103 protein-coding genes, 1 tRNA gene and 2 pseudogenes (2 of these 106 only partly in view) are annotated in these 113,418 nt (G+C 65.9%); 57 read left to right on the forward strand and 49 right to left on the reverse strand.

Annotated features, from left to right (window positions below; all coding sequences use genetic code 11):
- Positions 1-504, reverse strand: the 5' portion of a protein-coding gene (locus FQV39_RS08355; RefSeq protein ID WP_149129869.1) for a COX15/CtaA family protein. It extends 624 nt beyond the left edge of the window; only the first 504 of its 1,128 coding nucleotides appear in the window; it begins with the start codon at positions 502-504; its stop codon lies off the left edge, out of view.
- A 69-nt stretch (positions 505-573) separates the two neighbouring features.
- On the opposite strand from FQV39_RS08355, the gene FQV39_RS08360 reads away from it, so the two are divergent.
- A complete protein-coding gene (locus FQV39_RS08360; protein ID WP_149129870.1) occupies positions 574-783 on the forward strand; it encodes a DUF2842 domain-containing protein in 210 nt (69 codons plus the stop codon).
- 9 nt (positions 784-792) lie between these two features.
- Here FQV39_RS08360 and FQV39_RS08365 read toward each other — a convergent pair whose 3' ends face one another.
- On the reverse strand, positions 793-1,842 hold the full coding sequence (locus FQV39_RS08365) for a polysaccharide deacetylase family protein (protein WP_149129871.1): 1,050 nt from the start codon (positions 1,840-1,842) through the stop codon (positions 793-795).
- A gap of 130 nt (positions 1,843-1,972) precedes the next feature.
- On the opposite strand from FQV39_RS08365, the gene FQV39_RS08370 reads away from it, so the two are divergent.
- Positions 1,973-3,199 carry a GNAT family N-acetyltransferase gene (locus tag FQV39_RS08370; protein ID WP_187640214.1) on the forward strand — a complete coding sequence of 409 codons (1,227 nt, stop codon included), beginning with the start codon at positions 1,973-1,975 and terminating at the stop codon, positions 3,197-3,199.
- Between the two features lie 15 nt (positions 3,200-3,214).
- Here FQV39_RS08370 and FQV39_RS08375 read toward each other — a convergent pair whose 3' ends face one another.
- Positions 3,215-5,380, reverse strand: coding sequence for a GumC family protein (locus FQV39_RS08375; RefSeq protein WP_187640215.1), 2,166 nt, complete (start codon positions 5,378-5,380; stop codon positions 3,215-3,217).
- A gap of 180 nt (positions 5,381-5,560) precedes the next feature.
- Here FQV39_RS08375 and FQV39_RS08380 point away from each other — a divergent pair, with 180 nt between their 5' ends.
- Positions 5,561-6,121 carry a polysaccharide biosynthesis/export family protein gene (locus FQV39_RS08380; protein ID WP_149129874.1) on the forward strand — a complete coding sequence of 187 codons (561 nt, stop codon included), beginning with the start codon at positions 5,561-5,563 and terminating at the stop codon, positions 6,119-6,121.
- A gap of 19 nt (positions 6,122-6,140) precedes the next feature.
- Complete coding sequence (locus FQV39_RS08385) at positions 6,141-7,307, forward strand: glycosyltransferase (RefSeq protein ID WP_149129875.1); 1,167 nt, start codon at positions 6,141-6,143, stop codon at positions 7,305-7,307.
- A gap of 7 nt (positions 7,308-7,314) precedes the next feature.
- On the opposite strand, the gene mdtI is transcribed toward FQV39_RS08385, so the two are convergent.
- Both mdtI and FQV39_RS08395 read right to left on the reverse strand, forming a co-directional pair.
- Positions 7,315-7,650: a multidrug/spermidine efflux SMR transporter subunit MdtI gene (gene mdtI / locus FQV39_RS08390; RefSeq protein ID WP_248313293.1), complete on the reverse strand. Its 336-nt coding sequence runs from the start codon at positions 7,648-7,650 to the stop codon at positions 7,315-7,317.
- Positions 7,647-8,012 carry a DMT family transporter gene (locus FQV39_RS08395; protein WP_149129876.1) on the reverse strand — a complete coding sequence of 122 codons (366 nt, stop codon included), beginning with the start codon at positions 8,010-8,012 and terminating at the stop codon, positions 7,647-7,649. The genes mdtI and FQV39_RS08395 overlap by 4 nt, the downstream gene beginning before the upstream one ends.
- 527 nt (positions 8,013-8,539) lie before the next feature.
- Between FQV39_RS08395 and FQV39_RS08400 the strand changes: the two genes are divergently transcribed.
- The 3 genes from FQV39_RS08400 to FQV39_RS08410 all read left to right on the forward strand — a co-directional run bounded on the left by FQV39_RS08400 (position 8,540) and on the right by FQV39_RS08410 (position 12,325).
- Entirely contained in the window at positions 8,540-10,093 is a 1,554-nt protein-coding gene (locus FQV39_RS08400) for an undecaprenyl-phosphate glucose phosphotransferase (protein WP_149129877.1), read from the forward strand.
- Complete coding sequence (locus FQV39_RS08405) at positions 10,090-11,358, forward strand: O-antigen ligase family protein (RefSeq protein ID WP_149129878.1); 1,269 nt, start codon at positions 10,090-10,092, stop codon at positions 11,356-11,358. The genes FQV39_RS08400 and FQV39_RS08405 overlap by 4 nt, the downstream gene beginning before the upstream one ends.
- 889 nt (positions 11,359-12,247) lie before the next feature.
- A tRNA-Pro gene (locus FQV39_RS08410) sits at positions 12,248-12,325 on the forward strand.
- A gap of 213 nt (positions 12,326-12,538) precedes the next feature.
- Here FQV39_RS08410 and FQV39_RS08415 read toward each other — a convergent pair.
- Positions 12,539-13,033, reverse strand: coding sequence for an outer membrane protein assembly factor BamE (locus FQV39_RS08415; protein WP_248313294.1), 495 nt, complete (start codon positions 13,031-13,033; stop codon positions 12,539-12,541).
- Positions 13,034-13,168: 135 nt separating this feature from the next.
- On the opposite strand from FQV39_RS08415, the gene FQV39_RS08420 reads away from it, so the two are divergent.
- From FQV39_RS08420 to sugE, 7 genes are all read left to right on the forward strand, one after another.
- A complete protein-coding gene (locus tag FQV39_RS08420) occupies positions 13,169-13,714 on the forward strand; it encodes a ubiquinol-cytochrome C chaperone family protein (RefSeq protein ID WP_149129879.1) in 546 nt (181 codons plus the stop codon).
- Positions 13,704-14,261 (forward strand): YceD family protein, encoded by a 558-nt coding sequence (locus tag FQV39_RS08425; RefSeq protein WP_187640216.1) that lies wholly within the window; start codon positions 13,704-13,706, stop codon positions 14,259-14,261. The genes FQV39_RS08420 and FQV39_RS08425 overlap by 11 nt, the downstream gene beginning before the upstream one ends.
- A gap of 114 nt (positions 14,262-14,375) precedes the next feature.
- A complete protein-coding gene (gene plsX, locus FQV39_RS08430; protein ID WP_149129881.1) occupies positions 14,376-15,434 on the forward strand; it encodes a phosphate acyltransferase PlsX in 1,059 nt (352 codons plus the stop codon).
- 12 nt (positions 15,435-15,446) lie between these two features.
- Positions 15,447-16,424, forward strand: a complete 978-nt coding sequence (locus FQV39_RS08435) for a beta-ketoacyl-ACP synthase III (RefSeq protein ID WP_149129882.1) — start codon at positions 15,447-15,449, stop codon at positions 16,422-16,424.
- A 190-nt stretch (positions 16,425-16,614) separates the two neighbouring features.
- The gene (locus FQV39_RS08440; RefSeq protein WP_055726295.1) at positions 16,615-16,929 is read left to right on the forward strand and encodes an integration host factor subunit alpha; all 315 of its coding nucleotides are present in this window, start codon (positions 16,615-16,617) and stop codon (positions 16,927-16,929) included.
- Between the two features lie 2 nt (positions 16,930-16,931).
- Positions 16,932-17,456: a MerR family transcriptional regulator gene (locus FQV39_RS08445; RefSeq protein ID WP_472840640.1), complete on the forward strand. Its 525-nt coding sequence runs from the start codon at positions 16,932-16,934 to the stop codon at positions 17,454-17,456.
- Positions 17,457-17,599: 143 nt separating this feature from the next.
- Complete coding sequence (gene sugE, locus FQV39_RS08450; RefSeq protein ID WP_149129883.1) at positions 17,600-17,917, forward strand: quaternary ammonium compound efflux SMR transporter SugE; 318 nt, start codon at positions 17,600-17,602, stop codon at positions 17,915-17,917.
- Positions 17,918-17,926: 9 nt separating this feature from the next.
- On the opposite strand, the gene FQV39_RS33095 is transcribed toward sugE, so the two are convergent.
- The 3 genes from FQV39_RS33095 to FQV39_RS08460 form a co-directional block, all read right to left on the reverse strand.
- Entirely contained in the window at positions 17,927-18,094 is a 168-nt protein-coding gene (locus tag FQV39_RS33095; protein ID WP_187640217.1) for a hypothetical protein, read from the reverse strand.
- 106 nt (positions 18,095-18,200) lie between these two features.
- Entirely contained in the window at positions 18,201-19,160 is a 960-nt protein-coding gene (locus FQV39_RS08455; RefSeq protein ID WP_149129884.1) for a LysR family transcriptional regulator, read from the reverse strand.
- A 46-nt stretch (positions 19,161-19,206) separates the two neighbouring features.
- Positions 19,207-19,632: a DoxX family protein gene (locus FQV39_RS08460; RefSeq protein WP_149129885.1), complete on the reverse strand. Its 426-nt coding sequence runs from the start codon at positions 19,630-19,632 to the stop codon at positions 19,207-19,209.
- Between the two features lie 193 nt (positions 19,633-19,825).
- Here FQV39_RS08460 and FQV39_RS08465 point away from each other — a divergent pair, with 193 nt between their 5' ends.
- A complete protein-coding gene (locus FQV39_RS08465; protein ID WP_149129886.1) occupies positions 19,826-20,758 on the forward strand; it encodes a ring-cleaving dioxygenase in 933 nt (310 codons plus the stop codon).
- A gap of 135 nt (positions 20,759-20,893) precedes the next feature.
- Positions 20,894-21,517, forward strand: a complete 624-nt coding sequence (locus FQV39_RS08470) for an alpha/beta hydrolase (protein ID WP_149129887.1) — start codon at positions 20,894-20,896, stop codon at positions 21,515-21,517.
- Positions 21,518-21,971: 454 nt separating this feature from the next.
- Here FQV39_RS08470 and FQV39_RS08475 read toward each other — a convergent pair whose 3' ends face one another.
- The 3 genes from FQV39_RS08475 to FQV39_RS08490 all read right to left on the reverse strand — a co-directional run bounded on the left by FQV39_RS08475 (position 21,972) and on the right by FQV39_RS08490 (position 26,385).
- Entirely contained in the window at positions 21,972-22,718 is a 747-nt protein-coding gene (locus FQV39_RS08475) for a class I SAM-dependent methyltransferase (RefSeq protein ID WP_187640218.1), read from the reverse strand.
- Between the two features lie 238 nt (positions 22,719-22,956).
- Complete coding sequence (locus FQV39_RS08480) at positions 22,957-23,880, reverse strand: DMT family transporter (RefSeq protein WP_149129889.1); 924 nt, start codon at positions 23,878-23,880, stop codon at positions 22,957-22,959.
- A 348-nt stretch (positions 23,881-24,228) separates the two neighbouring features.
- Positions 24,229-26,385 carry a sodium-translocating pyrophosphatase gene (locus tag FQV39_RS08490; RefSeq protein WP_149129891.1) on the reverse strand — a complete coding sequence of 719 codons (2,157 nt, stop codon included), beginning with the start codon at positions 26,383-26,385 and terminating at the stop codon, positions 24,229-24,231.
- Between the two features lie 27 nt (positions 26,386-26,412).
- Between FQV39_RS08490 and FQV39_RS34120 the strand changes: the two genes are divergently transcribed.
- Positions 26,413-26,544: a hypothetical protein gene (locus tag FQV39_RS34120; protein ID WP_282570280.1), complete on the forward strand. Its 132-nt coding sequence runs from the start codon at positions 26,413-26,415 to the stop codon at positions 26,542-26,544.
- A 320-nt stretch (positions 26,545-26,864) separates the two neighbouring features.
- On the opposite strand, the gene allE is transcribed toward FQV39_RS34120, so the two are convergent.
- Genes allE through nrdR form a run of 8 tightly spaced genes read right to left on the reverse strand, consistent with a single transcriptional unit; the run spans position 26,865 to position 33,219 of the window.
- Positions 26,865-27,665: a (S)-ureidoglycine aminohydrolase gene (gene allE, locus FQV39_RS08495; protein WP_149129892.1), complete on the reverse strand. Its 801-nt coding sequence runs from the start codon at positions 27,663-27,665 to the stop codon at positions 26,865-26,867.
- A 31-nt stretch (positions 27,666-27,696) separates the two neighbouring features.
- On the reverse strand, positions 27,697-28,899 hold the full coding sequence (locus tag FQV39_RS08500) for an MFS transporter (protein WP_149129893.1): 1,203 nt from the start codon (positions 28,897-28,899) through the stop codon (positions 27,697-27,699).
- A gap of 37 nt (positions 28,900-28,936) precedes the next feature.
- A complete protein-coding gene (gene thiL / locus FQV39_RS08505; protein ID WP_149129894.1) occupies positions 28,937-29,932 on the reverse strand; it encodes a thiamine-phosphate kinase in 996 nt (331 codons plus the stop codon).
- On the reverse strand, positions 29,932-30,399 hold the full coding sequence (nusB, locus tag FQV39_RS08510) for a transcription antitermination factor NusB (RefSeq protein ID WP_149129895.1): 468 nt from the start codon (positions 30,397-30,399) through the stop codon (positions 29,932-29,934). Before nusB ends, thiL begins: the two co-directional genes overlap by 1 nt.
- Entirely contained in the window at positions 30,396-30,905 is a 510-nt protein-coding gene (gene ribH / locus FQV39_RS08515) for a 6,7-dimethyl-8-ribityllumazine synthase (RefSeq protein ID WP_149129896.1), read from the reverse strand. Before ribH ends, nusB begins: the two co-directional genes overlap by 4 nt.
- A 34-nt stretch (positions 30,906-30,939) precedes the next feature.
- A complete protein-coding gene (locus tag FQV39_RS08520) occupies positions 30,940-31,587 on the reverse strand; it encodes a riboflavin synthase (RefSeq protein ID WP_149129897.1) in 648 nt (215 codons plus the stop codon).
- On the reverse strand, positions 31,587-32,717 hold the full coding sequence (ribD, locus tag FQV39_RS08525) for a bifunctional diaminohydroxyphosphoribosylaminopyrimidine deaminase/5-amino-6-(5-phosphoribosylamino)uracil reductase RibD (protein ID WP_149129898.1): 1,131 nt from the start codon (positions 32,715-32,717) through the stop codon (positions 31,587-31,589). The genes FQV39_RS08520 and ribD overlap by 1 nt, the downstream gene beginning before the upstream one ends.
- The gene (nrdR, locus tag FQV39_RS08530; RefSeq protein ID WP_149129899.1) at positions 32,710-33,219 is read right to left on the reverse strand and encodes a transcriptional regulator NrdR; all 510 of its coding nucleotides are present in this window, start codon (positions 33,217-33,219) and stop codon (positions 32,710-32,712) included. The genes ribD and nrdR overlap by 8 nt, the downstream gene beginning before the upstream one ends.
- Positions 33,220-33,402: 183 nt before the next feature.
- Between nrdR and FQV39_RS08535 the strand changes: the two genes are divergently transcribed.
- Complete coding sequence (locus FQV39_RS08535) at positions 33,403-34,362, forward strand: hypothetical protein (protein ID WP_149129900.1); 960 nt, start codon at positions 33,403-33,405, stop codon at positions 34,360-34,362.
- A 22-nt stretch (positions 34,363-34,384) separates the two neighbouring features.
- Here FQV39_RS08535 and glyA read toward each other — a convergent pair whose 3' ends face one another.
- Both glyA and FQV39_RS08545 read right to left on the reverse strand, forming a co-directional pair.
- A complete protein-coding gene (gene glyA, locus FQV39_RS08540; RefSeq protein ID WP_149129901.1) occupies positions 34,385-35,683 on the reverse strand; it encodes a serine hydroxymethyltransferase in 1,299 nt (432 codons plus the stop codon).
- A gap of 125 nt (positions 35,684-35,808) precedes the next feature.
- On the reverse strand, positions 35,809-36,273 hold the full coding sequence (locus tag FQV39_RS08545) for a helix-turn-helix domain-containing protein (protein WP_149129902.1): 465 nt from the start codon (positions 36,271-36,273) through the stop codon (positions 35,809-35,811).
- Between the two features lie 68 nt (positions 36,274-36,341).
- Between FQV39_RS08545 and FQV39_RS08550 the strand changes: the two genes are divergently transcribed.
- Entirely contained in the window at positions 36,342-37,547 is a 1,206-nt protein-coding gene (locus FQV39_RS08550) for an MFS transporter (protein WP_149129903.1), read from the forward strand.
- 56 nt (positions 37,548-37,603) lie between these two features.
- Here the strand turns inward: FQV39_RS08550 and FQV39_RS08555 are convergent, their stop codons facing one another.
- The 4 genes from FQV39_RS08555 to FQV39_RS08575 form a co-directional block, all read right to left on the reverse strand.
- The gene (locus FQV39_RS08555) at positions 37,604-38,848 is read right to left on the reverse strand and encodes a L,D-transpeptidase family protein (protein WP_149129904.1); all 1,245 of its coding nucleotides are present in this window, start codon (positions 38,846-38,848) and stop codon (positions 37,604-37,606) included.
- 299 nt (positions 38,849-39,147) lie between these two features.
- Complete coding sequence (gene ldtR, locus FQV39_RS08560) at positions 39,148-39,660, reverse strand: transcriptional regulator LdtR (RefSeq protein WP_149133738.1); 513 nt, start codon at positions 39,658-39,660, stop codon at positions 39,148-39,150.
- 597 nt (positions 39,661-40,257) lie between these two features.
- On the reverse strand, positions 40,258-40,698 hold the full coding sequence (locus tag FQV39_RS08570) for a DUF6163 family protein (RefSeq protein ID WP_149129906.1): 441 nt from the start codon (positions 40,696-40,698) through the stop codon (positions 40,258-40,260).
- 2 nt (positions 40,699-40,700) lie between these two features.
- Positions 40,701-41,756: an enoyl-CoA hydratase/isomerase family protein gene (locus FQV39_RS08575; protein ID WP_149129907.1), complete on the reverse strand. Its 1,056-nt coding sequence runs from the start codon at positions 41,754-41,756 to the stop codon at positions 40,701-40,703.
- A 248-nt stretch (positions 41,757-42,004) separates the two neighbouring features.
- Between FQV39_RS08575 and hemB the strand changes: the two genes are divergently transcribed.
- From hemB to FQV39_RS08595, 4 genes are all read left to right on the forward strand, one after another.
- Positions 42,005-43,063 carry a porphobilinogen synthase gene (gene hemB, locus FQV39_RS08580; protein ID WP_149129908.1) on the forward strand — a complete coding sequence of 353 codons (1,059 nt, stop codon included), beginning with the start codon at positions 42,005-42,007 and terminating at the stop codon, positions 43,061-43,063.
- 147 nt (positions 43,064-43,210) lie between these two features.
- The gene (locus tag FQV39_RS08585) at positions 43,211-44,551 is read left to right on the forward strand and encodes a branched-chain amino acid ABC transporter permease (protein WP_149129909.1); all 1,341 of its coding nucleotides are present in this window, start codon (positions 43,211-43,213) and stop codon (positions 44,549-44,551) included.
- Between the two features lie 27 nt (positions 44,552-44,578).
- Positions 44,579-45,823 carry a threonine ammonia-lyase gene (locus FQV39_RS08590; protein ID WP_149129910.1) on the forward strand — a complete coding sequence of 415 codons (1,245 nt, stop codon included), beginning with the start codon at positions 44,579-44,581 and terminating at the stop codon, positions 45,821-45,823.
- A 57-nt stretch (positions 45,824-45,880) separates the two neighbouring features.
- On the forward strand, positions 45,881-46,354 hold the full coding sequence (locus FQV39_RS08595) for an RDD family protein (RefSeq protein ID WP_149129911.1): 474 nt from the start codon (positions 45,881-45,883) through the stop codon (positions 46,352-46,354).
- A gap of 6 nt (positions 46,355-46,360) precedes the next feature.
- Here FQV39_RS08595 and FQV39_RS08600 read toward each other — a convergent pair whose 3' ends face one another.
- Positions 46,361-47,191 (reverse strand): class I SAM-dependent methyltransferase, encoded by an 831-nt coding sequence (locus FQV39_RS08600; RefSeq protein WP_149129912.1) that lies wholly within the window; start codon positions 47,189-47,191, stop codon positions 46,361-46,363.
- A gap of 147 nt (positions 47,192-47,338) precedes the next feature.
- On the opposite strand from FQV39_RS08600, the gene FQV39_RS08605 reads away from it, so the two are divergent.
- The 7 genes and pseudogenes from FQV39_RS08605 to FQV39_RS08635 all read left to right on the forward strand — a co-directional run bounded on the left by FQV39_RS08605 (position 47,339) and on the right by FQV39_RS08635 (position 53,598).
- Positions 47,339-48,103: an arginyltransferase gene (locus FQV39_RS08605; protein ID WP_149129913.1), complete on the forward strand. Its 765-nt coding sequence runs from the start codon at positions 47,339-47,341 to the stop codon at positions 48,101-48,103.
- Between the two features lie 111 nt (positions 48,104-48,214).
- On the forward strand, positions 48,215-48,862 hold the full coding sequence (locus FQV39_RS08610) for an RraA family protein (RefSeq protein WP_149129914.1): 648 nt from the start codon (positions 48,215-48,217) through the stop codon (positions 48,860-48,862).
- A 145-nt stretch (positions 48,863-49,007) separates the two neighbouring features.
- Positions 49,008-49,322: a UxaA family hydrolase gene (locus tag FQV39_RS08615; RefSeq protein ID WP_149129915.1), complete on the forward strand. Its 315-nt coding sequence runs from the start codon at positions 49,008-49,010 to the stop codon at positions 49,320-49,322.
- Positions 49,319-50,518 carry a UxaA family hydrolase gene (locus FQV39_RS08620; RefSeq protein WP_248313295.1) on the forward strand — a complete coding sequence of 400 codons (1,200 nt, stop codon included), beginning with the start codon at positions 49,319-49,321 and terminating at the stop codon, positions 50,516-50,518. The genes FQV39_RS08615 and FQV39_RS08620 overlap by 4 nt, the downstream gene beginning before the upstream one ends.
- A 411-nt stretch (positions 50,519-50,929) precedes the next feature.
- Positions 50,930-51,736: pseudogene (locus FQV39_RS08625) on the forward strand (PepSY-associated TM helix domain-containing protein); the annotation flags it as partial.
- A gap of 152 nt (positions 51,737-51,888) precedes the next feature.
- Positions 51,889-52,914, forward strand: coding sequence for a DUF2336 domain-containing protein (locus FQV39_RS08630; protein WP_149129916.1), 1,026 nt, complete (start codon positions 51,889-51,891; stop codon positions 52,912-52,914).
- A gap of 90 nt (positions 52,915-53,004) precedes the next feature.
- On the forward strand, positions 53,005-53,598 hold the full coding sequence (locus tag FQV39_RS08635; protein WP_248313296.1) for an outer membrane protein: 594 nt from the start codon (positions 53,005-53,007) through the stop codon (positions 53,596-53,598).
- Positions 53,599-53,776: 178 nt separating this feature from the next.
- Here the strand turns inward: FQV39_RS08635 and parC are convergent, their stop codons facing one another.
- The 3 genes from parC to FQV39_RS08650 form a co-directional block, all read right to left on the reverse strand.
- Positions 53,777-56,023, reverse strand: coding sequence for a DNA topoisomerase IV subunit A (parC, locus tag FQV39_RS08640; protein WP_149129917.1), 2,247 nt, complete (start codon positions 56,021-56,023; stop codon positions 53,777-53,779).
- A gap of 234 nt (positions 56,024-56,257) precedes the next feature.
- Positions 56,258-57,019, reverse strand: a complete 762-nt coding sequence (recO, locus tag FQV39_RS08645) for a DNA repair protein RecO (RefSeq protein ID WP_149129918.1) — start codon at positions 57,017-57,019, stop codon at positions 56,258-56,260.
- 143 nt (positions 57,020-57,162) lie between these two features.
- A complete protein-coding gene (locus FQV39_RS08650; protein ID WP_149129919.1) occupies positions 57,163-57,543 on the reverse strand; it encodes a tautomerase family protein in 381 nt (126 codons plus the stop codon).
- Between the two features lie 117 nt (positions 57,544-57,660).
- On the opposite strand from FQV39_RS08650, the gene FQV39_RS08655 reads away from it, so the two are divergent.
- Positions 57,661-58,506 carry a LysR substrate-binding domain-containing protein gene (locus tag FQV39_RS08655; protein WP_149129920.1) on the forward strand — a complete coding sequence of 282 codons (846 nt, stop codon included), beginning with the start codon at positions 57,661-57,663 and terminating at the stop codon, positions 58,504-58,506.
- A 165-nt stretch (positions 58,507-58,671) separates the two neighbouring features.
- On the opposite strand, the gene FQV39_RS08660 is transcribed toward FQV39_RS08655, so the two are convergent.
- From FQV39_RS08660 to FQV39_RS08670, 3 genes are all read right to left on the reverse strand, one after another.
- Entirely contained in the window at positions 58,672-60,888 is a 2,217-nt protein-coding gene (locus FQV39_RS08660; protein WP_149133741.1) for a RelA/SpoT family protein, read from the reverse strand.
- Between the two features lie 265 nt (positions 60,889-61,153).
- The gene (gene rpoZ / locus FQV39_RS08665; protein WP_149129921.1) at positions 61,154-61,543 is read right to left on the reverse strand and encodes a DNA-directed RNA polymerase subunit omega; all 390 of its coding nucleotides are present in this window, start codon (positions 61,541-61,543) and stop codon (positions 61,154-61,156) included.
- Between the two features lie 87 nt (positions 61,544-61,630).
- On the reverse strand, positions 61,631-63,340 hold the full coding sequence (locus FQV39_RS08670; protein WP_149129922.1) for an ATP-binding protein: 1,710 nt from the start codon (positions 63,338-63,340) through the stop codon (positions 61,631-61,633).
- 335 nt (positions 63,341-63,675) lie between these two features.
- On the opposite strand from FQV39_RS08670, the gene FQV39_RS08675 reads away from it, so the two are divergent.
- Together FQV39_RS08675 and acpS are read left to right on the forward strand one after the other, a co-directional pair.
- Positions 63,676-64,425, forward strand: a complete 750-nt coding sequence (locus FQV39_RS08675; RefSeq protein ID WP_149129923.1) for a pyridoxine 5'-phosphate synthase — start codon at positions 63,676-63,678, stop codon at positions 64,423-64,425.
- A 265-nt stretch (positions 64,426-64,690) separates the two neighbouring features.
- Positions 64,691-65,107, forward strand: a complete 417-nt coding sequence (gene acpS / locus FQV39_RS08680) for a holo-ACP synthase (RefSeq protein WP_149129924.1) — start codon at positions 64,691-64,693, stop codon at positions 65,105-65,107.
- 77 nt (positions 65,108-65,184) lie between these two features.
- Here acpS and aqpZ read toward each other — a convergent pair whose 3' ends face one another.
- Positions 65,185-65,910: an aquaporin Z gene (aqpZ, locus tag FQV39_RS08685; protein ID WP_149129925.1), complete on the reverse strand. Its 726-nt coding sequence runs from the start codon at positions 65,908-65,910 to the stop codon at positions 65,185-65,187.
- 242 nt (positions 65,911-66,152) lie between these two features.
- Here aqpZ and lepB point away from each other — a divergent pair, with 242 nt between their 5' ends.
- From lepB to FQV39_RS08715, 5 genes and pseudogenes are all read left to right on the forward strand, one after another.
- A complete protein-coding gene (gene lepB / locus FQV39_RS08690) occupies positions 66,153-66,920 on the forward strand; it encodes a signal peptidase I (protein WP_149129926.1) in 768 nt (255 codons plus the stop codon).
- A complete protein-coding gene (rnc, locus tag FQV39_RS08695) occupies positions 66,917-67,648 on the forward strand; it encodes a ribonuclease III (protein WP_248313297.1) in 732 nt (243 codons plus the stop codon). The genes lepB and rnc overlap by 4 nt, the downstream gene beginning before the upstream one ends.
- Positions 67,641-68,558, forward strand: coding sequence for a GTPase Era (era, locus tag FQV39_RS08700; RefSeq protein ID WP_149129928.1), 918 nt, complete (start codon positions 67,641-67,643; stop codon positions 68,556-68,558). The genes rnc and era overlap by 8 nt, the downstream gene beginning before the upstream one ends.
- Positions 68,559-68,575: 17 nt before the next feature.
- Positions 68,576-69,120: pseudogene (locus FQV39_RS33100) on the forward strand (sugar O-acetyltransferase).
- A gap of 192 nt (positions 69,121-69,312) precedes the next feature.
- Positions 69,313-69,945: a LabA-like NYN domain-containing protein gene (locus FQV39_RS08715; protein WP_149129931.1), complete on the forward strand. Its 633-nt coding sequence runs from the start codon at positions 69,313-69,315 to the stop codon at positions 69,943-69,945.
- 32 nt (positions 69,946-69,977) lie between these two features.
- Here the strand turns inward: FQV39_RS08715 and smpB are convergent, their stop codons facing one another.
- From smpB to dapA, 3 genes are read right to left on the reverse strand one after another with little or no spacing between them, the layout of a single operon-like run.
- Entirely contained in the window at positions 69,978-70,451 is a 474-nt protein-coding gene (gene smpB, locus FQV39_RS08720) for an SsrA-binding protein SmpB (protein WP_149129932.1), read from the reverse strand.
- The gene (locus tag FQV39_RS08725) at positions 70,448-71,095 is read right to left on the reverse strand and encodes an FMN-binding negative transcriptional regulator (RefSeq protein ID WP_149129933.1); all 648 of its coding nucleotides are present in this window, start codon (positions 71,093-71,095) and stop codon (positions 70,448-70,450) included. The genes smpB and FQV39_RS08725 overlap by 4 nt, the downstream gene beginning before the upstream one ends.
- A 51-nt stretch (positions 71,096-71,146) precedes the next feature.
- Positions 71,147-72,040, reverse strand: a complete 894-nt coding sequence (gene dapA, locus FQV39_RS08730) for a 4-hydroxy-tetrahydrodipicolinate synthase (protein ID WP_149129934.1) — start codon at positions 72,038-72,040, stop codon at positions 71,147-71,149.
- A gap of 172 nt (positions 72,041-72,212) precedes the next feature.
- On the opposite strand from dapA, the gene FQV39_RS08735 reads away from it, so the two are divergent.
- The 5 genes from FQV39_RS08735 to FQV39_RS08755 all read left to right on the forward strand — a co-directional run bounded on the left by FQV39_RS08735 (position 72,213) and on the right by FQV39_RS08755 (position 78,392).
- Positions 72,213-74,291, forward strand: a complete 2,079-nt coding sequence (locus FQV39_RS08735) for a lytic transglycosylase domain-containing protein (RefSeq protein WP_149129935.1) — start codon at positions 72,213-72,215, stop codon at positions 74,289-74,291.
- 241 nt (positions 74,292-74,532) lie between these two features.
- Entirely contained in the window at positions 74,533-75,687 is a 1,155-nt protein-coding gene (locus tag FQV39_RS08740) for an amidohydrolase (RefSeq protein WP_149129936.1), read from the forward strand.
- Positions 75,684-76,979 (forward strand): MFS transporter, encoded by a 1,296-nt coding sequence (locus tag FQV39_RS08745; RefSeq protein WP_149129937.1) that lies wholly within the window; start codon positions 75,684-75,686, stop codon positions 76,977-76,979. Before FQV39_RS08740 ends, FQV39_RS08745 begins: the two co-directional genes overlap by 4 nt.
- A gap of 10 nt (positions 76,980-76,989) precedes the next feature.
- Positions 76,990-77,418, forward strand: a complete 429-nt coding sequence (locus FQV39_RS08750; RefSeq protein WP_149129938.1) for a MarR family winged helix-turn-helix transcriptional regulator — start codon at positions 76,990-76,992, stop codon at positions 77,416-77,418.
- Between the two features lie 80 nt (positions 77,419-77,498).
- On the forward strand, positions 77,499-78,392 hold the full coding sequence (locus tag FQV39_RS08755) for an alpha/beta fold hydrolase (RefSeq protein WP_149129939.1): 894 nt from the start codon (positions 77,499-77,501) through the stop codon (positions 78,390-78,392).
- An 11-nt stretch (positions 78,393-78,403) separates the two neighbouring features.
- On the opposite strand, the gene FQV39_RS08760 is transcribed toward FQV39_RS08755, so the two are convergent.
- From FQV39_RS08760 to FQV39_RS08780, 5 genes are all read right to left on the reverse strand, one after another.
- Positions 78,404-78,742, reverse strand: a complete 339-nt coding sequence (locus tag FQV39_RS08760; protein WP_149129940.1) for a hypothetical protein — start codon at positions 78,740-78,742, stop codon at positions 78,404-78,406.
- 9 nt (positions 78,743-78,751) lie between these two features.
- Positions 78,752-81,106 carry an OmpA family protein gene (locus tag FQV39_RS08765; protein ID WP_187640219.1) on the reverse strand — a complete coding sequence of 785 codons (2,355 nt, stop codon included), beginning with the start codon at positions 81,104-81,106 and terminating at the stop codon, positions 78,752-78,754.
- A 265-nt stretch (positions 81,107-81,371) separates the two neighbouring features.
- The gene (locus FQV39_RS08770) at positions 81,372-82,760 is read right to left on the reverse strand and encodes a porin (protein ID WP_149129942.1); all 1,389 of its coding nucleotides are present in this window, start codon (positions 82,758-82,760) and stop codon (positions 81,372-81,374) included.
- 403 nt (positions 82,761-83,163) lie between these two features.
- Positions 83,164-87,459 carry a translocation/assembly module TamB domain-containing protein gene (locus FQV39_RS08775; RefSeq protein ID WP_149129943.1) on the reverse strand — a complete coding sequence of 1,432 codons (4,296 nt, stop codon included), beginning with the start codon at positions 87,457-87,459 and terminating at the stop codon, positions 83,164-83,166.
- A 122-nt stretch (positions 87,460-87,581) separates the two neighbouring features.
- Positions 87,582-89,594: an autotransporter assembly complex protein TamA gene (locus FQV39_RS08780; protein WP_149129944.1), complete on the reverse strand. Its 2,013-nt coding sequence runs from the start codon at positions 89,592-89,594 to the stop codon at positions 87,582-87,584.
- 268 nt (positions 89,595-89,862) lie between these two features.
- On the opposite strand from FQV39_RS08780, the gene FQV39_RS08785 reads away from it, so the two are divergent.
- On the forward strand, positions 89,863-91,131 hold the full coding sequence (locus FQV39_RS08785) for a GGDEF domain-containing protein (protein ID WP_149129945.1): 1,269 nt from the start codon (positions 89,863-89,865) through the stop codon (positions 91,129-91,131).
- Between the two features lie 52 nt (positions 91,132-91,183).
- Here FQV39_RS08785 and FQV39_RS08790 read toward each other — a convergent pair whose 3' ends face one another.
- A complete protein-coding gene (locus FQV39_RS08790) occupies positions 91,184-91,939 on the reverse strand; it encodes a hypothetical protein (RefSeq protein WP_149129946.1) in 756 nt (251 codons plus the stop codon).
- A gap of 132 nt (positions 91,940-92,071) precedes the next feature.
- Here FQV39_RS08790 and FQV39_RS08795 point away from each other — a divergent pair, with 132 nt between their 5' ends.
- The gene (locus tag FQV39_RS08795; protein ID WP_149129947.1) at positions 92,072-92,596 is read left to right on the forward strand and encodes a DUF4142 domain-containing protein; all 525 of its coding nucleotides are present in this window, start codon (positions 92,072-92,074) and stop codon (positions 92,594-92,596) included.
- Between the two features lie 18 nt (positions 92,597-92,614).
- Here FQV39_RS08795 and FQV39_RS08800 read toward each other — a convergent pair whose 3' ends face one another.
- Positions 92,615-93,880 carry an alkyl sulfatase dimerization domain-containing protein gene (locus FQV39_RS08800; protein WP_187640220.1) on the reverse strand — a complete coding sequence of 422 codons (1,266 nt, stop codon included), beginning with the start codon at positions 93,878-93,880 and terminating at the stop codon, positions 92,615-92,617.
- Between the two features lie 270 nt (positions 93,881-94,150).
- On the opposite strand from FQV39_RS08800, the gene FQV39_RS08805 reads away from it, so the two are divergent.
- From FQV39_RS08805 to FQV39_RS08830, 6 genes are all read left to right on the forward strand, one after another.
- Positions 94,151-95,287 carry an ABC transporter substrate-binding protein gene (locus tag FQV39_RS08805; RefSeq protein ID WP_149129949.1) on the forward strand — a complete coding sequence of 379 codons (1,137 nt, stop codon included), beginning with the start codon at positions 94,151-94,153 and terminating at the stop codon, positions 95,285-95,287.
- A gap of 162 nt (positions 95,288-95,449) precedes the next feature.
- Positions 95,450-96,328 carry a branched-chain amino acid ABC transporter permease gene (locus tag FQV39_RS08810; protein ID WP_149129950.1) on the forward strand — a complete coding sequence of 293 codons (879 nt, stop codon included), beginning with the start codon at positions 95,450-95,452 and terminating at the stop codon, positions 96,326-96,328.
- Positions 96,325-97,332 carry a branched-chain amino acid ABC transporter permease gene (locus tag FQV39_RS08815; RefSeq protein ID WP_248313298.1) on the forward strand — a complete coding sequence of 336 codons (1,008 nt, stop codon included), beginning with the start codon at positions 96,325-96,327 and terminating at the stop codon, positions 97,330-97,332. The genes FQV39_RS08810 and FQV39_RS08815 overlap by 4 nt, the downstream gene beginning before the upstream one ends.
- Complete coding sequence (locus FQV39_RS08820) at positions 97,329-98,072, forward strand: ABC transporter ATP-binding protein (RefSeq protein ID WP_149129951.1); 744 nt, start codon at positions 97,329-97,331, stop codon at positions 98,070-98,072. Before FQV39_RS08815 ends, FQV39_RS08820 begins: the two co-directional genes overlap by 4 nt.
- Before the next feature lie 100 nt (positions 98,073-98,172).
- Positions 98,173-98,910, forward strand: a complete 738-nt coding sequence (locus FQV39_RS08825) for an ABC transporter ATP-binding protein (RefSeq protein WP_149129952.1) — start codon at positions 98,173-98,175, stop codon at positions 98,908-98,910.
- Positions 98,911-99,107: 197 nt separating this feature from the next.
- Positions 99,108-100,232, forward strand: a complete 1,125-nt coding sequence (locus FQV39_RS08830) for a zinc-dependent alcohol dehydrogenase family protein (RefSeq protein ID WP_149129953.1) — start codon at positions 99,108-99,110, stop codon at positions 100,230-100,232.
- On the opposite strand, the gene FQV39_RS08835 is transcribed toward FQV39_RS08830, so the two are convergent.
- Positions 100,222-101,421, reverse strand: a complete 1,200-nt coding sequence (locus FQV39_RS08835) for an MFS transporter (protein WP_149129954.1) — start codon at positions 101,419-101,421, stop codon at positions 100,222-100,224. The genes FQV39_RS08830 and FQV39_RS08835 overlap by 11 nt on opposite strands.
- A 48-nt stretch (positions 101,422-101,469) precedes the next feature.
- Here FQV39_RS08835 and FQV39_RS08840 point away from each other — a divergent pair, with 48 nt between their 5' ends.
- Positions 101,470-101,997: an Lrp/AsnC family transcriptional regulator gene (locus tag FQV39_RS08840; RefSeq protein ID WP_149129955.1), complete on the forward strand. Its 528-nt coding sequence runs from the start codon at positions 101,470-101,472 to the stop codon at positions 101,995-101,997.
- 180 nt (positions 101,998-102,177) lie between these two features.
- Here FQV39_RS08840 and FQV39_RS08845 read toward each other — a convergent pair whose 3' ends face one another.
- Both FQV39_RS08845 and FQV39_RS08850 read right to left on the reverse strand, forming a co-directional pair.
- On the reverse strand, positions 102,178-103,611 hold the full coding sequence (locus FQV39_RS08845) for an aldehyde dehydrogenase family protein (protein WP_149129956.1): 1,434 nt from the start codon (positions 103,609-103,611) through the stop codon (positions 102,178-102,180).
- A 139-nt stretch (positions 103,612-103,750) separates the two neighbouring features.
- The gene (locus tag FQV39_RS08850; protein ID WP_149129957.1) at positions 103,751-104,377 is read right to left on the reverse strand and encodes a glutathione S-transferase family protein; all 627 of its coding nucleotides are present in this window, start codon (positions 104,375-104,377) and stop codon (positions 103,751-103,753) included.
- A gap of 113 nt (positions 104,378-104,490) precedes the next feature.
- On the opposite strand from FQV39_RS08850, the gene FQV39_RS08855 reads away from it, so the two are divergent.
- From FQV39_RS08855 to FQV39_RS08865, 3 genes are all read left to right on the forward strand, one after another.
- On the forward strand, positions 104,491-106,476 hold the full coding sequence (locus FQV39_RS08855; protein WP_149129958.1) for a bifunctional 2',3'-cyclic-nucleotide 2'-phosphodiesterase/3'-nucleotidase: 1,986 nt from the start codon (positions 104,491-104,493) through the stop codon (positions 106,474-106,476).
- A 126-nt stretch (positions 106,477-106,602) separates the two neighbouring features.
- Positions 106,603-108,540 (forward strand): putative bifunctional diguanylate cyclase/phosphodiesterase, encoded by a 1,938-nt coding sequence (locus FQV39_RS08860; protein ID WP_187640221.1) that lies wholly within the window; start codon positions 106,603-106,605, stop codon positions 108,538-108,540.
- Positions 108,541-108,755: 215 nt separating this feature from the next.
- The gene (locus tag FQV39_RS08865) at positions 108,756-109,796 is read left to right on the forward strand and encodes an aspartate carbamoyltransferase (protein WP_149129960.1); all 1,041 of its coding nucleotides are present in this window, start codon (positions 108,756-108,758) and stop codon (positions 109,794-109,796) included.
- A 915-nt stretch (positions 109,797-110,711) separates the two neighbouring features.
- On the opposite strand, the gene FQV39_RS08870 is transcribed toward FQV39_RS08865, so the two are convergent.
- Positions 110,712-111,449: an SIMPL domain-containing protein gene (locus tag FQV39_RS08870; protein ID WP_149129961.1), complete on the reverse strand. Its 738-nt coding sequence runs from the start codon at positions 111,447-111,449 to the stop codon at positions 110,712-110,714.
- A gap of 307 nt (positions 111,450-111,756) precedes the next feature.
- Between FQV39_RS08870 and FQV39_RS08875 the strand changes: the two genes are divergently transcribed.
- Complete coding sequence (locus FQV39_RS08875; RefSeq protein WP_149129962.1) at positions 111,757-112,302, forward strand: cytochrome b; 546 nt, start codon at positions 111,757-111,759, stop codon at positions 112,300-112,302.
- Between the two features lie 60 nt (positions 112,303-112,362).
- Entirely contained in the window at positions 112,363-112,860 is a 498-nt protein-coding gene (locus FQV39_RS08880; RefSeq protein ID WP_248313299.1) for a DUF6968 family protein, read from the forward strand.
- A 1-nt stretch (position 112,861) separates the two neighbouring features.
- On the opposite strand, the gene FQV39_RS08885 is transcribed toward FQV39_RS08880, so the two are convergent.
- Positions 112,862-113,418 carry the 3' portion of an acyl-CoA dehydrogenase family protein gene (locus tag FQV39_RS08885; protein ID WP_149129963.1) on the reverse strand. Its footprint extends 1,132 nt past the window's final position, so only the last 557 of its 1,689 coding nucleotides appear in the window; the start codon falls outside the window, past its right edge; its stop codon occupies positions 112,862-112,864.

Below are 113,418 nucleotides of genomic sequence, written 5' to 3' on the forward strand. Positions count from 1 at the left end.
CGTGCCCTGCAGGCCGAGCAGCAGCCCCATGCCGAACAGCGTCACGATCTGGCGCGCTGGCAGCAGGCGACGCAGCGCCACCACGAGGAAGCCGGCGAGATAGACGAGCCCGATGAAGCGGCCGAGCTGACGATGGCCCCATTCCCACCAGTAGATGAACTGGAATTCACTGATGCTCATGCTGTTGTTGAGGATCTGGTATTGCGGACTCGCCTGGTACTTGGCGAATTCCTCGGCCCAGGCCTGCGCCGAAAGCGGCGGCAGCGCGCCAGTGATCGGCTTCCATTCGGTGATGGAAAGACCCGAGCCTGTCAGCCGAGTCGCACCGCCGACCACCACCATCAGGAAGACGAGGCCCGCCACGGTCCAGAGCCAGCGACGGATGCCGGCATAATCGGCCTTGGCGAGATCGCCGGCGGTCTGGTTCAGGGCAACGGTCACGCGTGCGGGGCTTTCGGTCGCAGAAGCTGGCTGGCGCTTCACAAGCGCCTTCGCCGGTGACATAGACCCCTCGCGACGGCGCGACAACGCCCGCAATGCCGCAGCAGCCGCACCCGCGCGGCGGAGAGTCTGATGAAACAACGCAACCGCAAGCTGGTCGGGACGGTGCTGATCCTCGTCTTCGTCTGCGTCTACGCGCTGGTCGCGATGGCGCTGGCGCAGGGCCGGATCACCGAGGCACCGAAGCTCGTGCAGACGATTGCCTACGTCGCTCTCGGCCTCGCCTGGGTGCTGCCGCTCCTGCCGCTGATCAAGTGGATGGAGCGGAAGGACGAGGCTTGAGGCTTCGCCTCACCCGACATCGAGGCTGCGCCCGCGGTTCCGCAGCCAGAACGGCAACCCCGACAGCAGCGCCCGCAGCGCCGTGACGTTCTGGTGCAGCCCATTCAGCGAGACGCGCGGCAGGGCATGCAGATGACCGATATGCGCGGGAACGAGATGCCCTGGCCGCGTGGTCACCGCGCTGACGAAACCCGCCTCCCGCGCCAGCGCGAACTCGCGCGGACCGGCCGAACCGGGATCGCCGACCGGATAGGCAAAGTGCCGGATCGGCAGCGCCAGCTCCGCCTCCAGCCGTGCTTTGCTTTCAGCAATCTCGCGGCGCGCGGTTTCTGCATCGTGCTTCGCCAGCATCGGATGCGTCAGGGTATGAGCGCCGATGGTGACGCCCGGAGCTCCGGAGAGCGCGCGCAGCGTCTCCCATGGCAGGCATTCGCGCTCGACGAGCGCAGCGGAATCGACGCCGGCCCGGGCCGCCAGTTCGGAGGTCGCCGATAGCAGGATCGCCTCTGGTCCTTTGCGCAGGCGCCAATAGAGCCTGTCGAAGGCACGGTTCTTCTCGGCGTCGGTCTCGGTGCGGGCTGTGAAGGGGCCATCCGGCAAAGCGAGGTCGAGCCGCGGCAGAGCACGGATCGCCTCTTCCAACTCCAGCCACCAGAGCCGAGCCGTACGATCGGCAAAGCCCGACGTGACGAAGAGCGTCCAGGGCACACCATGCTTCGCCAGCACCGGCCAGGCATGTTCGACATTGTCGCGATAGCCGTCGTCGAAGGTCAGCGCGACGAAGAAGCGCCCGCGCTTTGGCTGCTGCAGCCGCAGGACGGCCTCGTCGAGCGAAACGATGTCGTACTCACCCCGGATGAGGCTGAGAGCCTCATCGAGGAACTCCGGCGTGATCTCGAGCAGGGCGTTGGGCGCGAAGCTGCGCGCCACCTGCGGACGGACATGGTGCAGGGTCAGGATTATCCCCGCGCCCTGCGCGAAGCCGCGGCTCCAGCGATCGGCGCCCGTCGCCGCCATCAGCTTGAATGCGGCCGCGATGGCCTTGTGACGTCCGTTCATCGCCAATCCGTGCAACTGCCCGCTAACGCTGTTGCGCAATAGCGCTGCCGGGCCCAGGGATCATCACCGATCCGTTCACAATGGCGGGTTAAGGAGGATGCGCCTCAATCCTCCGAGGGGCCGAGGAACCATGTCCGCCATTACCGCTGAAACATCGCATCCTCGAACCGCGGCCATCGACAGCCGCGCAACCGAGCGTGCCTGGGCATCGATCGCCATCGAAAGTGATATCGGGTCGCTCGAAGGTGTCTGGCGCCCTTTCGAAGCAACGGCGTTGGTAACGCCCTATCAGGCCTATGGCTGGATCCGCCCTTTCGTTGAGACGGTGGGCGCTGCTCACGGGATGACGTTTCGCTATGCGTTGCTGCGTGATGCGCAGGGCGCTCTTTGTGCGCTCCTCCCGCTGGTCATCACCCGGCGCAGCGGCATCCGCTTCGCCGAATTCATCGGCGGCAAGCATGCAAACTACCATATGGGGCTCTATGCGCCCGCCTTCGCCGCCAAGCTCGATGCGGCACTCGCGCAGCAGATGCTGGCCGAGATCGGTGCGGCGGTCGGCGGCCTCGATGCGCTCGTCTTCGTCAATCAGCCGACGCAGTGGCGTGGATATCTCAACCCGCCAGCCCTGCTTGCAGCCGGCCCGAGCCCGAGCCGGGCCTATAAGCTCGCGCTGATCGCCGGCGACGGCGATGCCACGCTGAAACGTTCGATGAGCAGCCATGCGCGCAAGAAGCTCAAGAACAAGCATAGCCGCTTCAGGGATTTCGGCCCCTCAGTGATGAACCGGGCGAGAACGCCCGATGAGATCGAGCGCGTCCTGTCGGCCTTCCTCGAACAGAAAGCCGCGCGCTTCCGCGCGATGGGCGTGCCTGATCCCTTCGCAGAACCGGCGGTCCGCAGCTTCCTTTCACGCGGGGCGAGCTACGACAGCAACGCTGCATCCGCCATCGAGCTGTATTCGCTCGATCTGGCCGGGAAAAGCGTCGCCACCTATGTCGGCGCCACGCTGGGCGAGCGGTTCTCAGGGATGGCGACCTCGTTCGACATGGACAGCGAGACCGTCCGAACCAGCCCGGGCGAGCTGCTGCTCGCGGAGCTGATCCGGCAGAAATGCAATGATGGCTCGACCGTCTTCGATCTCGGCGTCGGCGAAGCGCGCTACAAGACCACCTTCTGCGACGACCATGACGATCTGGTCGACACCTTCCTGCCGCTGACCTTCAAAGGCCGGCTCTTCGCCGCGATGGCCCGGGCGAAGCGCGAACTGAAGCGGCGGATCAAGGCCTCGCCCCTTGCGCTCAAGCTGGCGCAGCGAGCCTCAGGCTGGCTGCACCGCAAGGAGCGCGACGAAGAATAGAGCCTGCCGCGGCGATCACGCCCCGGCCGGCACCTCGGTGCGCGGCGAGGAGGCCGTGGGAACGCCACCTTCGGCGTCGAGGATGAGCGTGACCGGCGCTTCGGTGAGCTCGCTCAGGCGATAGGCGGCTTCGAGGGCGTGGCCGTTGCCGAACTGGCCGCTCATCACCAGGCCGCCCTGGGCGCGGCGGGCGACGGGGCTCAGCATGGCGCCATCGTCGCTGGAGGCCGCGGCGACCAGCACCCAGTCATAGGTCTCGCAGAGCGCATCGAGCGCCACGTCGACGAGATCGGGCGCGGCCAGCACGGCAGCGCGGCCGGCACGGCCGGGACCGATGCTGTGCAGACGCGAGCCCGGCGCACGCATGATGATGTCGGAGAACAGGGCCTCGCCTGCGAGGAGTTCGGAGAAGCCGGGCTCGCCGTGCTCATCATCCACTGTCAGATCGACGAGAATGCAGCGGCAGCGCTGCGCCAGCAGCTTGGCGAGGTCACGCGCGTTCGCAGCCCCCTCTCCTCCGCCATCGAGCACCAGCATCATCGGGGCCATGCCGCGCTGTGGCTCCTGCGTCCGCTCGGCGATCTCCGCGAGCGTCCGCTCCGGCCGGTCGAGGTCGAGCCGCAGCTGGCCCAGGCGGCCGGCATGGGTCAGCAGGCCGGCGACGCGCTCGTGGCGGGGCTCCTGCGGCGCAGGTCCAGCCTGCTCCGTCTCGTCCTTGTTCGAGCCGGCAGCGACCCAGCGCGGCCGGCGCGGAGCCTCCGGCAGCGGCCGTCCCTGGCCGTCGAGCAGCTCACGCGTGACGATCGTTGCCAGCGCGACCAGGAAGGTCGCGAGCGTGGCGACCAGCATGACGGGAACCTTCTTCGGGAAGGACGGCTCGGTCGGCTGCACGGCGCGCGAGATGATGCGGGCATCGGCCGGCGTGGCATTCAACGTGTCCCGCGCCACGGCCTCGCGATAGCGCTGCATATATTGCTCAAGCTGGTCGCGCAGGGTGCGCGCCTCGCGCTCGAGCGCCCGCAGCTGCACCTCGCTGTCATTGGCGGACGAGACATTCTTCTTCTGGCCGTCGAGCGCCGCCTGGAAGCTCTCGACGCGCTGGCCGGCGATCTTGGCTTCGTTCTCCAGGGTCCGCACGGTCCGCTCGGCAGCGGCGCGCAGCTGACCTTCGAGGTCGAGAAGCTGGGCGTTGAGCTCCTTGATCCGCGGGTGTTCCGGCAGGAGGCTGCGCGACTCCGCCGCAATCTGCGTGCGCAGATTGACGCGCTGCTCGATCAGGCGGCGGACGAGGTCATTGTTGGCGACATCGGGGATCTCGAAGGTCCGCCCCTGCTTGATCGCATCGCGGATCAGGCCGGCCTTGGCTTGCGCCTCGGTCTGCTGGCTGCGAGCAGCCGAGAGCTGGCTCGACAGGTCGGTGAGCTGCTGCGAGGTAATGGTTGTGTTGTTGGAGCCGACCAGGAGGCCGTTCTTGGAGCGGAAATCCTCCACCTTCGCCTCGGCCTCGGCCACACGCTTGCGCAGCGGCTCGATCGTGGTCGAGAGCCAGTTCGAGGCGCTGCGAGCGTTCTCCTGCTTCGCCGCCTCCTGGAACTCGAGATAGGTCTCGGCGATGGTGTTCGCCGCCTTCGCTGCAAGCGCCGGATCGACCGAGGTGAATTCGATCGCCACGATGCGCGAACGGCCGACGGGAAAGACCAGCAACCGGCCGAAATACTGATCGAGGACGCGATCCTCCGGCGAGCGATCGGCGGGGTGCGCGCCCAGCCCGATCATGACCGCCAGCTTGCGCACGCCGCTCAGCGCGCCGACGCCGGAATCGAACTCGGGGTTGCCGACAAGCCCGATGCGCTTGATCGCCTCGCGCGCCAGATCGCGGGACATGATGACCTGGACCTGGCTCTGCACGGCCTCGGAATCGAACTGACCGGAGGAGTCCGACAGCGACTGTCCCGGCAACGCGTAGAAGGTGCCGCGGCTTTCGAGCAGCAGCCGCGCCTCGCCCGTATAGCGCGGCGTCACCATGTTGACCGTGAGGAACGACAGGCCGAGCGCCGCGAGCGTCGGCCCGATGATCCAGAGCTTGCGGCGCTTGATCGCGGCCCACAAAGCGGAGAGGTCGAGCATGTCGCCCCGGCCTTCGCCGGCGCTGCGCGCCTCAATCCCTGCCTGAGCGGTCATGACACACCTCTGGACGCAAAACTCCCGCATCCCCGACAGGGACGCGGGCGTCATTGAAGCCTCAGTAAGGTTATTGCCGAGTTAAGACGGCGCCCTGCGGGTTACCGCAGGCCGCCGGGAAGCCTTTGTTAACCATATCGCGCCTAAAGCTCGGGCGTATTCTGCACGGATAGCCTTGTGATGAGTCGACGCCTCGCCTCTCTCGCTTTGGCCGCCGCCATGCTGGCGGGCGCATGCGCGCCCCAATATGTGGCGTCGGACTATACGCTTGCCGAGCCGGCGGGTCCCTACAGGCTCGCCAGCGGCGACAGGCTGCGCATCATCGTCTTCGGGCAGGATAATCTGTCTAACATCTATGCCGTCGACGGCTCCGGCCGGATTTCCATGCCGCTGATCAACACCGTCGAAGCGCAGGGCCGCACGACGCAGCAACTCGCGCAGGCGATCGAAGCCAAGCTGCGCGGCGGCTATCTGCGCGAACCGAAGGTTTCGGTCGAGGTCGACGCCTATCGCCCCTTCTTCGTGCTGGGCGAAGTCACCACCTCCGGCCAGTTCCCCTTCGTGAACGGCATGACCGTGCAGACCGCGGTTGCGATCGCAGGCGGCTTCACCCCGCGCGGACAACGCTCCTCGGCAGAAGTCACCCGGCAGGTCGACGGCCAGACCGTCACCGCGACCGTGCCGATCACCTATCCGGTCCAGCCCGGAGACACGATCGTCATCAAGGAACGCTGGTTCTGAAGCCTCGCGGAATCCTGCCATGACGGACGCCGCCGACACGCGCCCCTTACGAATTCTGCACGTCTTCCGTGCTCCCCTCGGCGGGCTGTTCCGGCACGTCCTCGATGTAGCCCGTGGCCAGGTCGCGCGCGGGCACGACGTCGGCATCTTCTGCGACTCGAACACTGGCGGCCAGAGAGCCGACGAAGTCTTCCGGGAGCTGTCGGGCCAGTTGGCATTGGGCGTGACGCGCGTGCCGATGTCGCGCTATCCGAGCGTCACCGACGCCAAGGCGCAGCTCTCAGCCGCCACACTGCGGCGCAGGCTGGCCCCCGATGTCGTGCACTGCCATGGCTCGAAAGGCGGGGTCTACGGCCGGTTTCCGGCGCTGCTCTCGCCCGGACGGCGCTATGCCACCGCCTATACGCCGCATGGCGGCAGCTTCAACTACAAGCCCGGCAGCCGCGAACACAGAGTCTATATGACGGTCGAGCGCCTGCTCGAAGGCGCAACGGACATGTTCCTGTTCGAAAGCCGCTTCATCGCCGGGCGCTTCGAAGCGCATATCGGGCACGCACCGCGGACAGACCACCGCGTCGTCCTGAATGGCGTCTCCGATGCCGAGTTCGAGCCGATCGACCATGCGCAGACGCAATTCGACCTGCTTTATCTCGGCGAGCTGCGCTCGGCGAAAGGGGTCGACACGCTGATCGACGCGCTGGAACTGCTGCGCCGACGCGACGGGCTGAAGCCGCGCCTCCTGATCGTGGGTTCGGGGCCGGACGAGGCCGAACTGCGGCAGATGACGCATGAGCGCGGCATCGCCGATCAATGCGTGTTCGAACCGCCGAGCCCCATTCGCAAGGCACTGGCGCAGGCGCATGTGATGGTGATCCCATCGCGCGCCGAGTCCCTCCCCTATGTCATCCTCGAGGCAGCGGCTGCGGCGCAGCCGCTGATCTCGACCGATGTCGGCGGGATTGCCGAAATCTATGGAGCGCGGCACCGCGACCGGCTGATCAGGGCCGATGATCCGCAGATCCTCGCCGGCGCGATCCGCACCATGCTCGAAACACCGGAATCGGCGCGACTGGCCCAAGCGGTCGACCTTGCCGCACATGTCCGGCAGAATTTCTGCCTCGACGCGATGGTCGACGGCGTCATCTCCGCCTATCGCGACGCGATGACCGCGCGCGGCATGGCCTGAAGCGCCCTCAGATCAACTTCAGCGCGACGACGCCGGCTACGACCAGTACGATACCGAGCCAGCCGACCGGCCGGATGCGCTGACCGAAGACCAGAGCACCGACGATTGCGGTGACCACCAAGCCGACGCCGCCCCAGACGGCATAGGCGACCGCCAGATCCATGCCCTTGATCGCCTGGGCCAGCGCCGCGAAGGCGCCCATGACGAAGACGATGCCACCGGCACCGATCAGGCGTCGGCTCATCCCGTCCGACAGCTTCAGCAGGTAGGTGCCGCCGATCTCGAGGGTGACCGCCAACAGCAGCCAGAGGAAGGGAGCGACCTGAATGAACGAGTCATTCACACAAGCCTCCCTTCAGCGAGCCGATCATCCTGCTTGCGGCCATGGCCGACGCCGTTCTCGATGAGAAGGATGCCGGCCAGGATCGCGGCAAGGCCAAGCGCGCGGCCGACGGTCAGATGCTCCCCGAAGAGGAGATGCCCGATGACGGCAATGCCGACGATACCTACCCCCTCCCAGACGGCGTAGGCCACAGCCATCGGAATGACGCGCAGCGCGATGCTGAGCAGGATGAAAGAAAAGCCGATCAGGATCAGCGGCAAAGTGCCGATGAGCCACGGCGCGGAGACGACCGACTTCAGCGCGGCCGTCGCGACGATCTCGACGGCAATGGCCGCGAGCAGAACCAACCAGTGAAAAGACATGTTGCACACGGGCGAAGCCGGCGCCGACCATCGCAGATGCGACGCAGGGACAGCCTAGCAATCGTTAGAGTTTTAAGTCGACAGTTCCGAAAAGAAGCGATTGCTGAGGCTTGACCCCGACAATCGGCGCTACGGGAAAAACAATGCTCCCCACGCCATGCCCCAAGCGGGCGATATATGCTTCTCAGACACTCATCGACGAGGAATATGCCGTTGCCAACAGCCAATGTCAACTCTCGATAACTTGCAATAACAACAACTTACGGAAATCAACCCGATTTATACATGGCTTTACCCCCGAGCAAGCCATTGGCCGTCCAAGACAAAATCAGCATTTCGCGCTATGCTTTTTTAAGACCCGTCGCTCCGGCATTTTGAGGTCCGGGACGCCTCCGTTTTCATCCGATCTCTTACTGATCCTGCGAAACAAGGAACGGTCGGGTTAAGCGTTCCGTGAGCAATTTCGGATAGACCGCGACCGGGATCGCCGCGCCCGCCGCTGCGATCCGGGTTGAGGATTGGACGCCATGGGGACTTTCGATGTCCGCGATATGATGAAGGCGGACGCGGCCGCCTCGGCAACGCCGACGATGTTCGGCGGGGCGGAAGCCGGCCAGACGCGGCGCTTCCATCCCCTCGCCGAGCGCATCGCCGCCATCCCCGTCAAGCCGACGCTGTCGCCCGTGATGATCGAAGGAGTTGCTCGGCTGATCGATGCGCTCGCCGTGATCGGAACGGGTGCCGTGATTTACTGGCTCTACGTCGCGGGCAAGGACGAATACGTCCTGCCCTATCAAATCGCGATCCCGACGCTGGCCGTTGCAGCTCTTGGCACCTTCCAGGCGTTGCAGCTCTATCCGATCGGCGCGCTGCGCAACTTGATCGCCAGCGCCGTCCGCCTCCTGACCGGCTGGACGATATTGTTCCTCGTCACGATGGCGGTCTTCTTCGTCCTCAAGATCAGCGACCAAGTCTCCCGCGGTTGGCTGATCGGGTTCTACTTCGCGGGCGCCGGGGCGCTCCTGGGCGGCCGGATCGTCGTGATGCTCGGCGTGCGTCATCTGACCCGCAACGGCCGGCTGGAGCGGCGCACGGCGATCGTCGGCGGCGGCGAGGCCGGCGAGGCGCTGATCCGCGCCCTGGAAAGCCAGAAGGACACGGGCCTGCGCATCTGCGGCGTCTTCGACGACCGCAATGACGAACGCTCGCCCGATCTCGTTGCCGGCTATCCCAAGCTCGGCACGATCGACGACCTTGTCGAATTCGCACGCCGAACCAAGCTCGATCTGGTGATCTTCACGTTGCCGATCTCGGCCGAGGCGCGGCTCCTGACTATGCTGCGCAAGCTTTGGGTACTGCCGATCGACATCCGCCTGTCGGCGCATCTTTCCAAGCTCCGGCTGCGGCCGCGCTCCTACTCCTATTTCGGCACCGTTCCCGTGCTCGACGTCTTCGACCGGCCGATCGCCGACTGGGACATCGTCGTCAAATGGATATTCGACAAAATCGTCGGCACGTTGGCGCTGATCGCGCTCTCGCCGGTGATGCTGGCGACAGCTGTCGCCGTCAAGCTCGACTCCAAGGGGCCGGTGTTCTTCCGCCAGAAGCGCTACGGCTTCAACAACGAGACGGTCGAGGTCTTCAAATTCCGCTCGCTCTACCATGACAAGAGCGACTACGCGGCAGCCAAGCAGGTGACCAAGGACGATCCGCGCGTGACTCGCGTCGGACGCTTCATCCGCAAGACCTCGATCGACGAGCTGCCGCAACTGCTGAACGTGGTCTTCAGCGGCAACCTGTCTCTGGTCGGCCCGCGCCCGCACGCCATCCATGCCTCGACGTCCAACCGCGCCTATGAGCAGGTCGTGGACGGCTACTTCGCCCGCCACAAGGTGAAACCCGGCATCACCGGCTGGGCTCAGATCAATGGCTGGCGCGGCGAGACGGACACGGATGAGAAGATCCAGCGGCGTGTCGAGCACGATCTCTACTACATCGAGAACTGGTCGGTGCTGCTCGACCTCTACATCCTGTTCAAGACGCCATTCTCGCTGCTGACCAAAAACGAGAACGCGTATTGAGCACCTTCGCGGAGCACCCGTCGCATCAGGCGCCGGGCCCCCGGCTCGCGATTTCATATGCGGCGATCAAGCGCGGCGCGCTCTGGCTGCTCGGCGCATCGAGCGGCTTCGCACTGATCGAGCCCTCGCCCTATGAATTCGTCTTCCTGCTGACGCTCTTCGTCTTCGCCGTCACCGGCATCCGTTTCTCGCAGAAGCTGGTGCCGCTGGCCATGCTCCTGCTCCTCTACAATATCGGCGGCATCTTCTCGCTGATTCCGTGGATGGACGAGGTCGATTCCGTCCGCTTCACGGCCGTTTCCGTCTATCTGATGATCACCGGCATCTTTTTCGCCGCGATCATGGCCGACGATGCGACAGGCCGGCTGGAGACACTGCGGCAGGGCTACCTTTTCGCCGCCTGGTGCGCGGGCCTCGCTGCCATACTCGGCTATTTCGACATCGCCGGCCTCGGCAGTGTCTTCACGCTCTACGGGCGCGCCTCCGGCACCTTCAAGGACGCAAACGTCCTGGGCCCCTTCCTCGTCCTGCCCATCCTCTATGTGCTGCATCGCGTCCTGACCGGCCAGGCCGGGCTCCTTCGCGGCCTCCTGCTCGTCAGCGTCCCGCTGTTTGCGCTCTTCCTGAGCTTCTCCCGCGGCGCCTGGGGCAATCTGGTGGCTTCGGCCCTGCTCATGGTCGGTCTGACCTTTCTGACCGCTCCCAACGCCACGCAGCGCGGCCGCATCGCCCTGCTGACACTCGTCGCGTTCATGGCGGCGGCGGCGGCGCTCGCCGTCGCACTCTCCTTCGAGAACATCCGCGACGTCTTCGAGATTCGGGCGAGTCTCGATCAGAGCTACGATCAGGGCGTGACGGGGCGCTTCGGCAACCAGCTTCGCTCGATTACGCTTCTGCTCGAAGCGCCGAACGGGTTCGGCCCCCTGCGCTTCCGCTGGCACTTCACGGAAGATCCCCACAACGTCTACATCAACGCCTTCGCTTCCTATGGCTGGCTCGGCGGCGTGGCATGGCTGGGGTTGATGGCCGCGACCTGCTATGTCGGCTGGCGCCTCGTGTTTCAGCGCCGGCCGTGGCAGCAGCATGCGGTCGTGCTGTGGTCGGTCTTGTTCGTGACGATCCTGCAAGGCCTTCAGATCGACACCGATCACTGGCGGCATCTTTACCTGCTGCTCGGCCTGGTCTGGGGTCTGGCGGTCTTGCCGAAGCCGGCCTCACGCACAGAACACGCCGCGCGTTTCGAGACCGGTCACGATCAGGGATAGCGCCCGATCGCCCTGCCGGCGCTGGCATGGGCCCAAGCTGCAAGGCCAGCCGCTTAGAGCATTTTCGAGCGAAGTGGCCACCGGTTCGCGTGAAGAAAATGCGATAAAACGAAGACATTGAGCTTTTCCGCGCTTCGGAGAAACGCGGAAATGCTCTAAACTCCGGTTGCGCCGCATCCGATCGGATCCGCCACGATAACGCGACTCATCTTACGCGCCTGCTCCGCCCGCAGAGCCTGATCGATGTGGCGGCGATACTCTGCCCAGGAGCCGACCCTGCGACCGCAATTGGCACATGAAACGATGCTGGCGTCGGTCAGAGCCTGGGGAATCGACACTCCCGGCGAACCGCAATCCTCGCAATGGAACCAGTCCTGCCTCAACACGACCTCGTCTGCATTCACTCTCGCGCGGCGACAGGGCGTCAACCGCGGCCGCATCAAAGGCGACGGCGGATGACTGATTGCTGAACGACTACTTCGCTGGAAAGAGAACCAGAGACAGGCCTATTCGAAGGACCGCGACGGCCCATCGCCTCCGGAAGTCGCCTTGAGATGCTGGACATTGTCGTTGGAAAAGACCAGCCGAAGCTTGGGGCGCTCGGTCTCCTGAGGCCGAGATGCGTCTTTCCTGCTGGCGGCTGCACGGCGAATCTGGGCACGCCGTACGATCAGCGACATCTGATGTCTACGTTTCATAGATATTATTTCCAGCGCCGCACCGTGATGGTTGCAGCAGGACGACGCGGTCCGCACCCCCCATTTGGGGGAGGCCATCCATATTTATTCGGCTGCAAAACGAGGCTGAGCGCCTTCCCGCAAAAAGTGCGAGCCAGATCGCAGCGAAGCGCATTGCATCTGCCGCGGCCCGCCACTATAAGCCGAGCCGTCGGAGCGTAGCGCAGCCCGGTTAGCGCACTTGTCTGGGGGACAAGGGGTCGGAGGTTCAAATCCTCTCGCTCCGACCATAAAATCCCCGATTTTCAGTAGCTTACAAGCCGCCAGCCATTCTGGGCAGCGACCGGAGCGGCGTTGATGCAGGCGGAACTATTCGCTTCACAGCGAATGGCGCTCCACGCCAGACCGGAATCGGTCCTCCTCAGAATCAAGCGTTCCGGCCAAATGAAAAACCCCGCAGCCGAGGCCACGGGGTTTTTCGTGTTTCGAAGCGAGGGCCGAACTCAGCTGCCGAGCGGGTTGAACTTGGTCACGCCGCGGAAGAGGTTGCGCAGGAAGCTCTGCTCCTCGCCACCAGTCGCGGTCGTGCGGCTGATGAAGTCGAAGATCACGCCGTCCTGCAGGCCGTAGTGAGCGATGCGCTCCACCTTGAAGCCCTTGTTGAAATAGATCACCAGCACCCGTTGGTCGATGACCTGCGGATCCTGGAACTGGAAGCGACGCCGCATCGTCTGGCTGATGTAGTAGAAGGTGCGGTTGCCGACGGTCGAGGTCGTCGAGGGCGTGCCGAGGATCTGCAGCACCGACTGGACGTCCATGCCCGGCTTGACCTGCGCGACCAGCCCGTCATCCATCACGAAGCCGCGGGTAAAGGTATCGTTCAGGCCGGTCGAAGTGGGCAGCACGAAGCCGCCTGCATCCGGCCCGCAGCCGGCAAGCAAAAGGGAAGAGGTCGCGAGGGCTCCGAGCAGAGCCGTGCGGCGGGTAATGTGGGTCATGCGGGCACGATCCAAGGCAGCACGGCTCAGGAAAACCCCAAGCCGCTTGTCAAAAGGGTGAGGGTTGGCGTAACGCCCGAGGATGGCTTTGGCAAGGCAAGGACGCCCGCATGATTGGCGGGCGGAGGCAAACGGGTGATTTTCGGGTTGTTTGGCAAGCGCGCCCAGCGGCGTGCCCCTGTGGATGCGCTGTTCGGGCGCGTCGCCGAAGCGTCGCGCCAGCCCGGCCTCTATCTGGCAGGCGGCATTCCCGACAGCTTCGAGGGCCGTTTCGAATCGCTTGCCCTGCTTGTCCTGCTGGTGCTGCGGCGCCTGCGCGAGCTGCCGCCCCCGGCCTCCGAGCTGGCGCAGGAATTGGTCGATGCCTGCTTTGCCTATCTCGAACTGGGTTTCCGCAATGGCGGCGTCAGCGACATCGCCGTGCCCAAGCGCATGAAGAAGATCGGCCGGATGTTCTATGGCCGCGTCCAGGCTTATGAGGCGGCCCTGGCCGCGCCTGGGGGCGATGCCCTCGCCGAAGTGTTGCAGCGCAATGCCTGCTCGCCGGAGGGCGCCCCTTACCTCGCCGCCTATGTCCGCGAGGCGCAGGCAGCCCTCGCAAGCTGCGATCTCGCCACGATTCTCGAGCGCGAGAGCCTGTTTCCAGCCTTTTCCCACGAGGAGGCTTCCCATGACATCTGAGCGCGCCCCGGCAGCTCCGCTGACTCATCCGATCCGTGTCGAGGTCATCCGCCAGCGCGGCACCGAGGTCACGGTCCGTGCCGAATCGCAGCAGTTCGCCGCGATCGCACGGCTGCTCGGCCTTGCCTCGCTCGAATCCCTCGAGGCACGCTACCTGCTCTCGCGCAATGGCGACCGGGTGAAGCTCGAAGGCCGAATCGCGGCGCGGCTGCATCAGACCTGCGTCGTCACGCTCGATCCCTTTCCAGTCCAGCTCAATGTGCCGGTGAAGCTCGATTTTGCGCCCGAGACAGAAGCCGAGGCCGCCTCGCGCCGCGCGGAACGGGACGATGCCGAGATCGACATCGAAGTCCTGCTCAACGAGGACGACCCGCCCGAGCCGATCGTCGACGGCGTCATGGATCTCGGCGGCATCACGCTGGAATTCCTGGCGCTGGCACTCGACCCCTACCCGCGCAAGCCGGGCGTGAACTTCGAAGCGCCGGCCGGTGACGCCGGTGCGGAATCGCCTTTTGCTGCCCTTGCGAAACTGAAACGCAGTGACTGAAACGTTCACCGGCCCTTGCGCGTCTTGCGGCATCCGTCCAAGTCGCTATTGTCCGGCCGGCTGTGAGCCGCCCCGGATCGAAGGTCGGCCATTTCCGGGACACGCCAGAACTCCATGACAAGACCGGTTACAATCGCGCTCGATGCGATGGGCGGGGACCACGGTCCCTCCGTCGTCATTCCAGGCGCAGCCCTGATGCTGGAGCGCCGCCCGGACGCCCGCTTCGTGATTTTCGGCGACGAGAAGCAGGTGCTACCGCTGCTCGACCAGAATCCGAAGCTCAAGGCGGTGACGACGTTCCATCACACCGATGTCTCGGTGAAGATGGACGACAAGCCGAGCCAGGCTCTGCGCTACGGCCGCTACAAGTCCTCGATGTGGCGGGCGATCGACGCGACCAAGACCGGCGAGGCTGATGTCACCGTCTCGGCCGGCAATACCGGCGCGCTGATGGCGATGTCGAAGTTCTGCCTGAAGTCGATGGCGCAGGTCGATCGGCCGGCGATCGCGGCGCTGTGGCCGACGCTGCGCGGGGAGAGCATCGTGCTCGACGTGGGTGCCACCATCGGCGCCGATGCACGCCATCTCGTCGATCTCGCGGTGATGGGTGCGGCGATGGCCCGCGTCGTCTTCGATCTCGACCGGCCCACAGTCGGCCTGCTCAATGTCGGCGTCGAGGAGATCAAGGGTGTCGAGGCGGTCAAGGAGGCCGGCCGCATCCTGCGCGAGAGCAACCTGCCGCACCTCTCCTATCACGGCTTCGTCGAGGGTGACGATCTCGGCAAGGGCACGGTCGACGTCGTGGTCACGGAAGGCTTCACCGGCAATATCGCGCTGAAGACCGCCGAGGGCACCGCCCGCCAGATCGCCTCATATCTGCGTGCGGCGATGAACCGCTCGCTCATGGCCAAGATCGGGTATATCTTTGCGCGCGGCGCCTTTGCCGCCCTGCGGGAAAAGCTCGATCCGCGCAAATCCAACGGCGGCGTCTTTCTGGGGCTCGAAGGCATCGTCATCAAGAGCCATGGCGGGACTGACGCCATCGGCTTCGCCAGCGCCGCCGAACTCGGCTATGAGATGGCGCGAGAAGATCTGATGGCGAAGGTCCGCGAGATGGTCGCCGCAAGCACGCGCCCCGAGCTGCCCGCCGCGCAGCCGGTCGACGCCGAATAGGGAACGGTTTCCTTGTCCATTCTGCGCTCACAAGTCGTCGGTTGCGGCTCCTATCTGCCCGCCCGCATCGTCACCAATGCCGAGCTGGCCCAAAAGGTCGACACCAGCGACGAGTGGATCGTCCAGCGGACCGGCATCCGCCAGCGCCATGTCGCGGCCGATGACGAGCCGACCTCGGTGGTCGGCCTCAAGGCGGCGCAGGCAGCGATCTCCGATGCCGGCATCGATCCGTCCGAGATCGACCTGATCATTGTCGCGACGGCGACGCCCGACCACACCTTCCCGGCAACCGCGACGCAGATCCAGGCAGCCCTCGGCATCCATGGCGGCGCGGCCTTCGACGTGCAGGCCGTCTGCTCGGGTTTCGTCTTCGCGCTGGCGACCGCCGACAAGTTCCTGACGACGGGCGGCGCCAAGGTCGCTCTCGTGATCGGCGCCGAGACCTTCTCGCGCATCCTTGACTGGGAGGACCGCGCGACCTGCGTGCTGTTCGGCGACGGCGCCGGCGCCGTCGTGGTCAAGGCAATGCCGGGCGAAGGAACGCTCGCCGACCGCGGCATCCTGACGACGCATATCCGCTCGGACGGGCGCTACAAGGACAAGCTCTATGTCGATGGCGGCGCGGGCTCGACCAAGACGGTCGGCTTCCTGCGCATGGAGGGCAAGGAGGTCTTCCGCCACGCCGTCACTAATCTCGCCGAGACGGTGCGGCACACCTTCGAGCAGACGGGCCTTTCCGGCGCCGACATCGACTGGTTCGTGCCGCATCAGGCCAACCGGCGCATCATCGACGCGACCGCCGACAAGCTGGGCATCAGCCACGACCATGTCGTGGTCACCGTCGACCACCACGGCAATACCTCCGCGGCCTCGATCCCCCTGGCGCTGGCAGAGGCGCATGCCGATGGCCGCATCAAGCCAGGCCAGCTCGTCCTGATCGAAGCGATGGGCGGCGGCTTCACCTGGGGCTCGGCCTTGATCCGCTGGTGACGTCGCGGCAACGTAATCGCGAAAACTATCACGTTTCATCGCCAGATCGGGTTGATTCAGGCCAAAGCCGGCTCAGCGAGGCCGCTTGAGGATTGACCCGCGCGGCGCGGACGCCTAGCGTCCGCCCTCCGTAATGGCGAAAGGCCGGCGCTCACCCGCCGATGCCTGCGATACGCCTTGGAGGATATGAATGGCGGGGCAAACGGTCACTCGCGCGGATCTGTGCGAGGCTGTCTACCAAAAGATCGGCCTGTCGCGGACGGAGTCGTCGAAGCTCGTCGAAGCCGTGCTCGACGAGATCTGCGATGCAGTCGCACGCGGCGAAAATGTGAAGCTGTCCTCGTTCGGCTCCTTCGTCGTGCGAGACAAAGGCGAGCGAATCGGGCGTAATCCGAAAACGGGCGTTGAAGTACCGATCGAGCCGCGTCGGGTGATGGTGTTCAAGCCCTCGAACGTGATGAAGGCCCGCATCAACGGGCAGAGTGGTGAGGGTGAGACTGAGTGAATCTGGAGTTCCACGCCGGCGAAACCGAGGCCGAATTGGACACCAAGAGCCCAGATGCCTTCCGAACCATCAGCGAGGTCGCCGAAGACCTCGACATCCCCCAACATGTGCTCCGTTTCTGGGAAACCCGCTTCAGCCAGATCAAGCCGCTGAAGCGCGGCGGCGGGCGCCGCTACTACCGGCCTGACGATGTCGCCCTGCTCAAGGGCATCCGGCGCCTGCTCTACGGCGAAGGCTACACGATCAAGGGCCTCCAGCGCATTCTGAAGGAACAGGGGCCGCGTCATGTTCAGGCGATCGGCCGCGGTGCGCCGATCGGCGCCGCCAGCGGCGCTCCGGTCTCGGCCGCCGCCGAAGGCCCCTCCGCCATGCCGGCCGACGAGGCACCGGGCTGGACATCGCCGCGCACTCAGACCGTCCCTGAGGGGCTCGACGACATCACCGTGCTCACCGCGGTGATGAACGAGCTCGGCGAATGCCGGCGGATCCTTGAGCGCGCCCTGGAACCGGCCGCCGACGCTTCCTGACCAGGTCTTGCGATCCGGCTTAGTGCGTTTGCATCCGCGCAGGCGGAGCCGTTCTTGATCACAACGCCACGAGCCATAGCTTCAAGGCCCGAGGATGAACTCGGACAACTCCCCTATCGGGCGCGTGCTCTAGGAGCGCTGGAATGGCTTGGCTCTATCTCTTTGTCGCGGGCCTGTTCGAGGTCGGATGGGCGATCGGCCTGAAATACACGCAAGGTTTCACCCGGCTGCTACCGACGCTGTTCACGGCGATCAGCATGGTCGTCAGCCTCGGACTTCTCGGGCTGGCATTGAAATCTCTGCCAGTCGGCACTGCCTATGCGGTCTGGACCGGCATCGGCACGATCGGAACGGCGATCCTCGGCATCATCCTGCTCGGCGAACCGGCGGTCGTCCTGCGCCTTCTCTGCATCGGCTTGATCGTCGCCGGAATCGTCGGGCTCAAGCTGGTTTCAGCATGAGGAACTGGCTCAGCGGCGCCAGGCCTCCGGCCAGTAGCCGCCACGGTCCAGCGCGACGATCAGGATGACGATCGCGAGCGTCACCAAGATCGTCATCAGCTTCGCATTCCATGGCACGCCCCGGCCGATCAACCAGATCAGGCTCAGGCCGATGATGAGAGGGATCACGATCTCCATGTCGGGATCGTAGCCCGCGCATCAGCCGCACCGCAATCGCCCTCCGCCTCGCGAGCCCGCCGCCCTGGTGGCGTTCTCTACCGTTCGGCGCCACCCCAGCCGTTGGTCAGGCGCCCTCTTCCGCCGGAGCTTTCGGCGGCGGGTTGCGCCCGATCGGGAGGCCGCCCTCAATCAGCGGCCGCAGCTTCCCAACTTCAACGGCAAGGAAATCGAGGAACAGCCGAACCCTGGGCGTGTGCCGCAGATCCGGATGGGTGAGCAGCCACAGATCGGCCGAGAGGTCGGGATCAGGCGGCGCCAGCCGCTTCAGGCCCGGGCGCGTGTCGCCGATGAAACAGGGCAGGAAGCCGACCCCGATACCCGCCTCGACCGCTTCCGCAAGCCCCAGCACGGTGTTGAGCTTGTAAACCACGCGTTCGGGCGCGACGTGGCGAGCGAGGTAGCGGACGGCGCTCAGCATGGTGAACTGCTCGCCAAGCGAGATCCAGCTGCGCTCCCACAGGCTCTCCACGCCCGGCAATTCGGCATCGGAAAAATCGGCGGCACGACCATAAAGCGCCCAGGCGATGCGGGCAGGCTTGCGGCCGATCAGCGTTTCCGGCGGGTTGTCGGTGGCACGGATCGCGACATCGGCGTCGCGCTTGGACAGGTTCGCCGCCTGATTGCCGATCAGCATGTCGAGCCGGATATCCGGGCATTGCCGGAGAAACTGCGCGAAGAGCGGCGTCAGCAGGTCGACCAACAGGGAATCGTTGGTGGCAACGCGCAACTCGCCGGCAGGCTTGATCTCCTGTCCGGCGAGCTTGCGGGCAAAGGCGGTGATGTCGTCGTCGACGCGCCCCGCGAGCTGGACCATCTCCTCGCCGGTCGGCGTCGCGACATAGCCGCTGCGGTGGCGCTCGAACAGCCTGACGCCAAGCGCCTCCTCGATCTGGCCGAGGCGGCGGAAGACGGTCGAGTGATTGACGCCGAGCGCTGCGGCAGCTGCCGGCAGCGCTCGTTTCTCGGCGATAGCCTTGATCAGGCGAAAATCATCCCAGGCCAAGGGTGTCGCGGATTGATTCATCCGCGCACTCTTGGCCAAGGTTTCGGTCCCAGCAAGTGCCGCTTGCTCAGGCAATAGCGGGCTTCGCCTGCCAATCGCTGCGGCCGGACTTCAGCGCCAGCGCGCCGTCGCCGATCAGGGCATGGGCGAAGGCGACGAGCGCCAGGAAAGCGGGGTATTCCCAACCACCATTCGGAGCGTTGAAGACCCAGCCATTCGGGGCATGAACTGCGAGCGCACCCAGCAGGACAGGGATCAGCGCCAGCGAGACATAGCGGCCGTAGAAGCCGACGAGGATGGCGATGCCGCCCAACAGCTCCGCAAGCATGATCGGCCAGGCGAGGAAGCCCGGCAGGCCGACCTGGCCGAGGAAGCCGGTGAAGCCGGCGGGAGTGAAGATCACGAGCTTGAGATAGGCGTGGGCGATGAACATCAGGCCGAGCGCAACGCGCAGGCCAAGAGCGCCATAAGGAGCAAGACGAGAGTCGATCATGGTGGTGCCTCCTGAAAACGGGACCGGTTGGTCTCGAGGCAAGATTTTGGGCAAGCGACGACGCAAATCAAATTGTAAATCAGCGCATCATACATTGCGCGGATGCAATGAAATCCCTCTGGCGCTTTGCCGCTTCCGGGCCAATGTTTCGGCCAACAGGGCAGCGGCCCACAGTTTACGGAGGAACCAGACCATGCAGATCAACGGCCTTCACCACGTCACCGCCATTTCCGGCCCGGCGCGCCGCAATCTCGATTTCTACAACCGCGTGCTCGGCCTGCGCCTCGTCAAGAAGACGGTGAACTTCGACGATCCCGGCACCTATCACCTCTATTTCGGCGACGCCGATGCAGCGCCGGGCTCGATCCTGACCTTCTTCCCGTGGGAGCATGCCGCTCCCGGCCGGCTCGGCGTCGGTGAGACCCAGGAGACGGTCTTCCGGGTTCCCGAAGGCTCGATCGGCTTCTGGACCCACCGCTTCGTCGAGCTCGGCGTGCCGCATGAGGCTCCGGCCAAGCGCTTCGGCGAGACTGTCCTGAGCTTCCGCGATCCGGACGGGATGAGGCTCGCCCTCGTCGGCCTGCCGGGCGTCGAGAAGGAGCCGGCCTGGTCCGAGGGCGGCATCGCGCCGGAAAACGCCATCCGTGGCTTCCACAGCGTCAGCCTGCTGCTGGCCGATGCGGCCCCGACAGGCGCGATCCTGAGCGATGTCTTCGGCTTCACCGAGGCGGCCCGCGAGGGCACGCTGATCCGCTACGAGGCCAAGGGCACCGCGATTGGTGGCGTGATCGACCTGCGCGTCGCCGGTGGCTTCCTGCCGGCCCGCCAGGGCGCGGGCTCGGTCCATCACATCGCCTTCCGCGCCGGTGACGACGCCGCGCAGGAGGAGATGGTGCGCCGTCTCGCCGAGAACCATCGCATCCAGACCACGGAGCAGCGCGACCGGAACTATTTCCGCTCCGTCTACTTCCGTGAGCCCGGCCATGTCCTGTTCGAGATCGCGACGGATGTCCCCGGCTTCGCTGTCGACGAGCCGGCCGCCGAGCTCGGCCGGGCACTGAAGCTGCCGGCGGGTCTCGAGGCTCATCGCAAGCAGATCGAGGCCGTTCTGCCGGAGCTTGCCTGACCACCCCCTGCCGCCCGGCCGCAACCGGCGGGCGGCAGGAGATCACGCGGGCCGGACGACCGGCCCGCAGCCCGACCGCCCTACCCGCCGTTTTCGGGGGCCGGGCGGCTCCGCTTCATGAAGGGAGAGATGACCATGAGCGACACGAAGACCGATACGGATTTCGTCCATGTCTTCGAGCAGGGCAGCGATCCGGCCCGCAAGCCGCTGCTGCTCTTGCACGGCACCGGCGGCGACGAGCGCGATCTCCTCTCGCTCGGCCGCACGGTTGCGCCGGGGGCGAGCCTGCTCTCGCCGCGCGGCAAGGTGCTGGAAGGCACCGCGCCGCGCTTCTTCCGTCGGCTGGCCGAAGGCGTCTTCGACGAGGCCGATCTGCGCCGCCGCACCGATGAGCTGGCCGATTTCGTGCTTAAGGCGCGGGAGCGCTATGGCCTCCCTGCCCCGATCGCGCTCGGCTTCTCGAACGGCGCCAATATCGCCGCAGCGATGCTGCTGCAGCGCCCGGAGGCTCTGGCCGGCGCGGCGCTGCTGCGAGCGATGATGCCGTTCACGGACGCGCCGCGCAGCGCCCTCAACGGCAAGCCGGTCCTGGTGCTGTCGGGGGCGCTCGACCCGATCGTGCCCGCGGCCAATGCCGAGGGCCTGGCTTGCCAGCTCGAGGACAGCGGCGCGCAGGTGGAACATCGCGTCCTGCCGGCCGGGCATGGCCTCGGCCAGGCCGATCTCGGCCTGCTGCGCGACTGGCTGGCGCGTGTCTGAGGAAGGCGGCGGGTTCTCCCGCCGCCGCTCCGGCACATACTGTCAGCCCGCGAGCGGAACGATGATCGCCAAGGCCACGGCAACGACGACGAGGGCGCGCAGCAGCACGGCGCGGTGACTCGAAAGTGGAACATCCAACGTACGCGACAGAGCACGCATGACCGACTCCCATCAACGCGACAATGGCTGATGGTGACCTAGCGTTAGGTCAATTGGCAAGCGGCGCTGCCCCGGCAAAGGTGGACAACCGCGTTTCAGGCTGTTCGCGGCACCAGGAAAAAGCTGCCAGCGGCTACGCTAGAACCTGCTGATTTTACGCGGAAACACGCCGTCATCCCGGGCTTGACCCGGGATCCATGCCAGAGCGCTTCCGAGGAAGGTTCAGGCATGGATCCCGGATCTCCGCTTCGCTTCGTCCGGGATGACCCGCGCTTCCAGGAAAACGCAGCAGGCTCTAACCTCTGTCCTTGCGGACCACGGCATAGGCATAGGTCGTGACGAGATTCCAGCCGGTGCGGGCCGCAAGCGCGTTGAAAGCGTGGTCGAGCTGCTTCAGGCCCGGCATCCGATCGAAATAGCCGTGCCCCCAGAAGCGCTGAATATGGACGTCGGTGAAGCCGGCCCGGTTCAGCATCGGGGTCAGCAGCGCGGGATTGCCGCGGCACCAGTCATAGAGCGCCGGGAATTTCGGGTCGCCGCCGCCCTCGCGCCGCGCCGGAAAGAGCGCGTGGACGATGGCGCGAGAGGCCGTCTCGGGCAGGATATGGTTCAGCGCGAAGACCGGCGCCCACAGCGTCGGGAAGAAGGTCAGCGCGACACCGCCGGGCGCCAGCAGCGCGTTGATGTTGCGCCAGGCCTGCTCGACGCCGTCGATATGCTCGAAGACCATGCGCGAGACCATCATGTCGTAGCTTCCGCGCGCGACATCCGGCTCCGAAAGATCGCCAGCGATATCGAAGCAGGCCGTCTTCAGGCCCGGCGACGTCAAGGCAAGCTCGCCGGCGTCGATATCGTTGACGATGAACTCGATGCCGGCGGCCGCCGCCTGTTCCTTCGTGAACAGCGGATCCCGCCCACCGCCGATCTCGCAGATGCGGCGCAGGCCGAACTGGCGCGCCAGGGCGAGGATCGTCGGCTCGTAATTGTCCCATGCCCATTGCGAGTGCCAGTCCGGCCCAACGCGCTGAAAATATTCGGCCATGGAGCCCGTTGCGGGCCCTAAGGCCCGCGAGGCCGGCTGCAGGCGAGCCGGCGCCATGCTTGCCAGGGACATGATTGCTTTCGCCTCCGAGTGCTCGCGCTTCGGCATGTAAAATGATCCGGACCCCAGGCTCCCGCAATCTTAGTCTTAATGCAGGGTTAACTGAGGAACTGTCCGTCACATGGGACAAGGTCTCTCCGCAGGAGTTTCCCACGCAGCGAACGGCGCCTCTGCAGCGTCAGCGCGACGTGTCGGGGCGCTCAGGCAATGTCATCGCCACCACTCCGAGCACGACAAGGCCGAGACCGGTCCAGGCCGTCGAACTTAACCTCTCCCCGAGGAAAACGATGCCGATGGCCACGCCGATCGGCACGCGCAGATAGGACACGGCCGTGGTCCCGACCGAACCGAGCGTGCGGATCAGGCGGAAATAGATCGCGAAGGCAAGCGCCGTCGAGAAGACCGAGAGCGCCAGCAACGCCAGGATCGAATCCTGCGACGGTGCCAGCATCCAGGGCCGATCGACGATCAGCGCCGCTGGGATCAGCAGCGCCGTGCCCGTCAGCATCGAGCCCGCGGCCGGCAATAGCGGGTCCAAGCCGGCGAAATTGCGCCCGAAAAGCGCAGCGCAGGCATAGGCAACGGTCGCCGCGACGATGGCGAGTTGCGGCAAGACCGCATGGCCGAGGCCGGAGAAGGCATCGACGCCGACGATCAGACTGACGCCTGCTATGCCGGCCGCGACTCCAAGTCCCTTGCGCCAGTCCGGGCGCTGTCCCCGCATCAGCACCAGCGAGATCAGGAAGACGAAGACCGGCGTGGTGCCGTTGAGGATCGAGGCAAGGCCTGCATCGACGCTGCGTTCGGCCCAGGCGATCAGGGTGAAAGGCACGACGCTGTTGAGCAGGGCCTGCGTCAGAAAGCGCCGCCAGATGGTCGCGTCCCGCGGTATCCGCAAGCCGCGCCAGCGAATGACCGCGAGCAGGATCAGGCCCGCGATCAGCGTGCGCGCGGCGATCAGGGTCAGCGGCGGGATCGTCTCCACGCCGATCTTGATGAAGGTGTAGGAGCCGCCCCAGAGCGTGGCGAGCAGGAGCAGCAGGGCGAGTTCGGTAGAGCGGTTCGGCACGGCGGCCGGGCTATCGAGCGCTTGCGTGGACATGGTCTCTCCTCGGGTTGGCGAGACCATGCCAGCAACAGCGCGCGACAGCATGCGGCAACACTACGGTTTCGGCCGTAGCCTGCGAGCTTGATTCAAGAGGTTGCCGAGTTGATTCAAACGGGGCGCACAAGCCGTTGATCTGAAATTCCTTTCTGGCATCAACTCGAACGGCGATGCCGGCCGTCATTGCGAGGAGCGAAGCGACGAAGCAATCCAGGGGGACTGGGCAGAACGTCTCACCAATCCCCCTGGATTGCTTCGCTCCGCTCGCAATGACGGCCTTCCCTCGCACCAAAGAAGAACCCGCGGCTTTCGCCGCGGGCTCGATTGCTGGAAGGATGTTTTCGATCAGGAATGCGCCAGGATCGCCAGCAGCAGAAGAGCGATGATGTTGGTGATCTTGATTGCGGGATTCACGGCGGGGCCCGCCGTGTCCTTGTAGGGGTCGCCGACGGTGTCACCGGTGACCGAGGCCTTATGCGCTTCGGAGCCCTTCATATGGCGCACGCCGTTCTTGTCGACGAAGCCATCCTCGAAGCTCTTCTTGGCGTTGTCCCAGGCGCCGCCGCCCGAGGTCATCGAGATCGCGACGAAGATGCCGGTGACGATGACGCCCAGCAGCATGGCGCCGACGGCGGCGAAGGCCTGGTTCTTGCCGGCGATGGCGTTGATGACGAAGAAGGTCACGACCGGCGCCAGGACCGGCAGAAGCGAGGGTATGACCATCTCCTTGATCGCGGCGCGGGTCAGCATGTCGACGGCGCGGCCGTAATCGGGCCGCTCAGTGCCTTCCATGATGCCGGGCTTTTCACGGAACTGCCTGCGCACCTCCTCCACCACCGAGCCGGCGGCGCGGCCGACCGCCGTCATGGCGATGCCGCCGAACAGGAAGGGGATGAGACCGCCGAGCAGCAGGCCGACGACGACATAGGGGTTCGACAGGGTGAAATCGACCGTGACCCCCTTGAAGTACTGGTAGTTGCTGGCGCCCGCCTTGTTGGCCTCGGCGACGAAGTAGTTCAGGTCCGAGGTGTAGGCGGCAAAGAGCACTAGCGCACCGAGGCCAGCCGAGCCGATCGCATAGCCCTTGGTGACCGCCTTCGTCGTGTTGCCGACCGCATCGAGCGCGTCGGTGGAGCTGCGCACCTCCTTGGGCAGGCCCGCCATCTCGGCGATACCGCCGGCATTGTCGGTGACCGGGCCGAAGGCATCGAGCGCCACGACCACGCCGGCCAGCGCCAGCATGGCGGTGGTGGCGATGGCAATGCCGAACAGACCGGCGAGGCCATAGGCGATGATGATGCCGGCGACGATCACGATGACCGGCGCCGCCGTCGCCTCCAGCGAGACCGCAAGGCCCTGGATGACGTTGGTGCCATGGCCGGTGACCGAGGCCTGGGCGATCGAGACGACCGGGCGCTTGCCGGTGCCGGTGTAGTATTCGGTGATGACGACGATGCAGAGCGTGACGGCCAGGCCGACCAGCGCGCAGCCGAAGAGCTTGCCCGAGGAGAAGCTGACCCCCTGCACGGTGGTGAAGGAGGCCGAGAAGCCGCCGAACATCAGATAATTGACCGCCGCGATCGCGCCGACGGAGAGCACACCGGCGGCGATGAAGCCCTTGTAGAGCGCGCCCATGATCGACTGGTTGGCGCCGAGTTTGACGAAGAAGGTGCCGATGATCGAGGTGACGATACAGGCCGCACCGATCGCCATCGGATAGAGCATCATCGTGCCCAGCACCGGCTGGCCGGCGAAGAAGATCGCCGCGAGCACCATGGTTGCAACCAGCGTCACCGCATAGGTCTCGAACAGGTCGGCCGCCATGCCGGCGCAGTCGCCGACATTGTCGCCGACATTGTCCGCGATGGTCGCAGGATTGCGCGGGTCGTCTTCCGGGATGCCGGCCTCGACCTTGCCGACGAGGTCGGCGCCGACATCGGCCCCCTTGGTGAAGATGCCGCCGCCGAGACGGGCGAAGATCGAGATCAGCGAGGCGCCGAAGCCCAGCGCCACCAGCGAATCGATCACCGTGCGGCTGGAGGGCTCGAAGCCGAGATAGGAGGTCAGGATGCCGTAGTAGACGGCGACGCCGAGCAGCGCGAGGCCGGCGACGAGCATGCCGGTGACGGCGCCCGCCTTGAAGGCGACGTCGAGCCCGTCACCCAGCGACTTCATCGCCGCCTGGGCCGTGCGTACATTGGCGCGGACCGAGACGTTCATGCCGATGAAGCCGGCCGCGCCGGAGAGCACGGCACCGATCAGGTAGCCGATGCCGACCCATTTGCCGAGCAGATAGGACAGCACCACGAAGACCACCACTCCGACCATGGAAATCGTGAGATATTGGCGCTTGAGATAGGCCTGCGCGCCTTCGGCCACCGCGCCGGAGATCTCCTGCATGCGCTGGTTGCCGGCATCGCGCTTCATCACGTCGCCATAGGCCCAGATGCCGTAGGCTATCGACAACGCACTCAATATGATGATGAGAGGCAGAGCTGACATTCGTTTTCCTGACCCTAGAGGCGGTTGGTGACCATGGACAAGCTCTGGGCGCAGGCGATTTTGCCCGAGTGCCAGGAACTCGATGCGGCCAAGCCTTCCGGCTTGGCCGTGGCGGGCGACGCCGCAATCGGGCAAAAGCGCCGCGCCGCCACGCGGTGAGGTGAAACCGGGCGGCTGCGGCGTCGCACCGCTTGCCGATACAAAGGTATCGGCGGCACGATGCTCCTGGCATCCGACCGATTTGACCTCACCCAGAGCTTGTCCATGGTCACCAACCGCCTCAAAGCTTCCGAGCCGTCGGGAGCGCTGCCGCTCCTCTTTTGCAGCGTTGGACGTCAGGCAACGAAAAACGGGCCCTGAAGACTACAAGGCCCGCTCCGCGTCGCCAGTGTCAGGCGAATTTGTGGCAAGTTTCGTCGAAGAGCGCAAACGGCGCGCCTAACAAATTTTGTCGGATGTCAGGCGAGCCCTGTCGCGGCTCAAAGCGCAACGTCGCGGTTGACGTTCTTGTAGAGCAGATAGCAGGCGTCGTCGTGGCCGGTCGGATAGAATTGCTGCGGGCAATAACCGCCCATCCAGATGAAATCCTGCGCCCAGATCTCGTGCCATTCTTCGCCGAGCAGGTAGAGCCCCTGCCCTTCCAGCATGTAGAGGCCGTGCTCCATGACATGCGTCTCGACTGCCGGGAAGCAGACTCCCGGCTTGAACCACATCAGGTTCATCTCGAAATCGAATCGCATGTCGCCATAGGGCAGCAGGAACTGGAAGCCGCGCCCTTCCTTGCCGGTGTGATTCGTCATCGGCACAGCGTCCTGATGCGACAGGATCGGCTCGGGCACCGTCAGGCTAGGCGCGGGCTCATGGCGCTTGCGGAGCGCAAGGACTCGGACGGGCTCGCCACTCTCGTTGCGCAGCGTGAACGGCGTGGCCGGCGGCAGATAGGCGAAGCCGCCCGGCGCCATCCCTTGTGCCGCAGCGCCATCGATCGACAGAGCGACCTCGCCCGACAAGACGTAGAAGAAGTGCTGGACGCTGTCTTCGCTGAACGCAGCCAGCGTTCCGCCGCCCGGCGCGATCTCGAGAACATACTGGGCAAAGGCGGCTCCGAGGACCGGCGCAGCGAGAACGCGGACGATGGTGTCCTTGTATTGCGGCAGGCGGCTGATCAGAACGCCTTCCGGCGGCATGAAGGCGTAGTTGGAACGCACCACGCCGCGGTTATGGCCGATCGCCCCCGGCGGCACGCGGCCGGTCGCGGGCGGAAATGCGCGATTGGTCATCGAAAACTCCCGGGAGAACGCGCCTGGCCCTTCAAGCGACGGCCGGGCGCTGGAGACGCGCCCAAGCCACCATCGCCAGCGCGATGGCCACCGGCGGGAAGACGAGCCAGTTCACACTGTCCCAACCACCATGGCTGAGCAAGCCGCCGGCCGAGAAGGAGGCGATGGCGACCGAGCCGAAGACGAGGAAGTCGTTAGCGGCCTGCACCTTCACCCGCTCTTCCGGCCGGTAGCAATCGGTGACCAGCGCGGTTGCACCGATGAAACCGAAATTCCAGCCGAGGCCGAGCAGAATCAGCGCGAGCCAGAAATGGCCGACGCTGAGGCCGGTGAGGCCGACGACGGCGGCGAGCGCCGTCAGGACAAGGCCGACCGAGGTGATCGTGCCCTTGCCGAAGCGGGCGATCAGCCGGCCGGTGAAGAAGCTCGGCCCGAACATTGAGAGCACATGCCACTGGATGCCGAGCGCGGCATCGCCGACCGAATGGCCGCAGGCAACCATCGCCATCGGCGCGGCCGTCATGACGAAGCTCATCAGCCCATAGGCGACCAGCGAAGCCGTGACCGAGGCGATGAATTTCGGCTGACGCATGATCTCGCCGAGCGGGCGCCCCCCGCCGGAACGAACCGCCCCGACCCGTGGGGCACGCAGGCGGGAGACGATCAGGATGGCGATCAGAGCCAGAGCACCCTGCGCCAAGAAGCTCGCGGCAAAAGGCGCGGACGGTGTGAGATCGCGCGTCCAGTAGACCGATTGCGGCCCGATGATGCCCGCCGCAAGACCGCCGAACATCACCCAGGAAATGGCGCGAGGCCGAAACTCATCGCTCGCCGTATCGGCGGCGGCGAAGCGATAGCTCTGGACGAAGGAGCCGTAGAGCCCGCAGACGAAGGTGCCGAGGCAGAACAGCCAGAACAGGCGCAACGTCGCACCGCCGGCGGCGAGGCTTGCTCCCGTCGCGCCGACGAGTGCGCCGATCAGGTAGCCGCTGCGCCGCCCGATTCTGCGCATCACCATCGCAGCCGGAATCACGCCAACGGCAATGCCGAGCTGGAGCAGGCTGACCGGCACCGTGGCGAAGGCCTTGTCGGCCACCAGCTGCGCACCGACGATGCCGCCGAGCGAAACGATGATCGCGGGGTTGGCACCGCCGAGCGCCTGCGCACCGGCAAGGACCAGCGCGTTGCGCTTCGCGAGCCTGTCGCCATCGAGGACCGGAACATGCTGGTTCATCACAACGCCGCCTCGCGGTCGCCGTGACGCGCCGCTTTCAGAAATGGGAGAAGGAGCCTTGCGCGAAGCTGCGCGCCCCGCCCTTCTCGCTATATGTCACTACGCCGGCCTCGGCGGTGATCCGTCCGATGAGCGTCAACGGAAGCATGATCTCCTCCGCCGCCGTAATCAGAGCAGGATATTCCCCTTCCGATGCCGTACAGAGAATTTCGTAGTCGTCTCCGCCGGTCCAGGCCAGTTCCGCCAGCGCGGGATCGGCCATGAGCGCGGCGCGGGCCGCAGGCGAGAGCGGGACGGAATCGAGATCGATCTCTGCGCCGGCGCCGGAGGCCTTCAGCAGCTTGGCGAGATCGCCGACAAGCCCATCGGAGACGTCCATCGCGGCGGAGGCATGGCGCTGCAGCGCCTGCGCGAGCGCGTAGCGCGGCTGCGGATGCAGATAGCGGTCCGCGAGGAACGCCCGGTCTTCCGCGCCGAGCAGGGCGACCCAGCCCGGCTTGTCCGGGCCATGCGCCTTCAGGCCGAGCGCGCCATCGCCGATGCTGCCGGAGACGAGCACGACATCGCCCGGCTTCGCTCCCGAGCGCTTGACCACCCGTCCTGCCGGAACCGTGCCGAAGGCGGTGATCGACAGGGTGAGCGGCCCCGTCGTCGAGACGGTATCGCCACCGATTAGCGGGCAACCCGCCGCTTCGGCCATGCGGGCGAGGCCGGCCACGAAGCCGGCGAGCCAGACTTCAGTCCAGCCGCGCGGCAGGGCGAGCGTCAGGACGAAGCCTTCGGGCTTGGCGCCCTTGGCGGCGAGATCGGAGAGATTGACGGCAAGCGCCTTCCAGCCGATCGCCTCGGGCGGGTCATCCGGGAAGAAGTGGACGCCGGCGACGAGCGCGTCGGCCGTGACGACGACCTCATAGCCGCGGCCGGGCCGCAGCAGCCCGGCATCGTCGAGGAGACCCAAGCCACCCGGCCCGGCGATCGGCGCGAAATAGCGAGCGATCAGCTCGAACTCGCCGGGGCGGGAGGTTCCGGACATCAGGCCGCCGGAGCGTCGAACTCGTCGGCGCGGAAGTCGCGGGCCATGCGGTCGAGCACGGCGTTGACCATGCCGATCTCCTCGCCCTCGTAGAAAGCGCGTGCAACCGCGACATATTCGGAAATGACGGCACGCGCCGGCACGTCCTTGCGGAAGGCGAGCTCATAGGCGCCCGCGCGCAGGACCGCGCGCACCACGGCCTCGACCCGCTTCAGCGGCCAGTTCTTGGCGAGAAGATCATCGACCGTGCGGTCCACCACGCGCTGCTCGCGGACGACGCCGCCCAGCACGTCACGAAAGAAGGCGATCTCGGCCTGCGGCAGCTCGATCTCCTCGACCTCCTTGCCGATCCAGAAGGCCTCGAACTCGGCCATCGCCTCGACGACGCCGCGGCCGCCGACTTCCATCTCGTAGAGCGCCTGCACGACCGAGAGCCGCGCGCCGCGCCGCTTCTCGGCCCGGCTCATTGCGATTGCTCCGCCAGGGAGCGCTTGTAGCGCAGGACGGCCAGCGCCGCTTCGGCCGCGCCGCCACCCTTGTTCATGTCGGCGCGGTTGGCGCGGGCCCAGGCCTGCGGCTCGTTCTCGACGGTCAGGATGCCGTTGCCGAGCGGCAGCGCGAAGGCGACCGAGAGGTCCATCAGCGCGCGCGAGCTCTCGCCGGCGACAATGTCGTAATGACCGGTCTCGCCACGGATGACGGTGCCGAGCGCCACGACGGCCTCATAGGGATCGACAGCCTCGTCGGCGGCGCGCAAGCCGATGACGATGGCGGAGGGGATCTCCAGCGCGCCGGGAACGGTGACGACATCGACGCGGCAGCCGGCCTCTTCCAGCACCGCCACGGCGCCGGCGAGCAACTCATCGGCGAGCTTATCGTAGAAACGCGCCTCGACGACGAGGACGCGGGCGCCGTCGATCTCGACGGCCAGAGTTGCGGCCTTGTCGGCCGAGGTCTGCCGGGGTCCGGCCATTTCTTCTATCCTTCTTGGAATGTGATCGGGCTCGTTACCCTTGCGGGCGCGCCTCCGCAAGCCGTGCGGCGTAGCGCGCCATCAGATCGACCTCGAGATGGACGGGATCGCCCTCCTTGCGCTGCCCCCAGGTGGTGACCGCGAAGGAGTGCGGAATGAGCAGAACGGTGAAGACGTCGCCCTCGACGGAGTTGACGGTCAGTGAGGTGCCATCGAGGCAGACCGAGCCCTTGGTCGCGATGAAGCGGGCGAGATCCTGCGGCGCGCGGATGTGGAAGCGCGCCGTCGCGCCCCAGGGCTCGTCCGGATCGGCCTCGATCGCGTCGATCTTAAGGATGCGCGCAACGCCATCGACATGCCCCGTAACGAGATGGCCGCCGAGTTCCTCGCCGACCTTGAGCGAGCGCTCCAGATTGATCTGCGTTCCGGGCACCCAATCGCCGACAACCGTCTTTGCCAGCGTCTCCGCCGCGGCCTCGACCTGGAAGAGGCAGCCGGGCGCGCCATCCGTGCGGGGCTTGAGCGCCGTGACCGTCAGGCAGACGCCGGCACAGGCGATCGAGGCGCCGATCGCGATGCCTTCTGCATCATAGGGGCAGGCGATGGCGAAGCGCTTGAGGCTCGGCCCCTTGCGCTCGACCTCCACGACCTCGCCGATGGCGGTGACGATGCCGGTGAACATCAGCCTCTCCTCACGAAATGCTCGAAACGGTCCTGACCGATCAGCCCGGTCTCAGCAAGGGCGTATAGATCGGGGTCGGCCAGCAGGCCGGCAAGTCCCGGACGCACGGCAACGACGCCGGGCTGCCCCAGCGTTTTTGGCGAGGTCGAGACGATCACCTCATCCGCGAGGCCGGCCAGCGCCAGCTTCTCGCCGATGCGCGGCCCCCCCTCCGAGAAGACGCGGGTGATGCCGCGCGTGCCGAGCAGGTTCAGCGCCTCGCGCAGATCGAGATGGCCGTCGGCTCCCACCGATACCCGCATGACCTCGACGCCGGCCGCGACCAGCGCCTCTTCAGGCTCGACCGGCGCGGTCTCGGCCGCGATCACCCAGACCGGCACCTCGCGCGCCGTGCGCGCGAGCTTCGAAGCAAGCGGCAGGCGCAGATGCGTGTCGAGGATGACACGGATGGGCGAGCGTTCGGCCAGACCGGGCAGGCGCACGGTGAGCTGCGGGTCGTCCGAGAGCACCGAATTGACGCCGAGCATGATCGCATCGTGATGGGCGCGCTGCAGATGCACCCAGCCGCCCGCGACCGGGCTGGACACGGCGATGGGCGTGCCCCCTTCCCCGCCTGCATAGCCGTCTGCCGTGCGGGCGATCTTGAAGGTCACCATCGGCCGCCCCTGCGTAATGCGCAGGACATGGCCGCGATGCGCCCGCCGGGCCTGGTCTTCGAGGACGCCGACGACGACCTCGATGCCGGCCGTGCGCAGCAGCGCGTGCCCCAGCCCTGCGATGAAGGGGTTGGGGTCCGACATCGCCGAAACGACCCGCTTCACGCCCGACAGGATGGTGTGCTCGACGCAGGGGATGCCGCCACGCAGCGAGCGATGCGAGCAGGGCTCCAGCGTGACGTAGAGCGTGCCGCCCATCGACGCAGCCCCGGCTCGGGAGAAGGCATGCGCCTCGCCATGCGGCCGCCCGCCGGGCTGGGTCAGGCCACGGGCGACAACGACCGGCCCATCGTGGGTGTCGCGTGTGACGATGGCGCCGACAGAGGGGTTCGGCCAGGTCGCGCCGAGATTGCGGGCGCCATAGGCGAGCGCCTGGGCCATGAAGGCGCGGTCGACCGCGCTGCGATCAGTCATCGTCGCGCGGAGGCCTCTCGCGCAGGGCCGCGACGGAGGCGGCCTCTTCCTCGCCACCGCCCAGCTGGCCGAGCAGCTCCTCGAAATCCTTGGCCTCGCGGAAGTTCTTGTAGACCGAGGCGAAACGGACATAGGCGACGTCGTCGAGGCCTTTCAGCCCCTCCATCACCAACTCGCCGATGGTCGAGCTTGGAATCTCCGCCTCACCCGAGCTTTCGAGCTGGCGGACGATGCCATTGACCATGCGCTCGATGCGCTCCGGCGCGACGGGGCGCTTGCGCAGCGCATGCGCGATCGAGGTCTCCAGCTTGTCGCGGTCGAACGGCGCGCGCCGGCCCGAGCGCTTGACCACCGTCAGCTCGCGCAGCTGCACGCGCTCGAAGGTGGTGAAGCGGCCGCCGCAATCGGGGCAGACCCGGCGACGGCGGATCGCGGCGTGGTCGTCGGTGGGACGGGAATCCTTCACCTGCGTGTCGAGAGAGCCGCAATAGGGACAGCGCATCCTGCAAATCCTTGGAATGGCCTGCCGGAAGGCGCCACTCGACTCTTCAGTGACTAACGCCGGCGTCGTATACCAGCAAAAAACGACGACATGGCCTCAGGCCCGTCGAATGAACGTTCCGCCGCCTGCAGGAGACAAAGCCAGTAAGCCCGAAATCCTTCGCGACGAACCGGAGCATCTAGCATGGCAGAGAATGGAAGCAATGTCGGCGATGCCTTCGGCGGGCTTGTCGTGCTGTCATTCGACCTTCTTGACGACGAGATCCTCAGATTCCCCGAACGGCTCGCCGAGGTCCTCAAGGACCCGACCGTGCTGGCGGCGGCTCAGACGCGCCTGCTGAGATTCGCGAATGAGAAACTGCAGAGCCAGACGACACAGCTCTCGGCCGAGGATATCCAGAAGCTTCGGTCGATCGGCGACGACGTCCTGTCCAAGGCATCCGACGAATATTTCAGCCAGATCAAGAAATCGCCGAAGTACAAGGCCCTCGAGAAGCAGATCAACGGCTTCAAGGAAGCGCTCGGCTCCTCCGCGCTCGGCGTCTGGGTCGATCGCCACAAGGGCATCGTCTATGTCGTCGGCGCCGCACTCGCGGTCGGGGCCGGCGCAGCCCTCTTCGTCACCAAGCCCACGAATGCGGCCGTGACGCTGGGCCTGCAGCAACTGGCGAAGCTGAAGTTCGAGGTGGTCAAGCTCGGCGCGCTGAGGCTCGGCGTCGGCAGAATCATCTTCGACCCGACGGCGGAGCTGGTCGGCGCCAAATTGACCGGCAAGGTGAATTGGGAGCGTCTCAAGCTCGACCTCTCGCTCCAGGTCGTCACCAAAGCGGCCGCGGTGAGCGAGGTCGAGGGCGAGGTCGTCGTGAAATACGGCTCCTTCGACCTGACCGGCATCGTCAAGAAGGACATGACCAAGCCGGCCGTCGACCTCTCTCTGAAGCTGGGGGCGAACTGGGACGCGTTCAACCTCGCCGTCGCCGCCCAGGTCAAGGACAGGCAGCCGGGCGTCAGCGGCTCGCTCGACTACAAGTTCAACAAGAACTTCGACCTGAACGCAGAGCTGAGCCAGGGCAAGCGCAATGACTTGCCCGGCAACCCAGCGGAGACCCTGTTCATGCTCAAGCTGACTGGCCGGTTTCCCTGAGGCGCTGCGCCGGCCGCCCCGCTCAATAGATCGGGAAGCGCGCCGTCAGCGCCTTGACCTTCGCGGTGACGGCCTGCTCGACCGCGGCATTGCCTTCCTCGCCATTGGCGGCAAGGCCGTCCAGCACCTCGGCGATCAGCTCACCGACCTGCTTGAACTCGGCGATGCCGAAGCCGCGCGAGGTCGCAGCCGGCGTGCCGAGGCGAATGCCGGAAGTAGTCATCGGCTTCTCCGGGTCGAAGGGGATGCCGTTCTTGTTGCAGGTGATGTGGGCGCGGCCGAGCGCCGCTTCCGCCGCCTTGCCGGTCAGCTTCTTCGAGCGCAGGTCGACCAGCATCAGGTGGTTGTCGGTGCCGCCGGTGACGAGATCGAAGCCCTTCGACTTCAGCGTCTCGGCCAGTGCCTTGGCGTTGGCGACGACGGCATGGGCGTAGGCCTTGAACTCCGGCTGCAGCGCCTCCTGGAAGGAGACCGCCTTGGCGGCGATGACATGCATCAGCGGGCCGCCCTGGATGCCCGGGAAGATGGCCGAGTTGATCTTCTTCGCCAGCGCCTCGTCATTGGTCAGGATCATGCCGCCGCGCGGGCCGCGCAGGGTCTTGTGCGTCGTGGTCGTGACGACATGGGCATGCGGGAACGGCGAGGGATGCGCGCCGCCCGCGACAAGCCCGGCGAAATGGGCGATATCGACCATGAAATAGGCGCCGACCTTGTCGCAGATCTCGCGGAAGCGGGCGAAATCCCAGTGACGGGCATAGGCCGAGCCGCCGGCGACGATGACCTTCGGCTTGTGCTCGATGGCGAGACGCTCCAGCGCGTCATAGTCGATGAGCTGGTCGACGACGCAGACGCCGTAGGAGACGACGTTGAACCATTTGCCGGACTGGTTGACCGGCGCGCCATGGGTCAGGTGCCCGCCGGCGGCGAGGTCGAGGCCCATGAAAGTGTCGCCCGGCTGCATCAGCGCCATGAAGACGCCCTGATTGGCCTGCGAGCCGGAGTTCGGCTGGACGTTGGCATAGTTGCAGCCGAACAGGCGGCAGGCGCGCTCGATGGCGAGCTTCTCGGCGATATCGACGAACTGGCAGCCGCCATAGTAGCGCCGGCCCGGATAGCCCTCGGCGTATTTGTTGGTCATGACCGAGCCCTGCGCCTCGAGCACGGCGCGGGAGACGATGTTCTCCGAAGCGATCAGCTCGATCTCGTCGCGCTGGCGACCGAGCTCCAGCTCGATGGCGCGGGCGATCTCCGGATCGGCATCGGCCAGCGAGGCGCCGAAGAAGGAGTTCGAGAGGTGCTTGTTCAGCGCGGCTTCGGTCATGTCCGGCTCCTGAAGAATGCGGCGGGTGCGGCCCAGCTCCGTTGCGGCGTCCCCTACCATGGGGCGGAAGGCTGTCCAAGCGATAGATGGACACAGGCTACGCGCGACTGCCCCAGGGCGCAGAATCAGCTTTTCCGCCGCTGCCGTGCGGGCTTGGCCCCCGCCCCTCGCTCCGGCTGCGACGGATGGTAGACGAGCGGCCTTCGTGAGGCCGTCTTCAGGAGCGCACGGAAGGTCGGGCATTCGAGGTGAGTCGGCGCCTGACAATCAGCGACATGGCGCAGCGCATCCCGCAGCGTTCTCAGACCGAGGATCTGACGTTGCAGTTCGTTGGCCTTGGCACGCAATCGCTCGCGCGGAATGTCAGGCTCGTCATTCTCGCCGAACATGCCGGCGATCTCGTCCAGGGAAAAGCCGGCGATCTTGCCGAGGCCGACCAGCGACAGCTTGAGAAGAACATCGGCATCGAATTGCCGCCGCAGCCCGCGCCGGCCCTGCGAACGGATCAGACCGATTTCCTCATAGTAGCGCAGCGTCGAGGGCGGCACCCCGGAGCGCTCCGCGACCTCGCCGATATCCATGAGCGGCATGCTTGACCTCAAGTTGACTTGAATTCGTAGGCTCTCCCGAACCAGCGATTTCAGCAAGAGGAAAAGCCATGGCGAGCATCGAGATCACACGAGGAAAACCGGTCTGGCAGGACGGGCGGGCAGTCGCGCTTCTGATGGCGGCCATGCTCACGACCATGGCCAATGCGACGATCAGCCCGGCGCTACCCGGACTCGAGCGCGCGTTCGCCGATGATCCGAACGCGGCGATGCTGACGCGGCTCTTGGTGCCGGCGCCATCGCTCAGCGTCGCACTCTGCGCGCCCCTCGCGGGAATCGTCGCCGACCGGCTCGGACGGCGCGCCATGCTGCTCGCCGGCGTCGCCCTCTTCGTCATTTCCGGCTGTGCGGGCCTCGTCCTGCCGGACCTGCCGACGATCTTCGCGAGCCGGTTCATCCTCGGCATCGCCGTCGCGCTCATCATGACGGCGCAGACCGCGCTCATCGGCGACTACTTCACCGGTGAAGACCGCAACGCGCTGACGGGCCTGCAAATCTCGGCCCGCAATTTCGGCGGACTCGTCTTCATCTCGCTCGCCGGATGGGCCGCTGCGACATCCCCTCGCCTGCCCTTTGCCATCTACGGGCTTGCCGCCGTCTTCCTGCCCGTGATGTGGCTGGTCATCGTCGAACCGACGCGCGCCTCGCCCAGAAGCGACGCCAAAGCGGCGGATAGCCACGATGGTTCTGCATCTTGGCGCTTCCCGCTCGCCTTGCTGGTGATCCTGCAGGCGGCGACCAACATGATCTTCTTCCTGATGCCGACGCAGATCGCGTTCTTCCTGGAAGCCCAAGGCTACGAGAGCGCGATCATGACCGGCACGGTGCTGGGCATGCTGATGATCTCGGGCGGCTGCTTCGCCCTGCTCTATCCGCGTCTCCAGCGTGTGGGCGGCTATGCGGGGATCTTCGCGCTTGGCTATGCCGCGATGGCGCTCGGCTTCGTGCTGCTGCCGCACGCGGACGCCGTCCCGCCCCTGTTCGCGGCAGCGCTGCTGATCGGCGCGGGCTATGCGCTGGTTTCCCCGAGCTTCGTCGCCCTCGCGCTCAATCTGGCGCCTCCCCAATCCAGAGGCCTTGCCGGCGGTATCCTGACCGCTTCGATCTTCATCGGCCAGTTCTGCTCGCCGCTGGTCAGCACGCCGCTGATCGCAGCGCATGGCTATCGTGGCCTGTTCGAGGGAACCGCGCTGCTTCTCGCAGGCATGGCACTGCTCGCCGGCGGCGCGTTGAGAAGCTGGCGCAAAGCATTCTGACAACAAAAAACCCGCCGGATGACCGGCGGGTTTTCAACGCACAATGAAGGTTGAGATCAGATGTCCTGATCGCCCTGGAGAGCCGCAACCGGCGCCGGGCCAAGGCCATCCTTGTTGTAGATGTCGTCGCGGAACTGCACGCCGCCATCCGCGGTCGCCCAGGCAGTGACATAGACCCAGTAGCAAGCCACCGGATCGGCGATGCGAGCGTTGACGCGCTGGCCGGACTGGATGACCTCGTCGATCTTGGAGCGATCCCAGCCGGGGGTGTTCTTCAACAGCCAGGCGACATAGTCGCGGACGTTCTGGACGCGCATGCAGCCCGAGGAGACGAAGCGGTAGTCGTCGCCGAAGATGCCCTTCGACGGCGTGTCATGCATGTAGACGCCGTGCGGGCTCGGAATGTTGATGCGCACAAAGCCGAGCGAGTTGAAGTCGCCGCCCGGATCCTGCCGGAAGGTGTAGCGCGTCGCTTCGTCCGAGTTCCAGTTCACGCTGGCGGGCGAAATCTCGCCGCCGCTCGGCGAGATGATGCGGATCTTGTTCTCGGTGAGGTAGCTCGGCTCCTTGCGCATCTTCGGGATCAGATCCTTGCGGATGATCGAAGCGGGAACCGTCCAGGTCGGGTTGAAATTGATTTCCGGAATCCGGGTCTGGAGCAGCGGCGACTGGCGGTCGATCTTGCCGACGCCGGCAGCATGGCGGGTCGCGACATGGCCGTTCTCGACCGTCTCCACCGTCGCCGCCGGAATGTTGGCGACGACATAGCGACCGCCGAGATTGCCGGACCAGGTGCGCAGGCGCACGACATTGGTCTCGAGCTGGCGGATGCGGCGATCGATCGGGACATTCAGCGCGACCACGGTGGCGCGGTTGATCGTGCCGGTGGTGGACAGGCCGACGCGCGACTGGAAGCGGCGCACGCCCGCTTCGACATAGGAATCATAGACCGGGCTGTCGCCCGCGGCGGCATCGAGATCGCCGGTGACGATCAGGCGCTGACGCAGAGCCACCACGCCCGGCCCCTTGGCGCCGACACCCATGCGCTCGGGCAGCTGGACCTGCGGCCAGCCGCCTCGGCCGGCGAGATCGCGATAGGCGGCGATCGCCTCTTCTGTGGCCTGCAGCGATTCCGGCGAAAGCATCGGCGTGGAGGAGCGCAGGACGGCGTTGCGCGGACCCGCATCGTAGCTCTGGCGCCACTCTGCTTGCTGCGCGAGCGCCGGTGCTGCTGCGGCCGTGGCGGCACCCGACAGAAGGGCCAGCACGGTTTCGCGGCGGGTCAGGCTCAGTTGCGACATCTCTTCCCTCTTCAAGACTACACGCATGCAGACAGGCCGCACAAAAACGTCGCCGAGATGGCGACGTTCGCTGCAAACTGCCGCAACAACCTCATGGCCGATGACGGTGTCCTAGCACGGTTAACGAGGCGTGATGACAGAGGCGAATTTAGGGCATGGCATGGTTTTGCCCCATGCATGGCAACAAAGTCACAGTCGATGCCGTAGCCCGCGGGAGTCGCGCCGACGCGGCCGGGACGGAGCCCCAGCCGCGCAACAGGCAGGCAGATCGATATAGCCGCCGCCAAGCGACGGATTTCTCAGAGCTTGTAGCGGATCTGGTCGGTCCAGAAGCGCTCCAGACGCAGCAGCGCATTGTTCATGCGCTCGAAGTCATCAGCCGCGATGCCGCCGATCTGCTCGACCGTGCGGACATGCTTGTCGTAGACGCCCTTCACGATATCGTGCACTTCGGTGCCCTTGTCGGTCAGGCTGATCCGGACCGAGCGGCGGTCGATGCGCGAACGGGCGTGGTGGAGATAGCCGAGCTCGACCAGCTTCTTCACATTGTAGGACACGTTCGAACCGAGATAGTAGCCGCGGGTACGCAGCTCGCTGGCGGACAGCTCGGCATCGCCGATGTTGTAGAGCAGCAGGGCCTGCACGCTGTTGACGTCGTCACGGCCGCGGCGCTCGAACTCATCCTTGATGACATCGAGAAGCCGGCGATGCAGCCGCTCCACCAGAGTGAGCGACTCAAGATAAAGAGGCTTCACGTTGAGTTCGGCCTCTTTAGTCTTGGCCACATCCGAAGTCTTGACGCTCGCTTTCATGGTATATCCCGCCTGTTGTGTGTCGGCCAAGATTTGTCTCCTGGTCCGCTTCTGAAAAACACCATAAGCCGGCACGGATGAAAACGAGTTTAAATATCAGGATGAATCAGGGATTTACCGCTTTGGGTGAATCGTAAGTGAAGCCAGAAACGCTTAAGCTAAAGCGATTCTTACCATGACTCGGCGCAATCGAGGGGTCGGGCGCGGCGGTGCGGCAGCAACGGCTACGGTATTCACACATCTGCGCGGAGGGGCATCTTCCCTTCTCCCCTTGCGGGAGAAGGTGGCAGCGCGCAGCGCTGACGGATGAGGGGTCGCGCTGCCCTTTCCGTCATTGCGAGCGCAGCGACGCAATCCAGGGGGCGTAGAGCGCGACGGCCCCTGGATTGCTTCGTCGCTTCGCTCCTCGCAATGACGAGAAGCGTCGCGCAACCCCTCATCCGGCGCTACGCGCCACCTTCTCCCGCACCGAAGTCGGCTGTTGCCGACTTCGGCACCAAGAGCTGCCCATCTCGGGCAAGCCCGAGATGGGTGGGAGAAGGGAAGATGCCCCCTTCGCCAGCGATGTGCGAAGCACGCAGGCCACGAAGTGGAACGCTACTCGGCCTCGTTCTCCGCCGCCCAGGTCGCGAGGAAATAGACCGCCATCAGCCCGATATAGAGCGCGACCAGCCATGCCGTCATCGGCACGAAGCGCGGGAAAAAGAAACTCAGCAGCATCTGGCTGATCGCCGCCAGAAGCCAGAGCACGCCGCCCCAGGTCGAGGTCAGCCAGAGGCCGACCGCGGCGACGAGGTCGATCACGGCGAAATAGACGATGATGGCCTGGTAGCTCAGCAGCCGGTTTTCGAAGGGCGGCTGTGGATTGCCGGGCAGGCCGAAGATCACCGCCCAGGCGGTCAGCCCCTTGGCCAGCCAGAAGGCCGAGAGCAGGCGCAGGAACCAGACGAGCAGGAGCCGCCAGCGCCCCTGACGCTTCTCACCATCCTCGCCAGTCCTCGCGCCACGCAGAGCCTCGCCATCGCCACCTAGCCCCAAGCTCAACCCTCCAGCTTGAGTTCGTCGGCGCCGAGCAGCGCGAAATAGGCGTCGATATCGGCCTGCCGAACGGCGTCGAGGGTCGCCGGCTGCCAGCGCGGCGCCTGGTCCTTGTCGATCACCACGGCACGCACACCTTCATAGAAGTCATGCCCGCGCGCAATGCGCGATACGATGCGGTACTCGGTCCGCATCGCCTCGGCGAAGTCGAGCCCGGCGCCGCGCCGCATCTGCTCGAAGGCGATCGCGACGCTGGTCGGCGATTTCGTGGCGATCGTCTGCAGCAGCTTGCCGGCGAAGGCGCTACCGTTCGCAGCAGCCTTGTCCAGACGCGCGATCACCTCCGGCAAGGTCTCTCCGCCGAAGGCATCCGCGATCACCGCGCGCTCAGCCTGGAGCGGGCCGGGCCCTCGCTGGAGGCTGAAGGCGGCGAGGATCTCGTCGAGCGCGCCACGGCCCGTCAGCGCATCGGCCAGCTCCGCCATCCGCTCGCTCGGCATCCCATGGGTCGCGAGCCCGACCGACAGGGCATCAGCGGCGCCGATGCGCTCTCCCGTCAACGCGAGGAAGCGGCCGAAGCCGTCAGCCAGCCGCGGCAAGGCATAAGTCGCGCCGACATCGGGGAAGAAGCCGATGCCGACCTCGGGCATGGCGAAGAGATAGCGGTCACCGGCAATGCGGTGGCTGCCATGCAGGGAGATGCCGACGCCGCCGCCCATGACGATGCCGTCGATCAGCGCGACATAGGGCTTGGGATAGGTCTTGATGCGGTGGTTGAGGATGTATTCCTCGCCCCAGAAGGCGAGCATCTCCTCGTATCGCCCGACCTTGCCGCAATCATGCAGCCAGCGGATGTCGCCGCCGGCCGAGAAGGCCTTCTCGCTCGTGCTGATGACGACGACACGGGTAACCTGCGGATCGTTCTCCCAGGCATCGAGCGCGCGGGCGAGCTCGCGAACCATGCCGAGGCTCAGCGCGTTCAGCGCCTTCGGCCGATTGAGCACCACGACGCCAGCAGCGCCGCGGATCTCGCAGATGATCTCCTGGTCCTGCGTCATGGTCCGATCCCGCTTCCGTGGGCAGCGGTTCTGGAAGGCGGGGGCAGGCTTGTCAACGCGACGGATCGGCCAGCGCGATTGGGCCTCGCCGCACGGCACCGCCGCTGCGCCCTGCGCCGGGCTGACAGCGGCCTTGCGACCATGCGCCCTGTTTTGGAATGGTTCCGATGTGATATGTAAACAGCTTGCCGACATCGCCCGTTCGACGAATGCCGGGACGTTTTTGTTCACCGCTTGAGGCACAGTTCATGGAATCCCGGGTCGTGCGGCCTTTTCCCGCTCCTCAGTCGCATCTGGACGAGGCGCGCGCCGCGCCGTCGCTCGGGCTCACTCGCCGCATGCGCCGCAACCGCAAGGCCGAATGGTCGCGCCGGCTGGTGCGCGAGTCGGCGCTCACGACCGACGACCTGATCTGGCCGATCTTCCTGATGGATTCGCGCGAGGCTCGCACGCCGGTCGAATGGATGCCGGGTGTCGACCGGCTGAACATCGAGGAAGCCGTGCGGCAGGCGGCCGAGGCTGCGGCGCTCGGCATGCCGGCGATCGCGCCCTTCCCCTATGTCGACAAGACGCTGCGCGACCCGACCGGCTCGGAAGCGCTCAACACGAACAACCTGATGTGCCGCGCGGTGCGCGCCATCAAGGCGCAGGTGCCGCAGATCGGTATCATCTGCGACGCGGCGCTCGACCCCTACACCTCTCATGGCCATGACGGCGTCATGGACGGCGAGCGCATCCTCAACGATGCCAGTGTCGCTATCCTCGTCCAGCAGGCCCAGGCCCTCGCCGATGCCGGCGCCGACGTCATCGCGCCGTCCGACATGATGGACGGGCGCGTCGGCGCGATCCGCGCGGCCCTCGACGGCGATGGCCATGAGGATGTGCAGATCATGGCCTATGCGGCGAAGTACGCCTCCGCGTTCTACGGCCCCTTCCGCGACGCGATCGGCACCAACGCCACGCTCATCGGCGACAAGCGCACCTACCAGATGGACCCGGCCAATACCGACGAGGCGATCGCCGAGGTGATGCTCGACCTCGAGGAAGGCGCCGACATGGTGATGATCAAGCCCGGCCTGCCCTATCTCGACGTGGTGGCGCGAGTGAAGGACCATTTCCGCGTGCCGACCTTCGCCTATCAGGTCTCCGGCGAGTACGCGATGATCATGGCGGCGGCGAACAATGGCTGGCTCGACGGCGACAAGGCGATGCTGGAGAGCCTGCTGGCCTTCAAGCGCGCAGGCGCCGACGGCGTGCTGACCTATTTCGCGCCGCGCGTGGCGAAGAAGCTCAAGGCTGCTGGCTGAGCGGGGCGTCATGCTCGGGCTTGCCCCGGGCATCTCGGGACGAAACGGCGCCTGATCCCGCAAGAGATCCTCGGGTCTGCGCTTCGCTCCGCCCGAGAATGACGTCGCGGTTTCCTTGCCCAAGCGGCAGCGCTACCGTCAGGCGACATGCGCCCGCTCCTCCTGCCGATTCTGGCCGTCATCCTGCTCGCCCTCGCGGGGTGCGGCGCAGATTTCGACACCGATCAGATGCGGCTTTGCCGACAGGCGATCCCACCGCTCAATCCACCGAATGCCCGCATCGAGATCGAGCGCGCCACGAAGGGGCCGGTGCCGCGCGCGCTGAGGCTGTTGTACCGCGTGCAGCTCGGCGACGATGTCTCGCGCCACCGCAGCATCGACTGCCTCTTCGCCGGGGAAGGCAGTGGACCCGGTCGCGGCGCCCTGATCGGCATCGCCTCCGACGGGCGCCCGATGGCCGATGCCAGCTTCTATCTGCTGCGGCGCTTCTATCTCGAGGACCGGGCCGAGCCACCGCCTGATCCGGCCGCCCCCTCCGCCGAGAACCTGCCTGCGCTCCCGCTCTCGCTTGCCTATGGTCTCCAGCAGGGGTTGAGCGCCCTGCCCTCGGCGGCGATCTACGGCCTGCTCGCTGCGGCCTATGCCCTCGTCTACGGGCTGACCGGGCGGATCATCCTGAGCTTCGGCGAGTTCGCAGCGCTCGGCGCGCTCGCCTCCGTCGTCGGCGTCGCGCTGCTGCTCTCGCTCGCGATCTCGACACCGCTTTCGGGGCTCGCGGTCGCCTTCGCCGTCGCGATCCTCGTTTGCGCCCTGCACGGCTTCGCCATGGGCCGCTTCGTGCTGCGTCACCTCGAGCGCGGCAGCGGCCAGCAGATGTTGATCGCCACGATCGGGCTCGCCATCGCGATGTCCGAATATCTCAGGCTGGTGCAAGGTCCGGAGCTGCGTTGGCTGCCGCCGGTGTTCAACAGCCCGATTCCCCTGGCCCATGCCGGGAGCTTCATCCTCACCTTGAACCCGCTGGCACTGGCTCTCGCCATCATCGGCCTTGGCGTCATGCTCGGCCTCGTCGCGCTGATCCGGCGCACGGCCTATGGCCGCGCCTGGCGGGCCGTCGCAGACGACGCGCGGACTGCGGCGCTGTTCGGCGTCGATGCCCGCGCCGTGCATGACGTCGCCGTCATCATCGCCTGCGCCATCTGCGGCATGGCCGGCGTCATCGTGACGGCGATCTATGGCGGCATGGGTTTCGCCGGCGGTTTCTCTCTGGGTCTCAAGGCGCTCGTCGCTGCCATTCTTGGCGGTATCGGCTCGGTCAGCGGCGCGGCGCTGGGCGGGCTCTGCATCGCCATCTTCGAGGCCCTATGGTCGGCGACGCTGCCGATCGAGCAGCGTGACCTCGCCGTCTACTCCCTGCTGGCCATCGTACTGATCGTGCGCCCCGGCGGCTTCTTCGGCGATGCCGAACTGACACCGCGGCAAGTTTGACGACATGACACCTGGATGGAGCGCATCATGAGCGAAGCCTTCGCCATCACTCCCGAGGATATCGACGCGGCGGCGAACCGCATCGAGGGGCATGTGCTGCGGACGCCGCTGGTGCCGGCGCCGCGCCTGTCCGAGCTGACCGGCGCGACCGTGCTGGTGAAGCATGAGAACATGCAGGCGACCGCCTCGTTCAAGGAGCGCGGCGCGGTCAACAAGCTGCTGACGCTCAGCGAGAGCGAGCGGGCACGCGGTGTCATCGCCATGTCGGCCGGCAACCACGCCCAGGCGGTGGCCTATCATGCCAAGCGCTTTGGCATTCCGGCGACGATCGTGATGCCCGAGACGACGCCCCTGGTGAAGGTCGAGAACACCCGTACCCATGGTGCCCGTGTCGTGCTCCATGGCGAGACGCTCTTCGAATCCAGCCAAAAGGCGCACGAGCTTGCCGGCGCCGAGCAACTCGTCTTCGTCCACCCCTATGACGACGCGGCGGTCATGGCGGGCCAAGGCACGGTGGCGCGCGAAATGCTGGCCGACGAGCCCGATCTGGACGTGCTGATCATTCCGATCGGCGGCGGCGGGTTGATGGCCGGCAACGCCGTCGCCGCCAAGGCGATCAAGCCCGGGATCGAACTGATCGGCGTGGAGGCCGAGCTCTATCCCTCCTTCTTCAACGCCGTGCATGCGCAGGACCGGCCGATCGGCGGGCCGACGCTGGCTGAAGGCATCGCGGTCAAGACGGTGGGCCAGCTCACGCTGCCGGTGATCTCCAGCCTGGTCAGCGATATCGTCCTCGTTAGCGAAGACCTGATCGAGCGCGCCGTCAACGCCTATGCCAGCCTGCAGCACAGCCTTGCGGAAGGCGCGGGCGCCGCCGGGCTGGCCGCGATGCTGAAGGACCCCAAGCGCTATGCCGGGCGCAAGGTCGGGCTCGTGCTCTGCGGCGGCAATATCGACACCCGTCTGCTCGCCGCGATCATGGTGCGCGAACTCGAACGCGAGGACCGCATCGTCGCCTTCCGCCTGACCACCAACGACCGGCCGGGCCTGCTCGGCAAGATCGCGAGCCTGCTCGGCAATGAAGGCGCCAATATCCTCGAAGTCAGCCATGGCCGCCTGTTTCTCGACGTGCCAGCCAAGGGCGTTTCGCTCGACGTTACCGTCGAGACGCGGGGCGAGGCGCATTCGCGCGCGATCGAGGACGCGCTTGCCAAAAACGGCTTCGCGCCACGACGGATCCTGCCACGCGGCCTTGCGGAACCGGCACGCTGATCAAACATATCCGCTCGGGCGCCGCATCCCGCGCGCCGTTGGAGGATTGAAGTCTCGATGAGCGATACCCGTTATGGCCAGCCGCCGATCACGGCTCTGGAGCAGCGTCCCTATCAGAACCTCAGCGGCGTTCTGGGGTCTCGCCTGTTCGCCTGGCTGATCGATATCGTCGTGCTGTTCTTCCTCGGCTGGCTGGTCCTCGTGCTGCTGGTTGTGCTCGGCATCGTCACCTTCGGCGCCACCTGGCTCCTCATCCCGATCGCGACGGTCGCGACCGCTCTCGGCTATGCGGCGTTGACGATCGGTGGCCGGCGCCAGTCCACCTGGGGCATGCGCGTCGCGGGCTTGAGGGTCGAGACCGTCAATGGCGGCCGGCCGGACGGTCTGACGGCAGCCGTGCATGCGCTGCTGTTCTACGTCGCCGCCGGTACCTTCCTGCTCTGGCTCGTCGACGTCGCCTGCGGCTTCGCCCGCGAAGACCGGCGCATGGGCCACGACCTGCTGACCGGGCTCGTCGTCGTCCGGGCCTGATCAGGTCTAGAAGCGGAAGCGCAGCAGGCGCGCCATCTGCGACAGCGCGGGAATCCATCCAAAGATCTGGATGGCAGCCCGCGCAGGCAGCGACATCCGAGCAACCTGGCGCGGGTCAAACCCATCCGCGCCATAGCCCGTCAGCTCCTGAACGAGCTCGAGCCGTGGCAGTTTCCGCATCAGCTCCCGCGGATCATCGAGCGCCCAGTGCAGCACCGCACCGGTCGAGTGGACGGAGGGCTGCCAGGCGATCAGCGAGAGGCCCAAATGGCTATAGGCATCGAAGGCCAGTTCGCCACCGGGGACGTGGTCCATCACCCGCTCCAATAGAATCACCACCTCTTCCTCGGGCAGATAGGGCAACAGGCCTTCGGCGATGACGAAAGCCGGCCGATCCCGCGGCACCGCCTCGATCCAACCCGGCTCGATCACCGACGATCCGAGCAGCGTACAGTTTTCGCGAGCAGGATAGAGGCGTTGCCGCAAGGCGATGACATCCGGATAATCGACGTCGAACCAGCGGACTCCGGCGGGAGGCTCGAGCCTGAAAACGCGGGCATCGAGCCCGCAGCCGAGATGCAGCACCGTCGCCTCGGGGTGCCGGGCGATGAAATCCCGTGTCCAGCCATCGATGACATGCGCCCGCAAGGCGACGCCGATCATCATGTCGCGATCGATCCCGAGCCGTACGAAGTCATAGTCGATCCGGCCCACCGCGTCCGCGGCGAAGCGATCCTTCAGGAGCGAATCGGGCAAACGGCTCTCGCCTGCCTTCGCGCAGAGCGTGATCAGGAGCGTTTCCTTCGCGCCTCTGAGCGCCACCTTCTCGCCGGACATTTCAAGCTCCCGAGGCCAGTCCGTCCACTGTCCAGTCGACGCTGGGAAATTGTCGGCAGCAAGATCGCGTCATAGGCCGCCTCGTGCTTGTTGCCGCCGCCACCGATGCTACATTGAAGGGGCGCAGCTTTTTCGGAGCCCGCCGACGTGACGCGCCCATTGCGGGACGCCCCGCAATTCTACCTCACCTCCCCGACCGCGTGTCCCTATCTGCCGGGACGCGAGGAACGGAAAGTATTCACGCATCTGGTCGGGTCCCGGGCGCGCGAACTCAACGACGTGCTGTCGCAGGGCGGCTTCCGCCGCTCGCAGAGCATCGCGTACCGCCCGGCCTGCGAGACCTGCCGGGCCTGCATCTCCGTCCGGATCTGCGTCGATGATTTCCGCTATTCGCGCGGCTTCCGCCGAGTGCTGGCGCGCAACAACGACCTGATCGGCGAGGTGCGGCCGCCGCAGCCGCGCTCCGAGCACTACTCGCTCTTCCGCGCCTATCTCGACGAACGCCATCCGGATGGCGGCATGGCGACGATGTCGGCACTCGACTTCGCGATGATGGTCGAGGACACCCATGTCGAAACTCATCTCGTCGAATACCGCCGGCGCGGCCCCGATTCGGGCTTCACTGGCCGCGGCGAGGGCGACCTCTTTGCCATGGCGCTGACCGACAAGCTGAGCGACGGGCTCTCCATGGTCTACTCGGTCTATGATCCGAACCTGGAGCTGCGCTCGCTCGGCACCTTCATGGTGCTGGACCATATCGCCCGGGCGCGGCGGCTGGGCCTGCCCTATGTCTATCTCGGCTATTGGGTCGAAGGCTCGCCGAAGATGGCCTACAAGGCCCGCTTCCTGCCGCAGGAGCGCTTGATGCCACAGGGCTGGGAGCGCGTCGACCGCACCGATTCAACCGATTGAAACGCATCCGCGACGCGCGCAAAACGCGCTTGCGACGCTTCACCCCTCCCGGCACTGTGCCGCCAACGGCCAGCGCGGCCCCCGCCGCGACATATGCCGACCGGAGGAAACATGAGCGAAGACCTGACGCTGCGGCTGGAGCGTTGCTACACCGGCATCATCCACGACACGATGCGGGCGATGGGCCTGAAGGACTTCGTGCTGCCCCCGGAACTGCGCCCGCTCCTGCCCGGCCAGAAGCTTGCGGGGCCCGCCTTCACCGTCGAGGGCAAGACCGGCGCGTTCGACGCGCATGAGACGCTGCTCGGCTGGACCGGCCTGCTCTCCGCCGCCAAACCCGGCCATGTCTGGGTCTGCCAGCCCAACACGAACGAGATCGCGCTGATGGGCGAGCTCTCGGCCGAGACGCTGAAGAACAAAGGCGTGCGCGGCTGCGTCATCGACGGGCTCTCGCGCGACACCGAATTCATGGTCGAGATGGGCTTCCAGGCCTATTTCAAGGCCTATACGCCGCGCGATATCGTCGGCGTCTGGCTGCCCAAGGCGGTCGATGAGCCGATCAAGATCGGCGACGTCTGGATCCGCCCCGGCGACTACATCCTCGCCGACCGCGACGGCGTCGTCCGCATTCCTGCCGAGATCATCGAGGAGGTTCTGGAGAAGTCGGAAACGGCGATCTCGGCCGAGAACAAAGTCCGCACCGCGATCCTCGCCGGCACCGATCCGCAGCAGGCCTATCTGCAGTACGGCAAGTTCTGAGCCTCAGCGCGCTCGTCATTCCGGGCGCAGCGCAGCGGAGACCCGGAATCCATCGTAAGGCTCCGCGCTCTATGATGGATTCCGGATCGGCGCCGCTTCGCGGCTTGTCCGGAATGACGGCGCCTAGGCCATAGGGAGCGAGACGATGACACACGATCCGCACCTCATCCTGCTCGATCCGCGCGACAACGTCCTGGTTGCGCGGGTGCGGCTGAAAGCCGGCGACAGTATCGAAACCGGCTCCGGTCCCGCAGTGCTCGACCGCGACATAGCGCTCGCCCACAAGATCGCCTGCCGCGCCATCGCGGCCGGCGAGAAGATCCTGAAATACGGCGCACCGATCGGCGTCGCAACCGAGGCGATCGCCGCCGGCGCGCATGTCCATGTCCACAACATGCGCAGCGACTACACGCCGACCTACCATCTGGAAGACGAGCGCAAGGCAGGAGCCTCGGCATGAGCGAGATGCGCGGCTATCTCCGATCCGACGGGCGCAAGGGCATCCGCAACACCGTCGCGGTCGCCTATCTCGTCGAATGCGCCCATCATGTAGCGCGCGAGATCGCGCTGCCCTGGCGCGAGGAAGGCGTTCACGCCATCGGCTTTCCCGGCTGCTATCCCAACCCCTATGCCGAGCGGATGATGGAGCAGCTCTGCACCCATCCGAATGTCGGCGCCGTGCTGCTGGTTTCGCTCGGCTGCGAAAGCTTCAACAAATACGCGCTGGAACGCATGATCCGCGCCAGCGGCCGCCCGGTGAAGACCATCATCATCCAGAGCACGGGCGGCACCCGCACCTCGATCCGCGAGGGTCGCGCCTGGGTCGAGGAGCAGCGCATCGCGCTCGACGCGCAGGAAACCGTGCCGATGGCGGTTTCGGAATTGGTCGTCGGCACGGTCTGCGGCGGCTCGGACGGAACCTCCGGTATCACCGGCAATCCGGCCGCGGGACGCGCCTTCGACCAACTCATCGCCGAGGGTGCCGCCTGCATCTTCGAGGAAACCGGCGAGCTGATCGGCTGCGAGCACATCATGGCGGCGCGCGCGGTTACGCCAGCGCTCGGCCTGGAATTGGAGAAGTCGGTGGCCAAGGCGGCGCGCTACTATGCGACGCTGGGCTATGGTTCCTTCGCCGCCGGCAATGCCGAGGGCGGGCTCTCGACCATCGAGGAGAAGTCGATGGGCGCCTATGCCAAATCCGGCGCCTCGCCGATCTCGGGCCTGATCAAGCCCGGCGACGTGCCGCCGCATGGCGGGCTCTACCTGCTCGACGTGGTACCGGACGGCGAGGTGCGCTTCGGCTTCCCCAACATCAACGACAATGCCGAGATCGCCGAGCTGATCGCCTGCGGGGCCCATTGCGTGCTGTTCGTGACGGGCAGAGGCTCGGTCGTCGGCTCGGCGATCTCGCCGGTGGTGAAGATCTGCGCGAATCCGGAGACCTACCGCCGGATGTCCGAGGACATGGACGTCGATGCCGGGCGCATCCTCGAAGGCCACGCCAGCCTCGACGAGGTCGGCCAGGAGATCCGCGACCTCGTGGTATCGCTCGGCCAGGGCGGCAGGACGAAATCGGAGGAGCTCGGCCATCAGGAGTTCATCCTGACCTATAAGAGCTTCGAGCCGCTCGGCCCGGCCTGCCTGCCGGCGGCCTGAGGACTAGAGACTGATTCACCGATCAGGTTGGATCAACCTGATCGGATCACGCGTTCTCTAGCGCGTCACGGTAGACGCTTCCGCCGATCGGGATGATCGGCTAAGCGCCTTCGCATGAAGGGGACGGCAGGACGAGTGAACTGGCACAGGAGCGCGCTCGCGCTGGTGGCCGTCTATGTCCTGGTTCTGCAGACGACGCTCGCGGCGCTTGCCGCTGGGCTTTCGGCCCAGCCTTCGCCTACGCTCCTGCATCCTCTTTGCGCGCCCGGCCAGACGGCACCGGCCGAGCCTGCATCGGACAGCGGCAGCAAGCTGCCCGATTGCTGCGCAAGCCTGTGCCTGTCGGCAGCGATCGCCCTGCCGCCGCCCGCCGCCCCCTTCGCGACCACCCGGCGGGAGCTGGCATCGCACATCGTCACCGTGCGCGGCAAGCCGCGGCAGCGCGTGTTCTGGCGAGACCTGCACGCGGTCACGGGCCTCACTGCCGGAGGCTTCATCTTGTTCCTCGCCATCACCGGCATGCCCTGGTCGGTGCTCTGGGGCGCCAAGGTCAACCAATGGGCCAATGGCCACAATTTCGGCTACCCGGCCGGCCTGCGCATCGCCGTGCCGATGTCGGACGAGCACCTCGCCCATGCCGGACCGACCTCGTGGTCGCTGGAGCACGCCAGAATGCCGGAATCGACGGCAGCCGAGGGCAAGCCGATCGGCCTCGACGCGGCAATCGCAATCTTCGACCGCCTCGGCCTGAAGCGGGGCTATGCCGTCAATCTCCCGAGCGGGCCGAGCGGCGTCTATACCGGCTCGGTCTATCCGAAGGACATGACTTTCCAGCGAGTGATCCATCTCGACTAGTACAGCGGCAAGCCGCTGATCGATATGAGCTATGCCGATTATGGCCCGCTCGGCAAAGCGCTGGAATGGGGCATCAACGTCCATATGGGCCAGGAATTCGGTCTGGCGAACCATCTCCTGATGCTCGCGGTCTGCCTTGCGATCATCCTGCTTGCGGTCTCGGCGCTGGTGATGTGGTGGAAGCGACGGCCACAGGGCTCGCTCGGCGTCCCGCCCCTGCCGGCAGAGAAGGCGACGCTGCGGATCGTCCTCGGCCTGCTCGCGACCGGGGGACTCATCTTCCCGCTGGTGGGCTTTTCTCTGATTGCGATGGCCTTGATCGACCATCTCCTGACCAGAAATTCGCAATCCTTGCCTGCGTAATCTGAAAAGTCGCCGAGGGATGCCGGTGCGCGCATCGCGGGCCAGACAGCGGGGCGTACTGCCCCGCTGCCGAGAAAAAGAACCTGTTGCCTTAAGAGTAAATCAAGCTGGTTCGGGCATGCTGTGGCCGCTACTTTGCCGTGGGGGCCTTCATGTTGCGTAACCTGACCCGGATGCCGGCCGACATGTCGTCGGATTCGCGCCGGCAGTTGCTTCATGCGGTCACGGATCTGTTTCTCCTCGATCAGGAACCGAGCGAGGCCGTCAAGGAACACTACGGGGAAATCGCGACAACTTCGCTCGGCCACCTCGGCGATGACGAACGCAAGGGCTATGCGGACCGCGTGGCGACCATGCCGACCCTGCCGCACAATGTCGCCGTCACCCTCGGCGGCGACAGCAACGCCGAGGTTGCCCGGCTCGTCCTGACCCTCTCGCCGGTGCTGACCGACACCGATCTCGCGGCCATCGCCGTCACCCAGTCGCAGCAGCATCTTGTCGCCATCGCGGAACGCGCACGGCTCTCCGAAAGCGTCACCGACATCCTGGTCGAGCGTGGAGACCAGAAGGTGCTGCACACGGTCAGCGCCAATGAGGGCGCGGCCTTCTCCGACCGCGGCTTCGACCGGCTGCTTGAGCGTGGCCAGGGCGATGCCGGCATCACCGGCGCTTTGGCCAGCCGCTCGGACCTTGCGCCGAACCGTGCCCAGCGCGTCCTGCGGATCGTCGAGCAATTCGCGGAAGGAACTGCTCCCAGTGCGAACGCGACGCAGGAGGCTGTCTCCCTTGCCCGCCAGGCGCGCCAGCAACGCCTCGAGGTCAAGCTCCTGCTCTCCGACCTAGCCGCGAAGGTCCGCGAGGTCGATGACGTGCTGACCATGCTGGCCGACGAAGACCGCGCCTACCATCTCGCGCAGGTCCTGGCGCAGATCGGCGACATCACGATCGAGCAGGCGCTGCGCGTGCTGATGCAGCGCGATGCCAGCGGCATCGCTGTCACCTGCCGCTCGCTCGGGATCGGCACCACGGCCTTCCGCGCCATCCTGCAGCTGCGCGCGCGGCGCCTCTACTTCTCCTCGCGCGATATCGACGACGATGTCGACGCCTATGCCAAGCTCGACCTTGCCACCGCCGAGCGGACGCTGCGCTTCCTCAAGCTCAGGACGAAGATCGCCTGAGCGACCCGTGGCCGCGCCACAAAACCGCGACATTCGCCCCGCCTCATGCTAGCTTCCCGCAGGGCGCTTCTGCGCGAGGATGGCTTCGACGTGAGATTTCCGCTTCTTTCGGCTGCGGCGCTTTCGGTCCTTTTCGCGGGCGCGGCGCAGGCGCAGACCTTTCTGCCCCTCACCGGTTTCGCCACCTTGCCGTCCTTCGCCTGGGACGAGCCGATGATCTCGCCGCGATGGGAGGGCTCCTATGCCCGCATCTCCTCGGGCTTCCAGGTCACAAGCTCAAAGCATATGCGCACCAGCGCCGGACCGACCTTCGGGCTGGAGGCCGGCACGATGCGGCGCGAGGGCAACTTCGTCTACGGCATCGTCGGCGCAATCGACTATGCCCCTGCGATCGGCGGCTACGGCTATCCGAGCTTCGGCAACGCGGCCTACACACGCGACTTCGCCGGCGCCTTCCAGGTCAAGACCGGCGTGCTGGTGACGCCCGACGTGTTGCTCTACACCAAGGTCGGCATGTCGGCCGCCAACGAAACCTGGCGCTATGGGGCGACGGCATTCTCGGCGCCTTTCAGCCAGAGCGAGATCGCCGTGCGGCCCGAGGCCCGCGCCGGCGTGGAATGGGCCGTGACCGACAAGATCACGCTCGGTCTCGAAGTCGGCGTTCTCGGCCGGCCGATCCGCTGAGAGCTTGATTCAAGCGGCTGCGAGGTTGATTCCGGACCGACGCGTAAGACCTTGAATTCGCGTCATTCTCGGGCGAAGCGAAGCGTAGACCCGAGAAGCTCTTGCAGTAAGGAACGGCTCTCCTTCCAGAGATGCTCGGGTCGAGCCCGAGCATGACGCGGTCGCCTTCCAGCACGGCTTACCCCCCGAACGTATTGCTCTTCGGGAAGCCCTTGGGCGGCAGGCGGCCGGCTTCGGCGCGGTGGCCCAGCCACTCCATGAGATCGGCCTGCGGCACGGTCCAGGTCCGGCCGGAGGTGTCGAGCCAGGTCAGGCCCTCAGTGAGGTTGAAGGTCTTGGCGTCGGAAAGACCGCCATCCTTGTAGCGCTGCAGGCGCACGCCCTTGCCGCGGCCCATTTCTGCCACTTCCGAAATGGGGAAACAGAGCAGCTTGCGGTTCTGTCCGATGATCGCGACATGATCGCCGTCTGCCGGCACCGCCAGCATCGCAACCATCGCGCCGTCGACATTGAGAACCTGCCGGCCCTTGCGGGTGTTGGCGACGACATCGTCGGCCGGGGCGACGAAGCCCCTGCCCTCGCTCGTCGCCATCAGCAGCCTGGTGCCCGGCCTGTAGGGGAAGGCCGAAACGATCTCCGCAGTCTCCTCCAGCTCGATCATCAGCCGGATCGGATCGCCGAAGCCGCGACCGCCGGGCAGCTTCGAGGCGTCGAGCGTGAAGACCTTGCCGTTCGAGGCGAGTACCAGCACCTTCGCCGTCGTCTCGGTGAAGAACGCCGTCTGGAGCGCATCGTCGCCCTTGAAGGAGAAGCTGGAGCGGTCCTGCACATGGCCCTTCAGCGCGCGGATCCAGCCCTTCTTCGAGATGACGACCGTGATCGGCTCGCGCTCGACCATGGCCTGGGTCAGGTCGATGTCGGCGGTGTCGGGCATGTCGGCGAAGTCGGTGCGGCGCTTGCCGATCGCCGTCTCCGGGCCGAAAGCCTTCTTCACCTGCCGGATATCCCAGGCGATCGTCTTCCACTGCGTCGCCTCGGAGGCGAGCAGTTCCTCGATCTGCGCCTTCTCCTTGGTGAGTTCGTCGAGCTCGGTCTTGAGCTGCATCTCCTCGAGCTTGCGCAAAGCGCGCAGGCGCGTGTCGAGGATGGCGTTGGCCTGGACCTCGGTGAGGTCGAAGACCTTCATCAGCTCGATCTTCGGCTCCTCCTCCTCGCGGATGATTTTGATCACCCGGTCGAGGTCGAGATAGACGATCAGCAGGCCGCGCAGGATCTCAAGGCGCTTCTCGATCTGGCCGAGGCGGAAGCGCGAACGCCGCTGCAGCACTTCGCGGCGATGGTCGAGCCAGGCGCGCAGCGCCTCGGCCAGACCGAGCACGCGCGGCACGAGACCGCCGGTCAGCACGTTCATATTCATCGGAATGCGCGATTCCAGCTCGGAGAGCTTGAACAGCGATTCCATCATGAGGTTGGCATCGACGTTGCGGGCGCGCGGCTCGATGACGATGCGGATGTCCTCGGCCGACTCGTCGCGCAGGTCCGCGACCAAGGGCAGCTTCTTGTCGTTGAGCAGCTCGGCGATCTTCTCGATCAGCCGGCCCTTCGAGACCATGTAGGGGATCTCGGTGACCACCGCGAGCCAGGTGCCCCGGCCCTGATCCTCGACCTGCCAGCGCGCGCGGGTGCGGAAGGCGCCGCGGCCGGTTCGATAGGTCTCCGCCATCGACTCCCGGCTCTCGACGATGATGCCGCCAGTCGGGAAATCCGGCCCCGGCACGAAGGTCATGAGCTGCTCGGACGAGGTCTCGGGATGCTGGATCAGGTAGAGCGCGGCATCGCAGAGCTCGGCGGCGTTGTGCGGCGGGATCGAGGTCGCCATGCCGACCGCGATGCCCTGCGAGCCGTTGGCGAGCAGATTGGGGAAGGCCGCCGGCAGCACGACCGGCTCCTCATCCTCACCATTATAGGTCTCGCGGAAATCGACCGCGTCCTCGTCGATGCCGTCGAGGAGAAGGCGCGCGACCTCGGTCATGCGCGCTTCGGTGTAGCGGTAGGCGGCGGCGTTATCGCCGTCGATATTGCCGAAATTGCCCTGCCCGTCGACGAGCGGATAGCGCTGCGCGAAATCCTGGGCGAGGCGGACCAGCGCGTCATAGACCGACTGGTCGCCATGCGGGTGGAACTTACCGATGACGTCGCCGACGATGCGGGCGCATTTCTTGTGGACCTGGCCCGGATCGAGCCGCAGCAGCCGCATGGCGTGCAGGATGCGGCGATGGACGGGCTTCAAGCCGTCGCGCGCATCCGGCAGGGCGCGGTGCATGATGGTGGAGAGCGCATAGGCGAGATAGCGCTCCTCAAGCGCCGATTTCAGATCGATGCGCTCGGCTTCATCTTCCGGCGGCGGATCGACCGGTTTGCCCATACGTCTTCAGCCCTCGTCTCGTCGAAAATTCGCGCGGCCCAGATCACGTCGCATTCGGACGGCACCGTCCGAATGCGAAAAACGTGATCGATTCTCAAAGTTAGAGCATTGCTCCACGCGAAAAACCGATCATCACTTTTTCGCGCCATGCTCTATGGCACAGCGCGAATCAGCCCGCCAGAACAATGCAGGTACGCCGCCATGCGTGCAAACGCCGGGGCGGGCTTTTGACGCTCAATCGGTGGATGAATCCGCAGCGGGTGAATTCGCCGCGGCGCGCGTCGCCAGTTCAATCAGCCGCGCCCGCTCCGGCGGCTCGCGAAGGCCGCGCGGCTCGTAGAGGTGACGGCGCAGGAAATGCCCGGTCAGGGCGAAACCGGCCAGAAGCTCAGCCGAGGACGGCTCGCGCCCGCCCTGCCCCTCGACCAGGAAGGCCGGCAGTGCCAGCAGCCGGTCGAGATAGGGTTGCGCTGCCCGCCGGCTGACGGCTTTGCCCGATTTCGGCGAGACATGGCTGAGATCGTCGGTGGAGCCGGTCACGACGCAGCGCGCCAGATCGAGCCCGAAGCCGAGCTCCGACAGCATGGCCAGTTCGAAGCGCACGACCAGCGGCGGCGCAAGGCGCGGCTCGTCGAGATGGGCGATGAGGACGGCGAGCCCCTCGTAGAGGCCGGGATGCGGATCCCGCTCCGGTAAGAGCCGCAGCAGCCCGGCAATCGTTCCCAGCCCGTAGAGGGCAATCGGAGCCGCCATCAAGCGGGCAGCGTGGGAAGTCAGCAGCTCGATCTTGTACTCGCCGAGATGCTCATCGAGCCGGGCGCGCCAGGTCAGCGAGACGTGGTTGCCCGGCTGCAGTTGCGGCTGCGCCTTCTGCGAACGCCCGCCTCGGACAAGGCCGAGATGACGGCCATGGTCGCGGGTCATCACCTCAAGGATCACAGCGCTTTCGCCATGAGCCTTGAGGCCGATGATCGTGCCCTCGTCGGTCCATTCCATGAACTGGATGTAGGCCAGGCGCGCACCGGAAGGAACCGCGTCATGGTCGGGCTTGACCCGACCATCTCGGCAACCAGCATCCTCTCGTCATGAGATTCTCGGGTCGCCGCTGCGTGGCGCCCGAGAATGACGGCGGCCGCGCCTCAGGCGTATTGCGCGACGCCGGCACCGAAGGACCAGTTCTCGCGGGCGGTCTCGACGAGGTTGATGAAGATGTCGTCCGAGCGCAGGCCGGGATCGCGCCGCAGGTTCTCGTGGATCCTGGCGAAGAGCGCCTTCTTCTGCGTGATGCCGCGCGAGGCGCTGACGGTGAGCTGGATGATCACCATCGCGTCCGAACGGTCGAAGCCGAAATAATTGGCGTCATAGATGAACTCGTCGGCGTCATGCTGATGCACGATGGCGAAGAGATCGCCCTCCGGCACCTCGAAAGTTTCGCGCAGAGCGCGATAGACGCCGTTGACGATGGCGGCGGGCTCGGAAGCGGGACGGCCGCGGCGCATGGAAATCCGGATCAGGGGCATGGTTCTCTCCATCTGCAGCAGCCCAAATGGCTACCGGTCGATGGCAAGAAGCTAGCCTTGAATCATAAAACGATAAATCGTATCTTTGTTGATATCATAAATACGGATTTTTGATTTATGAGCACCCCTGCCCTGGATGTGGAAGCGGTTGCAGCCTTCCTTCAGACCGCCGAGCTGTCGAGCTTCACCCGAGCGGCCGAGGCGCTCGGCTCGACACAATCGCTGGTTAGCACGCGGATCAAGCGGCTGGAGACAATACTCGGAAAGCTCCTGCTACAGCGGCATCCACGATTGGTAAGGCTTACTTCCGAGGGTGAACGCTTCCTGCCGGTCGCCCGGGCGTTCCTCGTTGCCCACAACCGGGCGCTCGCGACCTTCAGCGAAGCAGTAGAACAGATCGCCATCGGTATTAGCGAGCAGGCCGCCGGCGCCGACGTTCCGGCGCTGCTCGCGCGACTGGCTGCGCGCGACCCCGGCCTCATCGTCAATCTGCGCATCGAGCCGTCGAGCCAGTTGGAATCGGCCTATGAGGCGGGCGATCTCGATGCGGTCCTCATCCGCAGGATCGGCGCCGGCAAGACCGGCGAGGTTCTGCGCGAGGATAGCCTCGGCTGGTTTGCCTCCCCCGCCCTGACACGTCGCGAGGACGCGCCGCTGCCGCTCATCAACCTCGTCTCCGAGTGTCGCTTGCGGCAGCACGCCATCAACGCGCTCGACCGGCACGCCATCGACTGGCGCGAAGCCTTCATCGGCGGCGGGATGGCCGCGGTACAGGCTGCGCTGACCGGCGGCCTTGGGGTCGCTGCCCTGGCAACCCGGATCGCCCCGCCAGGCGCCGTCGATATCGGCGCGGATTGGGCGTTGCCATCGCTCGGGCGCTCGCAGGTCGTCCTGCGCAGCAACGCCGCTACGCCACGCGGCCGGGCCTTCGTGCGGGAGCTGGCGGCCGCGTTCCGGGGCTAGGGACGAACCGTCCCTAGGGTCAGCCCTTTCGTATCGAAACGCGCCGTCTTTCCGGACAAGGCGCGAAGCGGCGCCGATCCGGAATCCATCGAAGGGCGCTGGCGCTCTACGATGGATTCCGGGTCAAGCCCGGAATGACGGCGTGGTTCCGGTATTAAAACCCTCCTAGCCGACCACCCGCTCGACGCGGCTGATCACGCGCTTCTCACGCAGCTCGCTGATGATCGCCGAGAGGTGCTTCAGGTCCCAGACGGTGAGATCGATCGTGACATCGGTGAAATCCGGGTTCGGACGGTTCATCGAGACCGAGTCGATATTGCCGTCATGCTCGGCAATCGTCGTGGTGATCTGCGCAAGCGAGCCAGGCTCATTGAGCGACTTCAGCGCAATGCGAGCCGGGAAGCGCTGCGGCACCTTGTCGTCGAGATCCCAGCGCACATCGAGCCAGCGCTCGGGCTCGTTGTCGAAGGCGGCGAGCGCCGGCGACTGGATCGGGTAGATCGTCACCCCCTCGCCCGGCGTCAGGATGCCGACGATGCGATCGCCCGGCACCGCGCCCCCCTGCGGAGCGAAGCGCACCGGCAGGTCACGGCCGAGGCCGCGGATCGGGATGGCGCTGTCGTCGGAGGGCCCCTCGCCCGGCAGTTTGAACTTCAGGTTTTCGCCTTGGCGCAGCTCGAACCACCCCTTGCCGCTGGCCGCAGCGCCCGGCTTGGTCTCGGTCGTGGCGCGCTTCTCCGGTTCGAGATCGGGATAGACCGCCTTCACGACATCGCCGGAGTACATCTCGCCGCGGCCCACCGCGGCGAGCACGTCGTCGACCGTGTTCCGGGCGAGGCGCCTGAGTGCTGCCTTGAGCTTGTCGTCGGAGAAAGCACGCTCGGCGCGGGAGAAGGCGCGTTCGAGGATCTGGCGGCCCAGACCCGCATATTGCCGGCGCACGGCGGCGCGGGTGGCGCGGCGGATGGCGGCACGTGCCTTGCCAGTCACGACGAGCGCCTCCCAGGCCGCCGGTGGCGCCTGGCCCTCGGCACGGGTGATCTCGACTTCGTCACCGTTCTGCAATTCGGTCAGGAGCGGCGCGATACGGCCGTTGATCTTGGCGCCGACCGCGCTGTTGCCGACATCGGTGTGCACGGCATAGGCGAAATCGATCGGGGTCGCGCCACGCGGCAGGGCGATGAGCCGGCCCTTCGGCGTGAAGCAGAAGACCTGATCGTGGAAGAGCTCGAGCTTGGTGTGCTCGAGAAACTCCTCGGGGCTGTCGCCCTCGTTCAGCAGATCGACGGTGCGGCGCAGCCACTGATAGGCGCGGCTCTCGTCGCCGAGCTGGGTCGGCTCGCCAGGGCGGCCATCCTTGTAGTGCGCATGCGCGGCGATGCCGTATTCGGCGATGCGGTCCATCGAATCGGTACGGATCTGCAATTCGACGCGGCTATGGCCGGGGCCGACCACGGTGGTGTGGATCGAGCGGTAATCGTTCTGCTTCGGCGTCGAGATGTAGTCCTTGTAGCGGCCGGGCACCATCGGCCAGGTCATATGGACGATGCCGAGGACGCGGTAGCAATCCTCCGGCTTCTCGACGATGACGCGAAAGCCGAAGATGTCGGAGAGCTGCTCGAAGGAGACCGACTTCCGCTCCATCTTCTTCCAGATCGAGTAAGGGCGTTTGCGCCGCCCCGAGACCTGGGCCTGGATGCCGCTGGCGGCGAGCTTCTCCTTCAGATCGCGCTCGATCTCGCCGATCACCCTGCCCTCGCGCTCGGTGACCTCCTCCAGCCGCTTGGTCACGGTGGCGTGAGCTTCCGGCTTGATGTGGCGGAAGGAGAGCTCCTCCAGCTCCTCTCGCAGCTCCTGCATACCCATACGGCCGGCCAGCGGCGCGTAGATCTCAATCGTCTCCTCGGCGATGCGCAGGCGCTTCTCAGGCGGGACGAAATGCAGGGTGCGCATATTGTGCAGCCGGTCGGCGAGCTTGACCAGCAGCACCCGGACATCGTCGGCGATGGCGAGCAGGAGCTTGCGGAAATTCTCGCCCTGCGCCGCCTTCTTGGAGACGAGGTCGAGCTTCTTGATCTTGGTGAGCCCGTCGACGAGCCGGCGGATATCCGGCCCGAACATGCTCTCGATCTCTTCCAGAGTCGCGGCCGTATCCTCGACCGTATCGTGCAGCACCGCGGCGACGATGGTGGCATCGTCGAGCTTGAGATCGGTCAGGATCGCCGCGACTTCGAGCGGATGAGCGAAGAACGGATCGCCGGAAGCGCGCTTCTGCGTACCGTGCGCGCGCATGGCATAGACATAGGCCCGGTTGAGCAGGTCCTCGTCGGTATTCGGATTGTAGCTCCTGACCCGGTCAACGAGCTCGTACTGCCGCATTATGCCCATGCGGGCCTCTGCCTCGACATTCTCTTGTTGCAACTCATGATTATTTGCACAGGCGTGGGCGGCAGCAAGGCGTTTTCCGGATAGCGGGCATGAAAAAGCCCGGCATTGCCGGGCTTTAACTTCAAACTATGAACAATCGATTCACGCTAGATCGCCGTGCCTCCTATCGGACGCAAAGTGGCGATCGATCTCTCGGTCAAAGCATCGGATTTCTCCGAAAAGTGGATTCCACTTTTCGGTCCGATGCTCCAGCCGAGGATCAGTCCTCGTCGTCGGCGCTCTCGGTCGGCGGCACGAGGCCGTCGAGACCGCGCAGCAGATCCTCTTCGCTCATCCGGTCGAACTGGATGTCGCTGTCGGGGGTCGCGGCGGTGGCGGGGTTGGCGAGCAGCGGCACGGTCTCCGGCTCCGGCTCGTCGACCTCGACATGCTTCTGCAGCGAGTGGATCAGGTCTTCCTTGAGATCCTCGGGCTTCAGCTTCTCGTCGGCGATCTCGCGAAGCGCGACGACGGGATTCTTGTCGTTGTCGCGCGCGACGAGGATCGACGAGCCCGACGCGATCATCCGCGCGCGATGGCTGGCGAGCAGCACCAGCTCGAAGCGGTTCTCGACCTTGTCGATGCAGTCTTCAACGGTAACGCGAGCCATGGGCGGCTTCTTCCGATCTCAGCGATGCAGGGAATAGGTTGAGCAGGCCCTTACAGCCAAAGCCGCCGGGATGCAAGAAATTCGCGCTCAGGCCCGCATGCGCCGGACCATGTCGTCGAGGGTCGGTTCCAGCCGGCCACCGCCCTCCCCCGCGCGTCCCCCCATCGCCGGCAGCTCATGCGGCTTCAGCTCGGCGAAGCGCATCCGCATCGTGGTGGCAACGCCTTCACCGAAGGCGATCGCCTCGCGGTTGCCGATCGAGGAGAGGAAGTTGATCGTGCTGGCCGAGGCGTCGGAGATCGCCGAACGGATGATCTGCTGGTCGCGCTCGTTGGCGAGCCGCATCGCGAAGACCGTCGAGCACTGCGACAGGATGGTCGGGTCGAGTTCGCCCGGGCGCTGCGTGACCACGCCGAGATAGGCGCCGTATTTGCGCCCTTCCTTGGCGATGCGTGCGATCGCCTGGCGGGTGGGCGCGAAACCAAGCGCCTGGTCGGACGGCACATAGCGATGCGCCTCTTCGCAGAGCACGAGGACCTCGCAGGCGCCTTGGCTCGCCATGGCGAGGTCGAAGGCCAGCCGCGACAGCACCGAAGCGACGGCATTGACCACCTCGCCCGGCAGGCCGCCGAGCTGGAAGGCAGTGATCGGCCGGCCATGCATCGGAATGCGGAAGATCTGACCCAAGATCGGCGCCACCGTCTCGTACATGTTGGCGCGGCCGAACATAAAGCGGTAACGGGGATCAGCATGGAGCGATTCCAGCCGCACCTTCAGCGAGCGCAGCGCCGCCCTGGGCCAACGCTGCTCGTGCAGGCCGATCATTTCGTCGACGACGGCAAAGGCGTCCTTCAGACGGTAAGGCGTCGATGCGTCGACGCCACCCGTCGATGGCGTCGGTTCTGGGCTGCTGCGCCCGACGCCGAGATCGAGCGGGCGCTTGAGCAGGCTCGAGCCGAGGTCACGCGCCAGTTCCTGGCTACTCGGAACCCGGTAGCGGGCGCGTGCAGCCGCGACGACCTCGCGCAGGATATCGGGCTCGTCGTCCAGGGCCGGCCGGCCGCGGAAGACGATATCGGCGAACTCTTCCTGCTTGAACATCCAGAACGGCAGGTCGAGCGCGTCGCCATCGATGGTGAGGGCGAGATCCGGAAAGGCCACGGAATATTCGTTGTGCGGATCGAGGATCAGCACGCGCAGGCGCGGACGCGCCGCGACGGCACGGCGCAGCAACAGCGAGACGGCGCTCGACTTGCCGACGCCGGTCGTGCCGACGAGGGCGAAATGGCGCGACAGCATGTCCTGAACACTGACGGTGGCCGGGATGCTGGCATCCTGCGTGATGTGCCCGATCTCGGCGCCGGCCCGGTCGCCAAGGTCGTGGACGAGCGCGAGGTCCCCGGCCCGGATTCGGTGAGCGACGGCGCCGATCGGCGGATAGGTGGTGATACCGCTCTGGAAGCGCACCGATCCGTCCGCCTTCTCCAGAACCTCACCCAAAAATTCGACCTCGACCTGGATCGGATTCTCGCCGTCCGTCCAGGCCGGCTCGACCGCATGCAGCTTGTAGACCAGGGCCACGATGCGGCTTTGACCGAGATTGATCGAGATCATACGACCGATCGCCCAAGCGTCGCCCGCCTGCCAGTTCGCGGTCGAGACTGCGCTCAGGATGGTGGCGCGCGAGCCATCGCAGGCGATCACCCGCCCGAGCGCACGCTCCGGCGGCTGACTAGCATTCCGACGGTCCGGCGTGATGTCCGTGTGGAAGGTCGCGTTCTTCAAGGGGAGTTGCATAAGCCCCGCTCGGTTCAATTCGAAGTTTAGCAAATTTATGTCTTGACGTTACAGCGAGCCGGTTACGATTACCTTCACAGATAACGAACAACCATTCGCGGTTATCAAATCGCAAATCGCCACTGCCGGCGGCCGCACAGATCACAAATCGTGAGGCCGACATCACAATCCCTGCATTGAGCCGATGCCGTGCTTTAGTCTAGATCGCCGTGCGTCCGTTCGGACGCGAAGTGGCGATCTATCTCTTTGCTATAGCATCGGATTTGCCCGAAAAGTGGATTCCACTTTTCGGTCCGATGCTCTAAGCACGGGCAACTACAACGAGGGCTTGCACCATGGCCGAAGGGCTGCGTCTGGGCGTCAACATCGACCATGTCGCCACGGTGAGGAATGCGCGCGGCGGCATCCTGCCCGATCCGGTCCGCGCCGCCCATCTCGCCATCGCCGTCGGAGCCGACGGGATCACCGCCCACCTGCGCGAGGATCGCCGGCATATCCGCGACGACGACATGGAACGGCTCGCTGCCGAGCTGACGAAGCCGCTCAATTTCGAAATGGCCGCCACCGACGAGATGATCGCGCTGGCCGAGCGGCTGAAGCCGCACGCGGCCTGTCTGGTGCCGGAGAAGCGCGAGGAGCGCACGACCGAGGGTGGACTCGACGTCGTCGGCCAGGAAGCGCAGCTTGCGCCGCGCATCGCCCGGCTGAAGGCAGCCGGCTGCCGCGTCTCGCTCTTCATCGAGCCGGATGAGGCGCCGATCGCGATGGCGGCCAAGCTCGGCGCCCCCGTCGTCGAGCTGCACACCGGCAGCTGGTGCCATGCCGTCGCGGATGGCAAAACGGCCAAGGCGGAAGCCGAGTTTCAGCGGCTTGCCAGCGGCGCTGCCTATGCGGCCAAGCTCGGGCTCGAGGTCCATGCCGGGCATGGGCTCGACTACGACACGGCCCGCAAGCTTGCCGGCGTTCCGGCCTTCGTCGAGTTCAACATCGGCCACTTCCTAGTCGGCGAAGCGATCTTCGTCGGATTGGAGGTCGCGATCCGCCGGATGCGGAAAGCCATGGAGGAAGGGCGCGCGAGCAGCTAGATCGCTTTTCGATCAGGTTGAACCGTCATTGCGAGCGCAGCGAAGCAATCCAGGGGGACTGGGTGAGACGTTCAACCCAGTCCCCCTGGATTGCTTCGTCGTTGCGCTCCTCGCAATGACGGCTTCTGCGATCCGCCTGATCGAAAAGCTATCTAGACCGCCGCGCCCTGCCGGGCGCCACGTGACGATCGATCTCTCCAGTGCCGCATCGCATGGCTCCGAAAAGTGGATTCCACTTTTCGGCACGATGCTTTAACAGCCGCTCATGATCCTCGGCATCGGCTCAGACCTCTGCGACATCCGCCGCATCGAGCGCTCCCTCGAACGCTTCGGCGAGCGCTTCACCCACCGTGTCTTCACCGAGGGCGAGCGGACGAAATCCGACCGCCGCGCGACGCGCGCGGCCTCCTATGCCCGCCGCTTCGCCGCCAAGGAGGCCTGCTCGAAGGCGCTCGGCACCGGCATGCGGGCCGGCGTGTTCTGGCGCGACATGGAGGTGGTCAACCTGCCGGGCGGGCGCCCGACGATGCGGCTGACCGGCGGCGCGCTGGAGCGCGTAAAGGCCATGACGCCGGCAGGCTTCGAGCCGATCGTCCATGTCTCGCTGACGGACGATCCGCCGCTGGCGCAAGCCTTCGTCGTGATCGAAGCCCGGCCGATCAGCAGCAACCGGCCCACATAGAGTCATCGCCGCAGAACAGAAAGGCCGGCGCTGTCGACGCCGGCCTTGAAACTACCTTGCGGGAAGGTCGAGCGGGCCTATTCGGCCGGCTGAGTGCCGGCGACGACGCCGTGCGGCTCGTCGCTCAGCCAACGATAGACGACACCGCCGAGCACGCCGCCGATCAGCGGAGCGACCCAGAACAGCCAGAGCTGGCCGAGCGCCCAGCCGCCGACGAACAGCGCCGGGCCGGTGCTGCGCGCCGGGTTCACCGAGGTGTTCGTCACCGGGATGCTGACGAGATGGATCAGGCACAGGCCGAGGCCGATGGCGAGCGGCGCGAAGCCTGCCGGAGCCTTGCCGTGGGTCGAACCCATGATGATGAACAGGAACATCATCGTCATCACGACTTCCATGAGGAAGGCCGAGACGAGATTGTACTTTCCGGGTGAATGCTCGCCATAACCGTTCGAGGCGAAACCATTGGCGAGATCAAAGCCTGGCGCGCCGCGGGCGATCAGGTAGAGAACGGCCGCGGCCACGATCGCGCCGACCACCTGGGCGGCGATGTAGGGAACAACCTGCCCCGTCGGAAACCGCCCGCCGGCAGCAAGGCCGACCGTTACGGCCGGATTGAGGTGGCAACCGGAAACATGGCCGATCGCATAGGCCATCGTCACGACGGTGAGGCCGAAGGCGAGCGAAACGCCGAGCAACCCGATGCCGACATTCGGAAAACCTGCAGCGATGACCGCGCTGCCGCAACCCGCAAACGTCAACCAGAACGTGCCGATGGCTTCGGCGACATACTTCTTCGTGCTCATGGTGATTCCCCCAGGGTCGGAAACGGGGAAATGCTGTTCTTGAAACACGATATCGTCAACGCATCGGAGCGCGTATTCGCCCTGCAAATTCGGCCCATCTCCTGCCGTTTTCTCGCATTGTAATTGTTCTGATCATGTATTCGCCATCCGGCAGTGTCATCCCTCCAGACTGCTCTTGCGCGTTGTCGCAGACGCGATAGTCGGCTAGACCGCGCTGGATCGCAGTCCCAGGAGCGCCCCGCGTGGCCAACGAAGTCGAAAGCAAGAGCAAGGCGGCCAAGGAAGAGGGCGGCATCTTCGAGACGATCAAGGTCGTCGTCCAGGCGCTGCTCATCGCACTGGTCATCCGCACCCTGCTGTTCCAGCCCTTCAACATCCCCTCGGGCTCGCTGATCCCGACGCTGCTGATCGGCGACTATCTGTTCGTGTCGAAATACACTTACGGCTATTCCAAGCACTCGATCCCGTTCAGCCCCCCACTGTTCTCGGGGCGTGTCTGGGCGGCCGAGCCCAAGCGCGGCGACATCGCCGTCTTCAAGCTGCCGACCGACAATTCGACCGATTACATCAAGCGCGTCATCGGCCTGCCCGGCGACCGCATCCAGATGATCGACGGCATCCTGCACATCAACAACCAGCCGGTGAAGCGCGAGCGCATCGCCGACTACGTGACCAGCGACAACTGGGGCCGCAGCGTCCCGGTGATCCGCTATCGCGAGACGCTGCCGAACGGCGTCAGCCACGAAATCATCGAGCGCGAAGGCGACACCGGCACCTTCGACAACACGCCGGTCTTCGTCGTGCCGCCCGGCCACTTCTTCATGATGGGCGACAATCGCGACAACTCGCTGGACTCGCGCGACCGCAGCGTCGGCTATGTGCCGTTCGAGAACTTTGTCGGCCGTGCCGAGATCATCTTCTTCTCGATCGAGGACGGCGCCTCGGCCTGGAAGATCTGGGAATGGCCCTATACGGTTCGCTGGAACCGTCTGTTCAGCACCATCAAGTGAGCAAAAGCAGCGAAACCGCGCGCAAGGCGCCGGACACTGCGCGGCTTGAAGCCGCGCTCGGGCACCGCTTCAGCGACAAGTCCCTGCTGACCACGGCGCTCACCCATATGAGCGCCGAGGAATCGCGGCTGGCGAGCTATCAGCGCCTTGAATTCCTCGGCGACCGCGTGCTGGGCCTGTCGATCGCGGACATGCTGTTCCGGCGCTATCCGCAATCCGAGGAAGGCAATCTCTCGCGTCGCCTTGCCGATCTCGTGCGCAAGGAGACCTGCGCCGAAGTGGCGCAGGTCTGGAATCTCGGCCAGTTCATGCGGCTGGGCGACGGCGAGATCCTCGGCGGCGCGCGCAAGAACAAGGCGATCCTGGCCGATGCCTGCGAGGCGATCATCGGTGCGGTCTTCATCGACGGCGGTTACGAGGCGGCCCGCGCCTTGGTCGAGCGCGCCTTCGGCGAGCGGCTGATGAAGCCGGTCCGCCCGCTGCGCGACGCCAAGACCGCGCTCCAGGAATGGGCACAGGGCAAGGGCTATCCGACGCCGACCTACAGCGAACGTGGCCGCTCGGGGCCGGACCATGCGCCAGTCTTCGTCGTGGCGGCGAAGATCACCGGGCTCGCGGACTCCGAGGCGCGCGGCCCCTCCAAGCGGCTCGCCGAGCAGGCGGCGGCCGAAGCTTTCCTGCGACGCGAAGGCCTGTGGAACGACAACCCGGAAGGCGACAATGTCTGAAACCGATCAACCCACGCGCTGCGGCTTCGTCGCGCTGATCGGCGCGCCCAACGCCGGCAAGTCGACGCTGCTCAATCAGTTCGTCGGCGCCAAGGTCTCGATCGTCTCGCGCAAGGTGCAGACCACACGCACGCAGGTGCGCGGCATCGCCATGTCCGGCCCGGCGCAGATCATATTCGTCGATACGCCCGGCATCTTCGCGCCGAAGCGCCGGCTCGACCGCGCCATGGTGACGAGCGCCTGGGGCGGTGCAACCGATGCCGACCTGATCGGCGTGCTGATCGACGTCGCCCGTTTCGAGCATGAGGAGAACACCGCGCTGCTGGAAAAGCTCACCGAGCTGAAGCAGCCGAAGTTCCTGATCCTCAACAAGATCGACACCGTAGCGAAAGAGAAGCTGCTCGAGATCACCGCCAAGGTGAACGAGCGGGGGCAGTTCGAAGCGACCTTCATGGTCGCGGCCCTGACCGGCTATGGCGTCAAGGACATCCTCACCTGGCTGGAGAAACGGCTGCCGCTCGGCCCCTGGCTCTACCCCGAAGACCAGATCTCGGATGCGCCCTTACGCTTCCTCGCTGCGGAGATCACCCGCGAGAAGATCTTCGAGCGACTGCATGACGAATTGCCCTATCGCTCCACGGTCGAGACCGAAAGCTGGCAGCAGAAGCCGGACGGTTCGGTCAGGATCGAGCAGACGATCTATGTCGAGCGCGAGGGCCAGCGGAAGATCGTGCTCGGCGAAGGCGGCCAGACGATCAAGGCGATCGGCCAGAAGGCCCGCGTCGAGATCGCCGAAGCGGCAGAGGCCAAGGTGCATCTCTTCCTGTTCGTGAAGGTGCGCGAGAAGTGGGAGGACGACCCCGAGCGCTATCGCGAGATGGGGCTGGAGTTTCCCAAGGGCAAAGGCTGAGCGCGCGGAAGACAGCGATGCGCAGCGAGAAGGACAAGATGCTCGCCGGCGAACTCTACCGCGCCGACAGCCCCGAGCTCATCGCCGACAACCGCCGCATCAGCACCTGGATGGAGCGCTTCAACGCCACCACAGCCACGCCTGAGCAAAGGCCCGCATTGATGCAGGAGGCGTTCCGCCATGCCGGGCGGGGCGTCACCATCCGCCGCCCTTCCATTGCGACTATGGCTACAACATCAGCCTGGGCGACGGAGTCTTCCTCAACTTCAACTGCGTGATGCTCGATGCCGTGGCCGTGACCATCGGCGACGGCACGCAGATCGGCCCCGGCGTCCAGATTCTCACCGCAGATCATCCGCGCGACCCGGCCCAGCGCCGGCAGATGCTGGAATTCGGCCGCCCGGTCAGGATCGGGTGCAATGTCTGGATCGGCGGCGGCGCGATCATCCTGCCGGGCGTTACGATCGGGGACGATGCGATCATCGGCGCGGGCAGCGTGGTCACACGCGATGTGCCCGCGGGGCGTACGGCGGTGGGCAATCCCGCGCGACTGCGGCCTTGATGCCCCGACACAGCCCACCCGTTCATCGGCACGATTGTCGCGGGCCGCAGCGCCGCGGCAGCGCGCCGCGCTGCGTCAGGACGCCACGGGCCCAGTTTGAAACTTGTCAAATTTCATTCATGAACGACATTGTTCAAACGCCTTTTGCTTCCATCTTTATTACTTGAAGTCATTTCAGTAGGAGTGATTGCCATGAACGGCGCACCGCGCATCGCGCTTTTCATCGACGGCGCCAATCTCTACGCGACCTCGAAGCAGCTCGGCTTCGACATGGATTACCGCCGCCTGCTGCGGGAGTTCCAGAGTCGCGGCAATCTGATCCGCGCCTTCTATTTCACCACGCTGGTCGAGAGCGAGGAATACTCCTCGATCCGTCCGTTGGTCGACTGGCTCGACTACAACGGCTACCGCGTCATCACCAAGGCGGCCAAGGAGTTCACCGACGCCACAGGCCGACGGCGCGTGAAGGGGAACATGGATATCGAGCTGGCGATCGAGATGCTCGAGCTCGCGTCACATCTCGACCAGATCTACCTGTTCTCCGGTGATGGCGATTTCCGCCCGCTGGTCGAGGCGGTGCAGCGCAAGGGCGTCAAGGTCTCCGTCGTCTCGACGATCTCGACCAATCCGCCGATGGTTTCCGACGAGCTGCGCCGGCAATGCGACGAGTTCGTCGACCTCGCCCAGCTGATGCAGAAGGTCGGACGCGACCCGTCCGAACGTGCGAGCCGCACGGGCGGCCCCGCCGCCCCAGCCGCACCGGGCAACCCCGCTCTGGAACGGCGCTACGGCATCCGCCAGGGCGACGAGCCGGTCGAAGGGTGAAGGTCTAGCGCGACTGCGGCAGAGACGGGGCTCTATCCACTGCTCTTCAAGAGCCGCTGCTTGTCGCGGTTCCAGTCGCGGGTTTTCTCGGTCTCGCGCTTGTCGTGGAGCTTCTTGCCCTTGCCGAGGCCGAGTTCGACCTTCGCCCTGCCCTTGTCGTTGAAATAGACCTTGAGCGGGATCAGAGCCATGCCCTCGCGCTGGACCGCGCCCATCAGCTTATTGATCTCGCGCCGGTGGAGCAGGAGCTTGCGCGGCCGGCGAACCTCATGGTTGAAGCGGTTCGCCTCCAGATATTCCGGGATATAGGCGTTGAACAGGAAGAGTTCCTCGCCCATCGGGCCAGCATAGCTCTCGCCGATCGTCGCCTTGCCGCCACGCAGCGACTTGATCTCGGTGCCCTGCAAAGCGATGCCCGCCTCCAGTGTCTCCTTGATCTCGTAATTGAAGCGCGCCTTGCGGTTGTCGGCGGCGAGCCGGTAGCGGGCAGGATCAGGCTTCTTCATGCAGTTCCACTGAATCCGTGTTTTTTCACCAGCGAGGCCATCGCCTGCGAATCCGTTTCGGGATCGGCGATCAGGCCGTTGAGGACACCGAGCTTGTCGTCCTCCCGCCGGTTCTGGCTGAGTTTGAACTTGCCGATGATCGAGGCGATCTCGACCTCGACGCCGACGATACCGCGCGCCTGCGCCGCGATGAAGGGTTCCGGCGCGTCCGAGACCGCCCAGGGCTCGGCGCGCGGGGCTTCCTGCTGCTGCGTCAACGACTCGAGCTGGGCGCGCAGCCAGGCCGGATCCTCAATCACGCGGGCCGGCCCGCGGACCTGCACGGTGACGTAGTTCCAGGTCGGCACGACCTTGCCGGTCTCGCGCTTGGTCGCATACCAGGCCGGCGTGACGTAGCGCTCGACACCGGTGAAGATCACCAGCGTCTCGGCACCGGCCGCGATCGCCTTCCATTGCGCGTTGGGGCGCGCGAGATGAGCGCGCAGCACACCGTTCTCGCCGAGGTCCTCATGCAGGACGAAGGGCACTAGATTGGCGATGAGGCCGCCCTCGCCGACCGTCACCATCGTGGCGAGCGGATGCTGGCGGATGACCCCGTGAAGCTGCGCGCGATCTTCGACCTTGAAGTGACTGGGCTCGTACATTTCCGGAATTCCCTGGCGTCGGCCGGGCGACCGGACGAGCGCAATCCCTATTTAGGTATTCAGCAGCCCGGCGAAAACCATGGCCTCGCGGATGGTCTTGCCAGTTTCTGCCGAGACCGGCAGCAATGGCAGGCGGACCTCCTCCTCGATGCGGCCGAGCAGCTTGAGGCCGTGCTTGGCCCCGGCGAGGCCGGGCTCCTTGAAGGTCGCATCGTGGAGCGGCACCAGCCGGTCCTGCACCTTCAGCGCTGTGGCGAAATCGCCCTTGAGCACGGCGTCCATCAGATCGGCGCAGAGGCGCGGCGCGATATTGGCGACGACCGAGATGCAGCCATGACCACCGGCCGCCATATAGGCCAGCGCCGTCATGTCCTCGCCCGAGAGCTGGATGAAGTCCGGCCCCATGGCGTGGCGCTGCTGCGAGACGCGGGCGAGATTGGCGGTGGCATCCTTCACGCCGGCGATGTTCTTGAGCTCATAGAGCCGCGTCATCGTCTCGACCGACATGTCCACCACCGAGCGCGGCGGGATGTTGTAGATGATGATCGGGATGCCGATCGCATCGTTCACCGCCTTGAAGTGCTGGTACATGCCCTCCTGAGTGGGCTTGTTGTAGTAGGGCGTGACCACCAGAACGGCATTGGCGCCGGCCTTTTCGGCATGGACCGCCAGGTCGATCGCCTCGATCGTGTTGTTGGAACCGGCGCCGGCGATCACCGGAACGCGGCCCTTGGCCTGATCGACAACGATCTCGACGACGCGCTTGTGCTCGTCATGCGACAGCGTCGGGCTTTCGCCGGTGGTGCCGACCGGAACCAGACCGGTCGAACCGCTCGCGATCTGCCATTCGACCAGCGCGCGCAGCGCCTCCTCGTCGACCTTGCCGGTTTTGAAGGGGGTGACCAGAGCGGGCATCGAGCCGGTAAGGGCAATGTGCTTGGTCATGGGGCAGGTCCTGAAGCGAAGTACGGGTTGTCGGGCCGCCACACATAAACCGTCGTTTGGTCAAGGCAAAGCCGGCAATGCATGAAAATCCGTGGCCTCATAGTTAAGCCTTCATCAACCCCCTTCCCCGACCATCAATCCCCGATGCCTGCCCCCAGGATGGAGTCCCGCCATGGCCTCGCCTGCTGCCGCGAGGAGACTGATCGGCTTGCTGCTGCCTGCGTTGCTCAGCGCCTCGACAACGCAGGCAGGTGACGACGGCATGCTGGCGAGCCAGCGCAAGCTCGCCATGATCGGCGACGTCGAGACCACGGGCGCGCTGCTGCCCTATCCGCCCTCCACCCTGCGCGGCGAGGATGCAATCAATCTGGACGCCGTGAAAGCTGCCGTCGCCGCCTATCGCCGCGGCGCGCTCGGCGACGGCGACGAGCTTGCGGCCCGGATCGAGGATGGCGCCATTCGCACGCTGCTCGAATGGGTGGCGATCCACGCCAATGCAGGCAGCGTATCGTTCGCGCGGATCGACGCCTTCCTGCGCGAGCATCCGAACTATCCCGCAACGACCCGTTTTCGACGTCGCGCCGAAGAGGCGCTGATCGCTGAAAAGAAAAGTCCGCTGGTCGTCCGCGCGTTCTTTCACGGCCAGCAGCCGGTCTCGCCGGCAGGGCGGATCGCTCTTGCGCTCGCGCTCAAGGACGAGGGGCGAACCGAAGAGGCCGTTGCTCTCGTGCGCCAGAGCTGGCGCAAGGACCCGTTCGGGCAAGCGTTGGAGAAGATCGTCCTCAAGGAGTTCGAGACAGCGCTGACGAAGGACGACCATCGCCTGCGAACGGAGCGCTTCCTGTTCAAGGAAAACGGCGAGGCAGCGTTGCGCAATGCCGCCCGCGTCTCGGCTGATTATGTCGTGCTGGCCAGGGCGCGGCTTGCCAGCGCCGGAGCGCGCCGGCCGATTTCCGAGAAGCAGATCGCGGCCGTCCCGGCCTCCGTTCGCAGCGACGTCTCCTTCGCCTTCCTGCAGGCGCAGCAGGCGCGCCGTGCCGACAAGCTCGACGATGCGGTGAAGGCGCTCGCCAATATTCCGCGCGATCCAAAGCTGCTCGGGGACGGCGACGGCTGGTGGGAAGAACGGCGGATCATTTCGCGCAAGCTCCTCGATGCCGGCCAGCCGGCGAAGGCCTACGAGGTCTCGGCCGGCCATGGCGCCGAGGACGCGGCCCAGCGCATCGAGGCCGAGTGGCATGCCGGCTTCATCGCACTCCGCTTCCTGAAGAAGCCGGATGTGGCGCAGAAGCATTTCGATGCCGCCGCGGCCATCGGCGAAACGCCGATCTCGGTCGCACGCGCCGCCTATTGGCGGGGCCGCGCCTATGAGGAGCTAGGCCAGGCCGAGGAAGCGAAGGCTGCCTTCGGCAAGGCGGCCGAACAGCCTGTCGCCTATTACGGCCAGCTCGCGCGGGCAAAACTGGGTCTGGACCGTCTGCCGCTTCGGAGCACCTCGGCCGCCGCCCTCGAGGGATTGCCGGGCCATCGCGGTGTGCGGCTGCTCTACCGCATCGGCGAGCGCGACCTCGCCACGCTGATGCTCAATGATCTGGCGCAGCGCCTGCACACCACCGAAGCGCTGGAAGCCATCGCGGCGATCGCCCAGCGTGAAGCGGATGCACGCGCGCTGGTCGGCATCGGCAAGGCGGCGCTGCAGCGCGGCTTCCCGCTCGACATGGCCGCCTATCCGGTCAACGGCATCCCGGAATTCGACGTGCTCGGCGATCCGATGGAACGCGCCATCGTCCACGCCATCGCCCGGCAGGAAAGCGCCTTCGACCCGTCCGCCATGTCCCATGCCGGCGCGCGCGGGCTGATGCAGATGATGCCTGCGACCGCGCGTGAGACGGCGCGCCGCGCGGGCCTGCCCTTCGACTGGGAGAAGCTCGGGCAGGATCCGCTCTATGCGGCGCGGATGGGCGCCGCCCATCTCAACGACCTGCTGAAGGAGTGGCGCGGCTCCTACATCCTGACTTTCGCGGCCTATAATGCCGGCTCGCCGAACGTGAAGAAATGGATCGCCGCCTATGGCGACCCGCGCGATCCGGAGGTCGATGCCGTCGACTGGGTCGAGCGCATTCCCTTCTCCGAGACACGCAACTACGTCCAGCGCGTGATGGAGAATCTGCAGGTCTATCGCGAGCGGCTGAACCAGCGCACTGCCTATCTGATCGACTACGACCTGAAGCGCGGCGGCAAGCGCGACTGAGGTCTGTCCTGTCAGGGAGCCGAGTTCGTCATTCCGGGCGAAGCGAAGCGGAGACCCGGAATCCATCATGGAGCGCCGCCCTTCGATGGATTCCGGATCGACGCGGCTTCGTCGCTTGTCCGGAATGACGGGCCTGTTTCAGCCGAAGCGCCCGACCGTTCAATGGCGCAGCAACCATTTCCCCATCGTTTGCAATATTTGAAACTTTCAATTACCCATTTCCTGCAGCGGAGGAACTTCGATGCTGCAGGACATTGCCGATTTCGCGCCGACGCTTCAGGCTTGGCGCCGCGACCTTCACGCCCATCCCGAGATCGCCTTCCAGGAATTCCGGACCTCGGACTTCGTCGCGCATACGCTTGCCTCCTTCGGTGTCGAGGTTCAGCGCGGGCTGGGCGGCACCGGACTCGTCGGCGTCATCAAGGGCGCGGCGGAGGGGCCGACCATCGGGCTGCGCGCCGATATGGACGCGCTGCCGATGGATGAAGAGACCGGGCTCGACTACCGCTCGAACACGGACGGCCAGTTCCATGGCTGCGGCCATGACGGGCATACGGTGATGTTGCTGGCGGCCGCCCGCCACCTTGCCGCCAACCCGCCCAAGCGCGGCAAGGTCCATCTGATCTTCCAGCCGGCCGAGGAGATCGGTCAGGGCGCCGAGCGCATGATCGCCGACGGGCTGTTCGAGCGCTTCCCCTGCTCGGAAGTCTACGCGCTGCACACCATCCCGCTCTATGAGGAAGGCACCGCCGCCGTCCGCCCCGGCCCGACGCTGAGCGGCACCACGGTCTTCGAGATCCGGATCGACGGCGTCGGCGGTCATGGCGCCGCGCCCCATACGACAATCGATCCGCTCCAGGTCGCGGCGCGGCTCGCGAGCGAGATCTCCTCGATCGTCGGGCGCCATGTCGATCCGATGGAGCCGGCCGTCATCAGCCTGGGCCGTCTCTGCGCCGGCACTGCCGCCAACATCATCCCGGCCTCGGCCGAACTCAGCGGCACGATCCGTACCTACGATCCGGCAACGGAAGCTCTCATCATCGAGAAGCTCGACGCGATCTGCCGTGGCTTCGCGGAGATGTCTGGCTGCACGATCACCTGCACGAAGAAGGCAAGCTGCCCGCCCTGCCTTAACGACCCGCGTGCCGCTGCAGCTGCTGCGGCGGCTGCCGGCACGGTTCTCGGCGAGGCGAAGGTTCGGACCGACCTCAGGCCCCTGCCCTTCTCCGACGACTTCGCGCTGATGCTGCGCCAGTGGCCCGGCGCCTACATCTTCCTCGGCCAGCCCGGCGCGATGTGCCACCATCCGACCTTCGATTTCGACGACCGCCTGCTACCGATCGGCGCCAGCATCCTGTGCCGTCTCGTCGAGCGCCAGACTGGAGCCAACGCATGACTGCCGCAGCTATCCAGATTGGACAGCCACGCTCGCCCGCGATGGTCCGCCGCGCCGTGATCTCCTCGGTGATCGGCAACGGCCTCGAGTGGTACGACTTCCTCGTCTACGGCTTCTTCGCCACCATCATCTCGCAGGTCTTCTTCCCGAGCTCCGACCCGCTCATCTCGGCGCTGCTGACGGCAGCGACCTTCGCGATCTCCTTCCTGGTGAGACCGATCGGCGGCGTGCTGCTCTCGACCTATGCCGATCGCTTCGGCCGCAAGCCGATCCTCACGGTGATGATCCTGATCATGGGGTTCTCGACCGTGCTGATTGGCCTGACGCCGAGCTATGCGACGATCGGCATCCTCGCGCCGATCCTCGTCATCATCGCCCGCATCCTGCAGGGCATCTCGGTCGGCGCCGAATTCGCCTCGGCCACAGCGATGCTGGTCGAATACGCGCCGCCCGGCCGCAAGATGACCTATGGCAGTTTCCAGATGTGCTCGCAGGCGCTGGCTCTGGCGCTCGCAGCCTTCTCCGGCTACGCGCTGGCGACGCTGCTCACGCCGGAGGCGTTGCAGGGCTGGGGCTGGCGCATTCCCTTCCTGCTGGGATCGCTGATCACGCCGCTCGGCTTCTATATCCGCCGCTTCGTCGACGAATCGCCGGAGTATGAGAAAGAGGCCGGCAAGAACACCGGCCGCACACCGTTTCGCGCCGTGCTGGCCGAGCATCGCAACGCGCTGCTGCGCTGCTTCGGGATCATGATCCCGGGCACCGCTTCCAACTATGTCTGGTTCATCTTCCTGCCGGGTTATGTCGTGCGGCAGCTCAAGCTACCCTTCACCAGCGCGATGCTGAGCTCGCTGATCGGCGGCATCCTGCTGTTCGTCTTCGTGCCGATCATGGGCCATCTCGCCGACCGCTGGAGCCCGCGCCGCATCTGGCTCCTGGGCATGCTGAGCTTCTCGCTGCTTTCCTATCCGCTCTTGGCCTATGTCGTGGCGGAGCCGAGCTTCGAGCGGCTGCTGCTGGTGCAGGCGATCTGTGCGCTGCCGATCGCGGCGATCTGGGCGCCCACGCCGGGTCTGCTCGCCGGCATGTTCCCGACGGATGTCCGTTCGACCGGGATGTCGGTTGCCTACAATGTGGTCGTGCTGCTGTTCGGCGGGCTCGCGCCCTTCACACTGACCTGGCTGGTGGCGAAGACGGGCTCCGATCTGGTGCCAGCCTACTATCTGCTGGCCTGCGCGGCGCTCTCGCTGACCGCGCTCACGCTGGCGGGTCGGCAGAGCAACAAGCGCTGACGAGCTGGCGATGCCGCCGCGCGACGCCTTCCTGACCTTCCGGCTGGATCAACTCAGCCAGACCGCGATGGCGAAGGCCTCGCAGGTCTACAAGGCGCAGCTCGGCCTCAACATCCGCGAGCTGCGCGTGATCCGCGCCATTGGGGACGCGCCGGGGCTGTCGTCCCGTGCGCTCTCGGAGGCGACCTTCATCGAGCAGACGCTGATTTCCAAGCATCTGCGCAAGCTGGTGGACGAAGGCTATGTCCACCGCCAGCTCGAAAGCGCCGATGCTCGCAAGGTCGCACTGGACCTGACCCCGAAGGGCGAAGCCGTCCGGCAGGAGGCCGACCGGCTTGGCGAGGAGATGGAGCGCGACTTCCTTTCCGCACTGACGCCGGACGAACTCGACATCTTCAACCGCTGCCTCGTCAAGCTGCGGGGTTGGGGAGCGTCCTGATCGTCCAGCCATGAAAGCCGGCTTTCGCGCTCGACATGAGCGTGGTTAGGTGCCTTGCAGCCCGTCGCTTCGAGTTCCTCATGATCACGGATACCGCCTTCACCTCCCGCTTCGTCAGCGCTCGCGACGGTTTAAAACTGCACCTGCGTGACTATGGTCCGCTCGAAGCGACCACGCTGCCGGTCGTCTGCCTGCCGGGCTTCGCGCGCACTGCTGCCGATTTCCACGAGCTGGCATTGGCTCTCGCGCAGGACGAAGCAAAGCCGAGGCGCGTGCTTGCCCTCGACTATCGCGGCCGCGGGCTCTCGGACTACGACCGCAACTGGAAGAACTACGATATCCGCATCGAGCTCGACGACCTCATGCAGATTCTGGTCGCGATGGGCATCGAACAGGCAATTTTCGTGGGCACTTCGCGGGGCGGGCTTCTCACGATGGCGCTGGCCGCGGCCCGGCCGGCCGTGATCCGCGGCGTGGTCTTCAACGATGTCGGCCCGGTGATCGACGCGCGCGGCCTGCTGCGCATCCGCGGCTATGTCGGCAAGCTGCCGGTGCCGCGCAGCTTCTCGGAAGGCGCCGAGATCCTGAAGCGGCTCTCTGATCAGCACTTCCCGGCACTCGGCGAGGCTGAATGGGAGATGATGGCCCGCCGCACCTGGACGGATCGCGAAGGCCCCCTCAAGCCAGACTACGATACCAGGCTCATGAAGGTTTTGGAGGAGCTCGATCTCGAAGCGCCCTTGCCGGTGCTCTGGACCTATTTCGACGGGCTCAAAGCGGTGCCGCTGCTGGCGATCCGCGGCGCGAACTCCGATCTGCTGGCCGAGAAGACCCTGCAGGAGATGGCCGAGCGCCATCCCGATTGCGAGATCTATACCGCGCCCGGGCAAGGTCATGCCCCGCTGTTGGGCTCGAAGGACATGACCCGGCGCATCGGCAAGCTGATCGCGCGGGCCGAGCGCCAGGCCGCCTGAATTCAGGGTTTCTACGGCTCTCCCCTGCGTTCATCGGATGGCTGCGGCGCCTGCGCGGAAGCCCCGACGGCGCTCGCAGCGGCTGGTCTGGGAAGCAAACTGGCACAGACGCAGCCTGCCCAGTACGCCGCGATGAACAGCAGCGCCGTTTCAACCCATGTGGCAACGGCACCGTTGAGCCACTGGAACCAGGCCAAGACTGCACCAACGGCCCAGAGCACGGCGATGAAGGTCCAGGCGCCGTTCCACAGCCGGGCCTTCCCACCATCATGGCTGATCCAGCCCATGGCGAGCCCCAGGCCAAAGGCGGCGAGCAGGAACCAGACGAATTGGCTGGCGAGATAGAGCATGTCCACCTCCTACTTCGCCACCGTGAACTGGACGCGGCGATTCATCGCCTTGGCTTCCAGCGTGTCGTAAGGCACGAGCGGGCGCGTGCTGCCATAGGCTTTGACCGCAAGCTGGCCGGTATCGATGCCACGCCGCACAAGCTCGTCGCGCACACGCAGCGCCCGCCGAAGCGACAGCTCCATATTGTCGAAGCCGCGCCACTCACCATCGCGATTGGCGTGCCCCTCGATGGTGACCGGAGCGCCCGGGCATTTCTTGAGGATAGCCGCCGCCTCGCCGATCACCCGCTCGGTCGTCGCGTCGAACTCGACGACCGAGGTTCCTTGCCCGAACAGAACGGTGTTGCGCGTGATCAGGCCGTCGAGATCGTTCTGACAGCTTGCCGGCGGATCGACGATGCAGCCGGTCTGACGCAGGCTGATCACGGCATCGGCCTTGAAGCTCGGCGGCAGGCCAGAGGCGGCGCTGGTCTCGACCTCGCTCCGGATCAATTCGCGGCAGGTCAGTCCGCGGATGCTGACGCGGTCGTCCTCGACAGAAGCGGAACCGAGATCCAGCCGGAGCAGATCGGTGAGGACAACCCGCGCAGCAGTGCCGAAGCCGGCCGGAGCTCCCGGCACGACGATCGCCCTATCGTCGAGCCGATCCTTGAGCGGGGAATCGGCAATGACGGCACGGAGAGCTGCCCGCGTCATTTCGTCGGGAAGATAGCCGGCCAGACGCAAACCGGTACGATTCACGGACAACGCCAGCCAATAAGGCCGCACCAGGACGCTATCCGACAGTGACGCCATGGTGAGCCCTGCCGGAACATCTCGGGCGAGGAGATCATGCAGCGCAGCCAGCCCTGCGGCGTCCGCAACCTCGCCGGCAACGACCAGGGCCTTGTCGCGGATCGTCACAGATCCCGTCTTCAGCCGCGACAAGGCCCCGAGCGCGAAGGATAGCGATGCCGGAACATCGAGCTCAGAGCGCAACGCAGAATCGATGGTCATGCGATCGTCAACCGCCGTTTCTCCGAACAGGCGCCGCGCCGTAGCCAGCGCATTGGCGCGCTCCGCTTCGCTCGGCAGAACTCCGCTCAGAGAAACGCGACCGTCAGCACGTCTTGCGTTCCATTCGAGCTGGATCGGGGCCGTCGCTGGCAGCGCGTTTGTCGGGCCAGTAAGCGGAGCGGAAGGCGGCGCCGGTAGCGTCGCAGGTCCGGAACCGGGGAGTGTGGTGGAAGCTGAGGCGGGGCGACCGGGTGCGGGAGTTGCCGGCAGCACATCGTTCAGGATCGGGCCCGGCACCGCGGGCAACGGCACCTCTACGGGAGCTGGAGGCGGCTCGGGAGGGCAGTCGATCGCGACCCGCGCGACCGAATCGGGACCGTCCATCTGTGCAATCTGCAGGCGTAGCGCCTGGCAGGCCTCATAATTATCGGGTCCCTTGCCGGAGAGCGTGTAAACATCCCCGCTGAGCTCGGCCCTGCCTTCCCGAAGCCGGGCCAGGTCAGCAGCGGCCCGAGCGATTTTTTCCAAAAACGCGGACGGTGCACCGTCTCCAGGCTGCAATTCGTCGCGCAACATTGTCGCTGCCCCGAAGGCGCGCTGCACCACCTGCAGGAGCTGTCTGTGGATCTCGTCGTTAGGGTAGAATCCCCGCAGGACGAGTTCATTGTCGGAGCGGCGCTCGGCGCTCCACCGGTACGGCGTGACGGTCGGAGGTTCGAGATCGCACTTCACCGCCTGGAAGCCGGGCCGGGCCAGCTGCGCCACGGCGGCCTCCAGAGCGCGGAACGCGTCGGGAGACACGGCCCTCCCCTCGATGCAGAAGCGACTGTCATCGAGCGCGATCCGGCCCGAGGCCAATTTCGGCAATTCAGCAATCATCGCAGCGGTCATTGCGGCAAAGCCGTCCGGCGCGCCGAAGGCGATGGTCTGACGGTCGTCTATCCGCAGTCCGGGTAACGCCGCGCCCGCGGCAACGAGATTGGCTGCGGCGGTCTGGATATCCGGGACAAAGCCGCCAAGCGTGACGGCGTCCGGTAGCCGGCCCGCGAACCATGAATAGGGCTTCTGTGCAACGACCTGCGACAGACCGCCCAGCGCCCGGCGAACGCCGAATTCGGCCCGCAGTTGCGCCATGGCGCGGGTTGCACCATCAGTCGAGAGAACCTCTCCGGCAATCGTGACGTCGCGGCCCTCGACCTGCGCCACAACAGGACGGGCGCCCGGGGCTTGGCCCGCCGCTATAGCAACTGCTCGCACGGCGCGCTCGCCGACATCCTGCTCGATGGCCGCGTCGAGCCCGACATTGCCGGCTCCCCAGAGGAGAACCAGTGGTATCAGCCCCCAAAGCCAGCGCGCCGGCTGCGACATGTCACGCCCCCTCACCTGCGCCGGCCTATGCTCAGGCCCAGGCATCCGACAACCGCGACCGTTCCATTCTATCAATAATTGACCTGACGATCCGCAGGCTTTGATGCCGCCTTGCACCGTCCCGTCCGGGTCGCCGACTCGAACGATGCATCCCTCAGATCAGGCTGGACCGTGAACGCCCGTCAACCACGGCGCTCCCCAACTCACAGGCAATAAAAAAAAGCCCCGGGTTTCCCCGGGGCTTCCGACTGAGATCGGAGACCGATCAGAAGTCGCGCTGGATGCGCAGGCGGCCAGCAACGGTGTCGTCGGACTTGATGCCGAGCAGGTTGTTGCGGACGGCGTTGTTGCTGAGGTCGCCGACCGGCGTACGGACGTCGAGGTGCGAGTAGAGCACTTCGACACCGATATCCAGGCCCGAAACCGGCGACCAGATCAGGTTGGCAGCGATGATGAACTCCTTCGGGTCAGCCGAGCGAGCGGTCAGACCACCGAAGGCAATCGCATTCGCGTCGAGGTACTTGAACTTCACCTCGGAGTACGAACCGAAGATCTCCGAACGCAGGGTGGGGGTCCAGAAGTGACGGAACGCCGCAACGAGCGACCAGCCGGTCGAGTTGTCGACATTGCCGGTGATCGGGTTGATCGCGGCGTCGGCAAGCGTCAGGGCGCCGATGCGGCCGAGGCCGAAGGAGCCCGGGCTCCAGCCGAGATAGCCGAGGGCGCCGTCAGCATAGGCAGCCTGCAGCCACAGAGCGTCGCCAGCAGCGAGCATCGGCAGGTTGATCTTCACGCCGCCCTGGATGGCCCAGACCATCTCATCGCCGTTGACCGCAGTGGTCGAGAGCGCGGTGGCGTAGCTACGCTGGCCGACCATACCGGACAGCTGAGCGGAGCCCCAGCCCTGATCGACGCGCAGCGATGCGACGAGATCCGGGAAGTCCTGACCCTGAGCGGTAACACCAACAGCGCCAACGAGGGGGGTGGCCACGTTGAAGATCGCGCCCGGCAGCTCGCGGCCGCTCGTGCCCGAGGTACGGTCTTCAGCCGAGATCGTGGCCGAGAAGCCCGAACCGAAGGTCGCGGTGTAGGCCAACAGGTTGACGCGCGAGTCAGCCGTGCGAACCGAGTTGAAGCCGAGGTCGTTGGCGTAGAAGTCGAAGAACGACTGAGCGCGACCAGCGGTGATCGGGCCGAACTGCACGAAGGCGAGGTCGAGCAGCGAGCTGGTCGAGCTGGACGACGGGCCACGGACGAGGCCGGGGATGGTCGCGCCAACGTTGAACGGCGTAACGCCGCCGGCGGCGTAGATGCCGGTGTTGTTGGTCAGCTCGTAGCGCAGGAAGGTGCGCAGGGTGCCGTAGGCGGTCTGCGTGCGGACGTCGACGTTCAGACGGCCACGGGCGCGGGTGCCGTAGGCATCCTGGAAGTCGCTGTAACGCGTGCCGACGGCGTACTCGGCGCGGACGCGGCCCGAGATGCGCAGGCAGGAGTCAGTGCCCGGGATGTAGAAGAAGCCGGCACCATAGGCGGTGCAGACGCGAACGTACTCGACCGGAGCGGCCTTCCGCGAGGGAAGGTCGGCGGCCTGAGCCCCGGCGACCGCGGCGATGCCGGCGGCGGAACCGAGGAGGAGGCTCTTAACGAGCTTCATTTGGTAACCTCCAAAAGAGTTTCGAGACCCTCGGGCTTCAGCCTGCCCCCCGCCCCAGACTTTTAGCCTGATCGCAGAACCTGCCTATTCCCGGTCTTTCGCCCGCGTCACCGACCTATTTCGGAGGCGAAGACGAAAAACAGCGACCGGGAACGTCCCGACGCATTTCCACCATACGAAAGCGAACTTGCCGATCAACCACGATCCGCCGCTGAAGGCTGTGCATGGGGTGCTTTGAAATCCGGTGTTGCAGACGAGCCACGCTTTGACGCCCGAAATTTACGAACCATTAACCTCACCAGCGCCGGCAGGCTGGTTTTGAACAGATCCAAAGGGGAATCATGAAGCGCCGGAACCATTCAGGCCGCGAATCTTGGAGCAGCCGATTCCCAGGGCCGGATAGTCAGTATTCCCACTCGGCGCCGATTCCGACGGCCGCGCTGCCATCCGCTCCCGTTTCCGCCTGGAGCTTCAGGCGCTTCGTCACGTCGATGCCGACCGAGACACCGCTGTCCTCGGGCTTCGTCCCGACCTTCACGCCGACGGAGACGTTGTCGCTGATATAGCGCGAGGCGCCGACGGTCGGACCGCCAGCCCCCATCTGGATATCGAGATTGTCGACGCCGAGCGATTTGCGCAGCCGCTCGAAGGTGTCATCCCCGCCGCCGCCGGCGAACTGTGCTGCAGCCTGGGCGAGCTGAAGCGCCTGGAAAGGCGAAAGCGAGCCGGAAGCGCGAGCAAAGAGCAGCCGCGACAACACCTCATCCTGCGGCAGCTCGGGCTGGGAGGTGAAAGCGAAGCTCGGCTGGTCTGCCGGGCCGCTGACGATGATCTTGGCCGTCACATCGCCCGCACTGGTCTCGGCGACGAAGTCCAGTTCGGGAATCAACCCTCCGGCGAAGGTGAGTCTGCCGCGGCTGAAGTTGAGGCGTTGCGTGAGCACGTTGAGGCGACCGCGGCGCAATTCAAAGCCGCCGTCGAGGGCCGGCGCGGAAGAGGTGCCGCCGACGCGGATCTCGCCGCCGAGCTCGGCATCGATGCCGCGCCCGCGGATGAAGACGCGGTTGGGCGCCGACACCGTCAGTGCCAGCGCTGCGTCGAAGGCGGGAGCGGCCCGGCCGCGACCGCGTGCCTGCCTGGCCTTGCGCTCGGCGGCCAGCCTGGCGGCAGCGGTGCCGCGGGCATTGACGTGCTTGATGCCGTCCACCGGTCGCAGCGAGGCCGGCAGGCGATCCGGCACGGACACTTCGAGCGAGACGATATCGATGCGCCCGCCGATACGGGGGCGCTGCGCCAGCGGCCCGCTGATATCGAGATCCATTCCGGCGACGGCGGTGACAAGTCCGCTGGAGACGAGTTGGGCGCGATCGCCGCGGATGCGGATGTTGCCGGGGAAGCCCGCAGCCGGGTCCACCTTGACCTGACCGCTGGCCGAAATCGTGCCGCCATTCGGCGCACGCGCCGAAGCACGCTCGATCGTCAGATTGTCGCCATTCGCCGCGACGCGCGCCTCGATGGCATTGAGCCGGATGCCCTGCAGCGCATCCGTAAAGCTACCGTTCGACAAGGTGGCGTTGCCGCTGAGGCGCGGTGCGGACGCCGTGCCGCCGGCGCGCATGTCGATGGCGACGCTGCCGGTCACGCGCTGGCCGTTCACAGCGAGAACCGGATTGGCAAGGACGGCGTCGACACGGCCTTGCGCTGAAAGATCGAGCGGTCCGGTCGCGTTGAGAGGCGCCGTCCCGCGCAGCGTCAGGCTGGCACCCCGGCCGGCATTCACCGTGGCGGAAACGCTGGTCGCATCGCCCTTGAAGGCCCCCTCTCCCGTGATCTCGACCGGCGGCAGGCCGGCCTGACGCGTCTCGGGCGTCACCAGCTGGGCAACCCTCAGCTTCCAGGGGCCGGCGAGATCGCCCGGCTTGCCTTTGACTTGCGCCTCGGCGTTCAGGGTGCCGGAGAGATTCAGATTGGGCGATGCGATGCGGGCGGCCGCGAGAGGCACATCGCGGGCAGTGAAGCGCAGATCGAGCGTCTCGCCGGCCCGGCCGTCGAGCGTCACCCTGCCCTTGTCGATCATCAGAGCGAGACCGGCAATCTCGACCCCGGAGGTCGGGAAGCTCAGTGAGGCCGGATTGGCGAGCGTAATCGCCCGGCCGTCGCGGCGGGCATCGAAGGACGCGATCTCCAGCTTCAGCGGCTCGCCGGGCACGAGCCGGCCGGCGCCCTTCAGGGCAAAGCCGCGTGCATTGGCGCTCAGCGCAAAGGCGCTGGCGTCGGGCGCGCCTTTCGAGTCGAAACGGATGGCGCTGATCGTCTCGCCGGCCGCGACCGCGCGGTCGATGGCCACGGCCGCGTCGAGCATCGGCCGGCCATAGATGTCACGGGCGCCGAGCCTGGCATCGAGCTTGTCGATGGAAATGGACGGCCCGACGAGGCGCGCGCCTTGCGCCGTCAGGTCGACATCCTGTCGCCCATCCGGCGTCGCGAGGATGATGTCCGCATCGAGCTGGCCGCCCAGCTTGGTCAGCGCCAGCGCCGAAAGGTCATCGAGATTGCGCGCAGCCAGCGTCAGCCGACCGGCGGCGCGGCTCGCCGGATCGAGCGTGAGACCACCATTCAGCCGCACCGAGCCGATCGAAAGGTCGAGGCTCGAGAGGTTCCAGCTGTCGTCGGGCTGACGCGCGAGCTGGATCCGGCCGGTCGCCGGCTTGGCATCGACTTCGCCGTTCAGCGCGACGCTGGCGTTCAGCGCTCCCTGCAGATCCTTCGCGACGGCATCGATCGTCAGGCGCTGGATCGGCCGGGCGAGCGCGGTCGCGTTCGCGACGGCAATCCGCGCCGTGGCATCGAGCCTGTTCTGCGGGCCGGTGATCTCGGCGGTGATGTCGCCGCGGCCGGAGAGGCGCGGATCGGCGCGCTTGAGATCGGGCAGCGCAAGCGCGAGCTTCAGGCTGGACTGCTGCCGACCGAGCGAACCGTCGGCGGTGAAGGCGGCATGCTGCCCGGCCACACGCAGGCCGTTCACGGTGTAGTCGCCAGCAAGCGCATTGACCCGCCCGGAAAGGGTGAGATTACCCGCCAGCAACCGGTCCACGACGGCGGTGCCGGTGGCGAGGCGCTCGGCTTTGCCGTCGAGCGTCGCGGTGTAGTTGTTGAGGCGCGGTGTCGCATCGAGATCGGCCGTGACCTCCGCCCTGCCCCCGAGCGGACGCTCGGCAAGTCCGCTGAGGCGCGAAAGATCCGGCAGGACAGCCTTGAGTTTGCCGAGCATGCGCGCCTGGCCGAGCTTGCCCTTATAGTCGAGCTCGACGCCGGAAAGGGCGAGCTTCAACGTCTCGAAATCGGCGGTGCCGTCGTCCTGCGCAATGCCACGCAACGTGAAAGTGACTCTGTCGCCCACAGCCCGCGCTAACGCCTTGTCGGTCAAGACGATCCCGCTGGCTTCGCCGTCGGAGGTCAGCGCGATACGGGTGCCCGGCTCGCCGATGATGCCGGTCGGCGTCGCGTTGAAGGTCAGCCCGACCTTGCCGAACTGGCCGACCGGCATTTTGGCGTCCTGCGCGTCCAGCGTGGCGACCACGGTCGGGCCAGCGGCAGGCCCACGGATCGTCGCGTCGAAAGCCAGCTTGCCGATCTCGGTGCCCGAGGCGATCGTGCGGCCATTGGCATTCGGACGGGAGGAGGCGCTGACGCGCAGGTCGAGCGTCTTGTCGGCGTTATAGCGGCCGAGCACGTCGAGGCGCGCCAACGCGGACACCAGGGCAAGATTGCGAATGTCGACGCCACCGTCGTCGCGGAAGCCGACCGCGCCGTCGAGGCGGGTCGAACCTGCGAAGACCGGAGCGACCGGCGCCGGCACCAACCCTTCGATGCGCGCATCGAGCGCGAGCGCCAGCTGACGCTCGACTCCCGCCCGGTTGAGTGTCGCCGAGCCCTCCGCGCCGATCGTCGGCCCGGCGGTGAAGGTCAGGTTGGAGCGGAAGGAATCGAGCGGGCCGTCCCCGTTGAGATCGAGCTTGACCGGCGGTTCGCCGGGCAGCCCGGCCGCCTTCGAGATCAGGCCGCCCGCCGGCTCGTCGAGCTTGGCCGCCAGCCGCAGGCGCGTGCTTTCCGGCACGAAAGACAGGGTCACGTCGAAGGTGCCGCCCATGTCGAGCCGCTTCGCTTCGAGCTTGAGGTCGAGGCCCTCATTCGGTGGGCCGAGCCGCGCCGCGCCGGTAGCGCTGAGTCGCGCCGCCACGCCGACCACCGGCTCGCCGAGAACGAGTTCGTTGAGCTGGAAGGCGCGCAGGATCACCTTCAGCGGCAGCTCCGGCAGGATCGGCTCATTGCTCGGCGGCGCGGTTCCGGCCGGCTGCGGCGCGGGCTTGCGCAACACTTCCAGCTTGCCGATTTCGAGACGATCGACATCGAGACGGCGCAGCAGCAGCGCGCTGCGGGTCCAGATCAGGCGGACACGATCGAGGCGCAGCCAGACGCCGTCGCGATCGGAGAGAACGATGTCGCGAATCTCGACATCGGAGGAAAGCGCGCCATTAACCGCGCCGATCGAGACCTGGCTGGTGTCGCTGGAAAGCGCCTTCGAGATCAGGTCGGCGACGATGCCGCGGTCGGTCTGGGCGTTCTGTGCGAAACCACCGAAATGGGCCGACGCCAGAAATCCCGCCGTCAGCAGCAGGGCGAAAAGTACCAGAGCCATTCCACGCTTTTTCGAAGCGCGGAATGGCTCTACGTTTTTGTTTGGTCGCGTTTTCTTCACGCGAATCGGTGCCCACTTCGCTCGAAAACGCTTCAGGCGCGGCATGGTGAGAAGGCGGCGCATCAGAAGGCCTGTCCGATGCTGACATAGAGCGCGACCGGCTTGTCGCCCTTGCGCGGGTTGAGCGGCGCGGCGACATCGACGCGGATCGGCCCGATGCCGGTGTAGTAGCGCAGGCCCAAACCCGCGGCCATCTGCAGCTGCTGCTTGCCGTCCGGGAAGCTCGACTCGAAGGCCGTTCCGGCATCGAAGAAGGGCACGATGCCGATCGTATCGGTAATCTTGATGCGCGCCTCGGCCGAGAGCTCCAGCAGGCTGCGCCCGCCGACGACCTGATTGAACGGCCCCAGCGGCGCAATGCTGCGATAGGCATAGCCGCGCACGGAACCGCCGCCGCCGGCGAAAAAGAGCCGCGTGGGCGGGATCTCGTTGAGGCTCGCGCCCAAGAGCGAGCCGAAGCCGATGCGGCCGGCGAGCACATAGCGCGCATCCTCATCGAGGGCGTAATAGGCGGAGATCGCTGCCTTGGTCTGGTAGATGCCGACGGTCGAGCCGAGGAAGGTCGGATAGGCGGCAAAAGAGGCCGCGGCCCGAATGCCGCGCGTCGGATCGAGCAGGCTGTCGGTCGAATCGTATTTCACCGAGAGCGGGATGCCGACCAGCGTGTATGTGATCTGTCCGAGCACGTCGCTGGTCTGGCCACGTTCCACTTCGAGACCGGCCTGGACTGAGAAGGTGTCGCTGAAGCGACGCATGATCGCGGTGGTGACGTTGGCGTAGCGGGCCGTGTAGCCGCCATAGCGGTTGGTGCCGACACGCTCGCGCGTCGCGACGCCATCGACCAGCCAGTCATAGCGGCTGCCGCCCAATGCCGGCTTCATGAAACTGAAGCCGAAGCGCCCGCCGATATCGGATTCCTCGAAATCTCCGAAACTCTTGATCTTGGTGCCGTCAATGCGCGGCGTAAGGAAGATGCTGCCTTCGAGCCGCAGCCGCTCGGCGCCGCCGAACAGGTTGCGATGCTCCCAATAGGTCTTCACCGCCGGGCCATCGATGGTCGAATAGCGGGCGGAGAAACCGAGCAGGCGCTTCGGCCGCTCGGTGACGTCGACGAAGATCGGCAGGTTACCGGCGCGGTCGAGCTTGTCGCCCTCGCGGATGCGGACGGAGCCGACAGCGGGAATCTTCGCGATCGAGCGACGCGTGTCGGCCAGCGCCTTGGGCGAATAGGGATCCCCAGGCTCGAGATAAATGAAGGAGCGCACGACAGCGGGCGGAATCTCGTCGGTCTGGCCGATCGTGATGTCGCCGAAGCCCGCCAGCGGGCCGGGATCGAGGACATAGGTGACATCCATGATGCCGGCGGCATGGTCGACGACCGGCCTGAGTTCGACAATTTTGGCGAGCGGGCGCGACTGGGCACGCATATAGTCGACCAAAGCCGCCTGCGCGCCGCGCAGCGCAGCCGAGGTCGCGGGCTCGCCCTCCTTCAGCTTCGAGACCTTGAGCGGGTTTGCGATCGCGGGCGGGCCGGGCTCGTCGCGCTCGACCACCTCGATCTTCCGCAGGCCGAAAACCTTGCCGGGCCGGACCCTGATGGTGATCGGCACCGCATCGCGATTGCGATGCGCCTCCAGCGCCCGGATCAAGGTCGCATTCGGCTCCAGCCCAAGCGTCAGCGAAACGCCGTCGACGACCATGGAGACGTCGGCGTTGAAATAGCCCTGCGACCAGAGCGCATCGACGAGCGGGTTGAAATCGGCGGCCATCCGCCGCGCCAGCGTCTCACCGTCCGGCGGCGCATCCTGGCGCAGCCGATAAAGCAGCGAAGCGTCCTGCAGGGTACGGGTCAGCGTCTTGGCATCTTCGGCATCGCCGAGATCGAAGTCGAGCTTGTAGGGCAGACTCGACGCGTTCGCCGCCGGCGGCTCGTCCTTCTTGGTGAAGAGGCCGAACACATCCAGCGACGAAAGATCGAAAGCCCGGGCGGATTCAGCCTGCAGGCCCAGCAGTGTGGCAAACGCACAGCCGCCGCTCAACGCGACAGCATGCCCTGCCCTACGCCACAACCGCATCCGCCCTCCAAAGCCACCCCCGCCACACAATCGAAACCGCGTCCGATACCCGCGCCATCATAAGGCGGGAGCGAGCATGCGCAATGCTCAAGGACCTGTAATCCCTCGGCCTGCGCGCCGGTTCCGGAAAACCCTGTCGTGAAAAGCCTAAGCATTGGTTTTCAAGGCTCTGAAGGTTAATAACTGAATCTCTCTGCCGTTGCCGGTTGCGCTATCGGGCTGAACACCGTTGATCCCTCGTCAGAACGAACTGCGATAGACGCTCAGCATGCCCGGCACCATCCTGCTGCTCACGCAAGCCCTGATCTATTTCGGCGTCATGGCCGCGCTCTTCCGGCTGCGCCACCTGATGGGGCTCGGCGCCTTCCTCTGCGCGCTCGGCGTGATGCACTTCCTGGAGACCTATCTCGCCGCGGTCTTCTTCATCGAGCTGCCCTTCGGCCTGCTCTCGCCGGGCTCGACCGTACTGTTCTCCGGCAAGCTCGCCATCATCCTGCTGTTCTACATCCGGGAAGACGCCGAGACGGTGCGGCAGCCGATCTACGGGCTATTGATCGGCAATTTCCTGATGGTCGCGCTGGTGGCGACGCTCAGGCTCTACGGCCCGCCGGTCACGCTGCCCGGCTACAATCCGGACCTCGTCCTGATCGATCAGATGGGCGCGCTGATGGTCTGGGGCACGACGCTGCTCTTCATCGATTCCATCGCGCTGATCCTGTTCTACGAGCGGCTGCGCCTGCTGTTGCCGCGATCGCTCGTCCTGCGCTCCTGCCTGAGCCTGGCGATCATCCTGACCTTCGATCAGGCCGGCTTCTTCATCGGCCTGCATATGGTGACCGGTACGCCGCTCAGCGCGCTCTTCGGCGGCTGGGTGGCGAAAATGGGCGCCGCCGCGACCTATGCCGTACTGATGGGTCTCTATCTCAATTTGTTCGAACGCCAGACGCCGGAACTTGCGCCGCAGCCGCTTTCGGACATCTTCCAAAAGCTGACCTACCGGCACAAATACGAGGAACTGCTCGGCAAGAGCGGCCGCGACGCCCTCACCGGCGCCCTGACCCGAGAACGCTTCGAGACGCTCGGCCAGACCATTCTGGCGCGAGGCCTCGCGACGCAACGGGCCGTCAGCCTCGCGATCCTCGATGTCGATCACTTCAAGAGCATCAACGACCGCTACGGTCATGTCGTCGGCGACGAGGTGCTGCGGCGCGTCGTGGAATGCCTGCGCGCGGAAATCCGCGGCGACGATCTCGTCTTCCGCTATGGCGGCGAGGAATTCGTCGTGCTTTGCGAGAACATGTCGCATCCCGCGGCACTGGTTTCCGCAGAGCGGATGCGGGTCGCCGTCCACCACACCCTGGCGCAGGAATTCGCCGCGGCGCCGACGGTCAGCATCGGCGTCGCTACCTTCCCCGACGATGCGAAGGACATTCGCGGCCTCGTCGCCCATGCCGATGCGCATCTCTACGAAGCCAAGCGGCAGGGACGCGACCGCGTCGTCGGCAACGAGACAGCGCCACAGGAACTGGGCGCCTAGCGCCTGCGGAAGAGAAGGCGGCGGCAGCGCATACGCCCGCCGCCCTGGTTTCCTATCGAAGCGTCAGAGAAACCGTCGCCAGCGGCGAGAGCTTCGTCACGACCTCGCCCCTGCCGGGCGAGAGCACGCCGCCGCAGAGGCTGCCGGTGGTGATGATTTGCCCCGCGCGCAGGCTGCCGAGATTGTCCTGCTTGCGATTGGCCCAGGCCAGGAAGGGCACCATCGGATCGCCATTGCCGTGGACGGCGGGCTGATCGTAGATCGTCACGCCGTTGAGCGAGATGAAGCAGCCCAGGCCGGTGAGGTCATCGAGTGTCCTGATGTCGACCTCCGGGCCGAGGAAATAGCCGCCATGGCCCATCGCATCGGCGAGCCAGAGCGGAAAGGCGACCTTGCCGAACCAGTTGGCGAGGCGGCTCTCGACGATCTCGATGCCGAGATAGGCCTTGTCGCAGCAGGCGAGCAGCTCCGCCCGCGAATAGGGCTGGGCCGGGCGGAAAGGCACGTCGCGCGCGAGCCGAAGCGCGAGCTCGATCTCGATGCGCAGCTCCGCCCCGATGGCGCCTTCATAGACGTCACCCGGCGCGGGATAGGGGCCAGGCATCAGGCCCGCGATTGGCGTGCCGTCCTCGGCGATGCCGACCTTCCAGCCGGCTTCCGGCAGGTTGAGTGCCCGGCCGACGGCCGCCTGCGTCGCATGACCATCGGCAAGCGTCTCGGGAACCGGCAAAGTCGCCGTCTCGATCAGGGAGCGGCCGCGGCGGGCCCGGACGAGCGCATCACGCACGGTCTCGACAGTGGTCGGCATGGAATTCCCTCAGCATCGGGCAAGGCGGAGCGCCTTCGCCCCTGCTAGCGCAGCGCCCAGAATGCGACAAGGCGCGCTGCGGCGAGTCACCCATGCGATGGAACCTCCGGCCTTCTTCGCGGTTGCCGAAACATGATCTCCAAGCATCACCGTTTTCCGGGAGCGGCTGCGCTCGGCCTTGTCGCACTAGCCCTGCTCGCCTGCGGAAGCGCCCACGCCCAGCAGCCCATCCCCGCGCAAGACTTCGTCACGCAGACGGCGGTCGCGAACATGTTCGGCGTGGAGTCCGCGACGCTCGCCCTGCACAAGAGCAGCTCCCCGGCGATCAAGGATTTCGCCCATCGCCTTGCGGACGACCATGCTGCGGCGACGAGCAGCCTGCGCCGCATCATCGCCAAGCGCTCCGACATTGCTCTTCCCGACCGTCCGGACGGCAAGCATCTCGACCTGCTGCGTGACCTCGCCGACAAGCAGGGCGCCGATTTCGACAGAGCCTATGTCGACGCCCAGCGCAGCGCGCACCACGAATCTACCGCGCTGATGGAACGCTATGCCAGCGAGGGCACCGATCCCGAGCTCAAGGGCTTCGCTGCCCAGACACTGCCGGTGTTCCGTGAGCTCGACCGGAAGGCCAGGGAATTGCCGGCGACGCCTTAGAACGGTTGGGCTCTTCCGTCAGGCCTTCGACCGCCGGGTCGCCTCGCGTTCGTAGACTGCCAGGAAGGCCTTGCCCATCAAGGAGCTTTCCGCCCCGATCAGCGTCCGGAGCACCTCGGCCCGGATCGCCTGAATCTGCCCGTCGTCCGGCATGGCGGCACCAGCGAGCTCAGCGAGTTCGACAGCCAGCCGTGCCTGCCCCTGCCCGGCGAGCGCAAGGGCACGCTCGGCCAGCTTGTCCGCACCACCGGCGAGCCCGGCGAGTTCCGCTGCCAGCTCCGCCGTCTGGGCCGGCTTGAGATGGGCTGCGTTCCCATCGAACCAGCCCGCATAGAAGTGATAGATGCCCCGGACAAGGAACTCCGGGTCGTCGTATTTCGCGAGGAGATAGGGCTTCGCGAGATATTCCGCGGGCACCTTCACGCCACGCAGGATCTCGTCGAGCGTGGCGCCCCGGTTCAGCAGTGCGAGCGTCTCGCGCACCAGATGCTCGAGCGCCTCAGCGCCGTCCCGGAGCATCTGCCCTGCCCGTTCTTCTCCGAAAACCACTGGCCCGTGGCCGGGGATGAGCACGGCCGGCTCAAGCTGCTCCATCCGTCGCAAGGCCGCGGCCCATTCGGCCGCATAGCGCTGCACCTTGCGCGGGTTGCCGGCGTTGGGGAACACCCAGATTACGAAGTCGCCGCTCGCCAGAACCCGGCGCTCCGGCAGCCAGACGAAGGTAGCGTCATCCGTCTCGCCCCGGCCGTGGAAGAGATCGATCTGCTCGCCGCCAATGAAGAGGGACATGCGGTCGTCATAGACCTCGTCCGGTCGACGTTGGCCGATCGGATAGACATATCCCGGCTTGTTGAACTGCTGTCCCTGAACGAGGCTGTTGAAGCCGTGCGTGTCCTCGTAGCGCTGCATGCGCCGCGCGACATTGCGATGGGCGATGATCCGCGGGCGCGGAAGCCCGCGCCTCTCAGCCTCCGCGTCGATGACCGTGATGCCGCTGGTATGGTCGATATGGCCATGGGTGAAGATCACCGTGTGGATCGGCGCGTCATCCCAGGAGCGGATGACGTCGAGCGTCTGCTGCGCCGTCTCCGGCTTGGCGGTATCGATCAGCACCAGCCCCTCGCTGGTCCGGATCGCCGTTACGCTGCCGCAGAAATAGGTCGTGTGGACCGTGATGATGTTCTCCGCGACATGGGTGATGGCGCCGTGCGAGACCGCCGCGGTCCATTCCTCCATCGCGGCGCTGCCATTCCACAGCCGCTCGAACAGCGCGTCCTGAGTCATTCGAACCTCTCCGCCATCCGCCTGCTTCGCCCGGTATCGCTCGCATATAGCCGCGATCTCATCAAACGAACCGCCGCCAGCCGATGTCAGTGACCGCAGCAGATCGAACGACCCGCGTCGCCTGCGCTTCTCCCCTCTGGACATCCCGGCCCAAAGCCGCGCAAGAAGCGAGTGCTTGCGCAGCGTCAGGGTCCCTTAGACGCCGTGCACAACGCTCTCGTCGATGGAAATGAGCCGGCGAAGAAGAAACGGCTTGGGAGGAGTTAGGGAATGAAATCGCTCTGGGTCATGGCCGCCGCGCTTGGCGCCGCCCTCAGCCTGCCCGCACAGGCGCAGGACAAGGTCAAGCTGATTGACGTCATCGAATTGTCGGGCGCGGGCGCCGCCGCCGGCACGAACTGGAAGAATGGCGCCGAGATGGCCGCCGCCGACATCAACGCCAAGGGCGGCATCCTCGGCAAGCAGATCGAGATCGTCCATTACGACACGCAGACCAATCCCGGTAACACCCGCGCCGCCGTGCAGCGCGGCATCGATGAAGGCGCCTATGCCATCCTCGGCCCGATCTTCTCCGGCCCGATCGGCGCCTCCATGCAGATCTCGCAGCGCGCCGAAGTCGCCCAGATCGTCGGCGGCGAGGCAGCCGGCTTCACCCGGCAGGGCAACCCCTACATCTTCCGCACCTCGATCAGCCAGGCGGCGGCGATGCCGAAGATCGCCAAATACATGAAGGATACGCTCAAGGCTGGCTCGATCGCCGTGGTCTGGGTCAACAACGACTTCGGCAAGGGCGGGCGCGACACCATCCTGCCCGAGCTCGAAAAGGCCGGCATCAAGGTCGCCGTCGACGTCTCGACCGAGCAGGGCCAGGCCGATTTCACAGCCGATGCAATCAAGGTGAAGAATGCCAATGCCGACGCAGTCTTCGTCTATCTGAACGAGGAAGAGAGCGCCCGCTTCCTGCGCGCCGCCAAGCAGCAGGGCATCACCAAGCCGATGATCGGCGAGACGACGCTGCTCGGCGCCAAGGTGCTGGAACTCGCCGGCGACGCCGCCAACGGCGCCAAGGGCCATGTCGGCCTCTCGACCGATGCGCCGATCCCGGCTCTGCAGGAGTTCGGCAAGCGCTACCGCGAGAAATACGGCTTCTCCTCGGACCATAACGGCATCAAGGGCTACATGGCCGTCTTCATGGTGAAATGGGCGACCGAAAAGCAGAAGAAGCTCGACAAGAAAGGGCTCGCCGACACACTGCGCGGCGCCTCCATCAAGGCGAGCGAGGAACCCGGCATCCTGATCGACACCGTGATCGAGCAGAACGGCGATCTCGACCGCGAAAGCTTCCTCGCCGAGGTCGTGAACGGCAAGCAGGTGATCAACACGACGCTGCCGAAGATCAAACAGTAAGCAGCCGTTTCGCCCTCGACATAATCCCGGGCGAGCAGCGCTCGACCCGGGATCCATCGAAGGGCGTCGCGGCTGCATGGATCCCGGATCTCGCTTCGCTTCGTCCGGGATGACGCGCGCGAATTGAACACGCAACGCTCTCCAACCAAGCGCACAACCGCCATGGCCGAATTCATCGCCTATCTCATCGCTGGCATCGCCACGGGCGCGATCTACGCGCTCGCCGCGATCGGCTTCACGCTGGTCTGGCAGACCTCGCAGACGATCAACTTCGCCCAGGGCGAGTTCGTCATGCTGCCGGCGGTGCTGATCCTGCTCGCGGTCAAGCTCTTCGACCTGCCGCTCTGGGCCGGAGGCCTGATCGGCATCGCGGTCTTCCTGCTGGTCTTCGGCGCCGGCTTCAAGCTCGTGGTCGTCGACCCGATGATCAAGCACGGCGTGCTGCCGCTCGCCATCGCCACCATGGCGCTGTCGATCATCATGAAGGAAGGCGCCAAGGACGGCTTCTCGGCCGAGGCGCAAAGCTTCCCATCGCTGGTGCCGACGGACATGGTCAACCTGCTCGGCGCCGCGATCTCGCTGCAGCATCTCGCGATCATCGTCGTCGCCTTTGCGGCCATCGGCCTGCTGCAATGGTTCGTCGGCGGCACGAAGCTCGGCCGGCAGATGCAGGCGACGGCCCAGAACCCCACGGTCGCGCGCATCCTCGGCATCCCCGTCGAGCGGATGGTGCTGCTCACCTTTCTGCTCAACGCCGCGCTCGCCGTCGTCGCCTCGCTGCTGATCTCGCCGATCTATCTGGCGAAATTCTCGAACGGCGAAACCATCGGCCTCTTCGCTTTCATCGCCGCCATCGTCGGCGGCTTCAACCAAGTGCGGGGTGCGCTCGTCGGAGGCATCCTGATCGGCGTCGCGGATTCGCTTGCCGCCGCCTATATCTCGACGCAATACCGGCTCGCGGTGCCGCTGGTGCTGCTGGTAGCCATCATCCTGATCAAGCCGGAAGGGTTGATGGGCCGCAAGGAGGAGCGCCGCGTATGAGCGCCCCTGCCCTGCAAACCTCCGCCGCTTCGCCGCGCCGCTCCACCCGCCGGATCGACGCCGCGCTGATCGCGTTCTTGATCGGCGCCGTCGTCCTCTGGTTCGCGCCGGTCGGCATGGGCCGTTACGGCACCTATGTGCTCTCGCTCTGGCTGGTGATGAGCATCGGCGTGATGGGGCTCAACCTCACGCTCGGCTATGCCGGCCAGAGCTCGCTGGCGCAGGCCGCCTTCATAGGGCTCGGCGCCTACAGCACCGCGATCCTGACCACGAAATACGGCGTGAACTGGTATGCCGCCTTCGGCCTCTCGGGCCTGCTCACCTTCGCGGTCGGCATCCTGCTCGGCTTCCCGGCGCTGCGGGTGCGCACGCATTACCTCGCCTTCGTCACCCTCGCCTTCTCGACGCTGATCTGGCTCGTCCTGCGCAACGAGCAGTGGCTGACCGGCGGCGTCTTCGGCATCTCCAACATCAACCGGCCGGAGTTCTTCGGCATCAAGCTGTTCGGCGCGCTGGAATTCCACCGCTTCGTCGTCGTCGTCACGCTGATCCTTTCGCTGGCGCTGTGGTGGCTGATCCGCTCACCCTGGGGCCGCGCCTTCACGGCGCTGCGCGAGAACCCGGTCCGGGCTGCAAGCCTCGGCGTCGATACCCGCGCCTACACGCTGCTCGCCTTCGCCATCGGCTCGGCCTATGGCGGCTTCGCCGGCTCGCTCTATGCGCCGCTGGTCGAGTTCATCGACCCCTCCCCGTTCTCATTGTCGCAGAGCCTGTTCCTGCTGCTGATGGTGGTCGCGGGCGGCGCCGGCTATCTCTTCGGCCCCTTCGTCGGCGCGCTGCTCGGCGTCGTCCTGCCGGAATGGCTGCGTTTCGCCGGCTCGCTCTACCTCATCATCTTCGCGGCCATCGTGCTCGCGCTGCTGGTCGTCTGCCCGCAGGGCATCAGCGGCCTCGTTGAGCGCGGCTGGGCCGCATTGCGGCGCAAGGCGGGAGGCGCGCCATGAGTCCGGTCCTTGAGGTCCACGACCTGCACAAGGCCTTCGGCGGCATCAAGGCCGTGAACGGCGTTTCCTTCTCCGTCAACGAGGGCGAGATCCTCGGCATCATCGGGCCGAATGGCTGCGGCAAGTCGACCCTGTTCAACTGCATCCTCGGCCAGCTCGAACCGACGCAGGGCGCGGTGAAGCTCGACGGGCAAGATGTCACCAATATGCGCCCTTCAAAGCTCAACCGGCTCGGCGTCAGCCGCACCTTCCAGCTCCTGCAGGTCTTCCCGGAATTATCGGTGCGCGAGAATCTGATCCTGGCCGGCCAGGAACATCAGGGCTCGATGCTCGGCCGGCTGTTCGGCGCGCGCGATGCGGGGCTATCCGAGAAGGCAGAGCAGATGATCGGCTTCTTCAAGCTCGGCCATCTCGCCGGGGCCAAGGCCGGCGGCTTGTCCTACGGCCAGCAGAAACTGCTCGACGCCGCCATGGCCTTCATGGCGGGGCCGCGCCTCGTGCTGCTGGACGAGCCGGCCGGCGGCGTCAACCTGACCATGCTGGGCGATTTGAAGGAGCGACTGCGCGCCATCAACGCCGAGCAGGGTGCGACCTTCGTGGTGATCGAGCACAACATGGATTTCGTGATGAGCCTGTGCTCGCGCGTGATCGTGCTGGCCGAAGGCAAGGTGCTGGCCGAGGGCACGCCCGCCGAGGTCCGCGCCGATCCGGCGGTGATCGAAGCCTATCTGGGGCATTGAAACATGCGTCATTCTCGGGCGGAGCGCAGCGCAGACCCGAGAATCTCCGGCAAGAGATGCTCGGGTCGAGCCCGAGCATGACGGTAGGACGGAGCTAGGAATGAGCACCCCCATCCTCGACCTCGACGGCGTGGTCGGCGGCTACGGCGCCATGACCATCCTGAACGGCACCAGCTTCGCGGTGAAGCGCGGCGCGATCACCACCGTCATCGGGCCGAACGGCGCCGGCAAGTCGACCGTGTTCAAGGCGATCTTCGGACTGCTGAAACTCCGCGAGGGCCGCATCCGCTTCGATGGGCGCGACATCACCGGCTGGAATCAGCGCAAGCTGCTCGAAGCCGGCATCTGCTATGTCCCGCAGGGGCGCAACATCTTCCCGGAGCTGTCGGTCCGCCACAACATCGAGCTCGGCACTGTCGCCGCCGGCTCGGGCATTACCGACATGCCGCGGCGGCTGGAGGCGGCGCTCGACCGTTTCCCGGCACTCCGGCGCAAGGCCGACGCCCAGGCCTCGACGCTCTCCGGCGGCGAGCAGAAGCAGCTCGAAATCGTGCGCGGCCTGCTGCTCGACCCCAAGCTCGTGCTGATCGACGAGCCCTCGATCGGTCTCTCGCCGCTGATGGTGCAGGAGACCTTCGGCATCCTGAAGGAATTGCGCGCCAAGGGTGTCTCGATCCTGATGGTCGAGCAGAACGCCCGCTCCGCGCTGGAAATCTCCGACGAGGGGCTGGTGCTCGAACTCGGCCGCACGCGCATGCACGGACCGGCGGCGGAGATCCTGGCCGATCCGCGCATCGGGCAGCTCTTCCTCGGCGGCACGCTGAGCGAGGTGGCCTGAGCGGCGCCCGAACACCCTCCCCGTCATTGCGAGCGCAGCGAAGCAATCCAGGGGGACCGGGTGCAACGTTCGACCCAGTCCCTCTGGATTGCTTCGTCGCTTCGCTCCTCGCAATGACGGTAGACGCATCCGGCCTTTGACAGCGGCGCCCTCTCCTGTCGGGATAGCATCGAGTTACGAGACCGGAGCTTGCGCCCATGAAGATTCGCGCCGCCGTCCTGAACCAAAGCCCGGTTGCGGCTCCCTTCGCGCAAAGCCGCCCGCTGCGGATCGAGGAACTCGACCTCGCCCCGCCCGGCCGCGACGAGGTGCTCGTCAAGGTCCGTGCCGCGGGCCTCTGCCATTCCGATCTCTCGGTGATCGACGGCAACCGCCCGCGCCCAGTGCCGATGGTCCTCGGCCACGAGGCCGCCGGTGAAGTCGTCGAGACCGGAGAAGGCGTCGACGACCTCAAGCCCGGCGACCGGGTGGTGATGGTGTTCGTGCCCTCCTGCGGACATTGCGCGCCCTGTGCCGAAGGCCGCCCGGCGCTCTGCGAGCCCGGCAACGCCGCCAACGGGCGCGGCGAGATGCTGGGCGGCGGGCGCAGGCTCTCCGTCGATGGCCAGCCGGTGCATCACCATATCGGCGTCTCAGCCTTTGCGGAACATGCGGTGATCTCGCGCCGCTCGCTGGTCAAGGTCGAGGCGGACATCCCGCACGAGATCGCGGCGCTGTTCGGCTGTGCCGTGCTGACCGGGGTCGGCGCCGCCGTGAACACGGCACGGATCAAGGCCGGCGAGACGGTAGCTGTTGTCGGGCTCGGCGGCGTCGGGCTTTCGGCCTTGCTCGGCGCCATCGCCTGCGGCGCCTCGCGCGTCGTCGCCGTCGATCTCGCGCAAGACAAGCTCGACCTGGCGCTGGCGCTCGGCGCGACCGACGCCTTCAAGGCCGATGCTCCGGACGTGATCGAGGCGATCAAGCAGGCGACGAAGGGCGGCGTCGATCACGGGCTGGAGATGGCCGGCTCGGTCAAGGCGCTCGACCTCGCCTATCAGATCACAAGGAGGGGCGGCACGACGACGACCGCCGGCCTCGCCAACCCGGCCCATACGCTCTCGCTCTCACCGGTCCGGCTCGTCGCCGAGGAGCGGACGCTAAAGGGGTCTTATGTCGGCTCCTGCGTGCCCTCGCGCGACATCCCGCGCTTCATCGAGCTCTATCAGCGCGGGCGTCTGGCCGTGGACAAGCTCTGGACCAGTTCGGGCAGCCTCGACGAGATCAACGAAGGCTTCGATGCGCTGAACGAGGGCCGCACGATCCGTCACATCGTCAGGATGTGACGCGGCGCAAGGCTTTCGCGCGAGCGAAAGTGGCCGAGATCGCGGCCAGCAACATCAAACCCGCCGCAGCGACCGGTAGGACAGCGAAGCCTGCCGCCGTATAGAGCGGGCCGAAAGAGGCCGTGCCAACGAACAGCGCGAGATAGGTCACCCCGCTGTTGAGGCCCATCACGGCGCCGCGGCGCGCGGGATCGAGCGCGCCGAGGCGCATGATCAGCACGTTCAGCGCGAAATGGTTGGCGAGGCCCCAGAGGAACACGGCCGCCAGCATCAGCACATAGCTGCCGCTCACCGCACCCATGCCAAGGTAGACGCCCCCGACCGCCAGGAACATCGCCGGCAGGAAGCGCCCGGCATCGAAGCGGTCGATCAGCCCGTCGAGGAAGGCCGCCGCCCCGAAACCGAGACCATAGGTCAGCGCAAGCAGGCCGTTGGCGCTGAGCGAGAGGCCGAGAGCGCGATGCAGGTGATCGCCGATATAGGCGTAGACGCCGTAGAAGGACGCCATGAAGCCGGCGCAAGCGACGAGGAGCGGCACCACGCCGGGCACGCGCAGCGCCGCCAGCGGCGAGGAGGTCGTCGCCGCGGCCGGCGCACCCTGCAGCTTCATCGCCTGCGCGACCAGTAGGGCGAACGTGCCGGCGCCAGCCGCAAAGGCGTAGACCAAGCGCCAGCCAATGCTGTCGGCCATCACCGCCGAGAGCGAGACGCCAGCGACCATGCTCAGCGTCCAGCCAGAAAGCACGATGCCGATCGTGTCGCTCTCGCGTCCAGCCGGCGCGACTGCCGCCGCAAGCGTATAGATCGAGGGCAAGGCCACGCCGGCCGCGAGTCCTGCCACGAACTGCGCGCCGACCAGCACCGGCAGGACTGGCGCCGCCGCGCTGCTGGCCAGAGCCAGGGTGAAGAGCGCCAGCGCCGCGCGCAGCGTCACCCCTGCGCCGAAACGATCGATCAGGCGACCGAGCAGGATGGCAGCGAGCGCGGTCCCAATGCCGAACGCGCCGGAGGCGGTCATCACGGCCGGTGTATCGCGCCCGAAGCTTTCCGCCACCTGCGGCGCAATCGGACCGAGCACAAGCGAATTCGAACCGATGACGGCGATGCAGAGGCACAGCGCATAGGCTGCGACCGGGATCCGGGTCGCCGGCAAGGCCGCGACAGACGAGTGTTGATTGACGTTCGGCATAGCGACAGAATGGCCGAATAGAATTCACGTTCAATCGGATTCAGGGCCATGGATAAAAAAACAGATGGGGTTCGGCGTGAACGCTCTGCGGAGCGCACGCTCGATGCGATGGACCGAAAGCTGTTAGGTGTTCTGGTCGAGGATGCGACGGAGAGCTACGCCCGCATCGGCGAGCGGGTGGGACTGTCGCCGCCGGCGGCGCATGAGCGGATCAAGCGGCTGAAGCAATCGGGCGCGATCCGGCAGGTCGCGGCGCTGATCGAGCCGGCGGCCACCGGCAAGACCCTGCTCGCCTTCGTGCATGTCGACACCACCGGCTGGGGCAAGACGCCGGCGCTGATGGCGATCCGGGAGCACCCGGAAGTGGAGGAGATCCATTCCGTCGCCGGCGACACCTGCATGCTGCTGAAGGTCAGGACCGAGAATACCCATGCGCTCGAAGGGCTGCTCGGGCGGCTCTACGACACGCCCGGCGTCAAGGCGACGCGCAGCTATGTCGTGCTCTCGACCTATCTGGAGCGGCCGGTCCAGCCCGGTGTAACGGCGAGCTGGCCGAAGCCGGCGGCGGCCGGCTAGAACGGCAGCCCATTATGCGCGCCGTCATTCCGGGCGCAGCCCTCGGGTCCGATCTTCGATCGGCCCAAGGATGAACTCCGCGGAGACCCGGAATCCATCCCAGAGCGTGGCGCCTTCCGATGGATTCCGGATCGGCGCGGCTTCGCCGCTTGTCCGGAATGACGGCGGTGTAGAACGAGGTTACCCGTGCTTGTGCACGATGGTCTTGGTCACCGCGAACTCCTCGAGCGCGATGAAGCCCTTCTCGCGGCCGTGGCCGCTCTTGCCGGTGCCGCCGAAGGGCAATTCGATGCCGCCGCCGGCGCCGTAGCCGTTGATGAACACCTGGCCGGCGCGGACGCGCTTCGAGACGCGCTGCTGGCGCCCACCATCCTTCGTCCAGACGGCCGCGACGAGGCCGTAATCCGTGCCGTTGGCGGCCTTGATCGCATCCTCCTCGTCGTCGAAGGGGAAGGCGGCGAGCACGGGGCCGAAGACCTCGTCCTGCTCCAGCCGGTTGCCGCGCGGCACCGGGCCGAACAGCGTCGGCTGGACGTAGAAGCCGCCATTCGGCACACCCTGCGCGATCTGGCCCTGCGCGATCACCGGGATGCCGGCCTCGCGGCTCTGATCGATGAAGCTCTGGACGCGGCCGCGCTGCTTGGCGTTGATGACCGGGCCGCAATCGAGGTCCATCTCCGGCGTGCCGGCCTGCAGCTTGGAGAACTGCTTGGCGACGGCGGAGACGACGTCATCATAGATACTCTTCTGGACGAGCAGGCGGCTGCCGGCCGAGCAGGTCTGCCCGGTGTTCTGGACGATGGCCTTGCAGGCGATCGGCACCAGCGTGTCGATATCGGCATCCTCGAAGACGATCTGGGGCGACTTGCCGCCGAGCTCCAACGTGCAGGGAATGAGATGCTCGGCGCAGGCATGCTGCACCATCTTGCCGACCTCGGGCGAGCCGGTGAAGGACATGAAGCCGATGCCCTGATGGGAGGAGAGCGCCGCGCCCGCTTCATGGCCGCGGCCAGCGACGATGTTGATCGCGCCGTCGGGGAAGCCGACCTCGGTGGCAAGCTCAGCAAGACGGAAGGCCGTGGCACAGGCGTCCTCAGCGGGTTTCAGAACCACGGCATTACCCATAGCGAGCGAGGCGGTGAGCGATCGCCCGATCATCTGCGCCGGGTAGTTCCAGGGCAGGATGTGGCCGGTGACGCCGTGCGGCTCGTGGATGACGCTGACGCTGTAGCCGTTCAGGAAGGGGATGACGTGACCGTGCACCTTATCGGCCGCGCCGCCATAGAACTCGAAATAGCGGATGGTGGCATCGATGTCGGCACGGGCCTGGCTCATCGGCTTGCCAGTGTCGCGGGCCTCGAGCTTCGCCAGCTCGTCGAAATGATCCTGCACCTTGAGCGCAAGCTTCGAGATCAGGCGCCCACGCTCGGCCGCCGTCAGCTTGCCCCAGGCGCCGTCGAAAGCGGCTCGCGCAGCCGTGACCGCGGCGTCGATGTCGGCGGCGTTGCCGCAGGCGATGCGGGCGAATTCCTCGCCGGTGGCCGGGTTGAGCTTGGCGATGGTTTCGCCTGTCTGGCCAGCGACATAGCGGCCATTGATGAAATGTTGATTCATGTTCGCTCCCGATCGCTCTGGCCGAAGGCGCCGCCCCGGCTGAATCGTGGCGCAAGCTGCCGGTTGACGGTCTCCGGCGCAAGTCGGCGGCAGGCCGGGGCGCCCCGCAACGCGTGCAGGACCACCCGCAGCATCGGGATCAAACGGGCGGGACGAAGGGCTGCGAGATCGCGCTGAAGACGGGCAGCACTTCGAGAGCCGCAGCGTGCGCTCCCAGCGCCGGTACATCCGCATCGTCGATAAAACCCGGATGCGCCTCCCTGATGAAGCGCAGCGAGACCGCCACGGCGATATCGGCATGGGTCATCGCGTTGCCGAACCAGTAGGGACCGGTCCGGCCGGCACGATCGCGCTCCAGGGCCGCGAGCGTCGAGAGAACCTGGCTGCGGCAACGATCCGCCCAGACGGCGGAAACCTCCTTGTGGAGCCGCAACTCGTAGAACAAGCTGACGGCCTTCTCGGCTGCCCCCATGGCGAGCGCGACCACAGCGAGGATATGGCGACGCCTCGCACCGACGCGCGGGCAGAGGGCGCGTTCCTCCCCGGCCAACTCATCGAGACAGTCGATGATGCTGACGCTGTCGAACAGAACCTCGCCATCGTCGAGCACCAGCGTGGGCACCCGCATCAGCGGATTGAAGGCGCGGACCTGATCGCCTTCACCGAAGACGGACCAGGGCCGATGCTCGAAGGCGAGGCCATAGAGCGCCAGCGCGATGCCGACGCGGCGGACGAAGGGCGAGTCGTACTGGCCGATCAGGATCATGGCGGGCCTCGTTCAGCATGTTCCCACAGAGCGGCGGAACATGCATCTTTCCCCTGTCATGGGCTTGCCGCAATGCTACCCTCCTGCTCCGTTGCGCGAAGCGGGAGCAGCACATGGCGCAGGATCGTCTGGCACAGCGTCATCGGGCGCGAGATCACCATCTCAACCGGCGAGAGACGCTGAAGGGCGGAGCTGCGATCGTCGCGAGCGCCGCCCTGCCCGCTGCCGCCGAGACGCCGGCGCGGCTCAAGCTCAGGGTGCTCGAAACCACCGATCTCCACGTCAATGTCGTGCCTTACGACTATTTCCGCGACGGGCCGGACGACACGGTCGGCCTCGCCAAGACCGCGAGCCTGATCAAGGCCGCGCAGGGCGAGGCGAAGAACAGCCTGCTCTTCGACAATGGCGATTTCCTGCAAGGCTCCTCGCTCGGCGACTACATCGCCTACAAGAAGGGGCTGAAGGCCGGCGAGACCCATCCGATGCTCGCCGCCATGAACGCCCTGCCCTATCTCTGCGGCACGCTCGGCAACCACGAGTTCAACTACGGGCTGGAGTTCCTTGAGCACGGCCTCGCCAAGGCCGAATTCCCGCTGGTCTGCGCCAATGTCGAGCGCATCGGCGGCTATCCGCTGGTCGATCCCTGGCGGTTGTTCGAGCAGAGCTTCGAGGACGAGGCCAACGCCAAGCATGTGCTCAAGATCGGCGTGATCGGCTTCGTGCCGCCGCAGATCATGCAGTGGGACAAGGCGAATATCGACGGCAAGCTCGTCGCAACCGACATCGTCGATGCGGCCGAGAAGCATATGCCCGATCTGCTCGACGCCCAGCCCGATCTCGTCATCGCGCTTTGCCATTCCGGCATCACCGGCGGCGTGCGACGCGGCATGGAGGAGAACGCCGCGCTGCACCTTTCAAAGATCGAGGGCATCGACGTCATCCTGACCGGCCATCAGCATCTGGTCTTCCCGGGCGGCAAGGCCTTCGACGGCATTCCCGGCGTCGACAACGTCAAGGGTGCGCTCAACGGCAAGCCGGCCTGCCAGCCGGGCTTCTGGGGCTCGCATCTCGGCATCCTCGATCTCGAATTGGAAAAGCGTGGCGAGCGCTGGAGGGTCGCTGACTTCAAGGTCGAGGCGAAGCCGATCTATGAGCGCACGCCGGATCGCAAGATCGTGCCCAAAGCCGCGGCCGAGCCGGCGATCCTGGCGACCGTCAAGGCCGACCACGAGGCAACGCTAAACTATATGCGCGAACCGGTCGGCAGCACCGCCTCGCCGATCAATTCCTTTTTCGCCCTGGTGACAGACGACCCTTCGATCCAGATCGTCGCCGAGGCGCAAATCGCCTATGCCAAGCCGCTGATGGCCCAGACGCGCTGGAAGGATCTGCCGATCCTTTCGGCGGCTGCTCCGTTCAAATCGGGCGGACGCGCCGGCCCGTCCTTCTACACCGACATCCCGGCCGGGCCGCTGGCCCTGAAGAACATCGCCGACATCTACCTCTACCCGAATACGGTGCAGATCGTGAAAGTCACCGGCGCCGAGATCGGGGAATGGCTCGAGCGCTCGGCCGGAATCTTCAACCGCGTCGATCCGGCGAAGACCGAGGAACAGCCGCTGATCAATCCCGGCTTCCCGGCCTTCAACTTCGACGTCATCGATGGCGTCACCTATCGGATCGACGTGACACAGCCCTCGCGCTACGACACCGACGGCAAGCTCGTCGCGCCGCAGGCGCGCCGCATCCTCGACCTCGCCTTCGCGGGGCAGCCGATCGACGAGCAGGCCAATTTCCTGGTCGTCACCAACAATTACCGCGCCTCGGGCGGCGGCAATTTTCCGGGCACGCGGACGACGGTCGTGCTGGAAGCACCGGACCTCAACCGCGATGTCATCGTCCGTCACATCATCGGGAAAAAGGCGATCGAGCCGAAGGCTGATGGCAACTGGTCGCTGGCGCCGCTGCCAGCGGGCGTCAACGTCACATTCACGACGTCACCGGCGGCGGCCGGTAAACGGCCGGCGAGCCTGAAGGCCGAGCCCGCTGGTGAGAACGCAGAAGGTTTCATGAGGTACCGGCTGGAGGCAAAAGCCTGAATATTAATCGAATTTTGCACAAGTTATCGGCGAACCTTCAGAAAGCACACACCGTTCCTTAACAAGTTTTTATCGAGAATGGAGCGCTCGTCAGGTCAATTCGGACCTGATGGCAGGGCGCTCCTCATGATCGTTGATGTTCATGAAAACGACATCGCGATGAAATCCGAACTGGTGGCCGCACTTTATGCGACGCCGGGCACGATTCTCATCGGCACCGTGACCGTCACGGCGGTCATGATCGCGGCCGGGCTTTTGACCGGCAACGACCTCGTCTTCTATGCGATGGCCGCCGCCATGGTTGCGGTCGGCTGCTTCCGCCACATCTCGCACCACCACTACAAATCCATCCACCTCACATCCGCCAGCGTCGGCGATATCGACCGTCTCGAGAAGCTCGCGATGGCTGGAGCCTGGTCGACGGCCGCATTGATCGCCGCTTTCGGCGCCTACGCGATCCTGCGCTACACCCACGAGCCCGTCGCGGTGCTCGCTGTTGCCCAGACGATCGGCTACCTCGCCGGCATATCGGGACGCAACAGCTCGCGGCCGGTGATCACGCGCGTGCAGGTTCTCGCGGCGGCGACGCCGTTCACGCTGGCCCTGCTCTGGACGAGGGACCCGGCTTATCTCGTCATCGCCCTATCGGTGGCGCTGACCGCCGTGCTGACATTCTCCAGCGCGCAAGTGATCCATCAGATCTTCGTCGCCCGGCTGCGCTCGATACGCGAGCTGGAGCATCTCGCCGTCAACGACACGATCACCAGCCTCTACAACCGCCGGGGCTTCATGCGCGAGATCCGGGCCGTGGCGGCGTCCGGTCGTCCCCTGACACTGATCTCGATCGATATCGATCGCTTCAAGGGCATCAACGACAGCCTCGGCCACGATGTTGGCGATGCGCTGCTCAAGGCGGTCAGCGAGACGCTGATCGCGGACCTCGCGCCTGGCGACATCGCAGCCCGCACCGGCGGCGACGAGTTCATGGTCGCGACCACGCGCAGCGTCGACGATGCGACGGCGCTGGCTGCGCGCCTTGTCATGCTGCTCGCGAGCCAGCGTTTCATCGGCGGGCGCCACATCACGGCGACGGCCAGCATGGGGATCGCGCCGGCCGGCTGCGCGCCCTCGATCGAAGAAGCGCTGAAATGCGTCGACATCGCGCTCTACCGCGCCAAGCTCGACGGCAGGAACCGCTTCGTCGTGTATACCGTCGCCATTCGCGACGAGCATGAGGACAGCCTGGCGCTCGAAACGGAACTGCGCGAAGGGCTGCGTCGCGGCGAGTTCGAGCTGCATTTCCAGCCGATCTATAATCCGCGTTCCGGCTCGGCGATGCTCGTCGAGGCTCTGCTGCGCTGGAAGCACCCTTATCGCGGCATGGTGAGCCCCGAGATCTTCATTCCTCTGGCCGAGCGGACGGGCCTGATCACGGTGCTCGGTTCCTGGGCGCTCGGAGAGGCCATGCGGACCGCCCTGTCATGGCCGAGCAGCATCGGCGTCAGCGTCAATGTCTCGGCGCGTCAGTTCGATCACGGCCACGATCTCGTCGGCACGGTCGAGGCGCTGATCCGGATGAGCGGCATCGAGCCGGCACGGCTGACGATCGAGATCACAGAGAGTTCGCTGATCGACGACCCCGACCATGTCGTCTCGCGGCTGGTCGCGCTGCGCAAGCTCGGCGTGCGGATCGCGCTCGACGATTTCGGCACCGGCTATTCCTCGCTGAGCTATCTGGCGCATCTGCCGATCGATACGATCAAGATCGACCAGTCCTTCACGCAGGAAATCGGTACTTCGCGGAAGGCCGATTCGCTGATGAACGTCATCACCCAGCTCGCCCATGACCTCGAACTGCGCCTGATCGTCGAGGGGGTGGAAACGCAGGAGCAGCTTGAGGTCATCAAAAAGCACGCCGTCCATGGCATTCAGGGCTTTGTTTTCGCTCGGCCGATGACAGCGGAGGAATTGCTGCCCATGATCGGCACTCGTGTAGCGACGGGACGGACGAGAGCATCACGCTCCGGCTGGCGCAAGTCGGATCGCTTCAGCCAGGTTGCCTGAAGCGCTCCGGCCGCAGACGCCCGCGCGAGCCGGAGGCCCAGAGGCTGTCAAGAACCATGGGGGCGATTTGATGAGGTCAAAGCCGCAGAGATGGGAGGAGCATCGCACCGCCGATACATCCGTATCGGCAAGCGGTGCGACGCTGCAGCTCTGCGGTTTTCACCTCACCCGCAGGGCGCGTCAAATCGCCCCCATGGTTCTTGACAGCCTCTAGGATGCAGCGCCCGAACTATCCGAGCGGGAAGGATCTGCTGAGCGCCGACGCCGTTTCGCGCTTTGACCTCGACGACATCATCCAACGCGCTGAGCGGCATCTGCGCGAGGAGGAGATGGAGAAGGCCGGGCTTCCCCTCCCCGAGCAGCCGTCGGTGCCGCGCCGACGCCCGAAGGTGATAGCCACCCTGTTCGACCAGCGCAGCACGCGCACGCGGCTCGGCTTCCAGGCGGCGGCCGCACGGCTCGGCCATCAGTCGATCGACGCCTACGACACCGACCGCAGCCGCATCGGCAATAGCACGGGCGAATCCATTGAGGACCACATCCGCACCGTCGAGCTCTACAGCGACCTGCTGGTGGTCCGCTCGCATCTGGAGGACATGCCCTATCGCGTCGGGCGGCTGAGCTATCTGCCCGTCATCAATGCCGGCAATGGCGCCGACGAGCATCCGAGCCAGGCCCTCGTCGACATCTTCTCGATCCGGCAGATGCGCGGCGAGATCGAGACGCTCAGCATAGCCCTATCGAGCGACACGCGGGCGCGCTTCGCCGTCTCCTTCGTCAAGATGCTCCGGATCTGCCCGCCGAAGCGCTTCACCCTGTGCTGCTTGCCCGATGTACCGATCAACCCGGTGATGCGCGAGGCGATGACCGTGCTGGTCGACCTCGGCACCGCCGTCGGCATCGTCCACGACATCCGCCACACGCTCGACCATGACGTTCTCAGCATCCAGATGCAGGACATGAGCAAATTCGCGCATGCCTCGCTCGGCGCCGAGGCCGTCGACAAGGAAAGGGAAAGCGAGCCCTTCACCCTCACTGCCCGCAAGATTCTGGATGCCCGCTCGGACACTCTGATCCTCAACCCCCTTCCGCGCTTCTCGGAGCTCGACACCTCATGCGACAGCCTTCCGAACGCAGGCTATTTCCGCCAGGTTCAGCTTTCGGTGCCGATGCGGATGGCCATCCTGGAGCGCATGCTGCTGGGCATTCCCTGGACCGGCCAGGCCGACAATTTCCGGCGTTCCTCGGGTGGATAAGCGCCTATCTCGCCTCCTATCTCGCCATCGCCGTCTCGATCCGCCTTCTCGCGGGCTATCTCACCATCATCGAAATCGGCCTGCTGCGCTCGATCGGCAGCCTCGCCATCGCCGGTTCGGTGGTCTGGACGAGTGGCAGCGGACAACGCCAGGGCTTCCTGCCCGCGCGGCCGCGCGACGACATCATCCGCAGCGTGCTGCACCTGGCCGGTTCGCTGGCGCTGATCTGGAGCCTGTCGCACCTGCCGCTGGCGCTGGTCACCACCATCGAGTTCACCGGGCCACTCTTCGCGGGAGTCCTGCTGTTCCTGACGCTGCGCCGGAGACCGGGCGTCGTCCCGGCACTTGGCCTTGCGCTTCTCGCGATCGGTATCAAGCTGCTGTTGCTGCAGCTGAACGCCGTTCCTGACAGCCACATAGCGATCGCGCTCGCGGCCGTCGCGGTCCTGACCACCACCAACCTCATGCTGGCCAGCCTCGCCGCCCACCGCAGCACCTTGTCGATCGTGTTCCTGATGCATGCGATCCAGCTGCCGCTCTACCTGCTGCTCTGGCTCTTCGTCCCGGAGCAGTGGTCGCCGCCGCCGCAGCCCTATCGGCTCGCCTTCCCGGCACCGGAGCTGGCGGTGATCGGTGGGGCGGTGCTGGCATTGATCGTCGGCGGCTTCGTCTCGCAAGCGGCCCTGGCCAATGCCTCGCGCCACAGCACGCCGCTCCAACTGTGCAGCGCGGATACGCTGCGCGTGCCGCTGATCACACTCGCGGCCTATCTGACCCTGGCCGAACTGCCGCCAGTCGATCTGCTCCTGCCGGGGCTCCTTGTCCTGTGCGGCGTCATCGTTGCCAGCCTGCCGCAGCAGGCCGGCAGTGGCGCCCCGCAACGCCTGATCGATGTGCCGAGCGAGCTGTCGCGGGTCAGTTCGCGATCTCGAAGACCACGTTGACCTGCGTACGATAGGTGTTCTCTCCGGACGCCAGCGGCACGAAGGCGTCGCTCGCCGCCATCTTCATCGGCCCGCCATAAGGCATGGGACGCGGCAGGCTCGACTGCTCCTCGATCGTCAGGATCCGGCCGAGCTTGATGTCGGCCGCCTCGGCAAGCGTCTTGGCCCGGGCGACGGCGTCGGCGACCGCGAGCTTGCGCGCCTCAGTCAGCGTCGGCTTGAGATCGTCCTTCACGAAGACGATGCCGCCGCCCTGGTTGACGCCGAGGCTCACGGCCTTGTCGAGAATGGCGCCCGCATCCGCCAGCTTGCGGACGCGAACCGTCAGGCCGTTGCTGACGGTGTAGCCGGTGATCTTCGGTTCGACATTGCGCTCTTTGCCGGGCTGGGCAAAGCGCGGCTGGATGCTCAGGCCGGAGGTCTGCAGGTCGCGCTCGGCGATATCGGCTTCCTTGAGTGCCGCCAGCACCTGCTTCATCGCCTCGCTGCTGGCGGTGAGCGCGGCGCGCGCCGTCTCTCCCTCGCGCAGCACCGTCAGGTTGAGGATCGCCATGTCGGGCACAACGCTGACCTCGCCCTCTCCGGTCACGCTGATGCGCGGCGGCGGCTGGCCGGCCGGATTCTGCTGGGCCACCGCGGGCGCGGAAAACAACGCGGCTACACCGACCAGAACGGTTCCGGCCAGAGCGAAGGCAAGGCGGTTCGACATGCTGTCTCCTGGTTCGTGCCGGCCCCGAGCGACCGGCTCGCCTATCCGAGCAGCGACATCATGTCGAAATTATCACCACAGGGTCCGCAGCCACCAATGGGGCTTGGAGGCGCCAGAAGCCTATAGCATCGGACCGAAATGTGGAATCCAGTTTTCGGAAAAATCCGATGCGATAACAAAAGCATAGATCACTGTTACCGCGTCCTATCGGACGCGCGGCGATCTAACTGCGAAGATGGACGAATTGTAACTTTGATCCGAAAGGCCATCCTCGTAGATTTGACTCGTTCTAATCTAGGAGAGTATTGTGACGTCCGCCCCCATCCCCGCTTCGGAATCCTACGCCCCGATCGCGAAGTTCCTCCACTGGTCGATGGCTCTCCTCATCGTCCTGGCCTTCCTGCTCGGACTGACGATCGATGCCTTTCCCAGCACCTGGAAAGGGGCAGCGATCGAGAGCCACAAGGCGATCGGCGTCCTCTTGATCGTCCTGCTGATCGCGCGTTGCAGCTGGCGTCTGGCGCATCGCCCGCCCGAACCGGAGGCATCGTCTCCTCTCCTCGCGGCCGCAGCGCGCCTCGGTCACGCCGGCTTGTATGGGCTGATGCTGGTCGTGCCGGCGCTCGGCCTCCTCTACGCGATCAAACGTGGCCAAGGGCTCGATCTCGGCCTCTTCAGCATCCCACCCCTGGCTATGCCCGCACCGCGCGCCGAAACGCGGCCCATTCGCGAATGGCATGAATGGGCATCATACATGCTCATTGCGCTGGCGGTGCTGCATGCAGTCGCCGCGCTCTGGCATCACCTGGTCCGCGGGGATCAGACGCTTCGCCGCATGCTGCCGCTTCGGTAAGGAACGACGCTAGATCGCCGCGCGTCCTACCGGACATAAAACGGCGATCTATCCCTTTGTTTGGGCATCGAATTTTTTCGAAAAGTGGATTCCACTTTTCGGTCCGATGCTCTGGCATCCCCCTTCCACCAGACGGCGCGCGATCATCTGCGCCTGGATCTCGCTCTCTTCCGTCACGCTTGGCGCGGCGGCAGATCCCGCCCTTCAACTATTGAGGCCGGCATGATCATCATTCAGCGTTCCCTCACCTATAAGGTCGCTGCGGCAAGCGTCGAAATTCCGATCACAGTGCACCTTCCCCAACACGGCAAGCACGACTGGAGCTGCGCCTACGACATTGCCTGGCCTGACGGAACGCGCCACGGCTTCGGCTATGGCATTGATTCAACTCAAGCACTGTTGCTTGCACTACACGCGATCGGGACCGACATCTATACGAGCGACTACCATCAGTCAGGGCAATTATATTGGGAGCGGCCCGGCCAAGGGTACGGCTTCCCTGTTCCCAGAACCATTCGCGATCTCCTGATTGGAGAAGACGCTCGACTGTTCGGCTGAACTACCCCTCCACCAGCCGACGCGCGATCACCTGCGCCTGGATCTCGGCGGCCCCCTCGAAGATGTTGAGGATGCGGGCGTCGCAGAGCACACGGCTGACCGGGTATTCCAGCGCGAAACCGTTGCCGCCATGGATCTGGAGCGCGTTGTCGGCCGCCGCCCAGGCGACGCGGGCGCCGAGCAGCTTGGCCATGCCGGCCTCGAGATCGCAGCGCCGCTCGGCATCCTTCTCGCGGGCGGCGAAATAGGTGAGCTGGCGCGCGATCAGGATCTCGGCCGCCATCATCGCGAGCTTGTCGGCGACGCGCGGGAAGGCAATCAGCGGCTTGCCGAACTGTATGCGTTCCTGGGCGTAACGCAGCCCGAGGTCGAAAGCCGACTGCGCCACGCCGATGGCACGGGCCGCGGTCTGGATGCGCGCCGCCTCGAAGGTCTGCATGAGCTGCTTGAAGCCCTGCCCCGGCACCCCGCCGAGCAGGTTCTCAGCCTTCACCGCGAAACCGTCGAAGGCGAGCTCGTATTCCTTCATGCCGCGATAGCCGAGCACCTCGATCTCGC

The organism is Bosea sp. F3-2, assembly GCF_008253865.1.
Classification (GTDB): domain Bacteria; phylum Pseudomonadota; class Alphaproteobacteria; order Rhizobiales; family Beijerinckiaceae; genus Allobosea.

Excerpts from the sequence above, each read along its gene's own strand:
- sugE (WP_149129883.1), top strand. The coding sequence starts at position 17,600 with ATGGCTTGGCTCTATCTCTTTGTCGCGGGCCTGTTCGAGGTCGGATGG.
- FQV39_RS08775 (WP_149129943.1), bottom strand. The coding sequence starts at position 87,459 with ATGGCTCTGGTACTTTTCGCCCTGCTGCTGACGGCGGGATTTCTGGCG.
- FQV39_RS08555 (WP_149129904.1), bottom strand. The coding sequence starts at position 38,848 with ATGTCGCAACTGAGCCTGACCCGCCGCGAAACCGTGCTGGCCCTTCTG.
- FQV39_RS08480 (WP_149129889.1), bottom strand. The coding sequence starts at position 23,880 with ATGTCCACGCAAGCGCTCGATAGCCCGGCCGCCGTGCCGAACCGCTCT.
- FQV39_RS08785 (WP_149129945.1), top strand. The coding sequence starts at position 89,863 with ATGCCCGGCACCATCCTGCTGCTCACGCAAGCCCTGATCTATTTCGGC.
- glyA (WP_149129901.1), bottom strand. The coding sequence starts at position 35,683 with ATGACCGAAGCCGCGCTGAACAAGCACCTCTCGAACTCCTTCTTCGGC.
- FQV39_RS08835 (WP_149129954.1), bottom strand. The coding sequence starts at position 101,421 with ATGCCGAACGTCAATCAACACTCGTCTGTCGCGGCCTTGCCGGCGACC.
- FQV39_RS08805 (WP_149129949.1), top strand. The coding sequence starts at position 94,151 with ATGAAATCGCTCTGGGTCATGGCCGCCGCGCTTGGCGCCGCCCTCAGC.
- FQV39_RS08460 (WP_149129885.1), bottom strand. The coding sequence starts at position 19,632 with ATGATCGACTCTCGTCTTGCTCCTTATGGCGCTCTTGGCCTGCGCGTT.
- FQV39_RS08415 (WP_248313294.1), bottom strand. The coding sequence starts at position 13,033 with ATGACCCACATTACCCGCCGCACGGCTCTGCTCGGAGCCCTCGCGACC.
- FQV39_RS08385 (WP_149129875.1), top strand. The coding sequence starts at position 6,141 with ATGACGGACGCCGCCGACACGCGCCCCTTACGAATTCTGCACGTCTTC.
- FQV39_RS08825 (WP_149129952.1), top strand. The coding sequence starts at position 98,173 with ATGAGCACCCCCATCCTCGACCTCGACGGCGTGGTCGGCGGCTACGGC.
- FQV39_RS08840 (WP_149129955.1), top strand. The coding sequence starts at position 101,470 with ATGGATAAAAAAACAGATGGGGTTCGGCGTGAACGCTCTGCGGAGCGC.
- FQV39_RS08860 (WP_187640221.1), top strand. The coding sequence starts at position 106,603 with ATGATCGTTGATGTTCATGAAAACGACATCGCGATGAAATCCGAACTG.
- FQV39_RS08615 (WP_149129915.1), top strand. The coding sequence starts at position 49,008 with ATGACACACGATCCGCACCTCATCCTGCTCGATCCGCGCGACAACGTC.
- FQV39_RS08470 (WP_149129887.1), top strand. The coding sequence starts at position 20,894 with ATGAGCGACACGAAGACCGATACGGATTTCGTCCATGTCTTCGAGCAG.
- FQV39_RS08715 (WP_149129931.1), top strand. The coding sequence starts at position 69,313 with ATGAACGGCGCACCGCGCATCGCGCTTTTCATCGACGGCGCCAATCTC.
- FQV39_RS08550 (WP_149129903.1), top strand. The coding sequence starts at position 36,342 with ATGGCGAGCATCGAGATCACACGAGGAAAACCGGTCTGGCAGGACGGG.
- FQV39_RS33095 (WP_187640217.1), bottom strand. The coding sequence starts at position 18,094 with ATGGAGATCGTGATCCCTCTCATCATCGGCCTGAGCCTGATCTGGTTG.
- FQV39_RS08490 (WP_149129891.1), bottom strand. The coding sequence starts at position 26,385 with ATGTCAGCTCTGCCTCTCATCATCATATTGAGTGCGTTGTCGATAGCC.
- FQV39_RS08870 (WP_149129961.1), bottom strand. The coding sequence starts at position 111,449 with ATGTCGAACCGCCTTGCCTTCGCTCTGGCCGGAACCGTTCTGGTCGGT.
- FQV39_RS08800 (WP_187640220.1), bottom strand. The coding sequence starts at position 93,880 with ATGACTCAGGACGCGCTGTTCGAGCGGCTGTGGAATGGCAGCGCCGCG.
- rpoZ (WP_149129921.1), bottom strand. The coding sequence starts at position 61,543 with ATGGCTCGCGTTACCGTTGAAGACTGCATCGACAAGGTCGAGAACCGC.
- FQV39_RS08745 (WP_149129937.1), top strand. The coding sequence starts at position 75,684 with ATGACTGCCGCAGCTATCCAGATTGGACAGCCACGCTCGCCCGCGATG.
- FQV39_RS08765 (WP_187640219.1), bottom strand. The coding sequence starts at position 81,106 with ATGTCGCAGCCGGCGCGCTGGCTTTGGGGGCTGATACCACTGGTTCTC.
- FQV39_RS08520 (WP_149129897.1), bottom strand. The coding sequence starts at position 31,587 with ATGTTCACCGGCATCGTCACCGCCATCGGCGAGGTCGTGGAGGTCGAG.
- FQV39_RS08845 (WP_149129956.1), bottom strand. The coding sequence starts at position 103,611 with ATGAATCAACATTTCATCAATGGCCGCTATGTCGCTGGCCAGACAGGC.
- acpS (WP_149129924.1), top strand. The coding sequence starts at position 64,691 with ATGATCCTCGGCATCGGCTCAGACCTCTGCGACATCCGCCGCATCGAG.
- FQV39_RS08380 (WP_149129874.1), top strand. The coding sequence starts at position 5,561 with ATGAGTCGACGCCTCGCCTCTCTCGCTTTGGCCGCCGCCATGCTGGCG.
- FQV39_RS08455 (WP_149129884.1), bottom strand. The coding sequence starts at position 19,160 with ATGAATCAATCCGCGACACCCTTGGCCTGGGATGATTTTCGCCTGATC.
- smpB (WP_149129932.1), bottom strand. The coding sequence starts at position 70,451 with ATGAAGAAGCCTGATCCTGCCCGCTACCGGCTCGCCGCCGACAACCGC.
- FQV39_RS08650 (WP_149129919.1), bottom strand. The coding sequence starts at position 57,543 with ATGCCCCTGATCCGGATTTCCATGCGCCGCGGCCGTCCCGCTTCCGAG.
- FQV39_RS08465 (WP_149129886.1), top strand. The coding sequence starts at position 19,826 with ATGCAGATCAACGGCCTTCACCACGTCACCGCCATTTCCGGCCCGGCG.
- dapA (WP_149129934.1), bottom strand. The coding sequence starts at position 72,040 with ATGACCAAGCACATTGCCCTTACCGGCTCGATGCCCGCTCTGGTCACC.
- FQV39_RS08620 (WP_248313295.1), top strand. The coding sequence starts at position 49,319 with ATGAGCGAGATGCGCGGCTATCTCCGATCCGACGGGCGCAAGGGCATC.
- FQV39_RS08595 (WP_149129911.1), top strand. The coding sequence starts at position 45,881 with ATGAGCGATACCCGTTATGGCCAGCCGCCGATCACGGCTCTGGAGCAG.
- FQV39_RS08850 (WP_149129957.1), bottom strand. The coding sequence starts at position 104,377 with ATGATCCTGATCGGCCAGTACGACTCGCCCTTCGTCCGCCGCGTCGGC.
- ribH (WP_149129896.1), bottom strand. The coding sequence starts at position 30,905 with ATGGCCGGACCCCGGCAGACCTCGGCCGACAAGGCCGCAACTCTGGCC.
- nrdR (WP_149129899.1), bottom strand. The coding sequence starts at position 33,219 with ATGCGCTGTCCCTATTGCGGCTCTCTCGACACGCAGGTGAAGGATTCC.
- allE (WP_149129892.1), bottom strand. The coding sequence starts at position 27,665 with ATGACCAATCGCGCATTTCCGCCCGCGACCGGCCGCGTGCCGCCGGGG.
- FQV39_RS08780 (WP_149129944.1), bottom strand. The coding sequence starts at position 89,594 with ATGCGGTTGTGGCGTAGGGCAGGGCATGCTGTCGCGTTGAGCGGCGGC.
- FQV39_RS08810 (WP_149129950.1), top strand. The coding sequence starts at position 95,450 with ATGGCCGAATTCATCGCCTATCTCATCGCTGGCATCGCCACGGGCGCG.
- FQV39_RS08830 (WP_149129953.1), top strand. The coding sequence starts at position 99,108 with ATGAAGATTCGCGCCGCCGTCCTGAACCAAAGCCCGGTTGCGGCTCCC.
- FQV39_RS08630 (WP_149129916.1), top strand. The coding sequence starts at position 51,889 with ATGTTGCGTAACCTGACCCGGATGCCGGCCGACATGTCGTCGGATTCG.
- FQV39_RS08755 (WP_149129939.1), top strand. The coding sequence starts at position 77,499 with ATGATCACGGATACCGCCTTCACCTCCCGCTTCGTCAGCGCTCGCGAC.
- FQV39_RS08725 (WP_149129933.1), bottom strand. The coding sequence starts at position 71,095 with ATGTACGAGCCCAGTCACTTCAAGGTCGAAGATCGCGCGCAGCTTCAC.
- FQV39_RS08865 (WP_149129960.1), top strand. The coding sequence starts at position 108,756 with ATGCAGCGCCCGAACTATCCGAGCGGGAAGGATCTGCTGAGCGCCGAC.
- ribD (WP_149129898.1), bottom strand. The coding sequence starts at position 32,717 with ATGACTGATCGCAGCGCGGTCGACCGCGCCTTCATGGCCCAGGCGCTC.
- FQV39_RS08575 (WP_149129907.1), bottom strand. The coding sequence starts at position 41,756 with ATGACGCAGGACCAGGAGATCATCTGCGAGATCCGCGGCGCTGCTGGC.
- FQV39_RS08475 (WP_187640218.1), bottom strand. The coding sequence starts at position 22,718 with ATGGCCGAATATTTTCAGCGCGTTGGGCCGGACTGGCACTCGCAATGG.
- aqpZ (WP_149129925.1), bottom strand. The coding sequence starts at position 65,910 with ATGAGCACGAAGAAGTATGTCGCCGAAGCCATCGGCACGTTCTGGTTG.
- FQV39_RS08675 (WP_149129923.1), top strand. The coding sequence starts at position 63,676 with ATGGCCGAAGGGCTGCGTCTGGGCGTCAACATCGACCATGTCGCCACG.
- era (WP_149129928.1), top strand. The coding sequence starts at position 67,641 with ATGTCTGAAACCGATCAACCCACGCGCTGCGGCTTCGTCGCGCTGATC.
- plsX (WP_149129881.1), top strand. The coding sequence starts at position 14,376 with ATGACAAGACCGGTTACAATCGCGCTCGATGCGATGGGCGGGGACCAC.
- FQV39_RS08770 (WP_149129942.1), bottom strand. The coding sequence starts at position 82,760 with ATGAAGCTCGTTAAGAGCCTCCTCCTCGGTTCCGCCGCCGGCATCGCC.
- FQV39_RS08500 (WP_149129893.1), bottom strand. The coding sequence starts at position 28,899 with ATGAACCAGCATGTTCCGGTCCTCGATGGCGACAGGCTCGCGAAGCGC.
- FQV39_RS08740 (WP_149129936.1), top strand. The coding sequence starts at position 74,533 with ATGCTGCAGGACATTGCCGATTTCGCGCCGACGCTTCAGGCTTGGCGC.
- parC (WP_149129917.1), bottom strand. The coding sequence starts at position 56,023 with ATGGGCAAACCGGTCGATCCGCCGCCGGAAGATGAAGCCGAGCGCATC.
- FQV39_RS08600 (WP_149129912.1), bottom strand. The coding sequence starts at position 47,191 with ATGTCCGGCGAGAAGGTGGCGCTCAGAGGCGCGAAGGAAACGCTCCTG.
- FQV39_RS08425 (WP_187640216.1), top strand. The coding sequence starts at position 13,704 with ATGACATCTGAGCGCGCCCCGGCAGCTCCGCTGACTCATCCGATCCGT.
- nusB (WP_149129895.1), bottom strand. The coding sequence starts at position 30,399 with ATGAGCCGGGCCGAGAAGCGGCGCGGCGCGCGGCTCTCGGTCGTGCAG.
- FQV39_RS08395 (WP_149129876.1), bottom strand. The coding sequence starts at position 8,012 with ATGTCTTTTCACTGGTTGGTTCTGCTCGCGGCCATTGCCGTCGAGATC.
- FQV39_RS08760 (WP_149129940.1), bottom strand. The coding sequence starts at position 78,742 with ATGCTCTATCTCGCCAGCCAATTCGTCTGGTTCCTGCTCGCCGCCTTT.
- FQV39_RS08585 (WP_149129909.1), top strand. The coding sequence starts at position 43,211 with ATGCGCCCGCTCCTCCTGCCGATTCTGGCCGTCATCCTGCTCGCCCTC.
- hemB (WP_149129908.1), top strand. The coding sequence starts at position 42,005 with ATGGAATCCCGGGTCGTGCGGCCTTTTCCCGCTCCTCAGTCGCATCTG.
- FQV39_RS08655 (WP_149129920.1), top strand. The coding sequence starts at position 57,661 with ATGAGCACCCCTGCCCTGGATGTGGAAGCGGTTGCAGCCTTCCTTCAG.
- FQV39_RS08750 (WP_149129938.1), top strand. The coding sequence starts at position 76,990 with ATGCCGCCGCGCGACGCCTTCCTGACCTTCCGGCTGGATCAACTCAGC.
- FQV39_RS08375 (WP_187640215.1), bottom strand. The coding sequence starts at position 5,380 with ATGACCGCTCAGGCAGGGATTGAGGCGCGCAGCGCCGGCGAAGGCCGG.
- FQV39_RS08440 (WP_055726295.1), top strand. The coding sequence starts at position 16,615 with ATGGCGGGGCAAACGGTCACTCGCGCGGATCTGTGCGAGGCTGTCTAC.
- FQV39_RS08790 (WP_149129946.1), bottom strand. The coding sequence starts at position 91,939 with ATGCCGACCACTGTCGAGACCGTGCGTGATGCGCTCGTCCGGGCCCGC.
- FQV39_RS08365 (WP_149129871.1), bottom strand. The coding sequence starts at position 1,842 with ATGAACGGACGTCACAAGGCCATCGCGGCCGCATTCAAGCTGATGGCG.
- recO (WP_149129918.1), bottom strand. The coding sequence starts at position 57,019 with ATGGAATGGACCGACGAGGGCACGATCATCGGCCTCAAGGCTCATGGC.
- FQV39_RS08545 (WP_149129902.1), bottom strand. The coding sequence starts at position 36,273 with ATGCCGCTCATGGATATCGGCGAGGTCGCGGAGCGCTCCGGGGTGCCG.
- FQV39_RS08535 (WP_149129900.1), top strand. The coding sequence starts at position 33,403 with ATGGCAGAGAATGGAAGCAATGTCGGCGATGCCTTCGGCGGGCTTGTC.
- FQV39_RS08815 (WP_248313298.1), top strand. The coding sequence starts at position 96,325 with ATGAGCGCCCCTGCCCTGCAAACCTCCGCCGCTTCGCCGCGCCGCTCC.
- FQV39_RS08820 (WP_149129951.1), top strand. The coding sequence starts at position 97,329 with ATGAGTCCGGTCCTTGAGGTCCACGACCTGCACAAGGCCTTCGGCGGC.
- FQV39_RS08610 (WP_149129914.1), top strand. The coding sequence starts at position 48,215 with ATGAGCGAAGACCTGACGCTGCGGCTGGAGCGTTGCTACACCGGCATC.
- ldtR (WP_149133738.1), bottom strand. The coding sequence starts at position 39,660 with ATGAAAGCGAGCGTCAAGACTTCGGATGTGGCCAAGACTAAAGAGGCC.
- FQV39_RS08735 (WP_149129935.1), top strand. The coding sequence starts at position 72,213 with ATGGCCTCGCCTGCTGCCGCGAGGAGACTGATCGGCTTGCTGCTGCCT.
- FQV39_RS08795 (WP_149129947.1), top strand. The coding sequence starts at position 92,072 with ATGATCTCCAAGCATCACCGTTTTCCGGGAGCGGCTGCGCTCGGCCTT.
- FQV39_RS08855 (WP_149129958.1), top strand. The coding sequence starts at position 104,491 with ATGGCGCAGGATCGTCTGGCACAGCGTCATCGGGCGCGAGATCACCAT.
- thiL (WP_149129894.1), bottom strand. The coding sequence starts at position 29,932 with ATGTCCGGAACCTCCCGCCCCGGCGAGTTCGAGCTGATCGCTCGCTAT.
- FQV39_RS08670 (WP_149129922.1), bottom strand. The coding sequence starts at position 63,340 with ATGCAACTCCCCTTGAAGAACGCGACCTTCCACACGGACATCACGCCG.
- FQV39_RS08370 (WP_187640214.1), top strand. The coding sequence starts at position 1,973 with ATGTCCGCCATTACCGCTGAAACATCGCATCCTCGAACCGCGGCCATC.
- FQV39_RS08590 (WP_149129910.1), top strand. The coding sequence starts at position 44,579 with ATGAGCGAAGCCTTCGCCATCACTCCCGAGGATATCGACGCGGCGGCG.
- FQV39_RS08360 (WP_149129870.1), top strand. The coding sequence starts at position 574 with ATGAAACAACGCAACCGCAAGCTGGTCGGGACGGTGCTGATCCTCGTC.
- FQV39_RS08400 (WP_149129877.1), top strand. The coding sequence starts at position 8,540 with ATGGGGACTTTCGATGTCCGCGATATGATGAAGGCGGACGCGGCCGCC.